Genomic DNA, 115,343 nt, shown 5'->3' on the forward strand with positions numbered 1-115,343 from the left:
ATCATGAACATCGATTCCTGCAGCAAGGGCATCAGCAATCGCTACGATCGAAAGTTCTCCCATTCCGTACGAAATCAGATCCGCACCCGAATCGAGAAGAACGGAGCGGCGTACCTGGTCGGACCAGTAATCGTAATGTGCCAGACGGCGGAGCGATGCCTCGATGCCGCCGAGGATCATCGGTGTATGTTTATACGTTCTCCGGATCAGATTGCCGTACACGGTAACCGCGCGGTCCGGCCGTTTTCCCATCACGCCGCCCGGTGTAAAAGCATCGACTTTTCGGTGCTTTTTCGCCACAGTATAATGATTGACCATGGAATCCATATTTCCGGAGGAGACAAGAAAGCCAAGACGCGGTTCACCGAAAATCGAAATGCTGTTCTCGTCCTTCCAGTCCGGCTGGGAGATGATGCCGACGGAATAGCCGTTCGCCTCAAGCACGCGGCTGATGATCGCCGGGCCGAACGAGGAATGGTCCACGTAGGCATCTCCGATGACATAGACAAAGTCAAACTGTTCGATTCCCCGTTCCTTCATCTCTTCTCTTGTAATTGGTAAAAAAGGCATGCTTTACTTTCCTTTCTGTGTTTCGGCGTCCGCTATGCCAAGCGCCGCTTTTTCTTCCTGCGTCAGGAGACGGGCACTGCCCTTTGGCAGACCCGGATCAAGTTCCAGGCTCCCCATCGACAGCCGTTTCAAATAGATGACCGTTTTTCCGACCTTCTCAAACATGCGCTTGATCTGGTGGAAGCGGCCCTCACAGATGGTAATGCGGATCCGGCTTTCAAAGATGCCCGGCTCTTTTTCTGTCGTTTCCAGAATCGTAAGTTCCGCCGGGAGCGTCGGCTTGTCGTCTCCGATATCGAGTCCTTTGGCAAATGCCTGCCGGTCTTCTTCTGTCACTTTTCCGTCGATCACAGCCTCATACACTTTTGAGACATGCGATTTCGGGGAGAGCAGCCGGTGGGAAAGGGCTCCGTCGTTCGTGATCAGCAGCAGTCCTTCGGTATCCTTGTCGAGCCGTCCGACCGGAAAGAGGTCTTTTCTTGCCGCATCACTTAACAAGTCGAGCACGGTCCGGTCGCGGCGGTCTTCCGTTGCAGAGACGACACCAGCCGGTTTGTGGAGCATCCAGTATTCCATTTTCACATAGGAAATGCTGTTTCCGTCCACAGTCACCTGCGCTTCATCCGGGTCGACTTTCAGTTCCGGGGCTTTTGCTGTAATTCCGTCTACGGCCACCCGTCCCTTCCGGATCAGGGCCTTTACTTCCTGGCGTGTTCCCACACCCATGTCCGCCAGATATTTATCGAGTCGTAATTTACTCATACCATCCGCCATCCTGCATAATATTTATTCTTTAACGTTCCGTTGTTTATTTTTCCCCAGCCGAGCGGAAATTCATCCAGGCACACAAGCACCCAGCCCTTTTTCCCCTGACACTCTTCCTCGGAAAACGAGAGTGTCTCACCCTTTAAGTAGCGCATGACACGGTCATCTCCCTTGGGAATGGTCAAACACGAAACGTATTCTTCTTTTTTCAGATACGCCGCCAGCGCCTGGGACGGCTCGAAGCGGTTTTTCTTTACGGTGCCAAGCGAAAGTCCGGTCCGCAGATAGCGCAGACCCTTTGCCGCACAGACACCTTCCGGCAGAAAATAGAGCTGGTCTTTCACAAGGGCAAACGAACCATTCTTCCAGTCCATGCGCACGCCAGCAAGAAACTCTTCCGCCTCTTTCGGCAGCTTCTTTGTCGTTTCCAAAAGGCGGGACGGCTGCCGTTTCCGGCTCTCTCCCTGCTTTTTCAGGAGCGCCACGAAATGGCCTTCTCCCTCCATCCGCTGCGGGAAAATATGAACGCACCGGGAAAGATCACGGCCATTCACGGATACTCCCGGCGCAAACCCTTCGTAACCCGGGGTAATTTCCTGCACTTCCATATCCGGATGCGCATCCAGCAGCCCTGCGATGACCTCTTCGTTCTCCTTTACAGAAAACGTACAGGTAGAGTACAGCAGCTCTCCGCCCTCTGCAAGCATCTGATACGCCTGCTCGATCAGTTTTTTCTGGATCGGCACATAATGCTCCGGCCCATTTTCACTGTAGTAGCGCAGCATTGAGCTCTCTTTTCGGAACATGCCCTCCCCAGAGCACGGCGCGTCAAGAAGGATCTTGTCAAAAAAGGCCGGATACAAGGTTACTAATTTTTCCGGATCCTCGCTCGTCACGAGAAGACGTCCCACTCCCTGGATTTCCAGGTTGCGCAGCAGCGCCTTCGCCCGCGAATTGCTGATATCGTTTGCCAGCAGCATGCCGCCCTCACCGATCCGGCTTCCCAGCTCCGTTGCCTTTCCGCCCGGTGCCGCACAGAGATCGAGCACACGGTCATCCGGCTCAATTGGAAGGCGGGATGCCGGTGTCATCGCACTCGGCTCCTGCAGATAATACAGGCCCGCATAGTAATCGGCATCCTTTGCCGGATTGCAGCTCTCTTCATCGTAATAAAATCCATTGGGGATCCACGGAACCTTCTTAAGCGGAATATCGGTCCGCCTAAGAAACTCTTCTGTCGAAATTTTTCCGTTGTTTACCCGCAGTCCTCTATGTACCGCCTCGTCAAATGTCTTGCGGTATGCCTCATATTCTTCCTCACCGAGCAGCTGTTTCATCTCCTGCTCAAAGGCTTCCGGCAGTGTGATCATATCCGTTTATCCCCTTTTGTTCTAAAGTTCGTCTGTAATTGCCTGTGCGCGGTATCCCTCTGCAATCAGATCCAGTTCTTTGTGGAACCGTTTTAACTCCTGCAGATCGTTCTGCGCATAGATGTGATAAAACTCATCCTGAATTTTTTCTACTTCGCGTTTGTTCGTTACCTTGTAAAGATTCTCGATATTATTCAGGATATCCGTGATCAGATTCCGCTGCATCTGGGAGGAATTCTGTGCATCCATAATCTCACTCCGCACAGAGGACATCTCATTATCCAGCACAATGATCGCCTTTGCAGCTGCGCTTAAGCGCTCCCGGATGTGATCCGGAATGTTTGCCTTATATTTGTACTGCAGCGAGTGCTCAATCGTCGCCCAGAAATCCATCGCCATCGTGCGGATCTGGATTTCCACCTGGATGCGCTTCGGCCCGTTCATCGTCTCCACAGTATAGTAAACAATGAGGTGATAGCTCCGGTAGCCGCTGTCCTTCATGTGGCGGATATAGTCTTTCTCGCTCTTAATCTCAATATCCGACCGCTTCTGAATCAGGTCGGCAACCTTTTCGATATCCTCAACGAACTGGCAGATGATGCGGATGCCCGCGATATCCTCCACCTGCTCCTCCATCTCTTCGGGCGCAATACCCTTTCTCTGCATTTTTTCCAGAATGCTGGAAACACTCTTCACACGGCCGCTCACGCTCTCAATCGGTGAATACAGACCTTTTCCATGGTGCTCCTTGATCAGATGCCGGAATTTCACCTGTAATTCCTTAACAGCCAGCTCGTATGGTTCCAGAATCTCATGCCATAACAGTATATCCATGTCCCCTAATCTCCTTTTTTGCTCCTGCTTTCAGCCATTTTTCTTATCGGATGGTAAACGCTTTGGAAATTCAATCCCCACCCTGTTACTTTATGCCTGTCTTTTCTGTTTTATGACTGTTTTTCAGAAACTTTTTTGAAATAGACACGGGCAGTTTTTTATGCCTGCCGTTTCGAAAGCTGCTCCAGAACGCGGCACAGGTACTGATACGTTCTCTCCACGGAGGAAATTGAAAGCCGCTCCTCGGTCGTGTGGATTGCTTTCATGTTTGGGCCGAAAGATACACAGTCAAGACCGGAAAGCTTTTCATAGAACAGACCGCATTCCAGTCCGGCATGAATTGCTTCCACTGCCGGTTTCTGTCCATACATGGCTTCATATTCTGCCACCATCAGATCACGGAGGGCAGAATCCTCTTTGTACTCCCATGCCGGGTATGCGCCCTCTACATGGAACTCACCGCCCAGGAAACCGATCAGATACTCCAGCTTGTCGGAAAGTGCTTCTTTGGCACTTCCCACGGAGCTCCGCACGCTCGCACACGCATGCAGATGATCCGGCTCCAGTTTCAGAATGCCGAGATTCAGGGATGTCTCCACCAATCCCGGGATCTGGCCGCTCATCTTCTGCACACCGTTCGGAAGGTTCATCAGGAAAAAGACGGTTTTCTGCAGGCTGACCGGATGAAGCGCCGGTGCAGCGCCCTCGCCTGTTTTCTCTACCGTAACAGTAATACCGTCATCTGTTCCGCTGTACTCTCTGCGGAGGTTTTCGGTGAAGCGTGCTGCTTCCTCTTTTAAGATCTCTTTCTCTCCGCCGTCGATGGCAAGAAGCATGCGGGTTGTCCGCGGAATGGCGTTGTCTTTTAAGCCGCCCTCCAGCTCGATCAGGGCATAATCCATCTTTCCTGCCAGTTCGTACAGGAAACGGCCCGCCAGAATGTTGGAGTTGGCACGGTTTTTGTGGATTTCCGTACCGGAATGGCCGCCGGCAAGACCGGAAATCGTCACTTCCATCTGCTCACCCATCACTTCGTTTCTGCGCACCGGCAGATCCATCATGGCCGTCATACCGCCTGCGCACGATACGGTGAGAATGCCTTCCTCTTCAGAATCCATATTTAACAATGTTCTTCCCTTTAATTCATTCCCGTTTAATGCTGCTGCGCCGAGCAGTCCGATCTCTTCATCCGTCGTAATCAGCGCCTCGATGGCCGGAAGCTGCAGATCATCCGATTCCAGCACAGCCAGCATATAGGCAACGGCAATTCCGTCGTCTCCGCCAAGCGTCGTGTCCCTGGCATAAATCTCATCGCCGTCGATGTGAAGCTCAAGGCCGTCCTTCGTAAAATCGTGGCTGCTGCCCGGCTTCTTCTCGCAGACCATATCACAGTGGCCCTGCAGAATCACAGTCGGAGCCAATTCACAGCCCTTCGATGCCGACCGGCGGATGATCACGTTGTTGGATGCATCCTGGTACCAGGATAACGCGTGGTCCTTTGCAAACTGCACCAGATAATCGCTGACTTCCTTGGTGTTTCCAGAGCCGTGCGGAATGCGGCAGAGCTCTTCAAAATAATAAAATACCCGTTCCGGTTTTAATCCTGCTAATACGCTCATTTTTTTCTTCTCCCATCTTCTTTTTTTCAAAGCTTCGTCATACTCTATTTTAGAAAGCGGGAGGAGGTTCGAACGTCATGAAAAAATCACTTTTATTTCTCTCTTCCCTGCTTCTTTTTTTCTGTCTTCTTATCTTTCCCGCGCGGACTTTTTTCTATGCCTGCGAGGGTGTCAATCTCTGGTTTCATACCATTCTTCCGTCACTTCTGCCGTTTCTGATTCTGACATCTCTTCTTCTGGAAACAGGAGCCGCGCGGCGGATCCCTGCCCGTGCAGAAGTTTTTTTTCAAACGATTTTCGGTCTTTCCCCGGCTGGGTTTTATGCACTTTTTCTCGGTCTTTTCTGCGGTTTTCCCATGGGAGCGCGCATCACTGCCCAGCTCTATGAGGCAGAAGAAATTGACCGGAACGAAGCGTGCTATCTTTTAACCTTCTGCAGCAGTCCGAGTCCTGCTTTTCTGTCTTCCTATGTTATCTTAACTGCGTTTTCCGGACAGATCCATCCCGGGTTCGTCTTCGGCGTGCTCTACGGTTCCAATTTTCTGACTGGTTTTCTGTTCCGGCTTGTTTTCCGCCGCTTCCTCCCGCGCCGGCACACCGCCCATCGGACACATTCCGTGGAAAAAAAAGAGATGTCAAAACAGACTTCCAAAGGAAACCTGCTGGACACCTCTATCATGAACGGATTTGAAATCATTACACAGCTTGGCGGATACATCATCCTGTTTTCCATTCTGTCCGGACTTCTGATGGATCTGCATCCGTTTGGTTCCGCCTCGCCCCTGCTCTGCGGCGTGCTGGAAATCACGACGGGAATCGCACAGCTTGCCGCGTCCTCTCTTCCTTACGCCGGAAAAGTCTCTGCTGTCCTTACCTGCGCCGCCTTCGGCGGTCTCTCTGTCGCTGCCCAGACAAACTGTATGATCCATAACAGCGGTCTGCCCCTCTGGCCTTACCTTGCCGGGAAGCTCTGCTGTGCTGCTTTCGCAGGAACGCTTGGTTTATTCCTCTTCGCTTTCCTCTTCTGATGCCGGATCATATTCCGGTACGACAACTTCTTCCTCTGGCTGCTCTTCTTCCGGAGCACCCTGCGGGGAGAGCTCATTTCTGTTCTGAACAACGGTATTATAGCAGCTTGTCAGGGATTCTACAAAGCTGTTGTATTTCTCTCCTGCATCGTTTAATGCAGTCGTCATAATATTGCTTAAGCTGGCAAGCATATCATCGGTATATCCGATGGCACCAAGACGGATGCTGTTGGCATCGTTGGTTGCAGCATCCAGGATTTCCTGTGCCTGCTGGTTTGCATTGTTGACGGTCTCATTTGCCTGTGCGTATGCTGTCTGCATCACTTCACTCTGCTCTACCATCTCTCTTGCCTTTGCCTGTGCCTCTGCAATGATGGCATCTGCCTTGTTCTGTGCATCTGCCAGAATCGCATCTTTGTTGCTGATGATCTTCTGGTACCGTTTGATCTCGTCCGGTGTTTTCAGACGGAGCTCACGGAGAAGCTCTTCTAATTCTTCTTTATTTACAACGATTTTGGTGGTAGACAGCGGCTGATATTTACAGCTCTCCACATACTCCTCAATTTCTTCGATGATCTGTTCAATTCTGCTGCTCATTTCAATTCTCCTTATCTTTTATCCTGCGGCATTCCTTCTGAATTTCGGGCGGCATACTTTGCGCGGATTTCTTTTTCCACAAAATCCGGAACAAATTTGTGAATGTCGCCGCCAAAAGCAGCTACTTCTTTTACTACCGTGGAGCTGAGGTACGCATACTCCAGCGAGGTAATCAGAAACGTGGTATCTACTTCCGGTTCCAGAACGCGGTTCGTCTGTGCCATCTGCAGTTCATATTCAAAGTCTGTGATCGCGCGGAGTCCGCGGACGATCGTATGCGCCTGGCATTCCTTCGCAAAATCAACAGCGAGTCCGCTAAAAGAACGGACTTCGACATTTGGAATGTCCTGGGTCGCTTTCTTTAGTATATTAACACGTTCTTCCACAGAAAACAACGGAGATTTTGAGGAATTATGTAAAACTCCCACGATTACGCGGTCAAAAAGCTTGGATGCACGCAGAATGACATCCAGATGACCATACGTTACAGGGTCAAAAGTTCCCGGGTATACGGCTGTCTTCATGATTCTTTTACTCCTTCGTGTTTGCTTTTCGGGGTAAGGAATACATGGACATTTGTCTTATAGATTTTTTTCTTCAGAATTTCGTATCCGGCATCCTCCGCCCAGTCGAAATCAGTATTCAGCGATGCTTCTACAATAATTAAGGTATCCTCACCGATAAAAGAGGCGTCGCGGAACGCATACAGCACGTCCTTTTCCAGTCCCTTATCGTATGGCGGGTCCATAAAAATGCAGTCAAAAGGCTCCTGTCCCTGAAGCGACTGCAGAGCTGCATGCGCTTCCATGGGCAGGAGCACTGCCTGCTGTTCCAGCTTCGTAAATTTTAAATTCTGCCGGATACAGTCTGCTGCAGCTTTGTTCTGCTCTACGAACCACGCGCGCTCGGCGCCGCGGCTCAACGCCTCGATTCCGATCGCCCCGCTTCCGGCGAACAGATCGAGAAAGCGCGCATCCGGCAGATACGGCTGAAGCATATTAAATAAGGTTTCTTTGATCCGGTCCGTCGTCGGCCGGGTCTGTCTGCCGGGAACCGTCTTTAATGGAAGACTCCGGCATTTTCCTGCTATTACTCTCATGTTGGTCTTATTTTCGTCCTTACTGTTTTTGTTTGATGGATCAGTCGGCTTTCAACTGCTCTCTCCAGTCCAGATCTCCTCTTGCAAGTCCCAAAATCAGAGACTCCGCAGTTCCGATATTTGTTGCAATCGGGATATTGTACTGGTCGCAGGTACGGATAATTTTGTAGACATCCGGCTCTTTCGGATTGATCATCGTCGGATTGTAAAAGAAAATTACCATATCCATATCGCCGCGTTCAATCATCTCGGTAAACTGTTTGTCTCCGCCTACGCTTCCAGGCAGAAACTTGTGTACATGAAGGTTCGTCACCTCTTCAATCCGCCGTCCGGTGGTTCCGGTGGCGTACACCTCATGTTTCATGAGGATTCCCTTGTATGCAATACAGAAATCCTCGATCAGACTCTTCTTGCTGTTGTGTGCTATGATTCCAATATTCATTACTGCAAACCGCCCCTTCTCCTGTTTTTACTACCATGTACAGCAATTATAACAAATTTATTTTTAATACGCAATTCTTTTTGTGAATTTTTTACACAGTTTTTATATTTTTTCTGCTGTTCCATTTTTCCTTCTTCTTTTACTTTCTCCGCTTTTCCGGAAAAAATACAGAATCTGGAAGTTTATTTTTATTTTCTTTCCACATACTATGACCGTAGCAGAACAGATGAAAAACACATCCGGATCTGCTTCACAGCAGCTTTTAACAAGCACAAAGATAAAGGAGGGAATGAACATGGCGAATCGTTCATCGAATACCGCAGCAGTACCAGAAGCAAAAGGCGCTCTGGACAAATTCAAATTTGAGGTGGCAAGCGAACTCGGCGTACCGCTCAGTGATGGCTACAACGGTAACCTGACTTCCAAACAGAATGGTTCTGTCGGAGGTTATATGGTCAAAAAGATGATTGAGCAGCAGGAACGCCAGATGTCCGGCGGTTCTTCTGGCCAGTACTAATCATCCCGGTATAACATCCTGATGCCGGAACAGGCATCAAAAAGCGTGAGCTCTTTTCTTTTCGGAAAAGCTCACGCTTTTTTCTTGCTCCCGCAGAGCTGGTACATAATACTTACAGATCAATGCTTCCGGTTACATCATCATTGATTACGTAGTAAGCAGTAAATTCCTCCGGTTTCACATAAACCTTCAGGCTCTTTAATTCCTCTGCTTTCTTGCCATATCCTTCGGTCCAGATCTGCTGGATTCTCTCGTACAGATCTTTCTCCTTGATTTCTCTTCCGCCGAACTGCAGAATCATCTCCTGCTCCGCTTCTTTCTTTGCTGCTTTTGCAGGTGCTTTTTTCTCTGCCGGCTTTTTCGCTGCTGCTGGTTTTTTCGGTGCAGCCGCTTTCTTTGTCGTTGTTTTCTTTGCTGTTGTGCGGGTTGTTTTTGCAGCTTTTGCTGCCGGTTTTTCTTCTGCTTTTGCAGGTGCTTCCACTGCTGCTGCAGTTTCCTTTACAACTTCTTTTTCAACTTCTTTTACAGCTTCTTTCTCTGCTGCGGTTGTTTTTTCTGCTGCTTTGGTCTCTACTTTTACTGTCTCGTTCTCTGCTGTCTTAGCCTGGGCAGCTGGTTTTTTCTTTACCATATCTGTTTCCTCCCATTTGGAACGGCCCTGTATGTTTTGGAAAAGCCGTCCTGCGAACTATCATTCAGGCGAACGCTTGACACCCACGGTCCGCACATTTTTTGATTCCTTGTTTATGATACATGAATTTTTTTGTCATTTCAAGTAATATCTGATTTCGCACGAATTTTCCACGAAATTGTACCGTCATTTTCCACACTATCCAATCAGGCTGTTATTTTTATCCAATTTTGCATTTTAAAACCGATTTTTTTTGTAATTTTTCACAATCCAATGTCGTGGTTTTCCAGATCAAGATACGATTTCATTACCTTTTTCAGCAGTTCATGCTCCGGTTTTTCAAAATAAGGATCGTCGGCAAGCAGTTCTGAGGCCGCCTCACTCGCTTTCTGCAGGATATCGGCATCCCGGAAAATATCTGCCATCTGGAATTCCATATCCCCGCTCTGGCGCGTTCCCAGCAGATCGCCGCTGCCGCGCAGTTTCAAATCTTCCGAAGCAATATAAAACCCGTCGTTCGAATGATTCAGGATTTCCAGACGTTTGGCAGTCTCCTGATCTTTGTTTCCGCGGATGAAAATACAGTAGGACTGATGCTCTCCTCTTCCGACACGTCCGCGGAGCTGATGGAGCTGTGCAAGGCCGAACCGTTCGGCATTTTCCACCATCATCACCGTCGCATTCGGCACGTTGACACCGACCTCCACGACTGTCGTCGAGACGAGTACCTGGATTTCTCCGCTGGCGAACCGCTCCATGATCTCGTTTTTCTGCGCCGCCTTCATCTGCCCGTGCAGCATCTCTACTGTGATGCCCGGCAGCTCTTTTTTCAGGAGCTGTGTATAGTCGGTGACGTTTTCCGCTTCCAGACCCTCACTCTCCTCCACCATCGGGCAGATCACATACGCCTGACGGCCCAGTTCGACCTGACGCGTGATAAAGCGGTAAGCTTTTGGACGGTAAGACGTATCCACCACACAGTTTTTGATCGGCAGACGCTTCGCCGGAAGTTCATCAATCACAGAAATCGAAAGATCTCCGTACAGAATGATAGCCAGGGTTCTTGGAATCGGCGTTGCACTCATGACGAGAACATTCGGCGGTTCCCCTTTTTCGGCAAGTGCCGTTCTCTGCCGGACACCGAAGCGGTGCTGTTCGTCTGTGATGACAAGCGCCAGATTTTTGTACTGTACCTTTTCCTGGATCAGCGCATGTGTGCCGATCACCATTTTACAGCTTCCGTCTTCCAGACTGGCATAGATCTCCCGGCGTTCTTTTGCTTTCGTGGATCCAGTCAGAAGGTGGGGATTGTATTCCGTCAGATTGTTTTCTTTCAGCAGTGTGCAGAGCGATTCATAGTGCTGCCGCGCCAGAACCTCCGTCGGAACCATCAGCGCCGACTGGCAGCCGTTCTCGGCTGTCATAATCATTGCAAGAAATGCCAGAATCGTCTTTCCGCTTCCGACATCTCCCTGTACCAGCCGCGCCATGCGGGTATGGCCTTTTAAGTCCCGCTCCAGTTCGCCCCACACGCGCATCTGTGCATTCGTGAGACGGTACGGCATATTTTCGATGACTTCCTCCGTCTTCCAGACGGCGCGGATCGGGAACGCATTGGTAATTCCCTCCGTCTGCTCTTTTAACTGCCGCAGGGACAGGATGAAGAGAAAAAACTCTTCGAACACAATTCTGCGCCGCGCCGTTGCCAGATGCTCCTGGTCTTTTGGAAAATGAACCTCATGGAGGGCATAATTGATTTCACAGAGTTCATACCGGGCACGGATTTTCTCCGGCAGATAGTCCTGCGCAGGTGCGCATCGTTCCAGCACCTGTGCGACGGCCTTGCTCACCATCTTGTTCGTGAGACCGGCTGTCAGCCCATAAACCGGCTGAAGACTTGCCAGAAGCTCATGGTATGCGGCAGGAGTGAAGATTTCCGGCTGCTCCATCACGAGACGGCCTGATTTTTCCTGTATCTTTCCGCGGAAGATAAAAACACTGCCTTTCTTCAGCGTGCTCCGCAGAAACGGCATATTAAACCAGGTAAGCTGCAGCCGCACCGGCTCCTCGTAGAGTTCCAGGACAACGACGCTCTTTCTCTGGTTTCCTTTTACCGACGGACTGTGGACAATTCTTCCGTATACCGCATTCTTTTCCTCTTGTCTGCATTCGCGAAGGGGAACCGGCTCTGCATAGCAGTCATAATCTCTTGGATAATAATGCAGAAGCTGCTGCAAATTGTAGATTCCTACTTTTGCAAACAGCTTCTCCGTTTTTTCACCGATCCCCTTCAGTGTTGTCAGGGATTCCGTATTCATATTTTTCTTTCCTTACTCTTATTCAACCGAAACGACACAGTAGTAAATCGGCTGTCCACCATAGTTTACTTCCACATCGCAGTCCGGATATGCCTGCTCGATCTTTTCGCCAAGGCTTTCGGCATCTTCCTCACTCATATCTTCACCGTAGTAGATGCTGATCAGCTCGCTGTCCTCATCGACCATGGCGCGGATGGTTTCTTCTGCAACGGCAAGAATATCCTGTCCGACAGCGAGAAGTCCGTGATCGCCAAGTCCCATGATGTCGCCCTGATGGATCTCTTTCTCATCGATGTGGGTATCACGTACCGCGTACGTTACCTGACCGGTTTTTACCATCTGGATGCCCTCTGTCATGGCCTCCTCGTTCTCTTCTGCAGATTTCTCCGGCACATAGCTGATCATGGCTGTGATGCCCTGCGGAACGGTTTTGGTCGGAACAACGATGATATTTTTGTCCTCAGTCATGGCTTTTGCCTGATTTGCTGCGAGGATGATGTTTTTGTTGTTCGGCAGAATAAAGATATTCTTTGCATTGACCTTCTCAATTGCAGTCAGCATATCCTCGGTGCTCGGGTTCATGGTCTGACCGCCCTCGATCAGGTAATCAACACCGAGTCCCTGGAAGATCTCTTTGATTCCCTCTCCGATGGATACGGCGATGAATCCGTTCTCCTTCGGCGGCTGTTTTGCTGCTTCTTTTCTCTTCTTATCTTCCTCTGCCTGCTGTGCTGCGATCTTTTCTGCGTTCTTGATCAGGCGCTCCTGATGCTCCTCACGCATGTTGTCGATCTTCATTCTGGTCAGCTGTCCGTACGTCAGCGCCTTGGAAATTGCTTTTCCAGGATCGTTGGTATGTACGTGTACCTTAACCAGCTCGTCGTCTGCAACGAGAACGATCGAATCTCCGATTCCGTTCAGGAAATCTTTGAATGCATAAACCTCTTCATCCGGAAGCGGGTTTTCCAGCATAATGATAAACTCGGTGCAGTAGCCGAATTTGATTTCTTTTTCTGTCTCTTTGGACGGTCTGACAAATTCTGTCTTTGCTTCCGGCATCTCGAAATTCAGATCGATCTCTTTTCCGAGGAACGCGTCATATGCGCCCTGCAGTACGGTTAAGAGACCCTGTCCGCCGGAATCCACAACGCCTGCCTCTTTTAATACCGGCAGCATCTCTGGTGTCTGGGAGAGCACGTACTCTGCATGCGCGAGAACGTCCTCGATGAATGCGTTCAGATCTTCGCTTTCCGGTGCAAGCTCTGCTGCTTTCTCTGCTGCTCCCTTTGCCACGGTCAGGATGGTACCTTCTTTTGGCTTCATAACGGCTTTGTATGCAGTCTCGACTGCTTTTTCCATTGCCTCTGCAAGAATCTCTGCATTCAGCTCTTCATAGTCGCGGATCTTCTTGGTAAAGCCACGAAGGAGCTGGGAAAGAATAACGCCGGAGTTACCTCTGGCACCGCGCAGAGAACCGGAAGAGATTGCCTTGGAAAGGTTGTACATGTTCACTTCTGTGAGCGAGTTTACTTCCTTGACTGCGGACATGATCGTCAGCGTCATATTGGTACCTGTGTCGCCGTCCGGTACCGGGAACACGTTCAGCTCATTGATCCACTCTTTCTTTACTTCCAGATTTTTTGCACCAGCCAGAAACATTTTTGCCAGTAAGCCGGCATCAATTGTATTTGTAGCCACTTTCTTCATTTCCTCCTATTACCATCAGTCGATGACGCGAACGCCTTCAACCAGGATGTTGATTTTTTCAATTTCCATTCCGGTGAACTCTTCCACCTTGTATTTCACATTATTGATCAGGTTATCTGTTACGGCAGAAATACTGACTCCGTAAGAAACAATCACGTGGAAATCCAGGGAAATTTTATTTTCCGAAATCGATACATTGATTCCGTGTGTCAGACTCTCTTTTTTCAGAAGTTTGACCAGTCCATCTTTCATGTTTACCGCTGCCATTCCGACAATGCCGAAGCACTCCACAGCAACGCTGCCCGCATACAGGGCGATTACATCCGGATTGATTACGATTTCTCCCAAGCCTGTATTCATACGACCTTTCATGCCTTGTATCCTCCAATTCCATCATACTTGTTCATAACATAGCGAGTCCGATATAACTGACTCTACTCTACGATACATTATAACCGCTTTTCCGCAAAAAAGAAAGTTCAAAATGAAAAACCTTCAAAATTCATATAATTTTTTCATTTTTTACTTGCAAAACCGGTATAGATCTGTTAGAATGACTTATGTTGTGAGTCTAAAATGCGTTTTGACTCAAGTACGTATGTCAAGGAGGTGCAATCATGGCAAAGTGTGCAATTTGTGAGAAGGGTGCTCATTTCGGAAACAACGTAAGTCATTCACATAGAAGAAGCAATAAAATGTGGAAATCTAACGTAAAATCTGTCAAAGTTAAAGTTGGCGGTGTACCGCAGAAAATGTACGTATGTACTTCCTGCTTAAGATCCGGAAAAGTAGAGCGTGCATAAGTTGAATGGTTAAAAGGCCTTTCCAGTCCGGGAAGGCTTTTTTGCTGTTCAAAAATAAAATTAAGATTTTAAAAAAAGTTCTGGGGAGAGCAAACAGGACATAAGTTTTCGCTTATGCCCTGTTGTGCTCTATTTTTTATATTTTAAAAGGGAGAAAAAAATAGCGTGGTCTCTTAAGCTGAACCTGCCGACGATCCATATGCTCAGCAAAAGAAAAAGAGCATCCTACCGAAACTTTCGTTCTGGTAAGACGCCCTCGTCTTGATCTATGATATTAGTATAGTTGGCTGATTCATTTAAGATGGACTTATTATAGCGCAGCTTTCTTCATTTTGCAAGTATTTCCCTGTACAAATCAGCCAGTTCATTTCAGAACTTTTTGTGCATTTTTCACTATTCCCCTGTATTGCAGAACAGATGATATCCCACGCACAGCAACAGAGCGGCCGCAAGAACCGTAAGAAATGAGCTGCGGATCATCAGGCTGATGAGAAGCCCGACCCCCATCCAGAACAGCAGAAAACCTAAAATTCTGCACAAACGAGCTTACTCCTTATCCGCCTCTTGGTTTATTATATGCTCTACTTCCTCTGCGGTATACCCGTCCTCTTCCTTTTTGCCGGTAAAGCGGCTGATCAGATCCGGAGCCATGTCAATGATTTTGGTGACAGCATCCTGGTTTTTGATGTTGACCAGACGCGTTCCGTTTTTGCTGATGACAAGAACGGCGCTCGGGGAAATTTTTCCGCCCATACCGCCTCCTGCATTGTTCTTTGCATTTTCTGCGAATGCACCCGCTCCCACGCCGAAGGAAACGTCTACCAGCGGCAGAAGAATCGTATCATCAATGTGGATCGCCTCGCCTACGACCGTCTTTGTTGTGATAAAGCTGTCCATTCCGCGGAACAGTGCTTCTACGGTATTCTGAAATGTGTTGTCCTTTTCTGCCATCTTTTAGGCCTCCTTGTGTTTGAAATGTCGTATGGTTTTTCGAAGATTCTGATCCCGGAATAATCGAAGTGCGATGCCGGCTGCTGTCACAGCCTGAAAGCTTCCTTTCATCCGGACATCGCCCCGGAGAATTTCCTGTTCGAAATCCGGCTGGATGGAAAGGTCTTTCGGCAGTTTTCCATAAATCATACCCAGAATGCCAAGTGCCTCTCCGGTCAGTGCCGGATCGTCAAATCCGAACCGGACTGTGCCGGTTACTTTTTTCGGTGCTGCTTTCTTCAGGAAATAAAGCACTTCTTTCTTTGCATGGAGCAGTGCCTCACGGAACATCTTCGAACGGAAGAATTTTTTCACACTCTCCCACTTTCTTTTTAACCGTCTGCCTGCCTGGATTTTCTGCTCCAGTTTTTCAAGCAGACGGAACGGAAATTCCAACAGCCGGAAAGCTGTCTGCAGCAGACGGCTGGCAAGATTCAGCAGTTTTTCCGGAAGATGTTCGATCCTTCCGAAAAACCGTTCCAGAATGCTTTTTTTCGGCGCATCCGGTTCCTGCTCTTGCTCTGGCTGCTCCTTCTGTGCTGTCACCTTCTGCTGTTTTTCTGACTGGTCCGGTGCTTTCTGCTCTGCTGTTTTTTCTGCTTCCGGCGCATTTTCTGTCTCATTTTCCTCCGTCCGGGACACGGACGCTTCTCCCCGGCGGATCTTTTTCAGCCGCCGTTTCCATGTTTCCAGCGATGCCCCGAAAAGCAGAATCTGCGCCTCCGGCTTCTGTTCCTCATACGAGGCCGTCAGCGCGACAGCTCCGAAAAGCCACGATACTCTTCCGCTCGCTTTTACGCAGGCAAATCCCTCTTCTTCTTTCTGAACCTGTGCCCGGTAGCAAAGAGGAAGAAACAGGACGGTGCAGACGATAAGAAGCACGAGAAACAGTAAAACAAGGAGTAAAATCCCCAGTGCCTTCAAAATCATGAATAGTATATGTATCATTCACACCCCTCAATCCGGTTCATCAGCCATTCCCGGATTTTTACTTCTCCGGTTTCCCGATAAGTTTCCAATGCGATCGCCTCCACAAGCTCAAAAGCTTCCTCGCGCGACACGGCAAGTCCGACAATCATCGGACAGTTTCTCCGCACGGCCGGCTGCAAAAGCAGATCCGCCGGAATTACATCCAGATTGTTCTGCGGATTGGAAGGCAGTGTGAGGAGCCAGACTCCCAGAACTGCCTTTTTGTTCTCAATCCGGCGCATCCATTTTTTCTGTTTCTTTTTTGCAGTATCCCCGACGTACAGATTTTTATACCAGTTTACCATATTTTCCCTGAGCCTGTGGCTGAACCTTCCATAAATTTGCTCTCTTCAGTTCCAGATACTCCTGATAGGCCTTTTCCAGAATCTGCCGTTCATTGGAAAATTTCAGCAGATGATATGCTTCGTGATACTTGTAATAGCCCGAATCCACAAAGTATTCTTCTCTCTGCGGACGGCTGTAGTAGCCGGATGAGGCCATCAGATACCAGTGCACCTCTTTTTCCACGGTGTCCTCCGGAATGCTGAAGCTGTACTGGCTTTTTCCCACATACTTGATGATGGTTCCGTGCACACCGGACTCCTCATACACCTCGCGGACAGCAGTCTGTTCATGGGTTTCTCCCGGCTCCACGGTTCCCTTCGGCAGAACCCATCCTTCATATTTGTTGCGGTAGCTTTTGTAAAGCGTCAATATTTTTCCACGGTAGATTACGATACCTCCGCAGCTTACTGCTTCGATCATACGTTTTAAGCTCCTTCTGGCTTTTTCCATTCTCTGACAGCTCTTTTCTTCCCGCTTGCCGCCAGATCTTCTGTTAAAAAGTATACCTCTTTTCCCGCCCCCGCGCAACCTTAAAACCGCATCCTTTTTCTAACATTTTTCTAAAAATTCAGAAAACGCGCCCGAACCCATCCTTTCCGGTTCGAACGCGTTTTTTTCATCGTTTACTGCTGTGCATAATATGCTTCAATTACCTGTCTTGCAATCGGTACAGCGACTTCACTCGAATATCCGCCGTTTTCTGCCACAACAGCAATGACAATATCAGGATCATCCGCATTGGAGAATCCGACAAACCAGGAATGCGGTGTCTCTCCGTCGCTTCCGTGTTCTGCGGTTCCTGTTTTACCGGCGATATTGTACGGCAGATCCGAAAGTGAAACTGCAGTTCCGCTCTGGACAACGCCTTTCATCAGCTCTGTCAGCGTATTGGCTTCGCTCTCGGACATTACCGTGCCAAGAGACTCTTTGTAAAAGGTTTTGACTGCCTGTCCGTCCGCAGACACAATGTTGTCCACATAACGCGGTTTGATCATTTCTCCGTCATTTGCAACCGCGGAGGCGATCAGTGCCATCTCCATCGGTGTTACCAGCGTATCGCCCTGGCCAATGGAGGTCTGCATCACAAGCGCATCCGCCGTTGTCGAATCAAGGTCGAAAGAGCTTTTGCTGGTCGGAAGCTCCAGATCCAGGCGGCTGTTCAGATACAGGGAATCCGCCAGCGAGCGGAAGGCATCTTTATCCAGCCCAAGGCCAATCTGTGCAAAGGCCGAGTTGCACGAATGCGCAAACGCACCTGCAAAATCTTCCGGTCCATGCACTTCACCGCCGGAGCAGTGAATCGTATAGTTTCCTGCTGTCAGCTCACCGTCACAGTCGAACGAAAAACCGTCCAGTGTTCCGTTCTGACGGAGATACGCAAGCGAAGTAACAATCTTGAACGTAGATCCCGGCGGATATCTTCCCTGCAGACCGCGGTTCAGAAACACGCCGCTCTCATCGTCTGCGTTCAGTGCCTCCCAGTCCTCATTAATCGTATTGGGATCAAAAACCGGATTGCTCACATTGGCAAGTACACGGCCCGTTTTTGCCTCCAGCACAACAACTGCACCGCGGTATCCGTCCAGTGCATCGGCCGCGGCCTGCTGGAGTGTTGTATTCAGCGTTGTATAGAGACTGTCTCCCGGGTTCTTCGCATCGCTGAATTCATTCTTTACCTGCTTTAACTTACTTGTATGGGACTCCATCAGCATATAGTTGTAGGAAGATTCGAGGCCGCTGTTTCCTTTTCCCGTGTAGCCAACCACCTGCGCAAACAGGCTGCCGAACGGATACGTTCTTACCTCATCCCCGTTTTCATCTGTCGTCGTCTTTGCCAGTTCCTGGCCGTCCGCAGAATAGATTGTTCCGCGGACCACGCGCTCTGCATAGTTATTCTGTCTCGTATTGTAAGAACTATTCAGAAATTCTTCTTTCCGCACGACATTAAAGTAAACAAGATACGCGATCAACCCAAGAAACATAGCCACGAACAGGAACGAAACGATCAGATACGGCCCTGCGCCGTTGTTTGTCGCCTTACCAGTGGAGGCTGTTCTCGGTCTGCTCTTCGATCCGCCGTTCGAATTCATCCGGCTGCTCGCGGTACTTCTGGCGGGTTCCCTGTCCGTCGTTCCGGCTGCCGCTCTTCTTTCGTCTTTCGGTCTCTTCGTCCGGGCGTCGTTTTTTCTTGGCGCCTGGGTCGTTTTTCTGCTGGTTTCGTTTCTTCTTGTTTCGTCTTTTCTCAAGCTCCTCACCTTCGTCTTCCCTTAAGATGTACAATCCCTGAATGATCGACAGCATCAGCACCGTGGAGAACATGGAGCTTCCTCCATAGCTGACCAGCGGCAGCGTGATACCTGTCATAGGAATAAATTTAATGGTTCCTCCGATGGTGAGGAACACCTGTGTCGCATATTCCGTTCCAAGACCCATGGCAATCAGTTTGTAGAACCGTTTGCTCATCTTCATGGAAATATTGATAATCAGAAGGAATGTGGACATGCACAGCAGAATCAGGCAGATTCCGAAGATAATGCCCATCTCCTCACAGATCGCACAGAAAATAAAGTCTTTCGTTGCAACCGGGATAATGTCAGGCCGTCCCTCGAAAAGACCGGTTCCGAACCATCCGCCGGAGCACATGCCGAAGAGGCCCTGTGCTAACTGGCTGCTGATATCCCAGTTTCCGATCGGATCCTGCCAGAGAGCCACACGATTCCGCACATGGGAAAACAGGAAGTACGCCACAACGCAGGCAGCGCTCATTCCCGCAAGTCCAAGAAGCGGATATCTGGCTTTTCTCGTCGCCACATAGATTACAACCACGTACGCCATAAAGAAGACGAACGCAGTTCCAAGGTCGGTGGATGCAACAAGGATCAGCACATGAACTGCCGCAATGACCGTTGCTTTCACAACGTTTCCAAAGGAATTATCCTCGCGCAGCATGCCTGCCATAAAGAACACGAGTGTGATCTTGGCAATCTCGGAGAGCTGGAACGTAATGCCGTGGATTTCGATCGACAGCTTCGCACCGCCGGAAGTAAAGCCAAGCACCATAACGACGGAAAGCATGGCAATTCCGAGCACAGCGTAAATCCAGGTCAGATTTTTCAGGAACTTGCCCTTTCGGACAATGACCGGAATGATGAAGCAGAGCAGTGTGGATGCCGCCAGAATTTTGTACTGGGACATCGCCTTTGACACGCTCAGTCTCGTCAGAATAATCATGCTGATCGAGAGCAGCATACACATGTTGTTTACCAGGATCATCGATGCTTTCCGGTAAATCAGGCGGTACAGGATCTGTACGCCCAGGATATACGCCATCGTGAGCAGAAACATCTGAATCGTTGATACTTCGCCCTCCTGCAGGAACATCACGAAGAAACAGATGAAATTCATCAGAATGATCATGATGATCTGCCGCATCAGAATGTAATGGCGCTCATCCTCATCCCGCTCTTTGAGTGCAGCAAACGACTGCACGGTAAAACAGATCATGAGGAAGGTAATCACATATTTTGATAACTGAACAATGGTATTTTCCATAAATTCCCCTTATTTTTTCTCACCGTTTACTCTACTTTCCGGTGGAAATGGCCTTTGGTATATTCCTGTCCGGCCGGAACTGCGATTCCTTTACAGTACGTTCCAGCAAACGCAGCGGCGATTTCTTTTGTCTCCTCCAGTGTCTCGATGGTAAAATTCAGCCGCACCGCAGCCGGATGCATGGACCGGATCTCATCGGCTTCTTTTACCAGGCCGAGCGGAAGGCTGTTGTAGATCACACTGTAGCACGAGGTGCAGTAACTCTTCACCGGGAAGTATTTTCCCATCCGGTCTTTTAAGCGTACCAGAGAATAACTGTGATTGCAGCCGTTCAGGTTCTTCTGGACACACTGGGCGGAAACCATCATCGGAAGGTAGCCGTAGACCACCATTTCGCTGTTCGTATTGTCACGTTTTCCGATTTCCCGCTCGTTCAGCTCATACGGAACGGTATCACGCTGCACGCCCTGCTCCTGCCAGAATGCCTGCGCACGGCTGTTGTACGTGTAAACGCTGTAATCGAGCCGGATATCCTTTTCCATTCCCATCTCTTTCAAAAACGAAAAGCTTTCGAGATTGCGGATCAGGAAACCGCCAAGACCGATCTCCTTCAGACAGCGGAACGTGTCGCGGTATTCCTTCAGATCGCCTTCACGCACAACGTGCGGCAGCATCAGATAAACCTGTTTTCCCAGTTCTTTCGCCTGCAGGATGCCTTTTTCCGCCTGCTCTTCGAAGATTTCCCGTTTGAAGCATCCCATGCCGACGTAGATCGTCGTGATCTCCGGAATCTCGAGCAGCGCATTCCACTGGGCTCTCGTCTCGGCAGATGCGGTCAGCTCCATTTTCTTTTCTGCTCTGCTCTCCTGGTCCGGTTTTCCAGATGCTTTTGCTTCCTGTTCCGGCTTTTCCGCTGCTTTTCTGCGGTATGGCTCTGTCATCTCTTTCACCAGCTGGTCCGAAACGCCTCTCCGCAGCTCGTTTAACGTCTGCATCGGCACGAAACAGTTGTCATCCATACAGACATCGAGTTCTTTGAAATAGAATGGTGTCTCGCCTGTCTTTTCCAGCTGTGTTTTTACGCGTTCCTCGGTCAGCGGCTGCTTCTTTGCCGGTTCTACCATGCCCGCCTCTGCTGTTACGCTGTATTTTCCGCTTTCTGCACTTAAGAACGCCGGCTGGCCCGGATACAGGGTCAGAAAGCCGGAAATCGGCTCTTTTGCCTCTGTCTCGATATAATCTCTCTGGATCTCATAAAAGAGCTGCTCATTTCTGCGCTGTTTCTTTTTATTTTCCTGCTCTTTTTCGTTCTTCAGCGCCATCATATCGCGTCCGTTTCTTATGGTATAATAGCTTTTGTTGAAACCGTCACGGTTATACAGCTCATACAGCTTTTTCATGTCCTCCGGCAGAACGCGGAAACGGGACGGCTTTTTCTCGTACAGATCGAGGTATTTGCGGTAAATGCTGACAACGCCCGCTGTATACTCCGGCTTTTTCATTCTGCCTTCGATTTTGAGGGACATAATCCCGGATTTTACAATCTCCGGCAGCAGTTCTACCGTACACATATCCTTCGGGCTTAACGGATAGCGGTCGCCCGGCTCCCCCATGCGGTGGTTGTCTTTATCGTACGCTTCGTACGGCAGACGGCACGGCTGCGCGCATCTTCCGCGGTTTCCGCTTCTTCCGCCGATCAGGCTGGAAAAAAGGCACTGTCCCGAATAGCAGTAGCAGAGCGCCCCATGGACGAAGCATTCAATTTCAAGGTTGGTCGTCCGGTGGATTTTCTGGATCTCCGCAAACGAAAGCTCACGGGCCGGTACCACACGCGTTGCGCCAAGGCTCTCCAGGAAACGCGCTCCCGCAGATCCTGTCACTGTCATCTGTGTGCTCGCATGAATGTCGAGATCCGGGAACCAGGAGCGGACCGCCTTTAAAACGCCCATATCCTGGACAATCACGGCATCCAGTCCCTGCTCATAGTACGGACGCAGATACGGATACAGTTTCTCTTCCAGTTCCTCCTCTTTTAAGAGGGTGTTGACCGTCAGATACAGTTTCCGTTTCCGCAGATGGACGTAATCGATGGCTGAGAGAATCTCCTGCTCATCCAGATTTTTTGCATACGCTCTTGCGCCGAATGCGGCTCCGCCGAGATAGACGGCATCCGCACCGGCGGAAACCGCTGCTTTTAACGCTTCCATCGAACCGGCTGGTGCTAATAATTCTGTCTTCATCTTTATCTCCTAAAAACGGGCGATTACCTGTTCCGCAATCCCCCGTTTTTCCTTCTTTTACGCTTTTAATAAATCTTCCAGATCCTTATTTGCCTTATCAAGCTGCCGCTGCAGTTCTTCCATCTCGCCGCGTACATGTTCCAGCTCGATTCGTTTCTCTTCCAGCTCTTTTTTCAGATCGCCGGCCTGGATTTCCGCTGCGATCAGATCGTGCTTCATATCGTAGGTTTCCCGGTCTTTGGCTTCCATATCCTCTTCGAGGGTATCTACCTGGCTTTTTGCTTTGAAATAGTCGTCTGCAATGTTCAGTGCAAGCAGTGTGTGCTTCGTATCCACCGACAGGCGGTTGTATCCGGCTGACTGGGAAAGTTCGCTGATCTTCTGATTCAGATAAGCAGCTACTTTCTGCAGATATTCCGGGCTCTCATAGCCTCCCAGTGTGATAATTTTTCCATCTATTAAAACCTGTGTTGTATTTTTTACAGCCATTCTTTTGCTTTTCCTCCACTGAATTTAACCGGACCAAACTCCCGGCTAATATAACCTATCATATACCGAAAAAGGAAGAAAAACAACCTTTTTCTGCAAAAAGCGACAGAAAATGAAAGATTCAGGGCTTTTACTCTTCGATCTTACGCGGTGCCTCCAGCCCCAGGTGGTGCCAGGCAAATTCCGTTGCCACTCTTCCACGCGGAGTGCGGTTGATAAATCCGGATTTGATCAGGAACGGCTCGTAGACATCCTCGATGGTGCCGGCATCTTCTCCAATCGATGCTGCCAGGGTATCGAGTCCCACCGGACCGCCCTGGAACTTTTCCATAATGGTGGTAAGAAGCAGACGGTCAGTCTGATCCAGTCCGTAACGGTCTACTTCCAGCAGATCGAGGGCAAATGATGCGACCTCTTTTGTGATTCTTCCATCGTATTTCACCTGGGCAAAGTCGCGGACACGCTTTAAAATCCGGTTTGCCAGACGCGGTGTTCCCCTGGAACGGCGCGCCATCTCAAGCGCTCCCTGTGGATCCACCTCCACATTCAGTACTTTTGAGGAGTGCAGGATAATGTTGGCCAATTCTTCCTCCGTGTAAAACTCCAGATGGTGGATGACACCGAACCGGTCGCGGAGCGGAGCAGTCAAAAGGCCTGCCCGCGTTGTTGCTCCGACCAGCGTAAACTTCGGCAGATCCAGGCGGATCGAGCGCGCCGAAGAGCCTTTTCCGATCATGATATCAATCGCAAAATCCTCCATCGCCGGGTAAAGAACCTCCTCGACCTGGCGGTTCAGGCGGTGGATCTCATCAACAAACAGGACGTCGCCCTCCTGCAGATTGTTGAGGATCGCTGCCATCTCACCCGGTTTTTCGATCGCCGGGCCGCTCGTTACCTTCATATGGGTTCCCATCTCATTTGCAATGATGCCCGCCAGCGTTGTTTTTCCAAGTCCCGGAGGACCGTAAAACAGCACATGATCGAGAACATCACCTCGCTGTTTTGCTGCTTCAATATATACTTTCAGGTTCTTTTTCGTCTTTTCCTGTCCGATGTAATCGTCCAGGTGCTGGGGACGGAGCGAACCTTCGATTTTCACGTCCTCCTCGAGAACGTCAGTTGTGATAATTCTTCTTTCCATCGTTTTAAGGTTTCCTTCTTCCACAATTTAGGACCATCTGCTAAAACATATGCTTCAATGCCGCTTTCAGCACAGCCTCGCTGTCCATGCCTTCGGTGATTTCGACTTTCTTTACTGCCTGCAGTGCTTCCGTTCCGGAGTAGCCAAGCGCATTCAGCGCCTGTACCGCATCCTGGAAAGTATCCGGTTCGCCTGCCTGCCGTACCGCCGCAGCCGCCTGATTTCCTGCCAGCTTCTGCTCGAACGCTTCCTGCAGGTCGAATTTGTCTTTTAATTCCAGAATCAGCTTCTGCGCGGTCTTCTTTCCGATGCCCGGTGTTTTGGCAATCGCCTGGACATCCTCCGAGAGGACGGCAAAGCGCAGATTGTCTGCCGTAAGCGTGGACAGCACCGCAAGCGCCGCTTTTGGTCCGATGCCGCTTACGCCGATCAGCATACGGTATATTTCAAGATCTTCGCGGGACAGAAAGCCGAACAGGGAAATTCCGTCTTCCCGCACACTCATATGGGTATATATCTTTAACTCTTCTCCCTCCCGGATGCCTGCGTCGAACATACTCGCTGGAATATTCAGCTCATAGCCGATTTCATGGCTTTCGAGAATCATTTTTCCTTCCGAAAGAGAATCTACGGTTCCTTTGATAAATGCAATCATGTTTTTCCTCCAAAGCGCCGTTTTCTTTTTTTGAAAGCGAACGCACATTCTATTATAGCAGAACTTTTCTCATCACGCAACGATTAGTCGCTGTCTTTCTTGCATGTCAGATTTTTTCGTCTTATAATATCTTTAGATCCAAAAAAAGTTTTTCAAAGGAGACAAAAAACCTTATGCAGATCATAGATTCTACCCCCGCTGCTCTCTCTGCCGCTCTTCAGATGTATCTGAGAAACGGCGATGTCTTTTTCGATATTGAGACGACCGGCCTTTCCTGGCGTACCTCGCATCTCTATCTGATTGGTGCGCTGTTCTTTGACCCGGCCGCGGATACTTTCACACTGCGCCAGTGGTTTCTTGATCGACCGACCGAAGAAAAAGAGATGCTTGTCTCTTTTTTCACGTTTCTTTCCGACGTGAAGCGGCTGGTGCATTTTAATGGAACGACATTTGATCTTCCTTACCTCACACACAAAGCACTGTTTTATCAGATGGAAGATCCGCTTTCGTCAATCGCATCCCTGGATCTTTACCAGGTACTCCGCCCGTTTCAGTCAATCCTGGGACTTTCTTCAATGAAACAGAAAAATGTGGAACAGTATCTCTCATTCCCACGGAAGGATCAGCTTGACGGAAAGCAGTTGATTTCTGTTTACCACGACTATCTCCAGACACTGGATGAAAAGAAGCTGGAACTCCTGTTTCTTCACAATTATGAGGATGTCCTCGGCATGGGTTCTGTTCTGGAACTGCTCGCGCTTCCTGGCCTGTTTCACGGCGATTTTTCTGTCCAGTCGTGTCGTTTTACCGGACAGACACTGGAAGTTTCACTGCAGCCCGAGCGGGAAGTTCCGGTTTTCCTCTCCCGTGTCTGCGCGGATGGTTCTCTTACAGCCTTTGGTTCACGGGTTTCTCTCTCCCTGCAGACGCATACGGCGGAGCTGAAATATTTCTTCCCGGACTATAAGAATTACTATTATCTTCCGCTGGAGGATCAGGCTGTTCACAAGAGCGTTGGCGCGTTTGTCGATCCGGAACACCGTCAGAAAGCAAAGGCTGCCAACTGCTATCAGCGGCGGACCGGTACATTTCTTCCGCAGCAGAAAGAGTTTTTCACCCCGGCCTTCCGCGAGGATTTCAAAAGCCGCCCTTACTATTTTGAGTGGTCCGATGCCTTTCTTTCGCAGGAAGATCTCCTGAAAGAGTATCTCTGCTCCGAGCTTCAGCTCTTTTTCAAAGGCGATAGCAAAACCAGAAAATAAAACAGCCGTACACGTTTTTGCATGCACGGCCGTTTTTCCGGGACTGTCCTTTCCAGGCAGTCCTTTATTTTTTCTCTTCTTTCTCTTCTGCCTTTTTTTCTTCCTTTTTCAGAAAAGCATGATGCGTTCCCTGCAGATGCGGATAGGCGCGCAGATAACGTTTCGTTGTCAGGCGCATCAGCCAGTTGGTCGGAAGCTGCGGTTTTGTCATCTGGTCAAAGCGCTCCAGCAGCTCTTTAAGATCCGGCATCTTATCGCTGCGCACATCAAATCCAAGCGCCGCAAACCGTTCTTTCTGCTCTGCTCCAAATTCGGTCAGACGTTCTTTCTGTTCCGCTCCAAACTCGGCCAGGCGCTCTTTCTGTTCTGCTCCGAACCCGGTCAGGCGTTCCTTCTGCTCTGCTCCGAACTCCATCAGGCGGTTCTTCGACTCGGAAAGCGGATTTCTTCTTCCCTCGGTTTCTTTCCGCTCCTTCTCCAGCTTCTGCATCTGCTCCATTGCCTCAGACAGTGTCTGGCGCTTCTCGGCCAGATATTCTTTCATCTTATCTCTGGAGTACTCTGCACGATACTGCTGTATTTTCGCACTCATCTCCTCGGCAAGCTGGTTAAATCGGGATTTCTGCAGATATTCCAGAAATTCTCCCCACGTTTTCTCCAGACTGCGCATCTTCTGTCCCAGTTGGAATGCTGCGGCTGCGGAAAACCCAAAATCTACCAGATAGCAGACGGTAACAACGGAAACAATGATTTCTCCTGTAGTATCCGAAACAAGATTCACTACTTTCACGGCAATCGGCTGCAGAATATAGAACAGCCCCAGTGTAAAGAATCCCCAGGCAATCGAACTGCTGAGGCAGATCTTTCCCTGAAAATTAAACTTCTGATTGCTGTAGTCCCACCAGTGCGCATGAAAAATGGTCTCCATCAGCACGCCGGTTACATATTCCAGAACCGTCGCTACAATGACACCTCCGAAATACAGTGCCCAGACGTTCGCTTCAAACGGGCGCAGGATCAGGTATACCATAACAGCGCCGGTGCCGTACAGCGTCAGCAGCGGACCATTGACAAAACCGCGGTTGACCAGTTTTTTCTGCCGGATCGATACATAGGAACTCTCCCAGATCCATCCGCAGAAGCTGTACAGCCAGAACCATGCCAGAACGTGGTACAGATCCACACCCAGAATCTTCATCTCCCACATAAACTTTCATCCCCTTTTTCTTTTCCGGTGCCAAAAACAGGATGATAAGAAAATACCGCAGGCAACAGGTTTCCTGTCTGTTCAGGAAACCCGGTTGTCTGCGGCATTCTAATCATCCAACTGCAGCACCTGCAAGTTAAATTATTCTTACTCTTCTACTGGCTCTTCGTTTTCCAGAGCTTTCATACTCAGAGAGATTTTTTTGTCCTCCTCGTTGAAATCAACTACTTTTGCAGTGATTTCCTGTCCGATTTTCAGTGCATCAGACGGTTTCTCAACGTGCTCTCTGGAGATCTGGGAAACATGAAGCAGAGCATCTACGCCCGGCTCAAGCTCAACGAATGCACCAAAGTCAGTCATACGGGCAACACGGCCTTCTACTACGTTGCCTACAGCGTATTTGTCAGCAGCGTTCAGCCACGGATTCTCTTCCGGGAATTTTAAGGAAAGAGCGATCTTGTCGCCGTTGATGTCTTTGATCAGAACTTTTACAGTCTCACCAACTTTGAATACTTTTTTCGGGTTCTCTACGCGGCCCCAGGACATCTCAGAGATGTGAAGCAGTCCGTCAGCTCCGCCCAGATCGATGAATGCGCCGAAATCGGTAACATTCTTAACAGTCCCCTCTACAACATCGCCAACTGCGATGCGTGCGAACAGTTCTTCCTGCAGTTTCTTCTTCTCAGCAACGATGAGCTGTTTGCGGTCACCGATGATGCGTCTTCTTCTCGGGTTGAACTCGGTAATAACGAATTCAATTTCCTGATCTGCATATTTAGACAGATCTTTTTCATATACATCAGATACAAGGCTGGCCGGAATGAATACTCTGGTCTCCTCAACAACTACGGATAATCCTCCGTTCAGTACCTGTGTTACTTTCGCTTTCAGAACTTCATGATTCTCGAATGCTTCCTCGAGTCTCTTGTTGCCTTTTTCAGCAGCAAGTCTCTTGTAAGTAAGAAGGACCTGTCCCTCTCCATCATTTACTTTCAGAACTTTGACTTCCATTTTGTCACCTGGCTGTGCAACGGTGTGAAGATCGATGGAAGAATCGTTGGAATATTCGTTTTTGGTAAGAATACCATCGGCTTTGTATCCGATATTCAGGATAATCTGATCGTCTTTGACATCGATTACAGTACCCTCAACGACTTCTCCGTTTCTGATTGTTTTAAATGATTCATCCAGCATTTGTTCAAAACTCATTTCTGACATTTTTTGAACCTCCTCAATTATTTTATTCGGGGTGGATGCCCCAGCTGTAATACCTACGCGACCAAATGATTGAAAAGGCTTAGATTCCAAATCAACGAGTGTCTCTATAAAGTAAGTATTTTTACATTCTTCTTTACATATCTCATACAGCTTTTGCGTGTTTGAACTATGTCTGCCTCCCACGACAAACATGGCATCAACCTTCCTGGCAATTGCTCTCGCTTCCGTCTGTCTTTCCTCGGTAGCGTTGCAGATAGTCTTTAAAACAGTACTATCATAACTCTTTTTCAAAAAAATTTCAACTAAATCTTTAAATTTGTTGTAATTAAATGTCGTCTGTGCCACAATAGATATTGGTTTTCCATTTTCGGGCACAAAACTTTCCGCCTCTTCGGCGGTATGGATCACGGTAACCGGGCCGCTCGTCCATCCCATGATGCCCTGCACCTCCGGATGATCCGCGCTTCCGATGATGACGACGTGGCGGCCTTTTCTGCCCTCCTCGTCCACAATCCGGTGGATCTTCTTGACAAACGGGCACGTCGCATCTACGATCTTCATGCCGCGCGCTTCAATCTTTTCACAGACATCCCGCGACACGCCATGCGACCGGATCACAACGGTTCCGCCGGAAAGCTTCTCTAGTTCATCCTCCGAATGGATCACCTGCACGCCGCGGTTTTCGAGATCCTCCACAACCTGTTCGTTGTGGATAATCGGCCCGAAGGTGTAGACCGGCTTTTCACCGCTCTCAATTTCACGGTATACCGTATCGACCGCCCGTTTGACGCCGAAGCAGAAGCCTGCACTTTTTGCAACAGTTACTTCCATCTGTTTTTCTTCTCCTCTTTTCTCTGCTGCGTTTACATGCGCTCGCGGGCAAGGCTTAAGATCTTTTCCACAACCTCATCGATCGTCATTTCAGAGCTGTCAACGAGTACGGCGTCTTCTGCCTGTACCAGCGGGGAATGCTCTCTGTGCATGTCCTGATAATCACGCTCATTGATATCTTCCTCGATTTTCGCAAGATCGGCTGTCTGTCCCTTTTCGGTCAGCTCTTTCCAGCGGCGCAGTGCGCGGACATGGGCACTTGCTGTCAGATAGACTTTCAGCGGTGCGTTCGGCAGAACGGCAGTTCCGATATCGCGGCCGTCCATCACAAGATCCGTATTCTCCGCCATCTCCTGCTGCAGCTCCACGAGTTTTTTCCGTACTTCCAGATAGGCGCTTGTCGCGGATGCCATCTTTCCAGCCTCCTCGGTGCGCAGTTTTCCGGTGACATTGACGCCGTTCAAATAAACCTGCTGCTCTCCGTTTTCGTAGGAAATGGAAATTTTCACATCTTTGCAGGCTGCCTCAATTTTTTCCTGCTCTTCCGGTGCAATGCCAAGATCTGAAAAATAGATGCCCATGGCACGGTACATTGCTCCTGTATCAACGTAGACAAACGAAAGCTCCTTTGCCACACGTTTTGCGATTGTACTTTTGCCAGCGCCTGCCGGTCCGTCAATTGCAAGATTAAAACTCATCTTCTCTCTTCCTCCTGAAAATTCTAAAATCTGTGATCCATATTTTATTCCTGTTCTGCCTTTGCCCGGATCTCTTCGGCTGCAGCGTGGGCACTTGCCCAGGCAATCTGCAGATTGAAGCCGCCGGTCAGTGCATCGAGATCGAGCACTTCTCCTACGAAGTACAGACCTTCTTTTTTCTTTGCCTCCATCGTGCCCGGACGGATCTCTTTCACGGAAACACCACCCTGTGTAATAATTGCTTCACGGAAGCCCCGTGTTCCGGTTACGGTAAACGGGAAATGCGTGATCAGCTCTTCAAAGTGCTGACGCTCCGCTTTCGATACGGCATTGACCTGTTTGTACGGGTCGATCCCGCCAAGAGAGAGCATCACCGGAAGCAGTTTCGCCGGGAACAGACTGTTGATCACGTTGCGGAACTGTTTGTTCCGGTTTTCCTCAAATTCACGCAGGATCCGCGCATCCAGCTGTTCTTCCGTGAGTGCCGGCTTCAGGTTCAGATATCCTTTCAGCGGCTGCTGTTCCAGTGCTTTTCCGATGTAGGAGCTCGCAGAAAGCCCCAGCGGGCCGGAAATGCCGAAATGTGTAAACAGCATCTCGCCGAATCCATCGAACAGCGTCTTTTTGCCGTTTTTAATCGTCATCGTCACATTTTTCAGGGAGAGTCCCTGCAGCTCACGGATGTACGCTTCCTCTGTTTCCAGCGGCACCAGCGCCGGGCGGAGCGGCGTAACGGCAAGTCCTGCCTCTTCTGCAAAACGGTAGCCGTCTCCATCCGACCCCGTCGTCTGGTACGACATACCGCCGGTTGCGACAACGACATCATCGTAAAAAAGCTCTTTCCCGTTTTCCAGGCGGATTCCTTTCACGCGGTCTCCTTCGAAAAGAAGCTCTTTTACTTTTGTATTCTTATGCACCTGCACATTTTTCCGTTTCAGTTCCGTCTCCAGCGCGCGGATAATATCCGAGGAGTGATCTGACTCCGGGAAGACACGGTTTCCGCGCTCCACTTTTAAGCGGACACCTGCCGCTTCGAAAAACTCCTGTACCTGGGCGCTGTCAAAGCTGTAGGCGGAGCTGTACAGAAATTTCGGGTTTGTCACCACATTCGTGAAGAACTCTTCTGTCGGGCAGTCGTTTGTCACATTGCAGCGGCCCTTTCCTGTGATAAACAGCTTCTTTCCCAGCTTTTCATTTTTTTCATAGAGATGAATCTCTGTCTTTTCGCCGGCGGCAAGCACGGCGGTCATCATTCCGGCGGCGCCTCCGCCGATTACTGCTGCTTTTCTCATGCTTTCTCCTTTACCGGCAGGGCTGCCTTTTTTCCGCCCATGGGACGTGCATCATCCAGCCCGTTGATTTCATCGTTGCTGTAAACCTGGTACTCATCCCACAGTTTTTCCATGCTCTCAAGTGTCTTTTTCACATCCGCCTGGCGTTTCATGCAGAGCGCCACGACAAGCGCATTGATTACACTCAAAGGGGCCACCAGAGAATCGACGATCGATGCCATATCGCTCTTGGCAATCAGCGTACAGGCTGCATAAACATTCATCGGTGAATGCACACTGTCTGTGATCGTAATCACCTTCGCTTTGCGGCTGTTCGCAAATTCCAGTGCCTTCATCGTACGCATCGAATACCGCGGGAAGCTGATGCCGATCACCACATCATCCTCCGTGATGCGAATCATCTGCTCGAAAATCTCGCTGGAACTGTTTGTCTGTACCTGGCGCACATCCGGGAAAATCATATGGAGATAGAACGCCAGAAAGCTCGCAAGCGGCGCGCAGCTCCGAATGCCGACAATGTAAATTGTCCGCGCGGAAAGAATCGTATCCGCAGCGCGCTCAAAGGCGCTCCGGTCCACTTCCTCCAGCGTCATCTTGATTTTTTCAATATCCGACTGCAGGACAGTCTCCAGAATTTCTCCCTGCGGCACGCGGCCATACGTAAACTGCATCCGCTGCACCGAATTCAGACGGTTCATCACCATCTCCTCCAGTGCGCGCTGGAACTCCGGATATCCCGCGTAACCAAGCTGCATCGCAAAGCGAACCGTTGTCGATTCGCTGACGCCGACCTGCTGTCCCAGGCGCGCTGCCGTCATCGATACGGCCTGGTCATAATGCGCCGTAATAAAATCTGCCAGCCTCTTCTGTCCTTTGCTCAGCTTTCCGTAATTTTGATTCAGACGAATGAGGAGATTCTCGTTCGCTGCCTTCTGCTCTTCTGAAGAAGACTGTTCTTTTTCTTTTTTCATGTTATTTTCTTCCTGATTTGTTTTTCCGATCTGCAAATGCCGTTCGGCATCCACATTTCTTCTTTTGGGGGCATCCTGATTCTTTTTCGGACACACCTCGATCTTTTGAATTATAACACGAATAAATTACTGGCGCAATGGCTGAAAAGCTGAAAAGAAAAGCCGGTGTTCTGCATTCCCTTTTTACAGGGAACACGGAATACCGGCTGGTCCTTTTTACTCAGCTCTTATTTAGACCGGATATGCGCCGTCTTTTTTGTCAGCGGCTGCCGGATCTACTTTTGTCTGCTGTGCTTCACGATATTTGAAAAAGTCTACAGCTACCTGCGGGAACAGAGCGTAAGTTAATACGTCTTCATCCTGCTGTTTCCACTGCTCGATCTCTTTCTCCAGTTTTGGAAGCTCCGGCTCAAGCAGGTCTGCGTAACGGCAGGTGATCGGCTCGGTATCGCCGATGCATTTCTTCTGTACTTCCGGATTGAACGGTTTTACAGTAGCACCGTATTTTCCGGCAAGAACGTCTTTTGTCTCTTTTGTTACCATCTTGTAACGCTCGCCCATCAGGACATTGAATACCGCCTGGGTACCAACGATCTGGGAAGACGGAGTAACCAGCGGGCACTCGCCGAGGTCTTTTCTTACGCGCGGTACTTCTTCGAGTACGTCGTAGTATTTGTCCTCTGCGTGCTGCTCTTTTAACTGGCTTGTCAGGTTGGAGAGCATACCGCCCGGTACCTGATACAGAAGCGTCTTGATGTTTACGCCAAGGTTCTTCGGATTTAAGAGGCCAGTATCGAGAGCTTCGTCTCTCATCGGACGGAAGTAATCTGCGATCTCAGCCAGTTTGTTCTGATCCAGACCGGTATCGTACGGAGTACCTTTGAAGGTCTCAACCATAACCTCAGTTGCCGGCTGTGAAGTACCCATAGCGAATGGAGACATTGCGGTATCGATGATATCAACACCAGCCTCTACTGCTTTCAGGTAAGTCATAGATGCAACACCGGAAGTATAGTGGGTGTGCAACTGGATCGGAAGGTCAGTTGCTTCTTTCAGAGCAGTTACCAGCTCAGTTGCCTTGTACGGAACGAGCAGACCGGCCATACCTTTGATACAGATGGAATCTGCACCCATCTCCTCGATTCTCTTTGCCATGGTGGTCCAGTACTCCAGGGTGTAAGCATCTCCTAAGGTATAGGAAAGTGCTACCTGTGCGTGGCCCTTTTCTTTGTTTGCTGCGCTGACAGCGGTCTGCAGGTTGCGCAGATCGTTCATACAGTCAAAAATACGGATGATATCGATTCCGTTTGCAATGGATTTCTGTACAAAATACTCTACTACGTCGTCTGCGTATGGACGATATCCCAGGATATTCTGTCCACGGAACAGCATCTGCAGTTTGGTGTTTTTAAATCCGTCACGGAGTTTTCTCAGTCTCATCCATGGATCTTCATGCAGGAAACGTAAGGAAGCATCAAAGGTTGCGCCACCCCAGCACTCTACTGCGTGATATCCGATTTTATCCATTTTATCAATGATCGGAAGCATCTGTTCTGTTGTCATTCTGGTCGCGATCAGGGACTGATGTGCGTCACGCAGAACAGTTTCCATAATCTTGACAGGTTTCTTTTCTACTGCCATTTCTATCCTCCTAAATGAAGTGTTTTTCACTTGTGTTTGTCTCAAGAAGTTATACACCAAAGATCGCCATGAAGGTACCGGCCGCTACTGCTGTACCGATAACACCGGCTACGTTCGGTCCCATCGCATGCATCAGCAGGAAGTTGGTCGGATCTGCCTCAGCACCGACCTTCTGGGATACACGGGCTGCCATCGGAACCGCAGATACACCTGCCGAACCAATCAGCGGGTTGATTCTTCCGTGTGTTGCTTTGCAAAGGATCTTTCCTAAGATTACGCCGCCTGCGGTACCGAATACGAATGCGATCAGACCCAGGGCAACGATCTTTAAGGTGCTGACATTTAAGAATGCCTCAGCACTTGTGGATGCACCAACGGAAGTACCAAGAAGGATAACAACGATGTACATCATAGCGTTGGAAGCTGTCTCCTGCAGCTGTTTTACAACGCCGCACTCACGGAACAGGTTACCAAGCATCAACATACCTACCAGCGGAGCGGTAGATGGAAGGATCATGCAGACAACGATGGTGATAACAATCGGGAACAGGATCTTCTCGAGTTTGGATACGGAACGAAGCTGCTCCATTTTGATTTTACGCTCTTTTTCTGTAGTCAGAAGCTTCATGACCGGCGGCTGGATGATCGGCACCAGTGACATATAGGAATATGCTGCTACGGCGATCGGTCCCATCAGGTGCTGCTGTCCGAGCTTGTTCAGAAGGAAGATAGAAGTCGGGCCGTCGGCACCACCGATGATGGAGATAGCAGCTGCCTCTCTTCCGTTGAATCCCATGAAAATAGCGAAAAAGTACGCCAGATAGATACCAAGCTGTGCTGCAGCTCCCATGATGAAGCTGATCGGGTTTGCAATCAGCGGACCGAAGTCTGTCATCGCACCTACACCCATGAAGATCAGGGATGGAAGGATACTCCACTCGTCCAGAGTAAAGAAATAGTAGAACAGACCGCCCGCATGTTCAAGACCCTGTACGTCGGTATAAGGCTCAGCCATGATGTCCGGGTAAATGTTTACAAGCAGCATACCGAATGCGATCGGTACAAGAAGCAGCGGCTCAAATTCATGCTTAATCGCAAGATACAGGAAGAAGCATGCCACTGCGATCATAACGTAATTGCCCCAGTCCAGATTAAAAAACGCCGTCTGGTGAAGCAGGTTGTTTAAAGTTTCAGTAATCATTTTTTCACCTCCGGTTTTTTCTTACAACGGGCATTAGTTCATGGTTGCAAGAACGTCACCGGATTCTACTGCATCGCCTACTGCTACGTTTACGCTGGCTACTGTGCCGTCCTGCGGTGCTACAACCGGGATTTCCATCTTCATGGCTTCCAGTACAAGAACAGTATCTCCTGCTTTTACAGCTGCGCCTACGTTTGCTTCGATTTTGCAGATTTTACCAGGTACAGAAGCAGTAACCTCTACGCTGCCTGCTGCGCCTGCCGGTGCTGCTGCTTTCGGTGCTGCTGCCGGTGCTGCCTTCGGAGCCGGTGCTGCTTTTGCTGCGCTGACTACAGGAGCTGCGCCTGCTGTGGTTCCTTCTTCTACAGTTACGTTATATACATTTCCGTTTACGGTAATGGTGTAGTTTTTCATTGAAAATTTCCTCCTTAAGCTCTTTTGCCTTTTCTGCGGATCGGACGTGCAACATAGGCATCTCCGGATGCAGAAGCCATATCCTCTTCATACATGGCAATTGCAGCTGTGATAACAGCCTGCAGTTCCATATCGTCTGCTTCCGGTGCTGTCTCTTCAACAACCGGTGCTGCAACAGCTTTCGGTGCTTCCTGTACAGGAGCTGCCGGTGCTTTTTTCTTCTTTTTGCTTCCGAAAATGAAATCAAATGAAGAAATAACGAAAATCAGGAAAATCAGCATAACGAATACGGTGCCGATTCCGGTGATGGTGTTCATGCCGGCCTGGCCGATCAGAACGCCTTTCGACTCCTCAACGGTGATGGTAAGGTCGGTCGGAACCGGTGTTCCGGTGCTGATGTTCCAGAATACACGGACAATACCAGGGTTCTTCTCGAACTCACCCGGGATTGTGCAGGTTACAAAGTCTCCGTCTACTTCAAGCGTTCCATCTTCAAGGCTTACCACCTCTCCGAGATCTGCTTTTGCTTCTTCCCATGCCTCAGCTGCTCTTGCATAGAACTGCTGGTCGGAAACTTCCATGTTTGCGAGATCGTCATCGCTGTAGGTCATCAGGCTCTGTCCTACCCACTGAACGCTGGAGGAGAGCAGGGAATCTACAGTAGATGCCTCAACCGGTGAATAAGCCGGTGTAGATGCCGCATCTGCAAAAACAGGCGCAACGGTCACAACCATGGTGCAGGCTGCGGTAAGGACGAGACTTACTAATTTTTTCCAGTTCTTTCTCATCGTATGCCACCTTCCTTAGACTGTTCCGTGTTTTCTGTCCGGTCTGTCTTCTCTCTTGGTATACAGCATCTCGAATGCGCCGATGACATATTTTCTGGTGTCTTCCGGCTCGATGATGGTGTCCACATAGCCTCTTCTGGCTGCGGAAGTTACATTGTTCTGAAGTGTTGCATACTCTGCTGCTTTTTCGTTGATGGTAGCAGCATCAGATCCTTCGTACATGATCTTTGCTGCAGATTTTGCATCCATCATTCCGATTTCTGCGTTCGGCCATGCAAATACCATATCTGCTCCGATGGATTTGCTGTTCATGACAACGTATGCGCTTCCGTATGCTTTGCCGACAACAACATTTACTTTCGGAACGGTTGCGTTTGCGAAAGCCGCGGTCAGGGCTGCTGCGTTCTTAGCCATGGTTCTCTCAGAGCATTTGGTTGCCTTGAATCCGGTTACGTTTGTGATGGTAAGTACCGGGATGCAGAAAGCATCGCAGAAGTTTACGAAATCTGCTGCTTTTTTAGCTCCTCTTGCACTTAAGGTTCCATCCATTTTCTCTTTTACCGTTCCGTCCTCGCCGTAGATTTCAGAGCGGTTTGCAACTGCTCCTACGGTTGCTCCGTTTAACTGGATGAATGCGGTTACAACATCTTTTCCGTAAGCGGCTTTGGTCTCAAAATAGATGCCGTTGTCGCTGAGCTGGGAAAGAAGGATTCCGGTATCGCCTGCGCAGTTTGCAAGGTCTGCACATGCACGGTTCAGATCATCCTCGCACTCGGTGTATGCTTCGTCCTCGTTGTTTGCCGGAAGCATGGATACCAGGTTTCTGATCTGTCCGAGGATTTCTTCCTCGGTTCCAGCAAAGTCAACAAGACCTGCTTCTTCGCCCTGGAAATCTGCGGATGCGGTATCACATTTGGATACGTGGTTTCCGTCCAGTGCGTTCGGGGAGTTTACGAAAAGTTTTCCGTTTTTGGACTCCATGAATGTGAAGTCTGTCATAGCCGGGATAAGAGCCATACCGCCGCCGCAGGTACCAAATACTGCAGTGATCTGCGGAATCACTCCGGATGCCATTGCCTGCGCCATATAGATTTCGCCGAAACCGTTCAGAGCATCCGTTGCCTCCTGCAGACGCATACCGGCACAGTCTACCAGTCCGATAACCGGAGCACCTGTTTTCTGTGCAAACTCATACAGTCTCGCGATTTTTTTTGCATGCATTTCGCCGATGGTACCGCCCATCACAGACGCATCCTGGCTGTATACGTATACCAGGCTGCCGTTGATCACACCGTAACCAGTAATTACACCATCGGATGGTGTCTCCATGCCGGCCATGTTGAAATCTGTGCTTCTGGCAGTGATCTGTCCGCCGATTTCCACAAAGCTGTTTTCATCCAGCAAAGAGGCGATTCTTGTGCTCGCTAAACTTTGTGCTGTGTTACTCATTCTTCAAACCTCCATCTTTCTATTTTCATTATAAAATTTTAAACAAATTTTATACAAGTCTATCATATCTGTTTTTTCGTTTTTTTTCAATACTTTTTCTCACCTTTTTGACAGAAAACAGACAGAAAAATTTCAGATTTTTCCTATTATAAATGGAAGGTCAAACTTAATTTTTCCCGACCCGTTCTTTTCCAAAAAATTCTGTCTTTTTCCGCACCGCATAAAAAAAGCCGCCCATCGGCAGCTTTTCTTACACGGTTTTATTCTGCTTAATACAGTTCAATGTGAACCGGAATTCCATTCTCGTACTGCATGGCCGGTTCGCCGAGGATCAGCGGGCGGAGATACGCCATCATCTCCTCTGTCACATCGTGTCCATCCTCTGTGATCCAGGAAAGCGGTACTTTCTTTTCTTTGTTTGCCACTTCCGATACCGGAACGGATGTGTACTCCACGCGGTAAGGATCGGCAGAGATTCTCCGGATCGATGCCATCTGGCCTCCCTGCTTTTCGAGTGCGCACTGGCAGGCTTTCATGCCGAGCATACGGGACTCTTCAAGATCGGTCGCACTCGCAAGATGGGCCGCGCACCGCTGCATCAGATTCAGCTCAATGGATCTTACCTTACAGCCGATGCGGTCACGCACCAGCTCCTCAAGTACCTTGGCGGAACCTGCGATGTAGCTGTGGCCGAACTGATCCTGTGCATCACTCTGCACCTGCTCGGACACGTAGCGGCCCTCGCTGTCGTGAATGCCCTCGCTGATTGCAACCAGAACGCTGTCCTTCTGTTCCAGTTTTTCCTGCACATCTTTTAAAAACTGCTCGGTGTCAAAAGCCGGCTCGCAGAGATAAATCAAATTCGGTCCCTCTCCGCCGTTGACGCGGGACAGAGCAGACGCTGCAGTCAGCCATCCGGCATTTCTTCCCATAACCTCCACGATCGTAACTGCCTTTTTCTCATAGACGTGGCAGTCTCTTTCCAGCTCGGCAAAGGTTGCTGCCAGATATTTTGCCGCGGAGCCAAAGCCCGGGCAGTGATCCGTTCCGACGAGGTCGTTGTCGATCGTCTTTGGTGCGCCGACAACAAACACATCCTCCACGCCGTTCTCTTTGCAGTATTTTGACAGCTTGTCTACGGTATCCATCGAATCATTTCCGCCGATATAGATAAAATAACGGATTTCATGTCTGCGAAAAATCCGGAGAATCTCTTCAAAATCCTCTGTATTCTCTTTCGGGTCCCCCAGTTTGTAACGGCAGGAACCAAGCGCTGCCGCCGGTGTCTGCATCAGAAGTGAGATTTTTTCTGCTGAATCCAGTTGTTTCCCAAGGTCAAGAAATTTTTCTGCGAGCACGCCTTCAATTCCATTTACTGCACCATAAATATGATCTACTTTTCCGGACAGCACCGCACAGGAAACAACTCCTGCCACCGTTGCATTGATCGCCGCGGTCGGACCGCCGGACTGCGCTACTAACAGATTTCGCATATGATTTTCCTCCATCTATTTACACTGTTTTCTATTTTTCACGAAACTACTTTCGTGCTATTCTATAGCGTACCATATTTTTTGCTTTCCGTACACCCTGTTTCGCGTTTCCGGAAAAAGCCTGTAGACTTTCACAATGGATCTGTAAGTTTCCTGTTTTTTTCTTGCAGGATTGCTCTTGAAAAGCTATAATAGAAGCAATGTCCACGAAAAGGACGCAGAAAAATATGCGATTCATCATCAAAAAAGCAGGAGGTTTTTCCATGCAGACCAAGCAAGACGGCCGCCTCGGCACCGAAAAAATCGGGAAACTGATGCTCGAGCTGGCCCTTCCCTCTGTCCTCGCACAGATTGTAAATGTACTTTATAACATTGTAGACCGCATCTATATCGGCCGGATTCCCGATGTCGGTTCTTTAGCGCTTACCGGTGTCGGCGTTACATTTCCGATTATCACCATCATCTCCGCATTCGCCGGATTTGCAAGCGGAGGCGGCGCCCCTCTTGCTGCAATCGCACTCGGACAGAAAAACCGGGAACGCGCAGAAAGGATCCTCGGAAGTTCTACTTCCCTGCTGCTCTTTTTCTCTGTTTTTCTGATGGCATTTTTCTTTGTTTTTCAGACACCGCTTCTGTACCTCTTCGGCGCAAGTGACAACACGATCGGATATGCTTCCACGTATATTTCGATTTATCTTGTCGGAACTGTATTTGTTGAACTATCTGTCGGACTGAATACCTTTATCAGCTGTCAGGGACACGCACGCACGGCGATGTGTTCCGTCCTCATCGGCGCGGTTGTCAACATCGGCCTTGACCCGGTTTTCATCTTCGTTCTTCACATGGGTGTTTCCGGTGCCGCACTCGCTACCGTTCTCTCCCAGGCATTGAGTGCCGCATGGGTTCTGCGGTTCCTTACCTCGAAAAAATCAGGCATCCGCCTTTCCCCGCGCACGATGAAGCCGGATTTTGCTATTTTAGGCTCTGTCATGGCGCTCGGCATCTCGCCGTTTATCATGTCCGCAACGGAAAGTGCCATCACCATCGTCATGAACCACGGACTGCAGACGTACGGCGGCGACCTTTATGTCGGCTCGATGACCATTCTCCAGTCGGTGCTGCAGCTGATTTTCGTACCAGTCAACGGCTTCACAAACGGTGTGCAGCCGATCATCAGCTACAATTTTGGTGCCGGCCAGTTTGACCGCGTCCGCCAGACGATCCGGCGCATGATCGCCATCACGTTTACCGCTGCTTTCGTCTACGTTGTGTTCGCGATGCTCCGCCCGGCTCTTTTTGCCGGCCTTTTCACCACAGATCCGGAGCTGATTGCTATTGTGGTAAAAGTGCTTCCGGTCTACATTGCCGGCATGGCAATTTTCGGTCTGCAGAGCGGTGTACAGAGTTCCTTCCTCGGTCTTGGCCAGGCGAAGATTTCTCTTTTTATCGCACTGCTCCGGAAAGTCATTCTTCTGATCCCGCTTGCACTCATTCTGCCGCATTTCTTCGGCGTTATGGGCGTTTACTATGCGGAACCGATCGCAGATGTATGCTCTGTTGTCACTGCCGTTACGCTGTTCCTCTGCAATATCCGGAAAATTCTTTCGAAGGAAACTCTTGCAAAGGTGACTCATACCGAAGCGTGACAGAAAAGGCGCTCTGCGACCTGTTCCATGCACCATCTATAATCAATTTTTTCAATCGTTTCGGCGGCGTAGACGGGATATTCCGCGAGAAGTATTCCATCCATCGAGTACGTCACCGAACCGACCTTTTCTCCTTTCTTTACCGGGGCTTCGATGAACTCCGGTAAAAAAATATCTTTTTTCGGTATTTCTGTCTCTTTTAAGAGAACAGGAAGCGACCGCGCCGGGTCAAGCGCCGGGCTTACAAGGCTAAGACTGGCGCTGCTCTTCGTCTGCAGCAGGCCGTCATAAACACCGTCTGTTACTTCTATCCGTCCCGGCTTCCAGCTGTGGTCCAGCACATCCCGGTACGTATACGATTCCAGCCCGTAATTTAAAAGTTTTGCGGCATCCGCCCATTTGTAATTTTTGTGATTGGGCCAGCCGCATGCAAGCAGTGTTACAATCAGGCACTTCCCGTCCCGTTCCAGTGCTCCCGTGTAGCAATATCCCGCTTTTGCCGTAAAACCGGTTTTTCCGGAAATGGCTCCCTCCATCTGATCCAGCAGGGCATTGTGGTTGTAGCAGTTGAACATATTTTTCTTTTCGAGATCCCAGAACGTGTAGGATCTCGTCTGCGTCACGGCAAGAAATTCGGTGGCTTTCGGTGAAGTTTTAATACAGTAGCGCATGATCCGCGCCAGATCAGCCGCGGTCGTATGGTGGTCCCCGCCTGCATCGGAAGCATCAAGACCGTTTGGGGTCACAAAATGTGTATCCGTACAGCCGATTGCAGCGGCTTTTTCGTTCATAAGCGCGGCAAAACCCTCTATGCTTCCGCCGATGGTCTCTGCGATCATCACCGCCGCATCGTTGTGTGATTCCAGCATCAGGGAATATAATAGATCGCCAAGCAGAAACTGCTCGCCCTCGTACACACCGAGATGGACTTTCGGTGCCGCTGCCGCCTGGGCAGATGCTGTCGCAACGGTCTCTTCCTCTCCGTTTTCCAGCGCCAGAATGCACGTCATAATTTTGGTCGTGCTCGCCATCGCCATCGGATCCGTCCCGCGTTTTCCAAAGAGCACACGACCGGTATCTCCGTCCATCAGACATGCTGCTGTTGCAAACAGCTGATTCGGCTCACTCTCCTGCTCGGCAGCAGCCGCAGGCAAACTTCCAAAAAGCAGAAGCAGGATTCCCAGAAAAAATCCCGCCCTGTTTCTTCTTTTTCTGGTCAAACTCCAGTCCCCCTTTGTTGTTTTTCTTTCAAATAAATCTTTAAAACAGAAAAGCCGGTCACGCTTTTGGGGCCGGTTTTTGTCTGCTTCATCTTCATTATATGAGGTTCCCTGTAAAATCATGGTAAAAATTCACAAAGTTATTGACACCACGATTGATATCCTGTATAATTCCCCGTGGTTGTATAGAATTACTAAACTTTTTGTTTATTTTTACTGAGATTTTCTGAGAATCCTTGTTTCAAAAAGAGATCCCGGTAAGACTTTGGATACAGAAAGGATTTTTTATGGAAATCGGAAAGAAAATCAGGGAACTGCGCATGCGCAAGGGTCTGACACAGGAAGAACTGGCGGATCGTAGCGAGCTGTCAAAGGGATTTATCTCCCAGCTCGAAAACGATGTGACTTCTCCTTCCATTGCCACACTCGTTGATGTACTGACGTGCCTCGGAACGGATTTAAAAACGTTTTTCGGGGAGGAACAGGACAATCAGGTTGTCTTCTGTGAGGAAGATTACTTCGTAAAAACCGACGAAGCGCAGGGCAATGAAATCGCATGGATCATTCCGAACGCGCAGAAAAACAGGATGGAGCCAATCCGGCTGACGCTGCAGAGCGGCGCCTGCACAGAGATTGATTCGCCGCACGAAGGTGAAGAATTCGGCTACGTACTTTCCGGCCGTGTCCTCGTTCATCTCGGGGACGAGTGCCATAAGGCGAAAAAAGGCGAGAGCTTTTACTACCCCGCCTCCTGTAACCACTATCTGGAAAACCCGGGCAAAACGCCCGCTGTCATTCTCTGGATCAGTTCACCGCCTTATTTTTAGATTTCCGCACCGCGTGATTTTCACGAAAAACGGTGCTCCAAAATAAACAACCCGAAAGGAGCATTTTACACATGAGTACCAAATTACTTGATCTGGTCAACATCACAAAATCGTACGACGGAGTTACCATTCTGGATGATCTGAATCTTTATATCCGTGAAAACGAATTTCTTACTCTCCTTGGCCCGAGCGGCTGCGGAAAAACAACGACTTTACGTATTCTCGGCGGTTTTGAGACGCCGGATGCCGGAAAGGTTTTATTTAACGGACAGGATATCACCCAGCTTCCGCCGAACAAACGCCAGTTAAATACGGTGTTCCAGAAATATGCTCTTTTCACGCATATGACGATTGCGGAAAACATCGCTTTTGGGCTGAAAATCAAGGGAAAATCCAAAGCATATATCGACGACAAAATCAAATACGCCTTAAAACTCGTCAACCTCGAGGGATACGAGAACCGCTCCCCGGCGCTTCTCTCCGGCGGCCAGCAGCAGCGAATCGCTATTGCGCGCGCAATTGTCAACGAGCCGAAGGTTCTGCTTCTTGATGAACCGCTCGGTGCGCTCGACTTAAAGCTCCGACAGGATATGCAGTACGAGCTGATCCGCCTGAAAAACGAGCTTGGCATCACTTTCGTCTACGTTACCCACGATCAGGAAGAAGCCCTTACGATGTCCGACACGATCGTTGTCATGAACCAGGGATATATCCAGCAGATCGGTACACCGGAGGATATTTACAATGAGCCGCAGAACGCATTCGTTGCAGACTTCATCGGCGACAGCAACATTCTCGACGGTATTATGATTGAGGACCGTCTTGTTGAGATTCTCGGCGCGAAATTCGAGTGCGTCGATGTCGGATTCGGCAAAAACAAGCCGATCGATGTTGTGATCCGCCCGGAGGATATCGACCTCGTAAAACCGGAGGAAGGCACGATCCGCGGACGTGTGACACACCTGATCTTCAAAGGCGTCCACTACGAGATGGAAGTCGCCGTCAACGGCTTCGAACTTCTCGTTCACTCCACCGATCTGTTCCCGGTCGGACAGGAAGTCGGCATTCACGTCGATCCGTTCGATATCCAGATTATGAACAAACCGGAATCCGAAGATGAGGAGGCGGCAGCCATTGAAGAGTAATAAATTAAAGAAATGGCTGGCAGCACCGTATGCCGTCTGGGCTGCCGGTTTCATCATCATCCCGTTGATCCTGATTCTCTACTATGCGTTCACCGGGGAAGAAGGCGGCTTTACCCTTTCGAATTTCGCCTACGTTGCGACGAAGGAAAACATCAAGGCACTCGGCCTGGCGCTGTGGCTGTCGCTTCTTAGCACCGCACTCTGTCTTTTGCTTGCCTATCCGCTTGCCATGATTCTGGCAAACCGGAATGTCAATCAGACCAGCTTTATTGTGCTGATCTTCATTCTCCCGATGTGGATGAATTTTCTGCTCCGTACGCTTGCATGGCAGACACTGCTTGAGAAAAACGGCGTCATCAACAGCATCCTCGCGTTTTTCCATCTGCCCGGCATTTCCATCATCAATACACCGGGAGCGATCATTCTCGGTATGGTGTACAATTTCCTGCCGTTTATGGTTCTGCCGATCTACAATGTTCTGATTAAAATCGACCGTGATGTCATCAACGCAGCAAGGGACCTCGGAGCAAACAGTGTGCAGACGTTTCTGAAAGTAACGCTGCCGCTCACCACGCCGGGTATCGTAAGCGGTATTACCATGGTATTCATCCCGGCGCTTACAACCTTTGTTATTTCCGACCTGCTCGGCGGAAGCAAGATCCTTCTGATCGGAAACGTCATCGAGCAGGAGTTCAAACAGACCAACAACTGGAATGCCGGAAGTGCACTCTCCACAGTCCTGATGATCTTCATCATCCTGTCGATGGTTCTGATGAACAAATACGATAAAGACGGGGAGGGAACGGCATTTTGAGAAAGAAACTGGAAAAAATTTACATGGCGCTCATTTTTATTCTTCTGTATGCGCCGATTGTCACCCTTGTGGTGCTCTCCTTTAATGCTTCAAAAACGCGTGCCAAATGGGGCGGCTTTACCCTGCACTGGTACCGCTCACTGTTTGCCAATACAGAGATCATGAATGCGCTGTATACGACACTGATCATCGCGCTTCTTGCCTCTGCGATTGCGACTGTGCTTGGAACGCTTGCGTGCATCGGCATCAACAGCATGTCGAAAAAGAGCCGGACGGTTTTCATGGGCATCACCAATATTCCGATGCTGAACGGTGAGATCGTCATGGGTATCTCGCTGATGCTGCTCTTTATCATCTGCCGCATTCAGCTTGGATTCGGTACCATTCTGATGGCACATATTACGTTCAATGTTCCTTACGTTATCCTGAGCGTTATGCCGAAATTAAAGCAGACGAACAAATCGACGTACGAGGCAGCTCTCGATCTTGGTGCCTCTCCGCTGTATGCATTCTGGAAAGTTATCTTCCCGGACATCATGCCGGGCGTTGTTTCGGGCTTTCTGCTCTCCTTTACGATGTCCCTCGATGATTTCGTTATCACCTACTTCACCAAGGGACCGGGCGTTGATACGCTCTCCACAAAGATTTATGCCGAAGTCCGCAAGGGAATCAAGCCGGAGATGTACTCGCTCTCCACGATTCTTTTTGTCACCGTACTGCTTCTGCTGCTCCTTGTGAATGTGAATCCTTCTCCGAAGGAAGAAAAAGAGGAGGCAAAAGAGCGCGAGGCTATGGCGAAGAAGGGCATCCGTTTCCGCATCACGAAACGTGTGGTCTTCCGCCGGATTCTTCCGATCGCCATGGTGCTTGTCATCGGCGGCGGCGGTATTTACTACGGAAGCCAGAATGCTTCAGCCGGCGGCTCCCAGCAGCTGATTGTGTACAACTGGGGCGAATATATGGATTCTGATGTCATCGATATCTTTGAGAAAGAAACCGGTATCCACGTTGTTTACGAGGAGTACGAGACGAACGAAATCATGTATCCGAAGATCAAATCCGGTGCGATTTCCTACGATCTTGTCTGCCCGTCCGACTATATGATTCAGAAGATGATCCAGAACGATCTGTTGCAGCCGATCAACTTTGACCATATTCCGAACGCTTCCAACATTGGAGATATGTACTACGAGACTTCCGAGCAGTTCGACCCGGGCAATCTCTACTCGATCCCGTACTGCTGGGGAACAGTTGGTATTCTGTACAACAAAAAAATGGTATCCGAGCCGATCGACTCCTGGTCTGTTCTGTGGGATACCAATTACCGCGACAGCATTCTGATGCAGGACAGCGTGCGCGATGCGTTTGCTGTTGCTTTAAAGGATCTGGGATACTCCTTAAACTCCACCAATATCAAGGAGCTGACGGAGGCGAAGGATCTGCTTGTGACACAGAAACCGCTCGTGCAGGCGTACGTTGTGGATCAGGTGCGTGACAAGATGATCGGAAATGAGGCGGCTATCGGTGTTATTTACTCCGGTGAAGCTATCTACACGAAGCGTGAAAACCCGGATCTGGAATACGTTGTTCCAAAAGAAGGCTCCAACGTCTGGATCGATTCCTGGTGCATTCCAAAAGATGCGCAGCATGTCGAGAACGCAGAGAAATTCCTGAATTTCCTCTGCCGGCCGGACATCGCACTGAAAAACTTTGAGTATATTACCTACTCTACGCCGAATGATGCGGCGCGTGAACTGATTGAGGATGACGATATCCGAAACAGTGAAGTCGCCTTCCCGGATGAGGAAACGCTTGCACGGTGCGAAACCTTTACGTATCTTGGCGATGATGCCGATGAGGTTTACAACCAGCTGTGGCGTGAAGTAAAATCAAATTAAAGATCTGCTTTCGGGCAAAAAAAGATCCCGGTCAGGAATTCTTAAGAAAGATTCCTGCCGGGATTTTTCTGTTCTTACTGCTGCTCTCAAAAGTCTGTTTTAATCAAAATTGTGGTCAAAGCGCGGGGAAAGCGTTCCGTTTCCATGGAGCACTTCATCCAGCTTTACAAGCTCCTGCGGCGCCTCTGCAAGCGCTCTTTCGTACAGATGGACAAGATTCCGTGTGCCCGCTTCGCATTCCTTCTGCGGCCTTCCAGGCATCACACGGCCGCCCATCGAATCGTAGCAGCCGACCAGTTTCATCGCTCCAAGAAGAAGGCTTCTTACCGCACTGCTGCGGCAGATCGTGATTCTCGTCCAGAGCTTCATGCCCTTCAGGCATTCGACAATTTCTGTTTCCCCGATTTCCGGAAAACAGCGGTGGATGACCCTGTTGCCGTCGGTGTGCGGGCAGATCGGCGATGCCGGACGGTATACGAGCGGATCGAGGCCGTCCTCCAGCATGAAGTACTGGTCAAGGCTCGTCTCAATCTTTGCATGGGAAATTCCAGTGTGATCCACAAATTTCCCGATATACGGATGACACGTCGAATCGAGAAGGTAATGGCAGGCAAAGCCTAACAGATACGCTTCCATCGCCTCTGACGGGCTCTGCTGATACTTTTTCACCTCATCCTCGAACAGAACGGATGCCGTCTGCTCATGCAGAAACGTTCCGTAATCAGACACACGGTTTTTCGAGAACGGATGGTAATAAAAGAAGATATCCGGCCCGTGCAGTCCGATCAGATACAGTTTTTTGTTTTTTCGAATGATCTTTTTCAAATTTGCCGGAAGCTGTTCATAGACTTCTCTTCCGAACCTGTCGTGTGCGTACGTAGTAGGCATATCGGTATCTCCCTTCTTTTTTCTCCTGCCGGATCAGACATCCAGCTTGATCTGCATTTCCTCTTCCACTTCTGCGCGGAAGTCCTCCATCTTGACCGGACTGATCTCCGGCAGATTGTCGGTGGAATCGACGCCGAAGTTCCGCAGGAATTCTTCGGTCGTGCCGAACACAATCGGGCGGCCCGGCGCGTCGAGGCGGCCAAGCTCCTGCACCAGATTGTACTCCACCAGTTTGTTGACCGCGTGATCGCTCTTGACGCCGCGGATCTTGTCGATCTCCTGCTTCGTGACCGGCTGCTTGTAGGCAATGATCGAGAGGGTCTCCATCATGACGTCGGTCAGAACTGCCTTCTTCGGCTGCATGGCGATGTTGACAAGATAATCATAATATTCCTGTTTCGTGCACATCTGATACGCATTTTCAAGCTCCACGATGTGGATGCCGCGGTCTTTCGTATTATATTTTTCCACCATATGGTTCAGAATCCTGCGGGTCGTCTCCGTGTCATGGCCGATCGCTTTTGCAATCCTTCCCAGCTCCACGGAATCTCCCATCGCAAAAAGGACTGCCTCGATGGCTGCTTCCGCCTCCTCGACCGAAGAGGGGCGTCTTGCCTCACCCGGGGCAGTTTCTTTATTCCTGTTCTGTTCTTCCATCTGTCTTGTCCTCACTGTCTGTCTCGTCTGTATACGGCACAACTACGGTGTCTTCATCCTCCAGGGATTCAATCAGGATATCCCCGAAAAGCTCCTCCTGGCTGATCCGGATTTTGCCGGTTTTCATCAGCTCCAGGATTGCAAGGAAGGTGACAATCACATGCACCTTGCCCGGCTGGGATTCCAAAAGGTCGCGGAAGCTGAAGCGGCGTTTTTTAACAGCAAACTGCTCGACATACGTCATCTTGTCCGGCAGGCTGACCTCTTCTTTTTCGATCTTTCCGAACTTGCTTCGGATCGGGTCGATCTTGTCCTCCTGGCGCTTTAAAATCATTTTATAGATCGTATGGAGTTTCGCGAGAGAAATCTGTGAGAGGAGCTCGGAGGTGTCGACCGGCGTCCTGTACTCCAGCACTTCTCTTGGAAGCGTCGGTTCCTTGTACACGGAACGGCTCGCCTCGTTCATGCGGTCACGCAGCTCGTACGACATGTACTTGTACATTTTGTACTCTAAAAGCTGCTGCACCAGCTCGGCTCTCGGGTCCTCTTCCTCGCCTTCCTCATTCACTTCTTTCGGAAGCAGCATGCGGCATTTGATATCCAGAAGCGTCGCCGCCATGACCATGAACTCGCTCATGATGTCGAGGTCTTCCCGTTCCATCTGATGAATGTATTCCAGATACTGGTCCGTAATCTCTACAATGGGGATATCGTAAATATCTATTTTGTTTTTATCGATCAGGTGAAGAAGAAGGTCCAGCGGTCCTTCAAACACCGGAAGCTTTACTGGTATCGCCATGTGCTCTGTTCTCCCTTACGGTTTCTCGATATCTGTAATAATCAATTCTCTTCTGTTCCAGACGCGGACCGGAATGGTGTGTTCGCCCGTTCCTGCACTGATGATCTGGCAGGTGCTGCCCGTCAGGAACAGCCCGCGGCAGTTTTTCGAAAAAAGACGGAAATCCGGCGTCACAAGCCCCCGGTGCGCGCCAAGGCCCACCACGCCGCCGTGATAATGGCCGGAAAGCGTCAGATCGGCTCCATATGATGCATAGGAGCTGCGGTAGGCAGGGTGATGCGCCAGCAGAATGCCGTAGCGCGCCGGATCCGATTGTCCAAGGTGGTCCGTCAGTTCCGAAACCGGCAGCGTTCCGCGGTAAAAGCGGTTGTAATAGGTGCGGTCCATGGCATAGCCGTAGATCCGGACCGGACAGCCGCTGATGGTAAGATCCGCCGTCTCATTTTCCAGATAGCAGATTCCTGCCTTTTTCAGGCGCTCCCGGAGCTTTTCATACAGATCGCCGTACTGTTCCGGGTACAGCTTCAGACGGTATTCGTGGTTTCCGCAGCCATAGATTACCTGGTATTCCTCCGCAAGACGTTCCGCGAAACTCAGACCCGGGTCGAGGTTCTCCCCCGGCTTTGCCACAATCTGGTCCCCGCCGATGATGACAAGATCCGGAGCCGCCTCATCAATGGCTGCCTTTAACACCGTGTTGTCCGGGCCGAACTCCATATTGTGAAGATCACTGATAAACGCCAGACGAAAACCGTTTCCTTCCGGAAATTTTCCGTTTGACGAAAGTTTGTAATAGGTCGTTGTAAATTTTCTCATACCGTTCATTATACTTGATTTTTCAGTGTATGACAACCCGTTTTCCCTGCTGTTTATAAGCCCAGTGCCTGTTTTGCCAGCTGATCGGCTTTTTCGTTGTAGGTGACGCCGGTGTGGCCCTTTACTTTGCAGAAGCGGATCGCAACTTTGGCCGATGCCAGATCGTAAAAATTCCGGTAATCGATGGTTCCCTGTTTTTTCGCCTGCCATTCTCTCGTACACCAGCTTGCGATTCCCTGGTAATCGTGATAGATGGCCAGCTCCGGAATATCATGTGTCAGGCAGTAAGCCATGGCCAGCTCTGCGCCCTTGATCTCGCCTGCCACATTCCGCATGGAGACGAGATCCGGGTCGCTGTATTCTTCTGCAAGATTCAGCTCTTTTCCGTCCAGAAAGAGGACCACACCGCAGGAGAACTTTCCGAGCGCATGCTGATAGCTTCCATCCACGTATGCGACGGCGCTCCTGCCGACACCGGCGTATTCCGGGTCTTCGCATGGTTTTTCCGCCAGAATCAGGTGTTCCCAGTCCCAAGAAGAAGGATCGGGTGCTGCCGTGCTCTGTACTGCCTTTCGTTCCGGGGCAGCGGAATACGTTCCTTTTGTTTCCCGCAGCAATGGTTCCGGCATTTTACCGCCGCCCAGAAAGGCCTCTGCCTCCTCCAGACGCTCAAATCCCTTGTAAATTGCTCCCGGATAACCGTGTACCTGCGCTTTGCACGCATCCCATGTCCGGTAGATACCCGGAACCTTTCCCTGTTTTACCGCATAGTAATTTTTCTTTGCCATGTTTTTCTCCTTTTCGCGCATGATACTCCGGCTTTATGCCGTCCCAAGAAAATATTGTTTCATCATACATCCGAACAGATCCCACATGCCGGCTCTTGCCACGTCTGATCCATATAAAATCGCAACGGAACCAAGTTCCTCACCGTCTGCTTTGTAAACAACTCTTCCGGCACACTCGCCTTTCTGGATAGGGGCCTGCACCTCTTCCGGCAGTTCCATCGTTTTTTCCACTTCACCAATCACCGTCCCGCCCGTCGTAAGATAGCGGAATTCTTCCGCATATTCCAGTTCTGCCGTATCCTGCTTTCCGTAAACAACCGAAAGTTCCGGCAGGGGATCGCGTTCCCGGTCTATGTAGATGCTGCAGGACGAAAACCCATACTGGAACAGTGACGCTGCATCTGCAAACCGCACCTTGTAGTCCGGTGCTCCCATCACGACTGCCAGCATCGTCAGATCATTTTTCTTCGCCACTGCCGAGACGCAGTACTTCGCCTTCGAGGTGCTTCCTGTTTTCAGTCCCACACAGCCCTCATAGCCGCGGATCAGCTTATTTGTATTGGTGAGGGTGAATGGTTTGCTTCCCTTCTGTGTGACATGTGTAATCTCTTCCATCCAGATAGAGGAATAGTTCAGGATCTGCGGAAAGCGCTCGATCAGCTCCCGCGACATTTTTGCCACATCCGCCGCCGTCGTGTAATGGCCGTCGGAATCCGTGAGGCCGCAACAGTCCTCAAACTTCGTGTCGTTCATGCCGAGTTCTTTTGCTTTCTGGTTCATCCGGCTGACGAACTCGCTTTCTGTCCCCGCAATATGCTCTGCCATCGCTACAGATGCATCGTTTCCCGAAGCAACGACAATACACTTGATCATCGTCTCAACGGTCTGCTTTTCGCCCTCTTCCAGAAAGACCTGGGACCCGCCCATACTTCTGGCGTGCGCACTCGTCGTCACCTCGTCGGTCAGCTGGATCGTCCCTTTTTCGAGCTCTTCAAAAATCAGCAGCAGCGTCATGATTTTTGTGATGCTCGCCGGGCTTCGCTGTTCCGACGCATTTTTCTCGTACAGAACAGTTCCGGTCTGTGCCTCCATCAAAAGAACAGACGGCGAAGCCAGCCCAAGGTCCGTTGTCATCTCCGGTGCTGTCTCCTCCGTCTCTTCTGTTTTCTGTTCCGTTGTTTCGTTCTGCTGCTTGTCGGAAGATTCTCCATTCTGCTCTGCCGCAGTCACTTTCAAGGGCGCTGCAAGAAGCGCCAGGATCATCAGCAGGCTCCAGACGATATTTCGTGTTCTTCTCTTCATATTCCCCCGAAACATCTGCTCTTTCTTCCCTACAGGCTATGCAGACGACCGCAGAACTATGCTGTCTGTTCCGTTTACAGCAACGGTGCCAGAAACTTCAGCGCACCGCGGAGTGCACGGACTGCAAAATTTTTCTTTCGGCAGTAGTCCATATTGATCTGCTCACACTGTTCAAACGTGATCAGCGCATCCTCTTTTACCTGGGCAACCGCACTGCTGCCGTACATCCAGACACCGCACTCAAAATGCAGGTACATGCTCCGGTAATCCATGTTGATCGTTCCGACCGTCGCAACTTCATCATCACAGACAAAGCTCTTGGAATGGATAAAGCCCGGCGTATACTGGTAAATCTGAACGCCGGATTCCAGCAGGATCTCGTAATTGGCCTGCGTCAGAATATAGACAATCTTCTTATCCGGGATGCCCGGCGTTACAATCCGCACATCGACTCCGCGCTTTGCCGCCATGCAGAGAGCGGTCAGCGTCTCGTTGTCCGGAATCAGATACGGGGTAAAAATATAAAGATATTTTTTCGCCTGTGAAATAATGTTCAGATAAACATGCTCGCCTACTGTCTCTCCATCCAGCGGGGAATCGCCGTACGGCTGCACAAAACCGTCTTTTTTAAACGCTTCCTCGTGATAGATCTCCGGCCGGTATGATTCGAAATTGCATTCCATACCGGTGATTGTGCTCCACATCTGCAGAAACATCACCGTAAAACTCCATACCGCCTCACCATGCAGACAGATTCCGGAATCCTTCCAGTGGCCGAACCGCTCCTTGCGGTTAATGTATTCGTCCGCAAGATTAATGCCGCCCGTGAAAGCCGTATGACCGTCGATCACGGCAATTTTCCGGTGGTCACGGTTATTTAAAATGACATTCAGCACCGGTCGGAACTGATTGAACGCCGCACACTTGATGCCCATCTGCTGCAGCGATTTATAATACTGATACGGCAGTGTCGTCACGCAGCCGAAATCATCGTAAATCAGCCGCACATCCACACCGGCGGCCGCTTTTTCCTTCAGAATCTCCAGCACCGTATCCCACAAATACCCCTCGCTGATGATGAAATATTCCATAAAAATGTAGTGTTCTGCCTTTTTGAGTTCCTCAATAAAGTGCTCAAACCATACATCTCCCAGCGGGTAATACTCTGTTTCTGTGTTTTCATAAACAGGATAATGCGCATAATTGGTCAGATAGGAAGACTGCCCCGCTGCCAGGATATTTTCTTCCTCGAGCTTTTTACGCGTCTCTTCTTCCTCTCCAAGAACGCCTCCCTGCGAAAGCAGAACTGTATCGTAATGTGTACGGAATTTTCTTGCCACACTGGAATGGCCGAGAATGCCGTACAGGCAGATTCCGGTTACCGGAAGCGCCAGGATACAGACTGCCCACATCAGTTTGTAGCCAGGATTCATTTTCGGATTATTGATAATCGAAAGCACTGCAATCAGGGAAAGGATCGTGACCGCATAGTTGATGTAGACAGATTTTTCATTGAGCTGCATCATAATTCCGGCCAGCCAGCAAAATTCCAGAAGAAGTGCAACACCGATAATGACCATACGGCTGGTAAGCAGCTTCAGAATCTTTTTCACGATACGAAACAGCTTGTTTGCTATTTTGTACAAAATTCTCATTTGTCACCGCCTTGCTGTTTTGTCAAAACCTGCGACTTTAAGTTACAAGTATAAAAATCCCCGGCAAAACAGATCGCCGGGGATTTTTTGCACATTAATTATACTTACGTTTTCTGGCAGCTTCAGATTTCTTTTTACGACGAACACTTGGTTTCTCGTAATGCTCTCTTTTACGAATCTCCTGCTGAATGCCAGCTTTTGCACAGCTACGCTTAAATCTGCGTAAAGCGCTGTCCAACGTTTCGTTTTCTTTAACGATTACATTTGACATAGTCTCACACCTAACCTCCCTCCAGTTGTAGATTGTGCATAATACAACTGTATGGGTATTTTTTGCACTGTTCTTATTATACCAGAAAAATCTCGTACGTCAACAAGTTTTTTCATTTTTTTGCAAAATTTTTCCCTGCCACCTGCCTGGCTCCTTTTTCTGTCCTGCAGGCGGCAGGATTTTATGCTGTTTTTCCTGCTTATGCTTATTGTTATGCGATCTGGCCTTCCAGTACCTCGGCAGCTTTTGCAACTGCTTCGTCGATCTTCTCCGGATTCTTTCCGCCGGCCTGTGCCATGTTCGGACGTCCACCGCCGCCGCCGCCGACAACGGCTGCCACTTCTTTGATCAGTTTTCCGGCATGTGCACCTTTCTTCATCGCATCATCGGTTGCCATGGCAAGAAGGCTTACTTTGCCGTCCTTTGCAGATGCCAGAACAACAACGCCGCTTCCCAGTTTTTCTTTCAGCTGGTCGCCAAGGTCACGCAGTCCGTTCATATCGACATCCGGTACGGATGCAGCGAGAAGTTTTACACCTTTGACTTCGGTTACTTTATCCATAACATCGCCGAGCGCTTCTTTTGCCAGTTTGCTCTTTAAGGACTCATTCTCTGCCTGGAGTGCTTTTGCCTCTGTCTGCAGATGAGCGATCTTCTCGAGGAGATCTGCCGGTGTTGTCTTTAAGAGAGCTGCTGCCTCATACAGTTTCTCTTCCTGTGCTTTATAGTATGCGGTAACAGACGGTCCGGTCAGAGCTTCGATTCTGCGGACACCTGCTGCAACGCCTGCCTCAGAAACAAGCTTGAACAGTCCGATTTCAGCGGTATTCTTTACATGGGTACCACCGCAGAGCTCTTTGGAGAAGTCTCCCATGGAAACAACACGTACTTTGTCGCCGTATTTCTCACCGAACAGAGCCATCGCGCCGGATTTCTTTGCTTCCTCAGTATCCATGATGTCGGTTACAACCGGGATCTGCTCCTGAATCTTTTCATTTACCAGATTCTCAACTTTTTCCAGTTCTTCCGGTGTCATAGCCTGGAAGTGGGCAAAGTCGAAACGGAGTCTGGTCGGGGTTACGAGAGAACCTTTCTGCTCTACGTGTGCACCGAGAACAGTCTTTAATGCCTTCTGCAGAAGGTGTGTTGCGCTGTGGTTCTTCTCGGTATTTTTTCTTGCCTCTTCGTTGACCTGAAGCGTAACTTCCTCGCCGTTTGAAATCATACCGGATTTCATGACACCGACGTGGCCGTATTTTCCGCCGCGGAGTTTGATGGTATCTTCCACTTCGAATACACCATTTGCTCCTTTGATGATACCGCAGTCGCCTTCCTGACCGCCCATGGTAGCGTAGAACGGAGTTTTCTCTACGAAAATGGTTCCCTTCTGGCCTTCCATCAGAGATTCTGCAATCTCAGTCTCTGTCGTCAGAACGGTTACTTTAGAGGTATCCTCCAGATGATCGTATCCGGTAAACTCAGTTGTTACGGACGGGTCGATCTCATCGTAAACGGTTGCATCAGCACCCATGTAGTTTGTTACTTCACGGCTCGATCTTGCACGCTCTCTCTGCTCTTCCATTGCTGCATGGAAACCGTCCTCGTCGATGCCGTAGCCCTTCTCCTCGAGGATCTCTTTGGTCAGATCCAGCGGGAATCCGTAGGTATCGTACAGTTTGAATGCATCCTGTCCGTCCAGAATTTTTTTGCCTTCGCTCTGCATTTTTTCTTCGAGCTCGGAGAGGATATGAAGTCCCTGGTCGATGGTTTTGTTGAACTGGGTCTCCTCGTTGTTCAGAACGTTGAGGATGAAGTCTTTTTTCTCTTCAAGTTCCGGATATCCGTCTTTGGAGCCTTCGATTACGCTTGCGGAAGGGCGGGCAAGGAACAGTCCGTCAATGCCAAGCAGACGGCCATGACGTGCTGCACGGCGGATCAGACGGCGCAGTACGTAGCCTCTTCCTTCGTTGGTCGGCATGATTCCGTCGGAAATCATGAATGTTGCGGAACGGATATGGTCGGTGATGAGGCGGATGGAAACATCGGTTTCATGATCTTTCTCATACTCTTTTCCGGAGATCTCGCATACTTTGTTGCGGAGTGCCTGAATGGTGTCGACATCGAAGATGGAATCTACATCCTGTACGACAACGGCCAGACGCTCAAGTCCCATACCGGTATCGATGTTCTTCTGGATCAGGTCGGTGTAGTGGCCCTCGCCGTCGTTGTTGAACTGGCTGAATACGTTGTTCCATACTTCCATGTAGCGGTCGCACTCGCAGCCAACGGTACATCCCGGTTTGCCGCAGCCGTATTTTTCTCCGCGGTCATAATAAATCTCAGAACACGGACCGCACGGACCTGCGCCATGCTCCCAGAAGTTGTCCTCTTTTCCAAAACGGAAAATACGTTCTGCCGGGATGCCGATCTCTTTGTTCCAGATATCAAATGCTTCATCATCGTCCTGATAGATGGATGGGTACAGACGATTCGGATCGAGCCCTACTACCTGTGTTAAAAACTCCCAGGACCATGCGATTGCTTCGTGTTTGAAATAATCACCGAAGGAAAAGTTTCCGAGCATCTCAAAGAAGGTGCCGTGACGGGCTGTTTTTCCTACATTTTCAATATCGCCGGTACGGATACATTTCTGGCATGTTGTTACTCTTCTTCTCGGCGGAATCTCTGCGCCTGTGAAGTAAGGTTTCAGCGGAGCCATACCGGAGTTGATCAGTAAAAGACTTTTATCGTTGTGTGGAATCAACGAAAAACTCTTCATAGCAAGATGTCCTTTGCTCTCGAAGAACTCAAGAAACATCTTTCGTAATTCGTTTACGCCATATTTTTCCATGACTGTTTGTCCTCCAAATAATTCAGTGTGTCCCGGAATTTCTTCCGGGAATCCATTCTTTTATAATAGCACACTTAATTATTTAACGCAAATTTTTTTGAAATTCTTCTTTCCTTTTTTCAGAACGATACCGTCCTCGCCGAAGGCTGCTTTTTCTACGGCATATTTCGGATCTGTAATTTTCTCACCATCTACGGATACACCGCCCTGCTCTACGGCACGGCGTCCTTCGTTTCTGGTCTTTGCAAGCTCTGCTTTGACAAGAAGGGTTACGATATCGATTTTATCGTCCGTGAAATCCTCTGCAGAAATTTCACTGGTCGGCATATGCTCGGAGCTTCCGATAGAGAATACGGCACGTGCGCCTTCCTGCGCTTTCTTTGCTTCTTCCTCGCCGTGTACCATGGAAGTCAGCTCGTAAGCCAGAATCTCTTTTGCCTCGTTCAGCTTGCTTCCTTCCCAGGAATCCATCTCGTCGATCTGCTCCAGCGGCAGGAAGGTCAGCATACGGATACATTTTAAGACGTCGGCATCGTCCACGTTTCTCCAGTACTGGTAGAAATCGAACGGGCTGGTCTTGTTCGGGTCAAGCCATACAGCGTTTCCTGCGGTTTTGCCCATCTTCTTGCCCTGGGAATCGGTCAGAAGAGTGATGGTCATCGCATACGCATCTTTTCCAAGTTTACGACGGATCAGTTCGGTTCCTCCCAGCATGTTGGACCACTGGTCATCGCCGCCGAACTGCATATTGCATCCGTATTTCTGGAACATGTGATAGAAGTCGTAGCTCTGCATAATCATGTAGTTGAACTCCAGGAAGGAAAGACCTTTTTCCATACGCTGTTTGTAGCACTCTGCACGGAGCATGTTGTTGACGCTGAAGCATGCACCTACCTCACGGAGCAGTTCTACATAGTTCAGGTTCAGCAGCCAGTCTGCGTTGTTGAGCATCATAGCTTTTCCCTCGCCGAACTCGATGAAACGCTCCATCTGACGTTTGAAGCACTCTGCGTTGTGGTCGATCTCCTCGCGGGTCAGCATTTTTCTCATATCGGTTCTTCCGGACGGATCACCGATCATGGTGGTGCCGCCGCCGATCAGGGCGATCGGTTTGTTTCCTGCCATCTGCATCCGTTTCATCAGGGTCAGTGCCATGAAGTGACCTGCGGTCAGACTGTCTGCGGTGCAGTCGAATCCGATATAGAACGTTGCTTTTCCATTGTTTACCAGGTCTCTGATTTCATCTTCGTCGGTTACCTGTGCCAGAAGGCCTCTGGCGATCAGTTCGTCATAAATCTGCATTTTGTTTTTCTCCTTTTTTCGGTTGACTTTCGGGTATGTGTTACCGTCTGGGACCAAAGTTTTTTTATACAAAAAGACTCCCGTCCTTTCCGATTCAAAGGACGAGAGCCCGTATCTCCCGTGTTACCACCTTACTTCACAGATGTCTCGCGGCATCTGCCTTTGTCGGTATCCAAAATTTTGAATACCCTGACGCTGTAACGTTCGTCTCTTACGTCGCAGCCTACTAAAAACATGCTTCCCTTTCGTTCCGCTTTTCGTTTTATTCGGTGCGCGGCTCCGGGATGTATTCGAATCGTACAGAACCTGCATGCGCCTCTCATCTGCCGGCTGCTTTCTGTCCGCGTTTTTGTACGTCTACTTGTTCCCTTCCAAGCCTTTTTCCATGTTCCATAGTATAAACGGTGATTCGAAATCTGTCAAGACTTCTGCCTTCCGTTTTTTCATCCATTTTTAATATCCGCGGTCCTGATCCATCATATACAGGAGCGCGTTGCAGATGCACGCCGCGATATTGCTGCCGCCTTTTCGTCCGCGTGCCACGATATACGGGATATTGGTCTGCATAATCAGTTCTTTGGACTGTACCACATTGACAAAGCCGACCGGAACTCCGATGATCAGCGCCGGTTTTATTTTTCCTTCCCCGATCAGTTCATAGAGACGGACCAGTGCCGTCGGCGCATTTCCAACTGCAATAATCAGCTTTTTATCCAGCTCCGCCGCTTTTTCCATGCAGGCTGCCGCGCGGGTGCTTCCGGTTTCTTTTGCTCTTGCCGCAACATCTTCGTCTGACATAAAGCAGAGCGCTTCACCGCCGTGGCGCGCAAGCACCTTTTTGTTGATGCCGGATCTTGCCATCTGCGTATCCGTCACAATGCAGGCTCCCTCCCGGATCGCCTCGATGCCTTTTGCCACCGCATGCTCCGAAAAGCAGAGATTATCCGCATAATCAAAATCCGCACTTGTGTGGATACACCGCTTTACAACCAGTTCCTGATCCTCCGGAAACGTTCTTCCGTTTAATTCTTCCGTGATAATTTCAAAGCTTCTCTTTTCAATCTCGTGCGGGCTTACCTGCTCCAGTTCTATCTTCATCTTTATGCCCCTTCTTCCAGAATTTGATAAATCTTCTTCATGTCGAGATGCTCGCGCAGCGCATCTGCGAGAATATCGTACTGTGTCTCTTTGAATGTCTGGTAATCGACACCGTGAATCTGCTCCATGGCAATTCCCTTATTCTTTGCAAGTGCTTCCACGATCCGCTCGGCAACTTCTTCTTTGTCGAAAATGCCGTGCACATACGTACCGTACACATTTCCTCTCTGTGCACCGTCCAGCTTATCCGAATCAGCACGGTTCTGATCATCGATAAACGTGAATGCTTCTGTTCCTTCTTTCCGCACCGTTTCTCCCATATGGATTTCATAGCCCTCGATCCGGGTTCCCTCGATCCCGGCAAGAACGCCTTTTGTTTTTCCAAAAGCGCCCTCCGCGCGGGTTCTCGTCTTCTCACCGGCAAATACGGTATCCATCGGCAGGAGTCCCATTCCTTTGATCGTTCCGCCGGCTTCGACATGCAGCGGATCGCTCAGCGTATCTCCGAGCATCTGGAAGCCGCCGCAGACACCGAAAATTACTTTTCCGGCCGCAGCCGCCTTCAGTACGGCCGCTTCCAGACCATTCTGACGCATCCAGAGCAGATCCTCCATCGTGTTTTTCGTTCCCGGAAGCAGAATCATATCCGGATTTTTCAGTTCGGAGACAGAGCTTACGTAGCGGAGTGATACGCCTTCGATCCGCTCGAACGGGTTGAAATCGGTGAAGTTTGAAATACGCGGGAGACGGATGACCGCAAGGTCAATGAGACCGATCTCCTCTTTTCTGGTGAATCGCTCGGTCAGACTGTCCTCGTCTTCCACTTCGATGTGGAGATACGGCGCCACGCCGACCACCGGGATGTGTGTTTTTTCTTCCAGCATCACAACGCCCGGGTCCAGGATGGTTTTGTCCCCGCGGAATTTGTTGATAATCAGACCCTTGATGCGGTCGCGCTCATCCGGCTCTAAAAGCTCTACGGTACCGTAAAGCTGAGCAAAAACGCCGCCGCGGTCAATATCTCCGACGAGGAGCACCGGTGCATCCACAAGCTTTGCCATTCCCATATTGACGATATCATCGGCTTTCAGGTTGATCTCCGCCGGACTTCCGGCTCCCTCGATCACAATGATGTCATACTGTTCTTCCAGTGCATGGTACGCTTTCATGATGTCCGGGATCAGCTCTTTTTTGTGGGAAAAATATTCCCGCGCACTCATGTTTCCCAACACCTCACCGTTAACGATGACCTGTGAACCAGTATCATTCGTCGGCTTCAGCAGAATCGGATTCATCAGAACGGACGGTTCAATACCGGCCGCCTCCGCCTGCATAACCTGTGCACGACCCATTTCCAAGCCTTCTCTTGTAATAAACGAGTTCAGCGCCATATTCTGTGATTTGAACGGAGCCACACGGTATCCGTCCTGATGGAAAATCCGGCATAAGCCCGCCGCAAGCAGACTCTTTCCCGCATTTGACATCGTTCCCTGTATCATAATTACTTTTGCCATCGTTTCCCCTCCTAAAACCACTGCAGAATCTGTGAAACGGCTTCTGTCAGAATCTGGTTTTCTTCGTGTGTACGCACTGCCGCCCGGTAATATCCGTCGGTAAGGCCCGGGTAGTTGGAACAGTCGCGGATCAGAATGCCGCCTTTTTCCAGCCGTGCGGCAAGGCCTTTCGGTCCCTCAAAGAACAGATAATTTGCGCAGGAATCCCATACGGTAAGACCTGCTTTTTCCAGTTCTGCTTTCATCCAGGCGCGTTCTTTTCCGATCAGTTCCCGTGCTTCTTTGACATAAGCATCCTCGTTCAGTGCGGCAAGGCCTGCCATCTGCGCCGGAATCGAAACATTCCACGACTGCATGCTGCGGCTGATCCGATCCAGCAGATCCTCGTCGCTGCAGAGCAGATAGCCAAGACGCAGGCCCGGCATTGCGTAAATCTTTGTGAACGCACGCAGAATCAGCAGATTCGGATATTCGTCCAGTTTTCCCTGCATCGTCACTTTTTCCGGCTCCGGCAGAAATTCTATGAAACACTCATCCAGCACCAGATAGATGTTACGCTCCCGGCAGTTATCCAGGATCTTTAAAAGAAGCTCCTGCGGAATCGTAAGGCCGGTCGGATTATTTGGATTACATAAAAAGACAAGCTCCAGATCGTCGGTCAGATCCTCGCAGAAATCGTCCTGTAAAAGAAAGCCTTTTTCCTTTTGCAGCGGATACATACGGATAAAACACCCTGCCGCTGAAAGTGCTGCTTCATACTCTGCAAATCCCGGCGCTGCAATCAGCGCTTTTTTCGGGCGGAGAGCCTGTGTCAGGGCAAAAATAAGCTCCGCGGCGCCGTTTGCAAACAGGATATTTTCTTCTGGAAGCTGCTCCTTTTCCGACAGTGCCCGGGTCAGGTCCCGGCACAGTGCGTCAGGATACTGTTCCACCGATTCCGCGCTCTTTCTCACCGCCTCTTTCACACTTTCCGGGGCTCCAAGAGGATTGACATTCACAGAAAAATCGACTCTGCATTTTTTCGTGTAAATGTCTCCTCCATGTGGATTTTGTCTCATACCATATGCCTTCCTTTCTCTTTTCCGTTGTGTTTCTATCTTCTCTTTTTACAGAAATAAAAAGAGCGCGCGGATTCCCGCAAAGAACACCAGTCCGAGGAACGAGGTCAGATACATCAGATGATTTGCTCTTTTGATATCTTCCGCCTCGACCGGGCGGATGTCATCGCCGATCGTTGGTTTCTTTACGACTTTGCCGAAATACACGGCATCTCCGGCAAGCTGTACTTCCAGCGCCCCTGCCATAACTGCTTCTGTCTGCGCAGAATTTGGGCTGGCGTGGCAGTAACGGTCGCGTTTGTAAATTTTTTCTGCATTTTTCCAGTTCATGCGCTCGCATGCAGACGCAAGAATCATCAGCCATGCGCTGATTCTCGCCGGTATGTAATTGACGACATCGTCCAGCTTTGCCGCACACCGTCCAAAATACAGATATTTGTCATTTTTGTATCCCACCATGGAATCCATGGTATTGATGGACTTATACAGAAAGCCCAATGCCGGTCCGCCGATGGCAAGAAAGAGGAGCGGTGCAATGACACCGTCCGACGTATTCTCCGCGATCGTTTCCACGGCAGCTTTCGTCACTCCTGTTTCCGAAAGATTTTCCGTATCACGTCCTACGATCATGGAAACCGCATAGCGCGCCCCCGGAAGATCGTTTTCTTTTAATTTCTGATAGACCTTCATGCTCTCATCCTTCAGGCATTTCGTTGCCGGAATCTGCCAGCACCAGAGAACCTCCAGAAGGAAGCCGATGACCGGATGAATTTTAAATGCCGCAAAAAGCAGCAGTGCCGGAACACCGTATCCCGCCAGACAGACGAGGAGCACGAGAAAAACTCCTCCGGCAAGCTCTCCCTTTGGCGTTTTCGGAAATACCTTCCGCAGCCATTTTTCCAGCAGGGAAATGAGATTTCCGATCACACGGATCGGATGGTACAAAAAGGAGGGATCTCCAAGCAGCAGGTCCAATCCATAGCCCACAATCAGGGCTGCTAATGCTGTTTTCATCTTGTTTTCTCCTGTTCTTTCCGGTAAGAGACACACTGCTCCAGAAATTCCAGTGCGAGGTGCGGACTTGCCATATAGTAAAGATGCGGGAATCCCGCCATCATCCGTTTTGTCGCATGAATGCATTCCCAGTTCCGCTTCCGCAGCGGTTTTGCCGCATGCCATGCACTTCCGCAGTCTGTGCTGTCAAAGTAATGGAACTCATGGCCGCGCACCGGATTTCCGCCGTTCCGAAAGGTATCCTTCGTGTTTGGCGTGAGGGTGATATAGCCGAATCTTCCCAGCTTTTTTGTCCGGTAAACATTTCCCGGAACAGCCTGTACCATAGGATACACATTTCCATCCATATTCTCCATGGATTCTGACAGGTACATATAACCGCCGCATTCTGCAAGAACCGGCATTCCCTGACGGATGCTATCGCGGATCTTCGTTCTCATGGTCTGGTTTTCCGAAAGCTGTTCTGCGTGCAGCTCCGGGTAGCCGCCGCAGAACAGAAATCCGTCTGTATTCTTTGGCGGCTCTGCATCGGAAAGCGGCGAAAAATATTCGATTTTGGCTCCAAGTGACGCGAGAAGCTCCAGATTATCCCGATAAAAGAAACAGAATGCTTCATCCTTTGCAACGGCAAGAATCGGCTTCGCAGCACGCACCTTGGCGGCTGCTTCGCTTTCTGTCACCTTACGCAGGACTTCCGGCATTTTTCCCGAGAGCTCTTCTGCCCCTTCTGCAATCGCAAGAATTTTTTCAAAATCCAGTGTCTTCTGCAGTGTTTCCGCAAGCAGATTGACCTGCTCCTGCAGATTTTCCACTTCATCCGGCATCACAAGGCCGAGGTGGCGGCTTTCTAAGTGGCATTCCTTCAGTTCCGGCACAAAACCGACACAGGAAATGCCAAGTTCTTTTTCCGCCATCGGCGCGATCTCCCGGTACAGCATCTCTGACATCCGGTTAAAGATTACACCGGCGATCCGGCTGTCCTCTTTGTACTGCAGGTATCCCTTGATAAAGGCAAGCGCTGAAACACTCATGCCTTTGGCATCGACAACCAGAAGAACAGGTGTTTTTGTCATACCAGCGAGATCGTAAGCGCTACCTTTGGTGGAAATTCCGCCAAGGCCGTCGTAATATCCCATAACACCTTCCAATACGGAAATGTCATGACCCGCTGCATGTTTGCAGAACAGATACTGTGTTGTTTCTTCCTCTGTGAAAAACGGATCCAGATTACACGACGGGGCGCCGATTACCTGTTCGTGAAACATCGGATCGATATAATCCGGGCCGCACTTAAACGCAGCCGGCTGCTTTCCCATCTGCTGCAGTGCACGGAGCAGTCCGCAGGTGATCATCGTTTTCCCGCTTCCGCTCTTTCCTGCTGCCAGCATGATTCTTGGTGCTTTCATTCTTTAGCACCTCCCTGGGCTGTAAAGATATAAACCGGATTCTGGGCAATCATCAGATGGCTTCTTCCGGCCTTTTTCGCATTGGAAGCCTGCAGGCAGACGATTTCCGGCTCTTCAAACGCAAGTTCTTTGAAATACGATGCTGCCTCCGCTAATGTTTCCACGGTTACTGTATTTAATACCACGCGGATGTTCGGATTCTTCCGCAGGAGCAGTTCCAGAATCTCTTTTAAGTTTCCGGCAGACCCGCCGATAAATGCATGCGTCGGAACCGGGAGTTCTTCGAGTGCTTCCGGTGCAGTTCCCTCAATAATTTCCAGATGATCCACTGCAAATTTCTTTTTATTTTCCTGCAGAAGTGCAACGGCTGCCGGATTTTTTTCTATCGCATATACCTTTCCCTGTGCTGCACGAAGCGCCATCTCAATCGAAACAGAACCTGTGCCCGCTCCAATATCATAGACAACAGAATTCGAAGAAAGCTGCAGATGAGAAAGAGACGCATTGCGCACTTCCCGCTTGGTCATCGGTACTTTGTCACGCAGAAATACTTCATCTGCCATGCCGGCTGTAAACTCCGGTTCCGGATTCGGGTTTTCAAACAGAAGAACCGCAAGCGGAGCAAACTCCATTTTAGCAAGTTCGAATGGGGTTCCTGTCACAATCTGTTCTTCCGGATACGACAGATCCGTTCCCACATGCAGCACAATCTGCTCCCAGCCGTACGAACTTAACGTCTGGCAGATTTCCCTGACACTGCCCTTTCCGCCGGCGATCGCCAGAGTTTTCCGGTTTCGGCGGACCGTCTCCAGAAAGTTGCAGTGCTGTCCGTGCAGGCTCACAAATGCTGCATCCTCCCAGGACACTCCGATTTTGGCACAGAAATAAACCAGCGAAGAAATTCCCGGCTCTACACGGACAGAAAAATCCGCATCTTCCGCAAGGACGGCCTGAAGTTTCTTTGCTCCGCTGTAAAAGCCGACATCACCCGACTGCAGAAGAACAATCTTTTCATATTCCGGGTGCGCCTTCAGATACTCGTAAATCTTTTCCGGGCTGTATTCTGCAAGCATTGGCTTCTGATATTTTTCTACTGCTTTTGTCATGCGTCCCGCACCGATCAGCACATCCGCCTGCTCACACGCGTCTACGAGCGCCAGCGTCATCTGTGCTTCTGCACCAGGTCCGATTCCGGCGATCACGACGTCCCGTTTCACGGACAGATCAAATTTTTCAACGAGATACCGCTTGACCTCGTCCTCCGAGAGTCCTTCTTCCTCTTTCGGACGGCCGATCAGAACGACACGGACACCGGCCTTTTTTGCTGCCTCAATTTTTTCTTCAAAGCCGCCGTTTCTTCCGGATTCCTTCGTTACCATCCATTCGGCATGGAACGACTGCAGCATCGCAACGTTCATGTCCATAGAAAACGGTCCCTGCATGCCTATGGTGTGTGCGGCATCAAATCCAAGCTCCGCGCAGGATGCAATTACGCCTGGCAGCGGCAGCACCCGGGCATACACACGGTTTTTATAATCCGGAAGCTCTGCAAATTTTGCGAGTTCCTTGCTTCCTGTCGTCACCAGAATATTTCCTTCTGTTCCCGCCAGATACGATACCGCTTCTTCTGTCGTATCGACCATGACGCAGGATGGATCTGCCGCAAGCGACGGCCGCAGCAGCCGAAGGTACGTTTTTCCTGCTTTTTCACATGCGGACCGGATATTTTCCGACACAAGATCGGCATACGGATGAGTTGCATCGATAACCATTTCCGGCTGTTCTTCGCCAAAAAGCTGTTCCATCTCTTCTTCTGTCATTCTTCCGCTTCGAACCGTCAGGGCACCGCCCTCCTCGATCCGGCACTTGCCGTATTCTGTCGCCGTACAGGCAAGGGATGCAATCTCATACTTCTTCAGAAAACTGCAGATCTCCCGGCCTTCCGTCGTTCCGGCAAAGACGATTACTTTATTCATAGCGATATCCCCTCGGCGTTACCATGTGATCCCGTATTTCCTTTGTCTGACTGTTTCCGATAAATACCGTCGTAAACATATCCACTTTTGTATTGCGAAGTTCTGCAAGCGTCATGGTCCGGCTCGTCTCCCCATCTCTTCCGATCTGGCTTACGATTCCGCAGACGGTTTCCGGCGCTTTGTAACGAAGCATCAGATCACACGCTTTTTCCAGATAATCCGCTCTCTTATGGCTTCCCGGGTTATAAAGACAGATGACAAAATCCGCTTCCGATGCCAGCAGAAGACGTTTTTCAATTTTCTCCCACGGTGTCAGAAGATCGCTCAGGCTGATCAGGGCGAAATCGTGGATCAACGGTGCACCAAGAACGGCAGCGCCTCCCGTTGCGGCGGTCACGCCTGGAATTACCTTAATTTCAATATCAGGCCATTCTTCCGAAAGCTCATACATCAGACCTGCCATACCGTAAACGCCGGCATCTCCGCTGCAGATCATAGCAACCTGTTTTCCCTCTGCCGCAGTTTCAAATGCCAGACGGCAGCGCTCCACCTCTTTCCGCATCGGCGTCGTCAGAAATTCTTTTCCTGCAAAATGTTCTTTTACCAGATCCACATAGACGGTATAGCCGATGATCACATCGCAGTTCCGCAGCGCATCCGCCGCCTCGATCGTCATTTTTTCATATGCTCCGGGGCCGATGCCCACGACAAAAATTGTACTCAAAATACTGCCCTCCAGTCCGCCGCAGCCAGTGCAACTGTTACACCGTCCGCTGCCTCTTTTTTCTTTATCAGTCTGCCGCCGGCGAGAACTGCGCTGCGCTCACAGACATTGTCAATTCCTGTAATCTTCTTCACAAACGGAGACGACGTAAATTCCCCCTCCGCCGTTTCCAGTTCTTCTGCAGAAAAGGTCCGGTACTGCCAGCCATACTTTTCCACCAGCTGCAGAATTCCCGGCTCCTGCGCTTTCAGATCAATACTTGCCGCCTGTCGAACTGCTTTTTGAGAAATCCCGGCCGCCGCAAGTGCCGCAAGAACCTTTTCTTCAATCCGGCCGGCCGGTGTATTCTTCTTACAGCCGATGCCGACGGTGATCACCTTCGGGATCAGGTGAAGTGTTCTCTCATATGGCGAATCCTCTTCCGATGTGGTAATGCAGATTCCCATCGACGGTTTTGCCGCCTCTTCCGGGATCAGTTCCTCCGGTTTTGTTCCCTCCACCGGAAAACGGCTGCAGAATCCAACCGTTTTTCCGTCCACCAGAAGCGCCGCTGCCTCTTTTGCCAGCTCCATCTCACAAATTTCACAATGATTTTTTACAGCAAAGACATCGACCGCAAACTTGTGATTGACATCCGTTGCCGTTGTAATGACCGGAACCGCACCCGTTACAGCTGCAACTTCTTCCGTCAGCTCGTTTGCCCCGCCGATATGGCCGGAAAGTAATGAAATCACGAACTTTCCCTGTTCATCCATACACAGAACCGCCGGATCTGTCTTTTTACTTTTCACGTACGGTGCAATACTGCGCACCGCAATCCCGCACGCCCCGATAAACAAAATCGCATCCATTTCCTGAAACATGCGCTCTGTCCATGCAGGAAGCGACGGTGCAATCGCAGGAATTCCCGCTTCTTTCCCGTACTTTTCCAGTGCATATCCTTCACAGCTGTGTTTTTTCAGTGCCGCACAGAGTTTTTGATTCCAGACGCATCCGTTTCTTGTAAAACTTGCTATGGCTATTTTCATCTTATTTTTCTGCCTCTCGGAATTCGGTGGTAAACGCCGGATTGTACAGATCACTTCTGCGGTAATTTCCCTGGGAAACGGCATTTCCAATGATCATCAGCGCTGTCTTGGTGATCTGGTTCTTTTTCGCGGTCTCGGCAAGTGTTCCAACGGTGCAGACAAACGTCTTTTCCTCCGGCCAGGTTGCTTTGTATACGATCGCTGCCGGAGTATCTGCCGTATAGCCGCCTGCAATCAGCTCACGGGAAAGTTCCTCTAAGAGTCCCGTGCTTAAGAATACAACCATCGTTGCCTGATGTGCCGCAAAGGACGCAATGCTCTCCCGCTCCGGAACCGGTGTTCTTCCTGCCATTCTGGTGATGACAACACTCTGGGAGATATCCGGCAGCGTATATTCCATTTCAAGGGCAGCAGCCGCTCCGCAGAAAGAGCTGACACCCGGACAGTCATCGTGAGCGATTCCAAGGGCATCGAGCGCATCAATCTGTTCGCGGATTGCACCGTACAGGCACGGATCTCCCGTGTGGAGTCTTGCCACAGTCTGGCCTTTGCTTTCGGCCTCTTTCATAACATCAATCACCTGCTCCAGCGTCATGGTTGCACTGTTATATACCACACAGCCCTCTTTTTTCAGATCCAGCAGTGCCGGATTGACAAGAGAACCTGCATAAATGATAATGTCCGCCTCGCCAAGCAGCTTCTGTCCTCTTACCGTAATCAGATCCGGGGCTCCAGGGCCCGCTCCAATAAAATGTACCATCTATTTTTTCCTCTTTTCTTTTACAATAATCAGTGAATAGTAACTTGCCTGGTCCGGAATTTCTTCCGCGCTGAAATACTTCTGTTCCGTATCCATGCCGCAGTTTTCTACCATCACCGCCCGGCAGTTCTTTTCCTTCAGGAACTGTTTCACAGCCGGCATCTTTTTACCCGCTTTCATCAGAACCTTTGTTCCTGAAAGTTCCAGTGCATCTTCAATCTGGTAAGACGCCGGAATCACATGCAGTTCTTCGGAATTTTCCACCAGTCCCTCGGAAAGAGATGCTGCTGCCGCGCAGAACGATGTAACACCGCTTACAATTCTCGCATCGTAACCGTCTTCCAGTACCCGTCTGTGTACATAAAGGTAGGTAGAATACACGGTTGGATCTCCGAGTGTCAGAAATACTACGTTTTTTCCTGCATCCAGCAGCTCCTCTATTTTTTCTGCACCGCGCCGGTGATTTTCCTCCAGTTCTTTGGCATTCTTTGTCATCGGCATTGGAATAGCAACGAGCTCTTTTTCTGCCAGTTCCGGCACTGCCTGAACGGCAATCTGGTAGGCAATGCTCTCTTTTGGTTTCTCTCCTGGTACTGCAATCGTATCATTTTCACGGATCAGACGGACAGCCTTTAACGTCATAAGCTCCGGGTCTCCCGGTCCGATTCCTGTTCCAAATAAAATTCCTGTCATTTTGTTTTTACTCTTTTCTGTTTTCTTTTTCTTCCTGCTCCCGCAGGCGCTCCAGAAGTTCTCCCGCTCCCGGGGTTTCCCCGAGCAGGCCCTCATTGCTTGAAAAAACAATCGCCTCCGTCTGCACTCTGCCCTCAATATGGTAATTCATGTAAAAAGCAATTTTTTCTGTCACTTTTTCCATGGTCTCTTTCAGGCATCCTGCTTCCTTTAAAATCTGCACCGCTTCTTCCGTCGTTCCGGTCTCCAGCAGTTTTTTTGCCAGTGCAAGATCCGCCCCTGCACGCACCGCCTGCGCCGCAAGAAGCTCCGCACGGCAGTCTGCCTCGTGGGAATGGGTATTCATAATTCCGCCGGACACCTTGACAAATTTTCCAAGATGTGCCACAAAAAGGATGGCGTCAAAGCCGAGCTCAGCTGCAAATTCCAGTGTTTTTCCAACGTAATTACTGCACTTAACGGAATGGTCTGCACGGACCCACGGATACGTTTTTAAGAAGTCCTGTCCGTAATTTCCCGGTGTCACCAGAAGGACGCGGTCACCCTGTGCTTTCCGCATTTCCATCTCGACGCGGATCGTGGAAATCAGCGCCTCCTCGCTCATCGGCACTACAATCCCGCTCGTTCCAAGGATTGAAATGCCGCCGGTGATGCCAAGTCTCGGATTGAACGTATGCTTTGCCAGCTCTTCCCCTTCCGGTACGGAGATGACAACCTGCAGTGCACGGAAATCATCGAGTTTTTTCTGAATCTCCTCCACATTCTCGCGGATCATCTGGCGCGGTACATGGTTGATCGCCGCGTTTCCGACCGGCTGATCCAGCCCCGGCTTTGTCACACGCCCGACGCCGAATCCTCCATCGATTACAATTCCCTCTTCTGTTCCAAACGTCACTTCCGCGTAAATCAATGCTTTATCTGTCACATCCGGATCATCCCCGCCGTCTTTTCGGACGGCACAGCTTACTTTTTCGGCACTTCTCCGGATATCCAGCAATTCCAGATTCAGAACAATGCCCTTTGGCGTATGGATTTTCACTTCCTGTATTTCTTTCCCGGAAAGCAGCATAAACGCCGCTCCCCGTGCTGCCGCTGCAGCGCATGAACCCGTCGTATATCCCATGCGGAGTTTCTTGCTGCCGCGCATAATATATGCATCTTCCAAGCCTGTCCTGCTCATGTTTTTCTCCTTAACAGATCCGGCGGTTTTTCTGCCGGATCACGCGATCTGTTTTATCATAACACACAATGAAAAAATGCTGAACCATTTTCGCATATTTTTTCAAAAAAGATCTATTTTTCCCGGCTGTTTTTCTATCTCAGAAACTTATTCTTTTCCCAGCTTCCTGTTGTTTCAAACTCCGCAGCTCTTCTTTCTGCCTGTTTTACAATTTTTTCATCAATTCCCATATTTCCAAGCAGCGCAATCGCATTCTTTCCTCTTGCCGGCCCCTGTTCCAGGCGATACGGGAAGGAAATACTCTGCGCGGTAATCTGCTCTTCAAAATGATAATTGGTGTAGAGATCTTCCAGCAGATACGTCAGTTCAGTATCATGTGTTGCTGCAAGACAGAGCACATTTGCACGGCGCAGGGCAGCAAGCACACTCTCTGACGCTGCAATCCGCTCCATCGTGTTTGTTCCCCGCAGCACCTCATCAATGACGCACAGAAGCGGTGTTTTTTCACGGCTTGCCTCCAGAATCCGTTTTAAAGATTTTACTTCCACAACAAAGTAACTCTCTCCCTGTGCCAGATTATCGCGGAGTGCCATGGATGTCATGATCCGGCACACAACACCGCGGTACCGCTTCGAAAGACTCGTGTTCAGTGCCTGTGCCAGAATCGCATTCACTGCCATGTTTTTCATAAATGTAGATTTTCCCGACGCATTTGAGCCGGTCAGCAGAATTCCGCCCTCCGCATACAGACTGTTTGCCACCGGATGTGTCAGAAGCGGATGATAAAGCTCCTCCACATCGATCCGGCAGCCCGCCTTTTTCTCATCCAGGAATTCCGGCCGGCAGTAATACGAAAGGCTCTCCCGGTACGATGCTGCAGACAGTGCAAAGTCCAAGAGTCCAAGATCCTCTGCCATCTGCAGAATCGCTTTTTCATACGATTTCACCCCGGAAACAACCGAAGAATACTCGATCAGATCCAGCAGAAAGAACGTGTGAAAGTATGCAAAAATCATGCTTGCTGCACCGCCCTGCGATTCTTTCGTATTCACAAGTGTTCTGCATTTTCTTGTAATCGGACGGAGTTGTTTTTCCTGTTCTTCCAGACGCTTCTGATACATTTCCAGTCCGGAAATTTTTTCTTTTCCAAGTTCCCTGGCTGTCCGTTGCAGCCGCAGGATACAGCCAAACGCTTTTAATGCGCTCTCCAGCTTTTTGCTCTCCCTTCCATGCATCAGTCCGTTGCCGACCATAGAAGCAAACAGAACAGCCACACCCAGCGGAGGCAGTACAAACAGCAGTCCAATTCCAAGCACAGCAATACCGGCCATCAGAAGATATTTCCCCTTCTCTCCCGGCTCCGCCTCCATCAGTACGGCTATTTCTTCTGTCGGCGGATTCATCTTTTCTTTTCCCATCAAAAGAAGTGCTTTCTGCACTGCTTCTCTGGCTTTTTGGTTCTCTGCAAAAAGCTTCATCAGCCGTTCCCGCTCTTCCCTGATTTCCGTTGTTGTGACCGGCATCCGAAGCGCTGTGTACAGATATTCTTCCCCGCACACCGACACTGTGTGGTCAACTGTGTCAAAAACCGCATCGAGATCCAGGTCATTCCAGGTAATCGCGTCCACGCAGAAGTTTTCCCCTGCTTTTCGTCTCAGACACGCTTCCAGTTTTTCTTTCTTTTCCCGTGCCGTCCGTTTCTCCTGCTTTTTTCCCCATTTCTTCCGCAGTTGTACCAGCTTCTTTTCCTGTTCATTTCTGTTATTCTGTACCATCCAAACTCCCAGCAGTATCAGAACCACAAAAATTCCTGCTGCCGTGTACAGTTCTTTCATGTCTTATCGCCATCCTTTTTCCTGCTCTGTATCATAAGTCTTTTGATTCTGTCTTATTCTAGCACAGAACCCTCTTCCCTTCCAGATTTTGTTGCAAAAATCATCTCCACCGCCGCATGTACAGCCAGTCTCTGTGAACTGCTGCCGTCACCAATGCAGGTGGAAAGGGTAAGTATCTTTTGAACTTCCTTTTCCTCACCGCTGCCAAAGATAATGCTGTTTTCTTTTCTTTCCTGTACCCATGCATTCCAGTCCGCATCGCTCCATGCTCCCAGCCGGTAAACATCACTTTTGGCATCCGTCTCCTCCACACTCCAAATACGGCACCGCCATGCTTCACCCGGCAAATACAGGTACAAATACGGAAATTCCTGTTCCCACGACGCTTCACGATACTTTTTCAATTCTCCGAACATCGTTCCATCCCGCATATTATGCCCATATAAAATCGTGTGACGTTCAGAAAAATCCTCCGGGGTATCACGCGGTGCAAAAATACTGCCGTAAATCCGCTCCCTGCAAAACGCATCGTGTGTCAGATAATATGCGTCATCCTGCCCGCGCGCAACCGGAACATCCACCTCGCAGCCCGGAACCCAGAGCCACGCGCAGATTTCTCTATTTTTTGATCGAAGTCCTGTAAAATCAACCGTCCGAAACAGATTTTGATCTGTACTGCCCGGTTCCTGCTCCTGCACTTCTTCGCTTTTTTCGTTTTCCTCTTTGTTCTCTTCTTTTTCTTCTCTGACATACATCTGCACCGCTTCTTCCTGTTCTTTTCGAATCTGCCGGCTTACCCGAATCTGCGGCAGATACCAGAAAAAAAGCGCCGCCAATGTCAGAACTGCAATCCCTCTTCTTTTTCTGCTGATTTTTTCTCTCTCCATTTTGTTTTCATTCCACCACCCGAACCGATGGTGGAATGTTTTTCCGTTTTGTTATTCAACCGGAATCCGGTTTTTTACAATACTGTTGTGTCCATAATCATCCCAGCGGTATTTCTGATTTTCAAATACAACCTCACTTTCTTTGGGATGTCCGCAAAGATTTACCGATACCGAAAAGACGCGCGCAGGATCTTTTCCATATGCCGGCTCTTCTAGTTTTTTCACGGTAACATTCTTCGTACCTGTCACCTGCATAAGCGAATACCGCAGCACCTTCTTCTCCTGTACCCGGTAATCGTTTCCTGCCGGAATTCCCCGGATCTGTACCGACTGTTCCGTGTAGCCGTCCTGATCTGTCGTTTTCTCCACCTGTGTTTTTGTAAACGTAAGATAGCATTGGTATGTATGTTCTTTTCCATACAGATCCTTTCCCTTCACGGAAAACAGAAACGTTGGATTTCCATGCGCCCATGTAATCTCATCCGCCTTGATCTTCTTTGTAATCGTCAAGGTTTCACATGCAAGATCCTTCATCGTCACGGTCTGCACTTCCTGTTTTGCCTCCAGCACAAACGAAACCGGTTCTGCCGCAAGGTATCCATCCGGCGCGGCCTCCTCCACAAGGACATAAGAACCCGGCTTTATTTTTTCCAGTTCATGCGGGCCGCTTCCCCCTGAAATCCAGCTGTCCACACGGTTTCCATCCATATCTTTTAATACCAGCTTTGCGCCGGAAATTCGTTTTCCGCTCTCTGCATCTATTTTTTCAATTGTCAGATGTGTTCCATCATTTTCGACCGTCACCGACAGTTCCGATTTACCGTCAATTTTTCCGTTTTCTACCACAAATTCCCGGCATGTGCTGTCCAGCAGATAGCCCTCCGGAGATGCTGTCTCCTGATAGTACCAGACACCGTCCAAAAGTCCCGTCAGCTCAATTTTTCCATTGGCATCCGTCTTTTTTGTCTCATCAAAACTTCCATCTTTCGTCCAGATATGAAAGGCTGCTCCCTGAAGCACTTTTCCGTCTCCCTGACTTACTTTCTGCAGAACAAAACGGTTCTTCCAGTTTGTAAACGTCAGTGTGATCTGTGCGTTTTGTTCCCCGATCGTTATTTTCTTTTCCGTCGGATCCAGCACATATCCATTTGGAGCCGCCGTTTCCCGCACAAGATACGTTCCGTACTCCAGCCCGTCTTTGAACGCCTCTCCATTTTCATCCGTTTTCAGCACAGCTGCTACCGCCTGATCCGGAAACAGCACTGTTCCGTTTACCGTTGTAATTGCTCCGCTCGCAATTACCTGGTATGTTGCACCAGAAAGTGCTTTCCCTGAGTTTTCTTCCGTCTTTTTTATCTTCAGTGAGCCTGTTTTTCTTGTGTTTTCTGCTTCCAGATGGATCGTCTGCATGCCTTCCTTGTCAATGGAAAATTCCTGCTCCCAGCTTCCTGCATAACCAGCTGGATTCTTTGTCTCCACAACACGGAATTTTCCATTTTCACTGTCTGTATCCCGAATTCCCTCCAGCAGATAAGAACCCGTTTTTTTCACCCAGTTCATCTTTTTGAATTCACTCCAGGTGTTGTTTTTCCAGCGGTACACGGTAAATTCTGCACCCGAAAGAGCTTCTTTTGTCTCTGCATCCATTTTTTTCACTACAAGATCTCCTACTTTCGACAGATGACAGGGAACGTTCGCTGTGTAACCAAATTCCGAAGTATTCCACGGCACAACAGTTATTCCCGTTTCCCGGGATGCTCCATGCCAGTTGTTGTACGTACTGGAAGTATCGTTTACAAAATTATCCGGCCATTTTTTCGGTGCTTTCACTCCGCCGCCGGGACCAGTTACCGCGTCGTTAGTGCCTCCATCATAGAAAATCATCGTCTGGGAATTTCCTTCAAAGGTAAATGTAACCCAGCCTTCCGAATTTTCCGGAGTTGTTCCACCGTCCGGCTCAGAGCCGCGTCTTGCCGACCAGATCGCTTCTGTTCTGGCATCGTAGACGATTCTGGCATCTGCCTCCCTCGTCAGATAGATATGTTCTGTCTCATCAGCCAGATAAAAGCCCTGCTTAAAGTCCAGATCCGAAAGTGTAAAATATCCTTTCACATTCAGCGGATTTCCTTTACTGTCGTAATAAGCAAACCGTACCTTAATCCAGAGCAGGCCTTTAATATCAATGACCGGCTTATTGTGGTCAATCGCCACGACTACCGCATCCACGTCCTCATACCCTGATGGTACAATCGTGTTCTGCCAGTCTTCCAGCCAGATCCGCATCGTTACATTTTCCCCGTGGCGCTCTCCAACATTCGTATATTCCGCATACATTTTTCCTTTTTTCGACTCCAGCGGCGTGAAGGAACGGATATTACTCCATCCCTTCACATCGGCCGCCGGCCACCATGTGGAACAGCATTTCGAATGGCTCTCTCCGTTTTTGCAGAACAGATTGTCCCAGGTACTTCCATCTGTACTTCCAAAACGGATTTTTGTCTCACTTCCGATCAGCGGGGTAAAATCATATCGGCCGTCAATAACAGAGTCCGATGATACAACTTCTCCGATTCCGGCTTTCGAAAGAGAAGGAAGACTCGTAAGACTCGAAGCCAGAACATCTTCCCGAAAACAAAATCCCAACAACAGCAGAATTCCTGCGAGAAACCAGAAGCTTTTCTTTGCTCTTTTCATTCTTTCCTCCTTTCAGACCGGCCCGCGGTAAGAAACAGGAATGCTCCTGTCACGACAATTCCAATGGGGACCGCTGCTGACGGATCGCGCAGACCTGTTTTTGGCGCGCTGTGCCAGATAGAGGGGCCTTCTTCCTGCGGCAGATCTTCTCCTTCGACAGAAAAAATCCATTTTACCCCGCTTTTCCGAAGTGCCCATTCATTTCCAAGTTCTGACGGCACACGGATTGAAAAACAGATTTCTTTCCGTTCATCTGGACTGCATATTCCAAGACTTTTTGCTGCCCATAGTCCCTCACTCTCTAAATCACCTTCATAAATCACGCTGTCTCCCTCTCGTATTTCCAATTTCACCTTGGAAAGCAGTTCTTTTTCTGTTTCACTGAGTTCTTCCGGAAGTTCCGTCCGCAGAAAAAATTCTGCACAGCTTGCTGTCGTGTTCACCAGTGTAAACGTATCTTCCCCTTCATCTCCCGGCATCAGCACTGGAAAGTTCCGAAAGAAATTGTCGGGTGCCAGGATCAGATTCCGCGCTGCTCCTTCGTACGAAACGGTGAGGAAGCTCTGCTGCGAAACCTCCGAAACGGTATTATCCGCCTCGTGGACACACTGTTCAATTTCCAGTTCTTCTCCCCACGGAGCTTCTGCCGTAAAATCCGGCGTCACATTCGCTGCCTGTACGGCCTCCGCCTGGATTTCAACGGATAGCACCTGTCCCTCCGCCTCACTGGTCCACGCAGATGGAATGGTGATTGTACGGAAAAAATCGACAGATTCCTGCTTTCCCAGCACTTTGGGATAATAATAATACTCTCCTGCTTTCAGCCAGACGTCCTCGATTCCCCCAAGGTCCTCTTCCCCCAAACGGTAATCCTGCGTTTCTTCCTCATCAAACACAGGCTTTACCCGGACATAGCATGGTTCAGCATAATTGGTGATCCGCGGAATTTTTGAAATCACCTGGGAAGGCAGTACAATGCCGTTTTCCGGTCCCTCATACTTCTTTTCTCCATCCCCATCTTCCTCATATTCCCAGATTCCAATATTTACATCTCCGACAGCTATTTTGTTAATGGTCTCAACACTGCTCCGGTAATATGCATACGTTCCGCTGATTCCCATCAGAAGACTTGCCGCCGCACATCCGATCCTGACGCGTTTTCCTTTCATGTCTGACCACCTCTCTCATAAGCATCCCATGCCTCCCGATAGTCGTGAAATACCATATTCCCCTTCTGGATCTGCACCGATTCCTCATAGACCGAAACCTCAAGTTCTTTCTGTTCCATTTCTTTTGCAACGCGAATTCCGGTAAACAATTCCGTCGTGCTTTCGCCTTCTGAAACCGGTTTTTTGTAATAATAGTAGTCATCTTCTCCTTTTACCCAGTTTTCCGTATCAAGTCCCTCAATCGCTTCAATTGGTTCACTGAATATAAGTGCCGCACGAATATAGCAGGCAACGGAGCCTTCATTTCTGATTTTTACTCTCTTTACCACACTTTTCCCTGGCGGTACGGGCGTCGGTGTCGGAAATTCTTCATCGATCGTACTTGTATTATGTCCGAACACCATACGATTCCAGACACTCTCGTGATCTGTAAAATACGCCGAAGTTCCCGGCAGCAGCCAAATGGCTGCCGCCATCGTACACCCGGCCGCACCCGCAAGGAAAAACAGCCGTTTCGTCTTTTTCTTCATCTTTTGTCCCCCAGAAAACTGCTTAAATTCCAGGTGCTTCTATCTGTTCCGGCTCCGACTGCGGTGCCGTTATCTGCCCCTTCTGCCCATTATTCTGATTTACATACTTCTCCCAGGCCTTTGCTGCCCGCTCGGCAACCGTACTTCCCTCACCGGTATTCAGCGCCTGGATTGCATAATAATTGATCGGAATATCGACCTCTTTTTCATCCAGCTGTCCTTCCACGATATTAGCTGCTGTCACGCTCGTAAATAAAGGATCCGTCGTTTTTCCAGCTGCGAGCACTTCATTGTAGAGATATGTATATACCATCGAATTGTTCTGTTTTTTCTTGTACATCAGCACCCATTTTTTCGAAAGCTGATTCATCGAAAACAGTTCCGTATCGACGGCTGCCCCGCCGTTTAAACGGTTTCCGGATGTATCTGCAACGATCACTTTTGCGATTGGTATGGAAACATCCATATAGACGTAAGAATCATTTTTACCTTTATTTTCGATACGCGGGTCCTTCGGAATCACCTGGGTCGGCACAATATGATTGGTCTTTCCGTCCGGATCCGGTGCGTACGATGGTTCATGTCCTTCGATATCTACTTTTCCCACAACAAACTGGTTCGTCACAGAATCCTTATCCGTCAGATACGCCAGTGTTCCGCCCGCTGCCAGGGCTCCTGTCAGAAGCAGTGATGCTGCCCAGAATATGATTTTCCGCTGTTTTTTCATAGATCAATTCCTCCTGTTTTCCTAAATAATTTTGCTAATTCTTTTTATAACTTGTTTTCCTGCATGATTTTTCTGCCGTGCCAAAGCTGCCGGATTGTAAAAAGCATCACCGCTCCCACGGCCAGAAAAAAGAGTGTTCCTCTCTGCCGGAGCCAGACGATACCAAAGCCAAGCCAGGGAAGAGCTGCGATCACATTCCCGATCACCTGTTTTTCCAAAACGATGCCTGCATCTTCCTCCGCGTTGGCATCCCCCTTGGTACAGTATCCTTCCTCGCTCTTTTCCACGATCCGGTGTGTCACCACCATATTTCCTCTCCGGTAGGTAATCACATCCCCCGGATTCCATTCCTTCTTCCGTCCATCCACAACCACAACAGATCCCGTCGGGATCTCCGGTTCCATGGACCCGGACAGTACGACATAGGCGCAGAAATACTGCATCAGATACCATCCCGCCGCCAGAAAAAGGAAGAAAAGAAAGCCCTGCAGCCCCCGTTTTCCTTTTGCTTTCATTTGCTCCCTTCCGTCGATGCGGACATCCAGACTGTCATTTTTGCACACAAAAAACAGAGGATAACATTTACCCTCTGTCTCAGAATATCCCTGTTTCATTTTCTCTAAAGTTCTTGTAAAAGTGATTTAAACTTACCACAGTCCGGGCGAAAACGCAAGCATTGTCTGCCCGTTTAATTCTAAATTTTTTCTAAAGCCTGAAACGCAGAAAATTTTCAGAACTTTTCCCGGATCTTTTTTTCTCCAAACGCAAGCCGCTTTTCCAGCTCCTGCCCATTTTCTGCCCCAAGGATGTTTCGCATTACACTCTCTTCTTCCCGGATTCCTTTTCCGTGAAGTACGCCGTATGCGCCGGCATCACTTCCCGCCGCAAGCACAACGTCCTTTTCAAATGCAAGCTGCAGACCTTTTTTCTGCGTCTCAAAAATCCACGCCAGCGTTTCAGCCGGATATCTGCCGTTCTCCAGAAGATTCGAAACCGTCACAATTGTCGGCACCCAGATTGTTGTATGCTCTGCCATACAGCAGATGCTCTCTTCATTCTGAAAGTTCCCGTGCTCAACCGAGTCCACGCCTGCCTCTGCCGCATCCATCACAGCCTGTGCGCCGTTCACATGCGCCATCACAGAAAGCCCCGCATCATGCGCCGCAGCCGTCATTGCAAAAACCTCTTCCCTGGAAAGCGGCTCACTGGTCACATGCCCCTTTGTCGCGAAATCCAGGATTCCCGTCGTCATGATCTTGATAAAATCTCCGCCCGCACGGCGTACTTCACGTACAAGCACGCAATACTCTTTCCAGTCTGAAAATGCGCGTCCGACAATTTTTCCATAACGGCCCGCCCTGTGAATCGCAAAAACCGGTGTGCGGTATGTGATCCCGTACTCCGGCGCAAGGCTCCGTGCAAGAACACCCGCCCCGTACGGATCTCCGCCGTCACGCACATAGGAAATCCCTGCCTTCTGATACGCCGCCAGATGTTCCCGGATCAGATCCTCCCGCGGGCCGTTTTCATGCGCTGCCGCCGCCTTTTTGTAATCCACACCGTCCATAAAAATATGGGCATGGCATTCTGCTGTCACCATTTTTGTTTACCGCCTTATCTCCGATTCCACCACAGCTTCTCTGCGGCCCATTTTCCAGTTCTGCTCCGAGAGATACAGATGATATCCACAGCCGTTTTCTACTCGCCAGTCATAGTAACTCCTCTGCGGCACGCCGTACTGCTCAAGGATACTCATGATCGTGCCTCCGTGCACCACCATCGCCACGTTGCGGTAATGGCGGCGGATACACGTATCCACCATCTTGTCAAAGCCGGCGATGCAGCGGTCCTTGAACTGCTGCGGGCTCTCACCGCCCGGAAAGGCAAGCGTCGCCATGGAATCAATCCACTCCTGGTATTTCGGATTGTCTTTTAATTCCTGATAATTTTTGTTCTCAAACTCACCAAAATTGCACTCTGCAAATTCCGGGATTTTGACCTGTTTGGCGTACGGATACAGAATGTCTGCCGTTTCCAGACACCGTTTCAGCGGGCTGACGAACAGAAGCTCAACGGTATCCATCGTCCGCTGTTCCAGCTCTTTTTTCCCTTCCTCACACAGTGGTTCATCCGTCACGCCGATATACCGTCCTAACGTATTGCCATAGGTTTTTCCATGGCGGATCATTGCAATTTTAATCATGTTTTTCCTCACCTTTCAGCAGGATTCCGATTCCGCACACCACACGGGTTACCGAATCAGCCTTTGCTGCCAGCTCCGTACAGATGCGCCCCGTCTTTTCCCGCCATTTCCGGTCGAAGGGTTCGATCGGAACCACTCCGTAACCGAGTTCATTCGTAACAATGCAGATTTCCGGATTTTTCTGCAGCACTTCTTCCAGTTCCGCTTCCGGTGCAGTCCCGGTCTCCTCTTCCAGAAGGAGCCATCTGCGGACCAGCTCCTGAAAATCATATACGCCGGAACATGCCGACAGCTCCTCTTTCGAAGCTGCTGCCCCATCGGCCCATCCTGTTTCTTTTCCGGTCATCTTCTTTGCAAAGTCAAGCTTTCCCTGAAAAGCCCCTCCAATTACTAATTTCATTTCCAGTTCTCCATTCCAAGAGAAAGTACCACAAGAGACAGGAGCTGTGCCAGCTCACAGAGCGAAAGGAAATAGCCTGCGAGATCTCCTGTAATTCCTCCAAAATACTTACTGCTTTTCCATTTATAATAACAGAATACCAGTGCCGACACAACCAGTACATCCAGTGCCGCCCAGACGCAGAACGAAGCTGAGAGCGCCGTCACGGCAAAAATCGTCACAACAAGCACCGCCGCCGTTCTTTTTTTCTCTGCGCTCATGCCAAACGCTGCCGCTGTTCCTTTCGGATTGGCATTCGGAAAAAACGCGATCGAAAGACCGCTGAACGATCTCGAAACTGCGAAGCCAAATGCATACGCCGGAAAAATCTTCCAGACAAGTTCTCCGGCTGCGCCCGCGTACAGTACAAAATACAGACATCCCATAATAATCGCAAATGCTCCGGCGTGCGGGTCTTTTAAGATTTCCAGTCGGCGCCGTTTTTCTCTCCAGGAACTTAACGCATCCATCGTATCCAGATAGCCGTCGAGGTGAATGCCTCCCGTCACCAGAACCGGAACTGCCGTCAGCACTGCAGCCCGCAGCATGCTTCCCGCGCCAATCTGCTGCAGCATCCAGAAAAGCACCACCGAAACTGCACCGACAGCCAGTCCGACCCACGGAAAGAAACACAACGCATATTTCATGTTCTCTTTTTCCCAGTCTGCCGGCGGCATCGGGATTTTCGAGTACATGGCAAACGCCACTTTAAAGTTATTCCATATCGTTTTCATCTTATTCTTTTTTTATTCTGACGGGAATCCCATACACAACCTCGGTCACACAGTCCGCCATCTCTGCCAGACGTACATTAATGTTTCCCAGGATCCGCTGGTATTCCATCGTCTCCTCCTCATATCGGTATCCGTCCGAAAAAATTTCATTCGTCACCAGAACCAGATTCCGCGCCTGATGGGCCAGACGGGAAACGCCCGCAAGAATTTCCTCCTCCGCCCGCGCTTTTCCCGCCCCGGATGGATCAAATATTTCATTCGCCGTAAGATTCGACATACATTCGAGCAGCACATCGCATCCCGGCTCCAGCTCCACTTTTTTTAAATGCGTATAGCACTCAATCGTCGAAAACTGCTTTGCCGCGCGCATCTTCCGGTGGCGTGCAATACGCGCCTGCCCTTCCGCACCGAACGGCTGCATCGTTGCGATATAAACCCTCCGTGTTCCGGCAAAATCCAGAATACACTGCTCCGCATACGCCGATTTTCCGCTGCCGCTGCCGCCTGTAACCAGATGTATCATCGTTTCACCTGCCTTTTTAAGTCAGCGGCACATACGTTTCAATCTGTGCCTCGTCAAATGTCGCCATGCCGCGGTATACGGCATTTGCCTGATCCAGAATCGGGAAAAGCATGATGGCGCCCGTTCCCTCACCAAGACACATATCGCAGTGCAGGAAGGCTTCTTTTCCAAGCTCTGCAAGCAGCAGATGAGCCGCCGGCTCCTTCGATACGTGCGAAGCAATCATATAGTCCTTCGCAAGCGGTGCAATCCGTGCGGCAAGAAGCGCTGCCACACAGGAAATAAAGCCGTCCATCACAACCGGAACGCCATGTGCAGCCCCGGCAAGAAAGACACCCGCCATGCCGGCGATATCAAAGCCGCCGACCTTTGCCAGCACATCGATGGGATCGGACGGATCCGGCTGATTGATGGCAATTGCTTTTTCAATCGCTGTAATTTTCCGCGCAAGACCTTCACTCGAAAGCCCGGCGCCCCGCCCGGTGAGTTCCGGAACCGGCTGATTCAGGAAAACGGCTGCCATTGCACTGCTCGTCGTCGTATTTCCAATGCCCATCTCACCGGTTGCCAGCAGCTGATAGCCAGCCGCAATTTTTTCTTCCGCCACGGCGATTCCTGTTTCAAGCGCACGAACAGCCTCTTCCCTTGTCATCGCCGGACCTTTTGCCATATTTTTTGTTCCATACGCAACTTTATACCGCGGAACCTTCGTATCGCGCGCCATTCCGATATCAATCGGAAACAGATCCGCATGCGCACCGCGGCAGAGAATGGCTGCTGTCGCCTTCTCCTGCAGAAAATTTTCCGCAACTGTCGCTGTCACTTCCTGACCGCTCTGCGTCACGTTTTCTTCCACAACGCCATTGTCCGCACAGAACGTCAGAAGTGCTCTTTTTTCAATCGAAATCTCCTCTTTTCCGGTGATTCCGGCAATCTGGATGAGCACGTCCTCCAGCTTTCCGAGGCTGTGGAGCGGCTTTGCAATGCCGTCCCAGTGAGCCTTGGCACGATCCATCGCCTCTTTCGAAAGCGGATGGATCTGTTCGATTGTTTCCTGTAATGTCATCTTTTGTTCGCCCCTTCTTTCGATATGACGTCCGATCAGCTCTGTTTTTTCACCCAGTTCACAAAGAAAATATGGGAATCTTCCCGCGCTGTTCCGCTGGAAGTTGTCCATTTATAGGTGTATGTATATGTCACACATTTTTCTTTATCCATATTCAGATTTTCAAATGCTTTCGGAGTCATGAAATATAGATAATCAAAATCATCTCTCGTATCGCCAAAGCCCGGGATCACACGTTTTGTGCCGTTCTTCAGATATGCATCCATGATCGACTGGGATTCATCCACTGCACCGTAGGCTCCATTATTTTTCAGCTGATTAATGATCGAACTGCTCTGCTCCGCAATTCCCGTCAGATAGTTTGTCAGACTTCCGTTCCGCGCCGGTTCAAACTGCTGCTGTTTATAAATCGCTGTGCGGAGCGAAATATTCTGTGCCGCCATCCGGTTCCGGATGACCATCGCAACTGCCGTCATACCGGTTTTTCTCTGGACCCCCGCCTCCGCACTGCAGATAGCCGCAAAGAAATCACGGTCGCTCACAGACGGATCCGTGTAATACTGATGCTCCATCGTATAATATTTTCCGCTTACGCTGTCCTTTGCACGCACATACTGGCTCGAGCCGAGAATGCACACTCCGTTTTCGTCAAAGCTGTAGTACCAGTTGCTGCTGTTCTTTTTCAGCAGAGCGTAATACGATTTTACCATCTTTCCGTCGCTTCCAAAGTAATACCAGCCCGTCTGCGGATCACCGCTTACCATCTGTTTCTGTGCATTGAGCCACTGGTTCTTTGCCATGCCTCCCCAGTCTTTAAAGTAATAGGAAGCGCCGTTGATAGTCCGCTCTCCCGTCACCATCACGCCGTTGGCATCGGCATAGTAACTGTTGTTTAAATGCGTAAAGAAGGTATTGCGGTACATCGCACCGCTTTCCCGGAAGTAATACCACTTATTATCTTTTGAAAGCCAGCCGGTTACCATTTTTCCATCTGCACCGGCATAATACGTTTCATTTCCGACCTGAAAGAAGGTGTTGCGGTACATGCCTCCCCAGCCCCGGAAATAGTAATAGGTACCATTGATTTTCTGCCAGCCCGTTACCATCTTTCCATCCGCATTCACACGATACGTATTCTTGTCATATTCAAAAAAGCGGTCAAAATACTGCTCACCGGTTTCATCAAAATAATAATAGGTACTTCCCTGCTGAAGCCAGCCTGCGGTCAGTTTTCCATCTGCACCCGCATGGCAGACACTCGTCCCATTTTTGATGAACGCATTCTGATACATGCCGCCCCAGTCTTTGAAATAATACCAGGCACCGTCGATCTGTTTTTTCCCGACGGCCATCTTTCCATTTTCATCCGCATAGTAAAGTGCGCTTCCTGTCGGACCGTGGAAAAAGGTGCTGCGGTACATACCGCCCCAGCTCCGGAAATAGTACCAGGTTCCATCCTGCAGCAGCCAGCCGGTCGTCATCTTTCCATCCGCATCAACATGGTAAATGTTATTTTTATGCGTCAGAAAAGTATTTCGCGCCATGCCGCCCCAGCTTCGGAAGTAATACCAGATTCCATCGATCTGTTTGAAGCCGACTGCCATTTTTCCATCGGCATCGACGTAATACGTATTTTTGTCATACTCAAAAAAGCAGTTCCGGTACATCGCACCCTGCTCATCGAAATAGTAATAGACACCCTCGACCTGTTTCCAGCCGATTGCCATTTTTCCATCCTGATCCGAATAATACCGTACATTTTTCACGGTATAAAACGTATCACGGTAAACACCGCCCCAGCTTCGGAAATAGTACCAGTCTCCATCCATCTGTTTCCAGCCGACTGCCATTTTTCCGTCTTCATTCAAATAGTAACGGTTCTTGTCGTACTCTCTCCATGCCCCTTTGACAATGGTTCCATCCGGATCCTTAAAATACCAGATGCCATTCTCATTCACCCATGGATTATAGTTTCCGGCCTGCACGGATACTGCCGTCTCCGCGGACTCTCTGCTCTGCGTTTCCGCATCCGGAAGATCCGAGGCGGCATTTTCCGTTGTCGGATCCGGTGTTTCTGTCTCCTTTTCTGCCGCCTCCGGCATATTTTCCGATGCCGCCTCTGCATCGTCTGCTGCTTCCATCTCCGATGTTTCTTCTGTTTCTTCCTGTGTAACAGCAGAAGCCTCATTTACCAGACTCTGCTCTGTGCCTGCTCCAAATACGTTCGCTGCACTGACAGCGGTTGTCACGCAGGCTGCCGCCAGTACTCCCCTGATTACTTTATTTTTCATGATTTTCTCCCTATGAAAACAGGCAAAGCATGGGATGCTCTGCCTGTCTTAAAATTCTGCTCCTGCTTTATCTTATTTCAAAAACGCCCGAACGGTCTCCGGCATCTGATCTACATCACACTCTGTCGTATGAAGCACCGGTGCAGTACGGATTTCTTCGATCGCACGCGGAATCTCGGTATTGGCAAGTGCAGACAGCTTGTCTACCTGCTCCAGTACCGGAAGGGTGTCATACTCCGGTGCAATCGCTGCAAGAACGCTGCTTGTAAATTTATACGGGCTTGCGGTAGATGCGATGACGGTCTTGGTTTCGTCATGGGTCTCCTCGCGGTATTTTCCGTATACAGCCGCTGCAACCGCGGTATGGGTATCAATCACATATCCGGTATCGCTGTACAGTTTTGCAATCGCGTCTGCTGTCTCCTGTTCGGATGCATAATTGCCGTAGAAGTCTGCCAGCTCTTTTTTCATCGCATCGGTAATCTCATATTTTCCGTCTTTTGCAAGATCCTGCATCAGCTCGCGGTCTGCTGCTTCGCTGTTTCCGGCAATGCGGTAGATCAGACGCTCCAGGTTGCTCGAGATCAGGATATCCATGGACGGTGATGTTGTCAGAATAAAGTCTCTGTTTCTGTCGTAAACGCCGGTGCGGAAGAAGTCAAACAGGACTTTGTTCTCGTTGGAAGCGCAGATCAGTTTTGCGATCGGCAGTCCCATCTGTTTTGCATAGAATGCAGCGAGAATATTTCCGAAATTTCCGGTCGGAACGGTTACATTGATCTTTTCTCCGTCTGCAATCTCTCCGTTTTTCACCAGGTTTGCATAGGCATATACGTAGTAGACAACCTGCGGAACGAGTCTTCCGATGTTGATCGAGTTTGCAGAGCTGAACTGGAAGCCTTTATCTGCCAGCTCTTTTCCAAGCTCTTTGTCGTTAAACATTTTCTTCACGCCGGTCTGTGCGTCGTCGAAGTTTCCGTGGATGGCAACAACGTGGGTATTTTTGCCCTTCTGTGTTACCATCTGTTTTTCCTGAATCGGGCTTACGCCGTTCTTCGGGTAAAATACAATAATTCTGGTGCCCGGCACATCGGCAAAGCCTGCCATCGCTGCTTTTCCGGTATCTCCCGATGTAGCAGTTAAGATGACGATCTCATTTTTCACGCCGTTTTTCTTTGCGGCGGTCGTCATCAGATGCGGCAGAATGGAAAGTGCCATGTCCTTGAACGCGATCGTTGCGCCGTGGAACAGCTCCAGATAGTAAACACCGTCTGCTTTTGTCAGCGGTGCAATTTCCTCTGTGTCAAATTTTGCATCGTATGCGTTTGCAATACAGTTTTTCAGTTCATCTTCTGTAAAGTCGGTAAGAAAACGGCTCATTACTTCGTATGCCACTTCCTGATAGCTCATAGCCGCAAGTTTTTCCATGGGAACATCCAGTGCTGGAATGGAGGTCGGTACAAACAATCCGCCGTCGTTGGACAGACCCTTTAAGATTGCCTGGGATGCAGTTACGGTTTCTCCATTGCCTCTGGTACTTTTGTATAATACTTCCATGCTCTTTCTCTCCTTCACTTTGACTCCCGGCAGAGCCTCTCTGACTCCCGGCCGGATACGTTTCAGATTAGTTTTACCTGTACGCTTCCTCTTATTATAATGGATGAAGTATGAAAAAACAACAAAAATATACAAAAAATGGCTGTGCATAAAAATGCACAGCCATTTTTCACCATTCTGCCAAAATATTTTTTGACAAAATGTATGATTTAATTTTCGTCGGACTCCTCCGTTTTTGCTTCGCCGTCTTCTAACGCCGGAGCTTCCCTTTCTGTCTCCTCGAGCGCGAGTGCTTCTTCCTCTTTTTCCGCATTCTCTGCGATCTTATCTTCCGCCCAGGCCACAAACGCTGCCGCATCTCCGATCTCAAAGCGTTTCTTATCGAGAAAGGTGCTTCTGCCTCCGATGGTGATGCGGATAAAATTATCAAACTCCGTCACCTTTGTCAGCTTTTCGAGCGGAATATCGGTGCTTCTACCCTCTTTTTCATATGTCATTGTGAACACATGCTCAGTAAAACGAAGGGTACGTTCTCCAAGGAGTCCTCTCTTTTTGCATTTTTTCATCTGTGAACGTGCCATCAGATTTGGCAGAAACGTACACAGAAGTGCCATCAGAATGGAGATTCCAAGATTGAAGAAGTCTCCCGGCATGATAAATCCCCGCGCTGCTGCACCGTAGATCATAAAAGCGATCGCGGCCACAACAGCAATCCCTGTGATGATCCGCAGTACCAGACGTACTTTTTTTATCTCGGTGCCGTAAATCTCCACAAACATTCCTTTGGTGTATTCAATTTTGTTTTTAAACAGCATATGCTCTCTCTTTTCTTATCGGTTGTTGATTGCAGTTACCAGCGCGTCGATGGAAGCGCGGATAATATCCGGGTCTACGCCTGCGCCCCAGGAAAGGGTTCCGTCCGGCTTTTTGATGCCGACGTAGGCAATTGCCTGTGCACTTGAGCTCTGCTCCAGCGCGTGCTCCGTATAGCTGACCAGATCATACTGCAGATTGTACTGCTGTTTCAGCGCGTTGCTGACAGCATTCAGACGGCCGTTTCCTTCTGCATATGCAGTTGCATACTCACCGCCCTCGTAATTGGAGGTAACCTGTGCTTCAATTCTGCCCTCATCGAGCTGTTTAAAGTGAACGCCGTTGATGTTGTACGGTGTCGTTACGTTCTCGAAGGTATCCTTAAACAGTTCAAAGATCTCATCCGGACACAGCTCTTTGTGCAGATGATCGGAAACAGATTTTGCGGTATAGCTCATGGCCTCGCGCATCTTCGCCGGCAGATTCAGGCCGTATTTCGTCTCCAGAATATAGCCGACACCGCCCTTTCCAGACTGGCTGTTGATGCGGATGACGTCTGCATCGTAGTTTCTTCCGATATCAGTCGGATCGATCGGCAGATACGGGACGGTCCAGGTATCCGGTGCTTTCTCCTCGATCCAGTGCATGCCTTTTGCGATCGCATCCTGATGGGAACCGGAGAAGGCTGCAAATACGAGAGATCCGCAGTACGGGCTTCTCGGGTTGATGCTCATACCGGTGAAGGATTCAAATGCATGGCAGAGTTTCGGCATATCGGAGAAGTCAAGCTCCGGATCGACGCCCTGCATGTACATGTTCATGCCGACCGTGATAATATCCACGTTTCCGGTTCTCTCGCCGTTTCCGAACAGCGTTCCCTCGATACGGTCTGCTCCGGCAAGGATACCCATCTCTGCATCGGAAACGCCGCAGCCGCGGTCATTGTGCGGATGAAGGGAAAGAACGACATTATCGCGGTATTTCAGGTTTTTGCTCATGTATTCCACCTGGCTTGCATAAACGTGCGGCATGGAAAGCTCCACGGTGCTCGGCAGATTGATGATGGCTTTGCGGTCTGCAGTCGGCTGCCATACGTCGAGAACGGCGTTGCACACCTCAAGCGCATATTCCGGCTCGGTTCCGGTAAAGCTCTCCGGGCTGTACTCGAAGCGGTATTTCTCGCCGGCCTCTTCTGTCAGCTCTTTTAAGAGCTTTGCTCCCTCAACGGCGATTTTCAGGATGTCTTCTTTCGATTTTTTGAAGACCTGCTGACGCTGTGCATAGGAAGTGGAATTGTAAACGTGAACGATGGCATTCTTGCAGCCCTTTAATGCCTCGAAGGTCTTGCGGATGATATGCTCTCTCGCCTGGGTCAGAACCTGAACGGTTACGTCATCCGGGATCAGATCCTGCTCGATCAGGGTGCGAAGGAATTCGTACTCGGTCTCAGATGCTGCCGGGAAGCCGACCTCGATCTCTTTGAAGCCAACCTCAACGAGGAGTTTGAAGAATTCTACCTTCTGCTCCAGGCTCATCGGAATTACAAGTGCCTGGTTTCCGTCACGAAGGTCAACGCTGCACCATACCGGTGCTTTGTCAATGCTGTCTTTTTCTGCCCAGTCCATGCACGGAACCAGCGGCATATAATACTGTTTCTGATACTTCTTTACATTCATCATGATTTTTTCCTCCCAGAAAGTGAAATATAATTTATTCTGCCGACATAAATTCGGGATGAAAGCATAAAAAAATCTCTCATCTTCTGTGTCGGCTTCTGACACAAGAGACGAAAGACTTGCTATCTTACGCGGTACCACTCCTGTTTTACAGAGATTTTCTCTGTACACTCTGCGGATACGGATGAAACATCTGCATATCCTGCCCCTCTAACGGTGGGTTTCCGTCTGCACCTACTCTTTTTATTCTAAATTTGGGAGCAGCAGCTCTGAGGTCAGTTCCACGGAATTCGTCTGCTGTTTCGCATCACCCAACAGCTTTCTGGATTCGGAAGCTCCATGTAGTATTCCTCTTCTTTGCCTTTTTCCTAACTTGGCTCTTATGTTACCATTTTTCTCCATCTCTGTCAAGCGCAAAACGCAGGATTCCGTAAAAATACACCCGCCGGAAAGGAGGCTCCGGCGGGTGCTCTAACGCATGATTTCGTTGTTTTATTTGTTGTACTCTTCCAGGTATTTCTGGTAATCCTCTACCTGTTTTCCGTGGATTTCCTTGAGTTCATCCAGTGTAGTCGGGACTGCAAGTCCTAAGTTATCCAGTCAGTCTTTCCGGATCCACAGAGTCTCACATGCCGGCTCTGCAACGTCGCCCGGGATACGGTAAATTCCGTTGTCTCCGGATGCGTAGAACATAACGCCAGGATCTATGCTGTTGTAGTAGTCAACCATGTTGGTGTATTTCTTCATATACGGAGAAATATCCACCAGAAGGCCTGCGTCTGCCCATTTCGTATAGTCAGCTTCCATGTTCCACCACCAGATGATGTCCGGCCGTTGTGTCTCATCGCCCATCAGAAGGGAAATTTGGGATGTTGCATCCGACCAGCCCGGCAGTGTGATGATATCAATATCCAGGTTGCAGCGGTCCTCCATCCATTTCTGCATTTCGCTGTCCGGCTGGGTATAACCCTGCAGGCACACGATGGAAAGTTTCATTTTCTCATCCTGATTCAGCACGTCGATCGGTTCATCAGACTCTTCTCTTACGACTTTTCCGCTGTCTGCGGATTTGCTGCTTCCGCAGCCCGACATCATTCCCACTCCCATTACTCCTACAAGGAGCAGTGCCATCATTCTTCTCTTCATTTCTCTCCCTCCTCTTTTTTATCGTTAAAATCAGCCCTTAACGCCGCCGATCATAACTCCTTTTACAAAGTACTTCTGCACGAAAGGATATACGCACAGAATCGGTACGGTTGCAACGACAACGGATGCTGCTTTGATCGTAGCTGCCGTTACGTTGGTCGTTGCTGTTACGGTAACACCGGCAGACTGCATTGCCTGGTTGGTGTTGGTCAGCATGTAGCGGAGAACCGCCTGCAGAGACCATCTGCTCTTGGTGTTGATATACAGAACGCTGGAGAAGTAATCATTCCAGTAACCGACTGCGGTGAACAGCGCGATGGTCGCGATGCTGGCCTTGGAAAGCGGATATGCGGTCGTTGCGGTAAACAGAGTTCCAAATACAGTTCCAAATGGCATTTATGCACGAATTTGAATCATTGCAAAAAGAGAGCCGGGAACGCCCCGGCAGACGGTTTTTCTTCTCGTCCGCCGGGGCGTCCCTGGCTCTCTTTCTTTTTTCACTTTTTCCTGTTTTTTCTATTTCTTTCTATCCCTGGCGCTTGCACGAGGAACGGCGCACCACAACCTCACCCGAAACGAGAATCCGCTCTTTCGGCGCTTCCGGGTGCTCCTCCCGCCATAAAAATTCATGCACCATACGGCGGCCAAGCCACTTCGTATCGACATGAACGGTTGAGAAGAACGGATACAGCATCCGGTCCTCATCATCATCAAATCCGGTCAGTGCCACATCCTCCGGCACGCGCACGCCGATTTTCCGGAAGGATTCTGTCAGTCTTTTGGCGATCATATCGTTGCCGCAGACAATCGCTTCCGGCAGTGTATCGTAGCTCGCCACAATCTTGTCAAAATTTTCCGGGTAATAAAAATGATCGCTCTCCATATTGGGGCGCACAAGATCCTCCTCGAGCGGAATGCCCGCCTGTTCCATCGCCGCAAGGAAACCAGCATACCGGTCATGCATCGACTCATACGTGCTGCTGTGCTCACTTAGGAAACCGATCCGCGTCATGCCCTGCCCGATCAGATGGGACGTCAGAAGACTCACCGGCTGCACACCGTCCACACGCACGATATCGCCCATCGGCCGCTGTTCGATACCGCAGTAATGGTCGAGCTGAAAAATGCGATACCCCAGATTTACCAGTTTCTGCATATATTCCGGCGGCAGCATCTTAATGCAGAAGATTGCATCGATATTTTCATCCAGTCCGAGCGGCAGAATACCGTTCTCTTCCTCACGCTCCGTCACGACCGCAACGCGCGTCTGACAGTTGTTGAGGCTCGCCTCCTCAGAGATGCCGCTCACGACGCGGTCCCAATAAACAGCGGCATCCCGCGTACGCAGAACCATAATATTGTAATGCTTCTCCTGTGGTGCCCGAACCTCTTCCACGTATACATTTTCGCCCAGATACCCATTCCTTTTCGCCATCCGAAGAACTCTCTCCCGTGTCACCGGAGCCACCTTCGGATCATCCTTTAATGCCATGGCAACCGTATTCCGGGACAGTCCCAGCTCCTTTGCCATACTCTGTATCGTTACTTTCCCCATAACTTCCTCCCTGTTTTTTCTGCGCAATTCATTTTTCTCTCGCACACGTCTTTGTCCGTAAGAAAAAAAGTGCCGTAAAACGACACTCTTACCGATCGGGGCAACAGGATTTGAACCTGCGACCTCACGGCCCCCAGCCGTACGCGCTACCAAGCTACGCCATACCCCGTAATCACATTTTCATTATACCAGCGAACTTCTGAAAAATCAATGCTATTTTTCCCTTGTCCATTTCATTACATTTGTTTCTTTATTTCGTGTCATACCTTCCTCTATTTTACCGTATTGTCACTTTTTCTTTCTGAATATGTAATTTTTCGACGTTTTCTACGTATCATAAGTGAAAGGGGAAAAATCGTATGCCATACAAACTTTCACCTCTGGCATGCCCGTCTGCAAAGACTATGTAAAAACTGAACAAAAGGAGACATCGTAATGGAAACTGAAATTTACTTTCTACTACACTCTTTAGGAATTGGTGCAAAATACCGCGGATTTCGCTATCTCGCCTATGGTATCGCTTTATGCATGGAAGACGAAGATTATCTCCTTCGGGTCAGCAAAACGCTGTACCCAAAGATCGCACAAACGTTTCAGGTATCGTCCTCCTGCGTCGAACGAGACATCCGCACCGCTATTTCCGTCTGCTGGACCCGCGGAAACCGTGATCTGCTCTTTTCGCTTTCTGTGCATCCGCTTCTGACAAAACCGACCAATTCCGAATTTTTTGATATTTTAAGTTCTTATATCAAGTACTACCGCGCTTTTCCTGCCTGTCGTCAGGAGGCATAAAAAAAAACGAATATGCAAAAGAAAAACACTTCCTCGCCGTATCATATTGGGGGATATGCATGGCGCGGAAGTGTTTTTTTCAGGATAGAGCAAAAAGGAGACTGCCCACAAAGGCAGCCTCCCGATATGGATCATTTGACAACAAACCGATTAGTTGTTGATCAGTTTGTCCTCGTTGCTCCAGCTGTACAGTTTTCTGATTTCTTCTCCGACTTTCTCTGACGGATGCTCTGCAGCTTTTCTTCTCATAGCGCGGAAGTGAGCCTGTCCGCCTGCCGGAGACATATCCAGAAGGAAGTCTTTTGCGAAAGTACCATCCTGGATATCGGAAAGGATTTTCTTCATAGTCTTCTTTGTCTCTTCTGTGATCAGCTTCGGTCCGGTGATATAATCGCCATACTCTGCTGTGTTGGAGATAGAGTATCTCATTCCTGCAAATCCGGACTGATAGATCAGATCTACGATCAGTTTCATCTCATGGATGCACTCGAAGTATGCGTTTCTTGGGTCGTATCCAGCCTCACACAGAGTCTCGAATCCAGCCTGCATCAGGGCGCAAACACCGCCGCAGAGAACTGCCTGCTCACCGAACAGGTCTGTTTCTGTCTCAGTTCTGAAGGTTGTCTCCAGAAGACCAGCTCTTGCTCCGCCGATTCCAAGGCCGTAAGCCAGTGCTTTGTCCAGTGCTTTTCCGGTGTAATCCTGCTCAACAGCAACCAGGCAAGGAGTTCCTTTGCCAGCCTGATACTCGCTTCTTACTGTGTGGCCAGGTGCTTTCGGAGCGATCATAGCTACATCTACGTTCTTCGGAGGTACGATCTGTCCGAAGTGGATAGCGAAACCATGAGCGAACATCAGCATGTTGCCCTCTTCCAGGTTTGGCTCGATATCTTTTTTGTACATTGCAGCCTGTTTCTCATCGTTGATCAGGATCATGATGATATCAGCCTGTTTTGCAGCCTCAGCAGCGGTATATACTTTGAATCCCTGTGCTTCTGCTTTTGCCCAGGATTTGCTGCCTTCATAAAGTCCAATAATAACATCACAGCCGGAATCTTTCAGGTTCAGTGCATGAGCATGTCCCTGGCTTCCGTAACCGATAATTGCGATTTTTTTGCCTTCCAGTAAAGAGAGATTACAATCTTCCTGATAAAAAAGTCTTGCTGCCATTTTATTTTCCTCCATATATATAGAATGTCTTGACCGGCGGCAGGTCGGTCAATTTATACAGCGAAAAGCATTTCTGCCTTTTGCTGTTTGTCAGGGAAATGAACTTTTCTATACAAAAATTTCATTCCTCTAGCAAACGTATGTAATGTGATCTGCGTTAATCGAGGTAACGCACATCGTGGACTCCTCTCGAGAGTCCTGTCACTCCTGTTCTGGCGAGTTCCAGGATTTCGTATCCCTGTACCAGATTCAGGAACCCTTCGAGCTTTGACTGGTTTCCGGTCAACTCTACGATCAGGCTTTCCTGTCCCACATCCACGATTCTTCCACGGAAGACATCGGAGATGGCGATGACATTGCGGCGTTCATTTTCATTCACACGGATCTTGACCAGCATCAGCTCTCGTCTGACACTCTCGTCCGGCTTCAGCTCTTTGATATCCCGCACATCGACAAGTTTTGCCAGCTGTTTTTTGATCTGCTCCAGAATCATTTCATCACTGCAGTACAGAACAACGGTCATTCTTGTGTATCGCGGGTCTGCTGTCACACCGGCGGTGATCGTCTCGATATTGTATCCGCGTCGGCTGAAAAGACCAGCTACTCTGCTTAAAAGTCCCGGCGTATTATCCACCAGCAGGGATAATGTTCTTTTCTGTTCCATAAACACCAACTTTCCTCCATCCGCAGGCGCCGCGGATTTTCAGCAATTTCTTACAACTTCCAACGCCTTATCCAATATATTAGCAACTTATCCTCGCTTTGTCAACAAAAATTTTACCAAATTATTCTTTTGAGCAAAAATCTTTTGCCTCCTGCGGTTCCCATTTGCACACCTTCCGGTCATACGTAAGGATGCCGTTCGACTCCTCCTCGACATCGGTAAGCTGTGTGTAGACTGCTGCGGCAAGTCCCTGTTCTGTGAGTTCTCTTATCTTTTCTGCCAGTGCATCCATCGCTTTCCGGTACTGTGCCTGGTTCTGATATGTGCGGTAGCCGAACGATTTTTCGGAGTAGAGATGCTCCTGTACCGGATACGTATAGCCGCCGTATTCAGAAAAAGCAAACGCGCGCTCCTCCGGTTTTACTTTTAATGGACGGAAGTAATTGTGAAGGCTCTTGATGTCCCCCGCTCCCTGATCGTACCAGCCGCTCGCGTGGTCGATCTGCCGCGTCGGATCGAGGGCTCGCACCATTTCTGTCATCTCCCTGGCATCAAACTGTCCCCATCCCTCGTTGAACAAAACCCAGAGAGACACGCACGGCGCATTGTAAAGCTGACGGATCGTCTCGCGGCACTCCCGCTTCCACCACTCTCTTCCCGTTTTCGAAGTCCGCGAAAAGAGCGGATAACAGTTGTCCCTGAATTCCGTTGTCACAAACGGCAGTACCGTCGGAAGATACAAAAGGAACGTCTGGATCGACCGGCCGCCGCCGTTGATCATATCCTGCCACACCAGCATACCGATATGGTCGCAGTGGGAATACCATCTTGCGCACTCAACTTTCAGGTGTTTCCGGATCATATTGAAACCGAGGCGTTTTGCCGTCTTAATGTCATAAACCATCGCCTCATCGGACGGCGGCGTGTAGAGGCTTTCCGGCCAGTAACCCTGGTCGAGGACACCGTTCTGGAAATATGGCTTTCCGTTTAAGAAAAGACGCGTGATTCCTTTCTCATCTTTTCCAATGCCGAATTTGCGCATGCCGAAATAACTCTCGACGCGGTCTTCTCCCGCTTCAATGGAAACCCCATAGAGATGCGGATGTTCCGGGCTCCAGCCTGCAAAATTACCGAGAATCAGCTCCGCCTCGTTTTCTCTCGTCTCCCGGACGCAGATCACCTTCGCATCCGGCGCTTCGCTCTCCCGAACCGTAATTTTTTTCGTCAGTCCCGCATCCGGTCCGTTGAGGAAAACCCGTACTTTTACGCTCGCCGTATCATATTCCGGCGTGATCACGATGCGTTCCAGATACGTCTCCGGCACCCATTCCATCCAGACGCTCTGCCAGATGCCACTCTGCGCGGTGTAAAACATGCCGCCCGGGGTAAGGCTCTGCTTTCCGCGGCCCTTCCAGTCCGTGTCCGTCTCATCGCGCACCTTGACGGCAAGCTCGTTCTCTCCCGTTTTGAGATACGGCGTAAGATCCACTGAAAAAGAAAGATACCCGCCGAGATGGCCTCCGGCACGCTTTCCGTTGCAGTAAATTACCGCATCCTGATCCACGGCGCCGAACTGCAGCAGCAGCCGTTTTCCGGCAGGAATTTTGGGAAGCTGAATCGTGCGGAAGTACCACAGATATTCTTTGGGAAGCAGCTGCCGCTTCACGCCGGACGCATTGCACTCCGGGGAAAACGGAACGAGAATTTTTCCGTCCCGCTGTTTTGGCATTTTCTGCGTTTCCGTGAACGCATACTCCCACCATCCGTTCAGATTTGTCCAGTTTTCCCGGCGCATCTGCGGACGCGGATATTCCGGAAACGGGAGCTCTTCTTCCGGATTTTTCCCAAATTCCGTAGAAAGGCGGAATTTTTTTCCTTCCTTTTTTCCAATCTGTAATGCTTTGACCGCATTTTTGAAGTCCATTCTTTTCCCTCTTTTTTCTGATTTTTATGATTGATAAAAGCGTGCCCGTACAAAATCCCGGACACGCTTTTGGTGTACTGAAAATCAAAGCGGATATTCGCAATCCGGCTAGATAAACGCCAGCGTTTTCATCAGATACAGCCAGAACGTCAGCGTAAAGGCACTGCCGCACGTTGTGATCATAACGGTATTTGCCGTCAGACTTCCCTCATGACCCATATTTTTCGCCATGATAAAACTGCTCACCGTCGTTGCGGAACCCAGCATCACAAGGATTGCCACCAATTTCTCCTGACGGAAGCCAAGCACCACGGCGATCGGCAGAAAGACGGCTGCAAGACCGACCAGCTTAATCGCAGCTGCTGCAATCGACGGCCGGATATTCTTTGCCGCGCTCTTTGCCTCAAACGACGCACCCATCGCAATCAGGCCGAGCGGCGTTGCAAGTACTGCAATATTCTGCACCGTTTTCTGCAGAATCACCGGCTTTGGAATGCGAAGCACCGACCAGAGCAGTCCTGCAGCGATCCCGAGGATAATCGGGTTTGTCACGATATTTTTCGCCGTTTTTTTCACAAAATCTGCCGTGATCTCCTCCCGTTCCGGGCGGAATACTGCAAGAACGACAACTGCCATGATATTATACAGCGGCACACTGCTGATGATCATCAGCGGCGCCATGCCGGAATTTCCGTAGATATTCTGGATAAAGGCAATACCAAGGATCGCCGCACTGCTCCGGTACGCCGCCTGGATAAATTCGCCTCTTGCACTTCTCTCTTTTAAGAGATGGGAAAGTCCCCATACCGCAAGAATTGAGAGCAGTGTTGCAAAGAAGCAGAACAGAACGAATTTGATATCCCACACAGCGGAGAAATCAGAATCCGACAGATCCTGGAACAGCAGCACCGGGAGTGCGATTTTAAACACAAATTTGTTCATTTTGCTTGTGAACGATTCGTCCAGAATACCAACCTTTCGAAAGAAAAGTCCCAAAATCATTGTCAGGAAGATCGGCATCGTCGCGTTCAGGCTGAAGATCAGATTACTCATACCAGTGTTTTTCCTGCCAGTACATTTTTATAATCTTCGTAGTTCTCTTCGAGAAGCTTCGGCGTATTCAGACCGTAGGGACATTTCTTCATGCAGGCGCCGCAGTGGAGACAGCCTTCGATTTTCTTCATCATCGCCTGACCGCGCTCGGTGAGCTGGTTGGCGGACGGGGAACGGCGCAGAAGCAGGCTCATGCGCGCGCAGGTGTTAATCTCAATGCCTGCCGGACACGGCATACAGTAACCGCAGCCGCGGCAGAAGTTGCCGGAGAGCTCTTTCTGGTCTTTCTCGATGATCGCCTTGATTTCATCCGTCATGGCAGGCGGACAGGCAATGTAGCTTAAGAACTCGTCCAGCTCTTTTTCTCTCTGGACGCCCCAGATCGGAAGCACGTTGTCGTACTGGTCTTCAAAGGCATATGCAGCCGCGGAGTTTGTGATCAGGCCGCCCGAGAGCGCTTTCATTGCGATAAAACCGATATTTTTCTCTTTGCAGCCCTGTACCAGTGCTTTCTCACGGTCCGTTGCCAGATAGCAGAACGGGAACTGCAGCGTCTCGTAAAGACCGGACTCGATGATCTCCTCTGCCACACTCATGCGGTGGTTCGTGATACCGATGTGGCGGATTTTTCCCTGTGCTTTTGCTTCCAGCATCGCCTCATACAGGCCGGTTCCGTCTCCCGGCTTTGGACAGAAGGATGGATTGTGGAACTGATAGATATCGATATAATCGGTCTTTAACAGGGAAAGGCTTGTCTCCAGATCCTTCCAGAAGCCCTCTACATCCTTTGCCATCGTCTTCGTAGAGATAAAGACCTTCTCACGCATTCCCTCAAACGCTGCGCCTAATTTTCCCTCGCTGTCGCTGTAGGCACGCGCGGTATCAAAAAAGCGGATGCCTCCGTCATACGCTTTGCGCAGCAGATAAACAGCGTCTTCTTTCGTGACACGCTGTACCGGCAGCGCGCCGAAGCCGTTCTTGTTTACACAGATTCCTGTGCTTCCCAGTGTTACCATGGACATACTTATGTTCCTCCTTTTTCGCTTTCGTTATTTCAACTCACAGTCGGTATTTCACGGAGTCTGACATGTCGAAAATAGTTCGACTGCGACTTGTCTAATGGTGTTAAAATCCGTTATTTCTATAGTATCACACTTTCTGTCAGACGGCAAACGCGATTTAAAGAGGCAGGCACAAAGGGAAATACTTTCCTTTTATGTCTGCCTCTGAATATCATTTTTTATTTTACTTCTTTATAAAAGTTTACACAGTCCGACGGATCATAATAGATCTTATTATCCGCAAGCAGCGTGGAAACACCGTTCTGTACTTCGATGATGCTGACCGCACAGTTGTACGGCACGCCGCCGTGCCAGAAGTCGTTCTTGTCTTCATAGACATTGCGCAGCAGCGCGCGCATGCAGCAGCCGTGGGTGGCGATCAGGATCGTCTTGTCCTGGAGCTCCGGTTTTGCAGTCAGCTCATGATAGAACGCTTCTGCCCGGTCGCAGACCTCCTGGATCGTCTCTCCGTCTCCCGCCGGGCGGAAGTGGAACGGATCTTTGTAAAAGTCTTCGAAGTGTTCGGACGGAATTTCAAAATTGTTTGCCCGGCATCCAAGCCCTTCCCAGGAGCCAAAGGAAAGCTCCATCAGGCGGTCGTCGGTCGTAAGCGGCACATTTCTGCCCGCAAGGACGAGCTCTGCCGTGTGCTTTGCGCGGCGCAGCGGACTGGAAATTCCAAGGTCAAACGGGATATTTTTCAGTCCTTCCGCCGTCACTTTCGCCAGACGGACACCGTTCTCATTCAGCTCGGTGTCCGACTGGCCCTGCAGTCTGCCTTCTACGTTCCACGCGGTTTCGCCGTGGCGTATGATATAAAGTTTCATAAAAATCAGCCTCTCAGTTCGATGTTGAACTCATTCTGCAGTTTCTTGCAGATCTTCTCGACAAATTTCTGTACTTTTTCGAAGTCAAATGCTTCTTCCTTCGGTGCAAAGGTGACGGTGAACGCCATGCTCTTCTTGCCTTCCGGAATCTGGCCGCCCTCGTAAACATCAAACAGACGGATCTCTTTTACGTATTTGTTTGCCTCGCGGATGCAGTTCTCTACATCGCCGCAGCTGATGTTTTTGTCCATCACAAATGCCAGGTCACGTTTCTCCTCCTGGAATTTGGAGATCGGCTGGAAGGTGCGTTTTTTGCCGTACCATCTGGAGAGCTCTTTTAAGTCAAGCTCCATGATGTAAGCGGAAGTACGCATGCTCAGCTCGTTCTGGATATCGTATGCTGCTTTTCCGAAGTATCCGATTTCTGTGCCCTCGCAGAGTACTTTCACTGCCTGATACGGATGCAGGAAGGATTTCTGAACCGGCTCGTAGGTGAACGCGATGTCCATGCTCTCGGCGATGGTGTTGGCGATGCCTTTCATCGTGAAGAAGCTCTCGTTGTTTCCGAAGGTTCCGACACAGAGAACTTTTCTTTCATCCGGGTAGGATGTCAGCGGCAGAGACTCTGGAATATAGATGCTTGCTACCTCGAACAGTCTTCCCTCAAGAGTACCCTGTTTCTCATTTCTGGAAATGGCATTCAGCATGGAAGCTGCCAGTGTGGTACGCATCAGGGACAGATCCTGGTTGATCGGGTTGATGATCTCGATGGCATTTCTCTCTTTTGCGTCTGCAGGCAGTTTCAAAAGATCCAGATCTGCCGGAGAGAAGAAGGAGTAATGCATGCACTCGTAGATACCCATGGTGCATAAGGTATTCTTCAGTGCCAGCTCGCCTTTCTGCTCTTCATTGTAGCCGCCCATCGTTACCTGTGCAGCGGAAAGGAAGGTATCTGTTACGTGGTCGTAGCCGTACATACGGATGACTTCCTCTGCCACATCCGGATAACGCTCGACATCGTTCTCGCCCTCTGGCAGCATATCCTCACGGTAAGCCGGAACCTGGATAGTCAGCTCATCGCCGTTGATTTCCGGTGCAAAGTTCAGGTTCTTCATAATACGAAGAATTTCTGCTTCCGGAACTTCGATACCGAGTACACCGTTTACTTTGCTGACACTGACAGTCATCGGAGTCGGATCGATGGAGTTTCCAGTGTTGACATCAAAATGGGTACGGGAAACTTTACCGCAGCCAAGCTCTTCCATCAGATGCAGGGCACGTTTCATACCAAGTACGGTTGAATACTCGTCCACGCCTTTCTCATATCTTGCACTGGCATCCGTTGCTTTTCCAAGCGCACGGGCTGTCTTTCTGACGTTGTCGCGTGCGAATTTTGCGGACTCAAACATAACAGCCTCTGTCGTGTCGCGGATCTCGGAGTTTAAGCCTCCCATGACACCGGCAAGTGCAACCGGTTTTACACCGTCGCAGATCACGAGGTTGTTCTCATTCATTGTGTATTCCTGCTCATCGAGAGTCACAATCTTTTCGTTCTCTTTTGCTCTTCTGACACAAATTTCATTGCCTTCCAGATAAGAACAGTCAAAGGCATGCATCGGCTGGCCGATCTCTTTTAAGACGTAGTTTGTGATATCAACCACGTTGGAGATCGCGGACATGCCGACGAGTGCCAGACGGCGTTTCATCCATGCCGGGGACTCTCCGATTTTTACGTCATATACGTAATGAGCGCTGTAACGCGGGCAGAGTTCCGGAGCTTCCACACGGACAGAGAAGCCTTCTTTTTCCACATCCGTCTCGGTGTAATCGGTTGCCGGCATTTTTAAAGGTTTTTCCAGCATCGCCGATACTTCTCTTGCGATACCGAGGATACTCTGGCAGTCCGGTCTGTTTGCAGTCAGTGAGATATCAAAGATCCAGTCGTCAAGACCGGTCAGCTCTTTGACATCTGCGCCAAGCTCGGCATCTTCCGGCAGAACAAGCAGTCCGTTGTAGCCTGCGCCCGGGTACAGATCCTCGGTAAGGCCGAGCTCCACGCCGGAGCAGAGCATTCCGCAGGACTCATATCCTCTTAATTTTCCTTTTTTGATGGTCATAACACCCTCGATGGTCTTATGATCTTTTGCTGTTGCATAAACAGAAGCGCCAGGAAGGGCAACCGGAAATTTTCCGCCGGTGTGCACGTTGTCTGCGCCGCAGCAGATCTGCATGGTGCCGTGCTCTCCTGCATTTACCTGGCACACATGAAGATGGGTCTCCGGGATCGGCTCGCAGCTCTCCACCAGGCCGACAACAACATTGCTGATGTCTTTTCCCACCTGATAACGCTCTTCTACTTCAAAACCGCCGTCGAACAATTTTTTCTCCAGTTCTTCCGGGGTAACATCGATATCTACATATTCTTTCAGCCAACTTAACGGTACTAACATATTAAACCTCCAAATTCAAACTGTTTCGTCTTTATTTCTCGTTAATCTGATTTAAAACCCGCAGATCGGAACCGAATAACAGTTTGATGTTGTTGATTCCGTATTTCAGCATGGCGATACGCTCCAGGCCGATACCAAAAGCGAAGCCGCTGTACTCTTCTGAATCAATGCCGCAGTTCTCCAGCACGCGTTTGTTTACGATACCTGCTCCAAGAACCTCGATCCAGCCGGTTCCCTTGCAGAGGCTGCATCCTTTTCCGCCGCAGGCGAAGCAGCTGCAGTCTACCTCAACGGACGGCTCCGTGAACGGGAAGTAAGACGGACGGAGACGGGTTGTGGTTCCCTCGCCGTAGATCTTCTGTACGAGTACGTCGAGCATTCCTTTCAGGTCGCAGAGGGTGATGTTTTTGTCGACAACGAGTCCCTCCATCTGATGGAACATCGGAGAATGGGTTGCGTCGTCATCGGAACGGAAAACACGTCCCGGGGAAAGAATTTTGATCGGCGGCTTTTTATTTTCCATGACATGGATCTGGCCTGCAGATGTCTGGGTACGGAGCAGGAATTCCGGGGAGAGATAGAAGGTATCCTGCATATCTCTTGCCGGGTGATCCTGTGGTGTATTCAGTGCAGTAAAGTTGTAGTAATCGGTCTCGATCTCTCTTCCCTCATATACCTCAAAGCCCATGCCTGCAAAGATATCGATGAGCTGTTTGCGGATCAGGGTAACCGGGTGAAGGTTTCCGATCGCTGTCTCTTCTGCCGGAAGGGTCAGGTCGATTTTCTCGGACTCATATTTCTTCTGCAGCTCGCGCTCTTTCATCTCCTCTTCCACTTTCTGGAAGCGGCCAAGCGCCCACTCTTTTAACTCATTGACGGATTTACCGTAGTTTGCGCGCTCTTCCGGGGCAATGTTTTTCATTTCTTTCATCAGCCCGCTGATCTTACTTTTCTTTCCTTCCAGATACTCGCTCTTAAATTCATACAGTTCTTTGGAGCTTTTCAGCTCTTCCAGTCCATTTTCAATCTTCTGTTTTAATTCAGACAGATGGCCGGTTAATACACTTTTTTCCTGCATTTGACTCTCCTACTTTCTTTTTCTTGCTTGTTTGATGGTAAATGTGAAAAACAATCAGATACCCCGCTGCAAACAACGGGGTGTCTGATTTTCGCGGCAGTCGCCAGATATCCATGCAAGCATGGCTGTTTGGCTCGTTGCTCATGAAAAAAAGATCCCGCCCCTAAAAGGGACGAGATCTGAAATTTCGCGGTACCACCCTGATTTCTGCAGATACTTCCTGCAGACACTCATAAACGGTGCTGTAACGTACACCACACGTCTGTCCCTACTGGCAAAAGCATTTTGCGTTCCGGACATCTGCTCCGATGCGAAATTTGAACTATTTCTGAACCTGAAGGAGCTTGCAGCCGATGACTCCCTCTCTCTGGCGGAAAAAATAATTCTCTGAACATCTTCACAGCATTTTTCTTTTGAAATGGTCGTTAAAAACCTTATAAACAATGTTTATTGTACCGTCTTGACACAAAGATGTCAAGCAGATTATTTTTCTGCTTCTCTGTTTCCCTCTTTATTTTCCATAAAATGCTCAATCGCCGCATTCTGCAGTTTCCGCAGTCTATCCTCGAAATACGCATTGATTTCCGCGCCGATCAGGAGGATCCACATACAGAAATACATCCAGATCATGATAAACACAATCATCGTCAGGCTTCCGTACATGTTGGAAGTTGCAAGTGCAATGTCGAGATACATGGAAAATGCGAGAGAAAACACTGACCAGGCAAGTGACGAAATCAGCGCGCCCGGGCACTGGCTTTTCCAGCTCGCCTTTCTGTTCGGAATGCATTTATACAGCACAAGGAACAGAATCGCAAGTACGCCGGTCGTGATGAGAGTACGCATCCCCATAATCGACGAGGTGACACGTGCTACCATCGGCAGATGCTCTGTCAGCTTGTTCTGGATCCGGGTTCCGAATACCAGAAGGACAAGGCTGGTGAGAAACGCAACGACAAAAATCAGCGTATACGCCATGCCCCGCAGCCGGTTCACAACATAATTTCTGGTCTCTTTTACGTGATAAATACTGTTCAGCCCGTTCGTCAGGGCTGCAATCCCCTTACCCGCCGACCACAGCGTTGTGATGATGGTAATCGGCATAAAAGCGGAGGACTGATAAAAGACCTCATTTACAATACCGCCCACGTAGCTCTGAAACTCCGTGGGCAGCATATTGATCAGAACGCTGTAAACATCGTCGCGCGTAAGCGGCGTGTACTTGACCAGCGTGACAAGCAGAAGTACAAACGGAATAAAGGAAAGAAGAATGAAATAAGCACTCTGCGATGCATATGCGCCGACATGGTCCTCATTCAGGCGCTTCATAAAACCGCGGATTGTTTTGATCATTTGGGCAAAACCGCCTTTTCTTTGTTTTCGTGATCGCATCCTGTTTCAGGATAGCTTACAAAGCATACCATACTTTTCTTCCCTTAGCAAGGTACAAAACTTTTTTCCGGCTCAGTCCCATTTGCGGTAATACCATGCATAACCGCGGGCCGGAACCGGAACACCGCGCAGAACACGTTTTTCGCCGGTAAACAGATCTTTCCAGGTGAACTCTCCCATATCGATCCATGCGGTACGGTCCTCGTTGCTGAAGTTGAAGATTCCCGTCACCATCTCATTGCCGGATTTTCTGCAGACACAGAGAAGTGCGGTATCGTACGTTTCCTCGGTCCAGACATCCGCCTCTCCCTCGAATGGACGGTATTTGAATTTCAGTTCCTCCATTTTTTTCATCGAAGCAAAAATCTGGTTCTGAACTGTTCCTTTTTTGTCCTTCTCCGGCTCCAGATCCCAGCAGAAGTGGCCGCGGTGCAGGTAACGGCTGTCGGCTGCGCGGTCGTAATCCTCACTCTCTTTGTAAGAGTAATCATTGACCTGGCCGATCTCGTCGCCGCTGTAGATGACCGGAATACCGGACTGGATAAAGAGGTATGCATTCAGCATCTCGATTCTCTGGATTGCCTGTGCTGTCTTTGTCTCATTCTGTTCAAATCCTGCTGCCTCAAGGCCGCAGAGAGAAGCCGTCGTTCCGCAGAGACGCGCATCCTGCAGAACAGGATCGTCGTTGTAGAGCTCTCCTCTCGCATCGCTTCCCTCCACATAGCCGCGGAAGTAGTCGTTCAGATATTTCTTGTGCGGTGCCTCGGCGATGCCGAACTGTTTTAACCACTCGTAATCAAGGCCCCAGCCGATGTCATCGTGGCATCTCAGATAATTCAGGAATACATAGTCCTTCGGCAGTCTCGTCACAACATCCATCTGATGTTTCAGCAGACGGGTATCTGCCGTTGCAATGGTGTGCCAGGTGGATGCCATGGTCGTTACGTTGTACAGCATATGGCACTCCGGTTTTTCCAGAGTTCCGAAATACGGAACAACTTTTTCCGGTTCCATGACAACCTCGCCGAGCAGCAGAACGCCCGGGCAGACGATCTCGGTGATCATACGCATCATGCGGACAATCGTATGTACCTGCGGCAGATTACGGCAGGTGGTGCCGAGCTGTTTCCAGATATACGGAACAGCATCAATGCGAACGATATCAATTCCCTGGTTGACGAGATACAGCATATTGTTGACCATCTCGTTGAAGACAACCGGGTTTGCATAGTTCAGATCCCACTGATACGGGTAGAACGTTGTCATGACAAATTTGTGGCAGTCCTCTCTCCAGGTAAAGTTGCCCGGTGCAGTTGTCGGGAACACCTGCGGACAGGTTTTCTCGTACTCGGACGGAATGTCGTAGTTATCGAAGAAGAAGTAACGGTCCTGATACTCTTTTTCTCCGGCAAGCGCACGCTTTGCCCACTCATGATCCTCGGAAGTGTGGTTCATAACGAAATCCATGCACAGGCTCATGCCCTGGTCGTGGCATTTTTCGGAGAGTGCCGCCAGATCCTCCATCGTTCCAAGGGACGGCTGTACGGTGCGGTAGTCAGCAACGGCATAGCCGCCGTCACTCTTCCCTTTCGGGGTAGCAAGGAACGGCATCAGGTGCAGGTAGTTCACGTTGCATTCCTTTAAGTAATCCAGTTTTTTCTCAAGACCGCTGATGTTGTCTGCGAAGGCATCAATGTACAGCATCATGCCGAGCATTTTCTGGCTCTTGTACCAGTCTTTCTGTTTTTCTCTCTTACGGTCGAGTGCTTTCCATTTTTTATTCCGCTCTTTGTACCACTGCTCCATGCTCGCACAGAGCTCTTCAAATCTTCCCTGTCCGTTTGGATACAGCTCACAGTAGAGCCATTTCAGCTCATCGTAGTGTTTCTCGAGTCTTCTCTGATATTCCACTGTCATGTTGTTCGTTCTCCTTTATCGTATTCTTTATTTCGTCACAGTGCTCCGCTGATCGCAGATCTGTGTTACATTTCTTTCTCTTGCAGTATACCGTTGCCGCAATTATATGTCAACCGTTTACATACTGTATTTTTTAACAAATTTTTTTCTTTTTCTTTGTCCTTTTTTACTATTTTCTGTTTATCGGTTACCTGTCCGGTCTGAAGCATTCTTTGTACCGGATGCCTTCTTGGTTCCAGTCTGAAAAAGGCTCCACAGTTTCTGTTCCTGCGGAGCCTCTCGTTTCTTTTTGCTTGATTTGTTCCCGTCTGTTTCACGCGGAATCCCGCACAACAAGACGCACCGGCATCGTCGTTACATTCGGCACCAGTTCGCCTTTCCGTCTGTGGTCAATATATTCCATTGACAGTTCCGACATTTCCTCGATTGGCTGGTGGATTGTTGTGATCGCCGGCGTTGTAAGCCCGGCAATCACCGTATCGTCAAAACCGACAACTTTGACCTCTTCCGGCACCCGTTTTCCCATCGCATGAAGACGCTGGAGTACCTGTGCGGCAATCAGGTCACTGCTTGCAAAAATGCCGTCCGTCTCCGGGTGCTCCAGAAGGCCCTTTTCAATATAGGATTCATAGTGCATGGAGCCGTAGCTTAAGCGGTCACTCAAAAGAACTCCCCCTTCAATCCCCCGCTCCCGGCAGACGCGCAGGAATCCATCCGCACGCCGGTCCGCCGGCATATCTCTTCCGACGATTCCGCCGAAATGAAGCAGATGGCGGCAGCCGCAGTCCGCAAGATGCGATGCTGCAAGCGCTCCTCCCTGCTCGTTGTCACACTGGATCGTAATGGCCTCCGTGTTTTCCTCCCGCTCGAAATTGACGATCGGAATTTTCAGATCATGAAATTTTTCAATCTGCACATCGCGGCTTGCCATCACGACGCCGGTCACACGGTTGGAGATGAACATATCGAGATATTCGGTTTCTTTCTCCGGCTGATCTTTCGAGTTGCAGAGCAGAATCTTGTAGCCCCGCTTTGCCGCCGCGCTCTCGAGCGCACTGATCATTTTACTGAAAAACGGGTGCGAGATGTGCGGAACGATAACCCCGATCGTATTGGAATGTGCTTTTGCCAGGGAACGCGCCAGCTCATTCGGCTGGTAATTCATTTCCTGCATCGCCTGCGTTACTTTTTTTCTTGTCTCTTCACTGATGTATCCGCGGTTGTTGATCACGCGGGAAACCGTCGTCGCCGTAACGCCGGCGCGTGCCGCTATGTCCTTGATTGTCGCCATGTTTCTCTCCTCGTCATTTTCTAACTGTTTTTCACTTTCGCCCATTATAGCACAAAAAATCTGTTTTCGGTGATTTTTTTAAAAAAGGGAACGGCAGTCGCCGATTTCGATGTTCTGGTAAAAATAACGGAGAATCTCCTCATACGATTTTCCCTGCTCTGCCAGATGTTTCGCACCGTTCTGTGACATGCCGACGCCGTGGCCGTAGCCGCCGCCGTAAAATGTAAAGGAGACAGCCGTTTCCCCTTCTTTTTCCGGAACCACGATAAAGCAGGCACTCGGAAGCAGCTCCATCTCACAGCTTACAGTTCCGTCATTTTTCTGAATCGGCCAGCCTTTCGCCGAGAGGAACTTTCGGATCTGATACTCTCCCTCGATTTCCATGGATCCTTTTTCCCCCTCGATACGGACGGTTTCTGCCGCACCTCCCGCTGACCGCCGCCGCACCTCAATCCCCGTGATCTCTCCGATTTTCTGATCCGCTGCCCGTTCCGACAGCACATCCGCCGGAATCGTCACCTGCCAGCGGTACCAGCCGTCCTCCACTTCCAGACTTGTGCTGTCCCTTTTGGTGATAAACGATGCAAACGCCTCCTCCGTCTCCGGTTCCTGCTTCTCCCCGCCTACCGTCACGCTCTTCAGATATTCTGCCGTCTCCGCCGTATTCCACACTTCATCCGTACTCGTCTTCCCGCAGGAGGTTGAGAAAAAATACGCCTGAATTGGTTCCCCGCCGCAGGTGATGATTTTTCCTTCTGTCTCCGCCACCGCAGCGTCTGTCTCTGGCTGCGCTTCCATATTGTGGTAGACCTGGCTTTCCACGCTGTCGTCTACATCCGCGTGGTAGTTCTCCCACGTTTTTTCACGAATCCTGGCACACGCATACGTTCTCGCACAGACCGCCTGTGCTTTTAATGCCTCCTTTTCATAGGAGGACGGCATCTCACTCGGCACGACATACCGAAGATACATTTCCAGATCAAGTTCATTTACAACAAGAAGTCCCTCTTCGCTTTTATAGATGACAAAACTTCCCGGATAAACCGTCTCGTCCTCCGGCTTTCCCGTCAGGGAAACTGCCGTTCCCGCACTTTCGTCTTCCGGCGTTACATGCAGAACTTCCCCACATTCCTTTTCCGTCACGCAGACCGTCTCCTGCGGGGAAGCTATGTATGTGCCGTCATTCAGAGAAAGGCGGACGTTTCCGCGCAGAGACACCGTCTCCTGCGCATATCCCCGCTCTCCACAGTCGGTCAGAAGAACACGGATCCGCACCGGTCCGGCTGCCGTTGTTTCTTTTTTTTCTTCCTTCTGGCTGTTCAGAAAAACAGCGTTTTCCTGCTTCATATTCTGTATCGTCTCCTCTTCCTGCTTTTTGTTTTCCATCGTCTCCGCCCTGCTTTCTGTTGTCCCTTCCGGTGCGTCCAGACGGCGCTTGACGGCAAATAAAAGCAATAGCAGAAGAATCCCAAAGCCTAACAGTATCAGTTCCGCTGCATCATTTTTTCTCTTCATATCTCATTCTATGCACACCGCTTTTTGTCCGATTCCTTTTCTTTTTGTGATTTTTCCTTGACAAATACCGCCCTATGGTATATAGTACGGTTGTGTATAAATTTCATATCAACATCCAGAGTGCATCAAAAGAAGATCCGTCTTTTGGTGAGAGAGGGAATTCAGGTGAGATTCCTGGGCGATCCGGTCACTGTAATCAGGGAGTGAAGCATAACAAATCCATTGTATGTCCGCAACATATGAGAAGGAATGTGGAACGATGATCTGTAAGTCAGGAAACCTGCTCTGTATGCATAGGGTTGATGCTTCCGATGAAAGCTTCCATTCAAAGACTATTATGGGATATGGAATGTCTGAAAATTTTCGATTAGATTTTTAGAAACCTTCGAGCGAGATTTATGCATTGCATTAAACGGCCGGGTAAACCGTTTCAGATTCTGGTTTCGCCTGTTCTTAGTCAGGCACTATCCTCCGCTTAAAGGTGTCTGCCTATTCCGCTTGCAGGTTGATTCAGATGGCGAAGCGGTTACCCACCTCTGAAAAGAATATGATATGACTGGTAAGATTCTGTTGGATTCGAAAACAGGGTCTTTTCTTTTTCTGTTTTTCAGAGTTTGTTTTCTGCATACTTTCCCATAAAAAGGCTCCCCGCCTGCGCTCCTGTTTTCACAGGATACTGCAGGAAGGGAGCTTTTTTATGCTATAAAATAGGATCTTAGAAAATGAATTTGTATACGGTTGTGGTGTCGTAGGTATCGCCTGCCTCGAGGATCGGTTTCTCCTCACCCTCCTGATTGATGGCATTCGGCACATACTGGGATTCCAGGCAGAAGCCGTTGCGTTTGCCGTAGGATACTCCATTCTTTCCGGTAACCGGAGCGATGAAGTTTCCGGCATAGAACTGAACACATGGCAGATCCGTGAAGGCTTCCATGGTAATGCCGCTCTCTTTGCAGGATGCGACAGCCATCAGCTCGATGCTTCCCTCTACTGCCTTATCCAGAATAAAGTTGTGGTCGTAGCCGCCGGTCAGTTTAAGCTGCTCGAAATCTGCTTCGATCTCTGCTCCGATTGCTTTCTCGCTGGTAAAATCCATCGGAGTTCCCTTTACGGATGCATGCTCTCCGGTTGGGATAGATGCAGAATCGATCACCGGGCTGAACTGCTCCGCTTTTAAGATAAGTGTCTGGTTCTCGATGGAGCCGGCATCGTGGCCTGCCAGGTTGAAGTAGCTGTGGTTTGTCATGTTGACAACGGTATCCTGATCGCAGCTTCCCTCATAGTGGATTTCTACGGCGTTCTCATCGGTCAGGGTATACGTAACGGACACTTCAAAATTTCCCGGGAACCCCTGGTCTCCGTCCGGGCTCATCAGAACGAAGGTAACGGCGCTGTCATCCGCCTCTTCTACGTTCCAGATGCGGTACTCATATCCGTCCGGGCCGCTGTGCAGGTTGTTGCCGTTCTCATTTTTTGCCATCTGATATGTTTTTCCGTGCAGTTCAAATGCTGCTCCCGCGATACGGTTTCCGTTTCTTCCGATGGTAGCTCCGAAATGGCTTCCGTCTGTCTCATAGCCGGTTACGGAGTCAAATCCAAGGACAACGTCTCTCTTCTTTCCATCCTTGTCCGGTACGAGAACCGATACCAGATGTGCGCCGTAATCGGTTACGCTGATTTCCATTCCGTTTTTATTGGAGAGTGTGTAGAGTGCTGCTTCTTTTCCGTCTTTTGTTGTTCCAAAACCCTGTTTTTTCATGTTCCTTCTCCTTTTGTTTGTATGTAACGTATAAAAGAGAATCACTTTCATGATTCTCTTTTTTCTCTTTTGTAACCCCGGAATGCCGTTTCCCATACTTTGACTCCTAGCAACGCAAGCTAGGTGGGTAGCCGCAGTCATCATTTCTGCCTTCCACTGACGTCTGTTTCCAGGGTGGCCTGACATCCACATGACAATAATAAGCCTCCCGTTTAAAGTAAATGTAGGTTCAAAATAATGAGATCATCGAACATTCCAGGAAGTTACATTTTTCTTCTTTTCTTTTCACAATTCGGATTATACGCTATTTTGGTTCGCTTTTCAAGTATTATTGCACAATTACTCAAAAATATTCGAACAGCTTTTGTATTAAATGATAATGCACACCATTCCGCCCCGGCTGTCGTTGACAATTTTCTGCATGGAATCCTGGAGTTTTGCCTGGCCGTCCTCAGTGATCTGGGCGATTTTGCTGCGGATGCCGTCGTCGACGAGCTGCTCAACGGATTTGCCGAAAATATTGGTATTCCAGATTCCCTCCGGGCTCTTTGCGCTCTCTTTGATATAGGCGATCAGATCCTCCGCCTGCTGCTCACTTCCGACGATCGGCGCAATCTCCGTCTCGATGTTGGCCTTGATCATATGAATCGACGGGCTCACCGATTTAATTTTCACGCCGTATTTGTTTCCCTGATGGATCACGGCCGGCTCCTCCAGCTGAATCTCCTCCCTCCCCGGAATCACGACGCCGTAGCCGCAGCCGCGCACCGCATGAATCGCATCCTCCACCTTGCGGTACTCTTCCCGCTGTGCCGACAGCTCTCGGATCGTCTGCACCAGATCATACTCGCCTTTGATCTCCACACCGGCAAGTGCACTCAGCATTTCATAATAATACTGCTCTTTCACCTCAATCCGCACCTTCACCGTGCCGCTCGCAAGATCCATCGACTGCAGCAGTGTCTGGCTGACATACTGGCTGGCAATCGTTGTTTTTCCGCCCACTGCGTCCTTCAGGCGCGTCTTTTCCCTGCACATCTCACGGATCTTCTGCAGCAGCTCCGCCTTCAGCGGATGATCATCGGCAAGAAGCTCCACCCATTTGGGAATATAAAATTCCATCTGCTGAAGCGGGAACTCATACAGCACCTTTTCGAGCATATGCAGAATATCTTCTTTGCGGAGCTGGTCGCAGTTCACCGCCATCGCTGCCACGCCGAATTTTGTTTCAAGCTCCTTTACCTGCCGCTGTGTCTCCTCCCGGTACGGTTTTTTCGCATTCACAAGAATCAGGAAGGGCTTTCCCTGCTTTTTGAGCTCCGCAACGGTCCGTTCCTCCGCCTGCAGAAAATTCTCCCGCGGCAGCTCGCCGAACGATCCGTCGCACGTCACCATAAGACCGATCGTGGAATGTTCTGCGATCACCTTCTTCGTACCGATCTCCGCCGCCTTCCGGAACGGAATCGCCTGCTCGGACCACGGTGTTTTTACCATCCGCTCCTTCTCATTTTCCAGATTTCCCGCCGCATCCGGCACCAGAAAGCCAACGCAGTCGATCAGTCGCAGCCGGATCGGATCGCCCTCCCCAAGCTGCAACTCCACGGCGTCTTTCGGCACAAATTTCGGCTCCACCGTTGTGATCGTCTTTCCCTCCCCGCTTAAAGGCAGGGCATCCCGTACCTCCGCCTGTTCCTTTTCCGAAAGATGCGGCAGTGCCAGCACCTCCAGGAAACGGCGAATCAGGGTGGACTTTCCCGTCCGTACAGGCCCCACCACTCCGATCAGGAACTGGCCCTTCGTTCGTTTCTGAATATCGCGGTATACTGAATATGCATCCATGCGCTGTTGTCCCCCTTTTGATCTTTGTTGCTATGTACTGTTATATTCTATGAGCCGGCCCCCTCTCCTATCACCAAAACTGCACTGCCGCGCACGCAAAAAAGGCACCGCCGCCCTTTTTTCGGACGCACAGTGCCTTTTTTCTGTCACATTCTTATCTTCAGCCTATGATTAGCTGTTTTTTCTCATGGCAGCCTCTACCACATGGCCGACCAGAACAGATGTGGTAACGGATCCTACGCCGCCTGGAACCGGTGTGATTGCCTCAACGATCGGCTCAGCTTTTGCGTATGCAACGTCTCCGCAGAGTTTTCCTTCTTCGTTTACGTTGATTCCGACATCAATAACGGTCTGGCCTGCACGCAGGTAAGTATCATCCACAACACCTGCACGGCCTGCTGCTACGATCACGATATCTGCCTCTTTGACTACAGACGGCATGTCTTTCGTTCTGGTATGGCAGATGGTTACGGTTGCGTTTTTCTTTAACAGCATCATGGCTGCCGGTTTTCCTACAACGAGGCTGCGGCCTACGACAACGGCTTTTTTACCGGTGCAGTCGATGCCGTAGTGGTCGAGGATCTCCATGCAGGCCTGCGGAGTACATGGCGGGAAGCCCTGTTTTGTTCCGGCGAATACGCCTACCATGGAACCGTCTGTGATACCGTCTACATCTTTCTCCGGGGAAAGCGCTTTGATGACAGCCGCCTCATCGAGATGTTTCGGGAGCGGGCGGAAAATCAGAACGCCGTGGATGGAATCATCTTTATTTACTTTGTCGATGGTAGCCATCAGCTCTTCCTGGGTAACATCTGCCGGGAGAAGGAATTTCTCGTATGCAACGCCTAAGGTCTCACAGCGTTTTGTTGCTCCTCTTTCGTAGGAAAGGTCATCCTCTCTCTCTCCGACACGGATGATTCCAAGGGTTGGTTTTACTCCTTTTGCTTCCAGCTCTGCTACGTTTGCTTTGATTTTCTCATTTAATGCTGCTGTTACTTCTTTTCCTAATAACTGTTTTGCCATTTTCTTATCCTCCGCTTTTTCTGCGGCATCTTCTGCCGCGTTTCAGGCTTTCAGTCTTCCCAGTACGCTCTGGAAAATTTCGTCTGCTTTTACGGTATAAACCGCAAGCATTTCATCGCATTTTTTGTTCAGCTCTTCTGCGTATTCACGGTTTTTCATGGATTTGGTGTTGATGTATATGTTCAGGGAAGCGCCCTCTAAGGCAGCCTTGCAGAACGCTGCGCCAACACCCGCATCGCTGATTGCGAGTGCGGAACCTTTTGCTGCAAATTCCACGATCAGATCGATCGCTTCACAGCATTTTTCCATGATTTCCATCGGCACGGAGCAGGCGTCCTTCAGCACGATTTCCATGACTCTTGCTTTCTCTGCCTTCTCCTCTTCCGTCTCACGCGGCATGCCGTATGCTTTGGAGAGCGGCTCGAACACTTCCGCATCGCGCTCGATCAGGTGAAGCAGCTCGCCCTGGAGAGTCGTTGCCTTCGCCATCAGCTCTTTCATTTCTTCTTCGACATCCGCGTATTTCTTTTTGCCGACAGTCAGTGCGCCGACCATGTTGCCAAGCGCTGTGCCGACAGCGCCGACCAGTGCAGATGCTCCGCCGCCGCCTGGAACCGGCGCTTTGGAACCGAGTACTTCTACAAATTCATTGCAAGGTACTGTTGAAAATCCCATGTTATTTTCCTCCGCTTGTTTTTTATTTGTAACGCTTATTTTGCAGCAAGTGCCTTCAGCATATCAATGGTAACGTCTCCGACCACCGCCATATCTTCTCCCTGCGTAAATGCAGCCGGGAAATTGTCCGAAAAGAGAATCTGTGCGGACGGCGGAAATTCATCATCTCCCGCCCATAAAATCAGGCGGACAAAAAGACCCTTCATAAACTCCAGCTCATATCCGACATCTCCGGATGAAATCGCCTGTGCACCGACGCGCTCCATGATCTCACGGAATTTGTCGAGCTTTCCGCCAAAGCCAAAGGCCAGACGGAACAGGCATCTTCCCTGGAACTGTTTAAAATAAACTTCTCCCCACGGAATCTCCCGGTATGTCAGAAATTTTCCGGTGGATGGGGCAGCTCCGCCCTCGGTCAGATAGCGCAGCACCAGAATTTTTGCATTCGGCTTCTCCTCGAGCGGATACCAGCCAATCACCGGACCGTCTGTGCCGTCATCTCCAAGATGCTGCACGCGGTACTCCGGCCAGGAAATCCGGTAGGAAACACCCATCAGGGATACCGTAAACTCGTGTTTTTCGGCGTCATACG

General features: G+C 49.7%; 104 protein-coding genes, 1 tRNA gene, 1 other RNA gene, 1 pseudogene, 1 riboswitch and 2 other annotated features (1 of these 110 running past the window's edge). Of the genes and pseudogenes, 10 read left to right on the forward strand and 97 right to left on the reverse strand.

The window, feature by feature from the left end; translation table 11 throughout:
• The 5 genes and pseudogenes from ACY2VT_RS00805 to ACY2VT_RS00825 all read right to left on the reverse strand — a co-directional run.
• Positions 1–570 (reverse strand): annotated as a pseudogene (locus ACY2VT_RS00805) (YgiQ family radical SAM protein); the annotation flags it as partial.
• A 3-nt stretch (positions 571–573) separates the two neighbouring features.
• Positions 574–1,332 (reverse strand): pseudouridine synthase, encoded by a 759-nt coding sequence (locus ACY2VT_RS00810; protein WP_461873048.1) that lies wholly within the window; start codon positions 1,330–1,332, stop codon positions 574–576.
• Complete coding sequence (locus ACY2VT_RS00815) at positions 1,329–2,702, reverse strand: RsmB/NOP family class I SAM-dependent RNA methyltransferase (RefSeq protein ID WP_461878639.1); 1,374 nt, start codon at positions 2,700–2,702, stop codon at positions 1,329–1,331. Before ACY2VT_RS00815 ends, ACY2VT_RS00810 begins: the two co-directional genes overlap by 4 nt.
• A gap of 24 nt (positions 2,703–2,726) precedes the next feature.
• Positions 2,727–3,539 (reverse strand): GTP pyrophosphokinase, encoded by an 813-nt coding sequence (locus tag ACY2VT_RS00820; protein WP_022461884.1) that lies wholly within the window; start codon positions 3,537–3,539, stop codon positions 2,727–2,729.
• A 158-nt stretch (positions 3,540–3,697) separates the two neighbouring features.
• Positions 3,698–5,158 (reverse strand): aminoacyl-histidine dipeptidase, encoded by a 1,461-nt coding sequence (locus tag ACY2VT_RS00825; RefSeq protein WP_461878554.1) that lies wholly within the window; start codon positions 5,156–5,158, stop codon positions 3,698–3,700.
• A gap of 77 nt (positions 5,159–5,235) precedes the next feature.
• On the opposite strand from ACY2VT_RS00825, the gene ACY2VT_RS00830 reads away from it, so the two are divergent.
• Positions 5,236–6,186, forward strand: a complete 951-nt coding sequence (locus tag ACY2VT_RS00830; protein WP_461878555.1) for a nucleoside recognition domain-containing protein — start codon at positions 5,236–5,238, stop codon at positions 6,184–6,186.
• On the opposite strand, the gene ACY2VT_RS00835 is transcribed toward ACY2VT_RS00830, so the two are convergent.
• Genes ACY2VT_RS00835 through ACY2VT_RS00855 form a run of 5 tightly spaced genes read right to left on the reverse strand, consistent with a single transcriptional unit; the run spans position 6,160 to position 8,449 of the window.
• Positions 6,160–6,783 (reverse strand): ATPase, encoded by a 624-nt coding sequence (locus ACY2VT_RS00835; protein ID WP_461873051.1) that lies wholly within the window; start codon positions 6,781–6,783, stop codon positions 6,160–6,162. The two genes, ACY2VT_RS00830 and ACY2VT_RS00835, sit on opposite strands and share 27 nt — an antisense overlap.
• A gap of 11 nt (positions 6,784–6,794) precedes the next feature.
• The gene (coaD, locus tag ACY2VT_RS00840; protein WP_055265195.1) at positions 6,795–7,307 is read right to left on the reverse strand and encodes a pantetheine-phosphate adenylyltransferase; all 513 of its coding nucleotides are present in this window, start codon (positions 7,305–7,307) and stop codon (positions 6,795–6,797) included.
• Complete coding sequence (rsmD, locus tag ACY2VT_RS00845; RefSeq protein WP_022461889.1) at positions 7,304–7,882, reverse strand: 16S rRNA (guanine(966)-N(2))-methyltransferase RsmD; 579 nt, start codon at positions 7,880–7,882, stop codon at positions 7,304–7,306. The genes coaD and rsmD overlap by 4 nt, the downstream gene beginning before the upstream one ends.
• Before the next feature lie 40 nt (positions 7,883–7,922).
• Positions 7,923–8,324, reverse strand: coding sequence for a methylglyoxal synthase (locus tag ACY2VT_RS00850; RefSeq protein WP_022461890.1), 402 nt, complete (start codon positions 8,322–8,324; stop codon positions 7,923–7,925).
• The gene (locus ACY2VT_RS00855; protein WP_461878556.1) at positions 8,324–8,449 is read right to left on the reverse strand and encodes a hypothetical protein; all 126 of its coding nucleotides are present in this window, start codon (positions 8,447–8,449) and stop codon (positions 8,324–8,326) included. Before ACY2VT_RS00855 ends, ACY2VT_RS00850 begins: the two co-directional genes overlap by 1 nt.
• Positions 8,450–8,619: 170 nt before the next feature.
• Between ACY2VT_RS00855 and ACY2VT_RS00860 the strand changes: the two genes are divergently transcribed.
• Positions 8,620–8,841: an alpha/beta-type small acid-soluble spore protein gene (locus ACY2VT_RS00860; protein ID WP_022461891.1), complete on the forward strand. Its 222-nt coding sequence runs from the start codon at positions 8,620–8,622 to the stop codon at positions 8,839–8,841.
• Between the two features lie 112 nt (positions 8,842–8,953).
• Here ACY2VT_RS00860 and ACY2VT_RS00865 read toward each other — a convergent pair whose 3' ends face one another.
• The 4 genes from ACY2VT_RS00865 to ACY2VT_RS00880 form a co-directional block, all read right to left on the reverse strand.
• Positions 8,954–9,472, reverse strand: coding sequence for a DUF6465 family protein (locus tag ACY2VT_RS00865; protein ID WP_461873054.1), 519 nt, complete (start codon positions 9,470–9,472; stop codon positions 8,954–8,956).
• A 263-nt stretch (positions 9,473–9,735) separates the two neighbouring features.
• Positions 9,736–11,790, reverse strand: coding sequence for an ATP-dependent DNA helicase RecG (gene recG / locus ACY2VT_RS00870; protein WP_461878557.1), 2,055 nt, complete (start codon positions 11,788–11,790; stop codon positions 9,736–9,738).
• Positions 11,791–11,808: 18 nt separating this feature from the next.
• A complete protein-coding gene (locus ACY2VT_RS00875) occupies positions 11,809–13,488 on the reverse strand; it encodes a DAK2 domain-containing protein (protein ID WP_461878558.1) in 1,680 nt (559 codons plus the stop codon).
• A gap of 24 nt (positions 13,489–13,512) precedes the next feature.
• Positions 13,513–13,869: an Asp23/Gls24 family envelope stress response protein gene (locus tag ACY2VT_RS00880; RefSeq protein WP_022461895.1), complete on the reverse strand. Its 357-nt coding sequence runs from the start codon at positions 13,867–13,869 to the stop codon at positions 13,513–13,515.
• Between the two features lie 245 nt (positions 13,870–14,114).
• Between ACY2VT_RS00880 and rpmB the strand changes: the two genes are divergently transcribed.
• A complete protein-coding gene (gene rpmB, locus ACY2VT_RS00885; RefSeq protein WP_461878559.1) occupies positions 14,115–14,300 on the forward strand; it encodes a 50S ribosomal protein L28 in 186 nt (61 codons plus the stop codon).
• A gap of 393 nt (positions 14,301–14,693) precedes the next feature.
• Here the strand turns inward: rpmB and ACY2VT_RS00890 are convergent, their stop codons facing one another.
• From ACY2VT_RS00890 to ruvA, 11 genes are all read right to left on the reverse strand, one after another.
• The gene (locus ACY2VT_RS00890) at positions 14,694–14,840 is read right to left on the reverse strand and encodes a hypothetical protein (protein ID WP_167622772.1); all 147 of its coding nucleotides are present in this window, start codon (positions 14,838–14,840) and stop codon (positions 14,694–14,696) included.
• Positions 14,841–14,846: 6 nt separating this feature from the next.
• On the reverse strand, positions 14,847–15,251 hold the full coding sequence (locus ACY2VT_RS00895; protein WP_461878413.1) for a GerW family sporulation protein: 405 nt from the start codon (positions 15,249–15,251) through the stop codon (positions 14,847–14,849).
• Positions 15,252–15,254: 3 nt separating this feature from the next.
• Positions 15,255–16,238 (reverse strand): DUF2953 domain-containing protein, encoded by a 984-nt coding sequence (locus tag ACY2VT_RS00900; RefSeq protein ID WP_461878560.1) that lies wholly within the window; start codon positions 16,236–16,238, stop codon positions 15,255–15,257.
• A complete protein-coding gene (locus ACY2VT_RS00905) occupies positions 16,235–16,564 on the reverse strand; it encodes a hypothetical protein (RefSeq protein WP_461878561.1) in 330 nt (109 codons plus the stop codon). Before ACY2VT_RS00905 ends, ACY2VT_RS00900 begins: the two co-directional genes overlap by 4 nt.
• Positions 16,548–17,024: an NUDIX hydrolase gene (locus ACY2VT_RS00910; protein ID WP_022461900.1), complete on the reverse strand. Its 477-nt coding sequence runs from the start codon at positions 17,022–17,024 to the stop codon at positions 16,548–16,550. Before ACY2VT_RS00910 ends, ACY2VT_RS00905 begins: the two co-directional genes overlap by 17 nt.
• Positions 17,025–17,227: 203 nt before the next feature.
• Positions 17,228–18,694: a peptidoglycan D,D-transpeptidase FtsI family protein gene (locus ACY2VT_RS00915; RefSeq protein ID WP_461878562.1), complete on the reverse strand. Its 1,467-nt coding sequence runs from the start codon at positions 18,692–18,694 to the stop codon at positions 17,228–17,230.
• On the reverse strand, positions 18,642–20,156 hold the full coding sequence (locus tag ACY2VT_RS00920; RefSeq protein WP_022461902.1) for an FtsW/RodA/SpoVE family cell cycle protein: 1,515 nt from the start codon (positions 20,154–20,156) through the stop codon (positions 18,642–18,644). Before ACY2VT_RS00920 ends, ACY2VT_RS00915 begins: the two co-directional genes overlap by 53 nt.
• Positions 20,157–20,182: 26 nt before the next feature.
• Positions 20,183–22,396: a U32 family peptidase gene (locus ACY2VT_RS00925; protein WP_461878563.1), complete on the reverse strand. Its 2,214-nt coding sequence runs from the start codon at positions 22,394–22,396 to the stop codon at positions 20,183–20,185.
• Positions 22,397–22,453: 57 nt separating this feature from the next.
• On the reverse strand, positions 22,454–22,885 hold the full coding sequence (locus ACY2VT_RS00930; protein WP_055226374.1) for a cell division protein ZapA: 432 nt from the start codon (positions 22,883–22,885) through the stop codon (positions 22,454–22,456).
• Positions 22,886–23,015: 130 nt separating this feature from the next.
• Entirely contained in the window at positions 23,016–24,026 is a 1,011-nt protein-coding gene (gene ruvB, locus ACY2VT_RS00935) for a Holliday junction branch migration DNA helicase RuvB (protein WP_461877652.1), read from the reverse strand.
• Between the two features lie 40 nt (positions 24,027–24,066).
• On the reverse strand, positions 24,067–24,681 hold the full coding sequence (ruvA, locus tag ACY2VT_RS00940) for a Holliday junction branch migration protein RuvA (RefSeq protein WP_461878564.1): 615 nt from the start codon (positions 24,679–24,681) through the stop codon (positions 24,067–24,069).
• Positions 24,682–24,854: 173 nt separating this feature from the next.
• Here ruvA and ACY2VT_RS00945 point away from each other — a divergent pair, with 173 nt between their 5' ends.
• Positions 24,855–25,943: a ribonuclease H-like domain-containing protein gene (locus ACY2VT_RS00945; protein WP_461878565.1), complete on the forward strand. Its 1,089-nt coding sequence runs from the start codon at positions 24,855–24,857 to the stop codon at positions 25,941–25,943.
• A 64-nt stretch (positions 25,944–26,007) separates the two neighbouring features.
• Here the strand turns inward: ACY2VT_RS00945 and ACY2VT_RS00950 are convergent, their stop codons facing one another.
• The 11 genes from ACY2VT_RS00950 to ACY2VT_RS01000 form a co-directional block, all read right to left on the reverse strand.
• On the reverse strand, positions 26,008–27,150 hold the full coding sequence (locus ACY2VT_RS00950) for a putative ABC transporter permease (RefSeq protein ID WP_461878566.1): 1,143 nt from the start codon (positions 27,148–27,150) through the stop codon (positions 26,008–26,010).
• Between the two features lie 147 nt (positions 27,151–27,297).
• Positions 27,298–29,199: a bifunctional 4-hydroxy-3-methylbut-2-enyl diphosphate reductase/30S ribosomal protein S1 gene (locus ACY2VT_RS00955; protein ID WP_461878567.1), complete on the reverse strand. Its 1,902-nt coding sequence runs from the start codon at positions 29,197–29,199 to the stop codon at positions 27,298–27,300.
• 32 nt (positions 29,200–29,231) lie between these two features.
• Positions 29,232–29,897 carry a (d)CMP kinase gene (cmk, locus tag ACY2VT_RS00960; RefSeq protein WP_461877647.1) on the reverse strand — a complete coding sequence of 222 codons (666 nt, stop codon included), beginning with the start codon at positions 29,895–29,897 and terminating at the stop codon, positions 29,232–29,234.
• 44 nt (positions 29,898–29,941) lie between these two features.
• Entirely contained in the window at positions 29,942–31,189 is a 1,248-nt protein-coding gene (locus ACY2VT_RS00965) for a BaiN/RdsA family NAD(P)/FAD-dependent oxidoreductase (protein WP_461878568.1), read from the reverse strand.
• The gene (locus ACY2VT_RS00970; RefSeq protein ID WP_022462335.1) at positions 31,186–32,160 is read right to left on the reverse strand and encodes a MurR/RpiR family transcriptional regulator; all 975 of its coding nucleotides are present in this window, start codon (positions 32,158–32,160) and stop codon (positions 31,186–31,188) included. Before ACY2VT_RS00970 ends, ACY2VT_RS00965 begins: the two co-directional genes overlap by 4 nt.
• 231 nt (positions 32,161–32,391) lie before the next feature.
• Complete coding sequence (locus tag ACY2VT_RS00975) at positions 32,392–33,801, reverse strand: oxaloacetate decarboxylase subunit alpha (protein WP_461878569.1); 1,410 nt, start codon at positions 33,799–33,801, stop codon at positions 32,392–32,394.
• Positions 33,802–33,850: 49 nt separating this feature from the next.
• A complete protein-coding gene (locus tag ACY2VT_RS00980; RefSeq protein WP_461878570.1) occupies positions 33,851–35,002 on the reverse strand; it encodes a sodium ion-translocating decarboxylase subunit beta in 1,152 nt (383 codons plus the stop codon).
• Positions 35,003–35,035: 33 nt separating this feature from the next.
• Positions 35,036–35,416 carry a biotin/lipoyl-containing protein gene (locus ACY2VT_RS00985; protein WP_461873068.1) on the reverse strand — a complete coding sequence of 127 codons (381 nt, stop codon included), beginning with the start codon at positions 35,414–35,416 and terminating at the stop codon, positions 35,036–35,038.
• A gap of 14 nt (positions 35,417–35,430) precedes the next feature.
• Positions 35,431–36,204: an OadG family protein gene (locus tag ACY2VT_RS00990; RefSeq protein WP_461873069.1), complete on the reverse strand. Its 774-nt coding sequence runs from the start codon at positions 36,202–36,204 to the stop codon at positions 35,431–35,433.
• Between the two features lie 15 nt (positions 36,205–36,219).
• Positions 36,220–37,653 carry an acyl-CoA carboxylase subunit beta gene (locus tag ACY2VT_RS00995; RefSeq protein WP_461878571.1) on the reverse strand — a complete coding sequence of 478 codons (1,434 nt, stop codon included), beginning with the start codon at positions 37,651–37,653 and terminating at the stop codon, positions 36,220–36,222.
• Between the two features lie 269 nt (positions 37,654–37,922).
• Positions 37,923–39,146 (reverse strand): 6-phosphofructokinase, encoded by a 1,224-nt coding sequence (locus ACY2VT_RS01000; RefSeq protein WP_461877642.1) that lies wholly within the window; start codon positions 39,144–39,146, stop codon positions 37,923–37,925.
• A gap of 263 nt (positions 39,147–39,409) precedes the next feature.
• On the opposite strand from ACY2VT_RS01000, the gene ACY2VT_RS01005 reads away from it, so the two are divergent.
• Positions 39,410–40,792 (forward strand): MATE family efflux transporter, encoded by a 1,383-nt coding sequence (locus ACY2VT_RS01005; RefSeq protein WP_461878572.1) that lies wholly within the window; start codon positions 39,410–39,412, stop codon positions 40,790–40,792.
• Here ACY2VT_RS01005 and ACY2VT_RS01010 read toward each other — a convergent pair.
• Positions 40,777–42,012, reverse strand: coding sequence for a D-alanyl-D-alanine carboxypeptidase family protein (locus tag ACY2VT_RS01010; protein WP_461878573.1), 1,236 nt, complete (start codon positions 42,010–42,012; stop codon positions 40,777–40,779). The two genes, ACY2VT_RS01005 and ACY2VT_RS01010, sit on opposite strands and share 16 nt — an antisense overlap.
• A 287-nt stretch (positions 42,013–42,299) precedes the next feature.
• Here ACY2VT_RS01010 and ACY2VT_RS01015 point away from each other — a divergent pair, with 287 nt between their 5' ends.
• The 4 genes from ACY2VT_RS01015 (at position 42,300) to ACY2VT_RS01030 (ending at position 46,696) form a co-directional block, all read left to right on the forward strand.
• The gene (locus ACY2VT_RS01015; protein ID WP_461873074.1) at positions 42,300–42,839 is read left to right on the forward strand and encodes a helix-turn-helix domain-containing protein; all 540 of its coding nucleotides are present in this window, start codon (positions 42,300–42,302) and stop codon (positions 42,837–42,839) included.
• 71 nt (positions 42,840–42,910) lie between these two features.
• On the forward strand, positions 42,911–43,984 hold the full coding sequence (locus tag ACY2VT_RS01020; protein ID WP_461878574.1) for an ABC transporter ATP-binding protein: 1,074 nt from the start codon (positions 42,911–42,913) through the stop codon (positions 43,982–43,984).
• Complete coding sequence (locus ACY2VT_RS01025; protein WP_055218051.1) at positions 43,956–44,798, forward strand: ABC transporter permease; 843 nt, start codon at positions 43,956–43,958, stop codon at positions 44,796–44,798. The genes ACY2VT_RS01020 and ACY2VT_RS01025 overlap by 29 nt, the downstream gene beginning before the upstream one ends.
• A 23-nt stretch (positions 44,799–44,821) precedes the next feature.
• The gene (locus ACY2VT_RS01030; RefSeq protein WP_461873203.1) at positions 44,822–46,696 is read left to right on the forward strand and encodes an extracellular solute-binding protein; all 1,875 of its coding nucleotides are present in this window, start codon (positions 44,822–44,824) and stop codon (positions 46,694–46,696) included.
• A gap of 99 nt (positions 46,697–46,795) precedes the next feature.
• Here the strand turns inward: ACY2VT_RS01030 and ACY2VT_RS01035 are convergent, their stop codons facing one another.
• The 42 genes from ACY2VT_RS01035 to ACY2VT_RS01240 form a co-directional block, all read right to left on the reverse strand.
• Positions 46,796–47,584, reverse strand: coding sequence for a zinc dependent phospholipase C family protein (locus ACY2VT_RS01035; protein ID WP_461878575.1), 789 nt, complete (start codon positions 47,582–47,584; stop codon positions 46,796–46,798).
• 33 nt (positions 47,585–47,617) lie between these two features.
• Complete coding sequence (scpB, locus tag ACY2VT_RS01040; protein WP_461873078.1) at positions 47,618–48,241, reverse strand: SMC-Scp complex subunit ScpB; 624 nt, start codon at positions 48,239–48,241, stop codon at positions 47,618–47,620.
• Positions 48,219–49,040, reverse strand: coding sequence for a segregation and condensation protein A (locus ACY2VT_RS01045; protein ID WP_022462320.1), 822 nt, complete (start codon positions 49,038–49,040; stop codon positions 48,219–48,221). Before ACY2VT_RS01045 ends, scpB begins: the two co-directional genes overlap by 23 nt.
• Before the next feature lie 15 nt (positions 49,041–49,055).
• The gene (locus tag ACY2VT_RS01050; protein WP_461878576.1) at positions 49,056–49,856 is read right to left on the reverse strand and encodes a metallophosphoesterase; all 801 of its coding nucleotides are present in this window, start codon (positions 49,854–49,856) and stop codon (positions 49,056–49,058) included.
• Between the two features lie 53 nt (positions 49,857–49,909).
• On the reverse strand, positions 49,910–50,644 hold the full coding sequence (locus ACY2VT_RS01055) for a ribonuclease H1 domain-containing protein (RefSeq protein WP_055218059.1): 735 nt from the start codon (positions 50,642–50,644) through the stop codon (positions 49,910–49,912).
• 33 nt (positions 50,645–50,677) lie between these two features.
• Positions 50,678–51,946 carry a D-alanyl-D-alanine carboxypeptidase family protein gene (locus ACY2VT_RS01060; RefSeq protein WP_461878577.1) on the reverse strand — a complete coding sequence of 423 codons (1,269 nt, stop codon included), beginning with the start codon at positions 51,944–51,946 and terminating at the stop codon, positions 50,678–50,680.
• A gap of 74 nt (positions 51,947–52,020) precedes the next feature.
• Complete coding sequence (gene cls / locus ACY2VT_RS01065; RefSeq protein ID WP_461878578.1) at positions 52,021–53,601, reverse strand: cardiolipin synthase; 1,581 nt, start codon at positions 53,599–53,601, stop codon at positions 52,021–52,023.
• A gap of 94 nt (positions 53,602–53,695) precedes the next feature.
• Entirely contained in the window at positions 53,696–53,872 is a 177-nt protein-coding gene (gene rpsU / locus ACY2VT_RS01070) for a 30S ribosomal protein S21 (protein ID WP_004222305.1), read from the reverse strand.
• Between the two features lie 211 nt (positions 53,873–54,083).
• Positions 54,084–56,723 carry an alanine--tRNA ligase gene (gene alaS, locus ACY2VT_RS01075; protein ID WP_461878579.1) on the reverse strand — a complete coding sequence of 880 codons (2,640 nt, stop codon included), beginning with the start codon at positions 56,721–56,723 and terminating at the stop codon, positions 54,084–54,086.
• 78 nt (positions 56,724–56,801) lie between these two features.
• Positions 56,802–58,025, reverse strand: a complete 1,224-nt coding sequence (tyrS, locus tag ACY2VT_RS01080; protein WP_461878580.1) for a tyrosine--tRNA ligase — start codon at positions 58,023–58,025, stop codon at positions 56,802–56,804.
• A gap of 453 nt (positions 58,026–58,478) precedes the next feature.
• Positions 58,479–59,123, reverse strand: coding sequence for a precorrin-8X methylmutase (locus ACY2VT_RS01085; RefSeq protein ID WP_055218068.1), 645 nt, complete (start codon positions 59,121–59,123; stop codon positions 58,479–58,481).
• A 2-nt stretch (positions 59,124–59,125) separates the two neighbouring features.
• The gene (locus ACY2VT_RS01090; RefSeq protein WP_461878581.1) at positions 59,126–60,637 is read right to left on the reverse strand and encodes a cobyric acid synthase; all 1,512 of its coding nucleotides are present in this window, start codon (positions 60,635–60,637) and stop codon (positions 59,126–59,128) included.
• A gap of 11 nt (positions 60,638–60,648) precedes the next feature.
• The gene (cobD, locus tag ACY2VT_RS01095) at positions 60,649–61,695 is read right to left on the reverse strand and encodes a threonine-phosphate decarboxylase CobD (RefSeq protein ID WP_461878582.1); all 1,047 of its coding nucleotides are present in this window, start codon (positions 61,693–61,695) and stop codon (positions 60,649–60,651) included.
• A gap of 48 nt (positions 61,696–61,743) precedes the next feature.
• A complete protein-coding gene (gene cbiB, locus ACY2VT_RS01100) occupies positions 61,744–62,709 on the reverse strand; it encodes an adenosylcobinamide-phosphate synthase CbiB (protein ID WP_461878583.1) in 966 nt (321 codons plus the stop codon).
• Entirely contained in the window at positions 62,706–64,115 is a 1,410-nt protein-coding gene (locus ACY2VT_RS01105; protein WP_461878584.1) for a cobyrinate a,c-diamide synthase, read from the reverse strand. The genes cbiB and ACY2VT_RS01105 overlap by 4 nt, the downstream gene beginning before the upstream one ends.
• The gene (gene cobK, locus ACY2VT_RS01110) at positions 64,112–66,091 is read right to left on the reverse strand and encodes a precorrin-6A reductase (protein ID WP_461878585.1); all 1,980 of its coding nucleotides are present in this window, start codon (positions 66,089–66,091) and stop codon (positions 64,112–64,114) included. The genes ACY2VT_RS01105 and cobK overlap by 4 nt, the downstream gene beginning before the upstream one ends.
• On the reverse strand, positions 66,084–66,815 hold the full coding sequence (cobJ, locus tag ACY2VT_RS01115; RefSeq protein ID WP_022462307.1) for a precorrin-3B C(17)-methyltransferase: 732 nt from the start codon (positions 66,813–66,815) through the stop codon (positions 66,084–66,086). Before cobJ ends, cobK begins: the two co-directional genes overlap by 8 nt.
• Positions 66,812–67,843 carry a cobalt-precorrin 5A hydrolase gene (locus ACY2VT_RS01120; RefSeq protein WP_461878586.1) on the reverse strand — a complete coding sequence of 344 codons (1,032 nt, stop codon included), beginning with the start codon at positions 67,841–67,843 and terminating at the stop codon, positions 66,812–66,814. The genes cobJ and ACY2VT_RS01120 overlap by 4 nt, the downstream gene beginning before the upstream one ends.
• Before the next feature lies 1 nt (position 67,844).
• Complete coding sequence (gene cobM, locus ACY2VT_RS01125; protein WP_022462305.1) at positions 67,845–68,603, reverse strand: precorrin-4 C(11)-methyltransferase; 759 nt, start codon at positions 68,601–68,603, stop codon at positions 67,845–67,847.
• The gene (cobI, locus tag ACY2VT_RS01130; RefSeq protein WP_461873089.1) at positions 68,604–69,296 is read right to left on the reverse strand and encodes a precorrin-2 C(20)-methyltransferase; all 693 of its coding nucleotides are present in this window, start codon (positions 69,294–69,296) and stop codon (positions 68,604–68,606) included. It abuts the gene before it with no gap.
• 7 nt (positions 69,297–69,303) lie between these two features.
• A complete protein-coding gene (gene cbiD / locus ACY2VT_RS01135) occupies positions 69,304–70,476 on the reverse strand; it encodes a cobalt-precorrin-5B (C(1))-methyltransferase CbiD (protein WP_461873090.1) in 1,173 nt (390 codons plus the stop codon).
• Between the two features lie 134 nt (positions 70,477–70,610).
• Positions 70,611–72,311 (reverse strand): MutS-related protein, encoded by a 1,701-nt coding sequence (locus ACY2VT_RS01140; RefSeq protein ID WP_461878587.1) that lies wholly within the window; start codon positions 72,309–72,311, stop codon positions 70,611–70,613.
• A 53-nt stretch (positions 72,312–72,364) separates the two neighbouring features.
• Positions 72,365–73,198: a class B sortase gene (locus tag ACY2VT_RS01145; protein WP_461878588.1), complete on the reverse strand. Its 834-nt coding sequence runs from the start codon at positions 73,196–73,198 to the stop codon at positions 72,365–72,367.
• 51 nt (positions 73,199–73,249) lie between these two features.
• The gene (locus tag ACY2VT_RS01150) at positions 73,250–75,892 is read right to left on the reverse strand and encodes an MSCRAMM family protein (protein WP_461878589.1); all 2,643 of its coding nucleotides are present in this window, start codon (positions 75,890–75,892) and stop codon (positions 73,250–73,252) included.
• Positions 75,889–77,061: a hypothetical protein gene (locus tag ACY2VT_RS01155; protein ID WP_461878590.1), complete on the reverse strand. Its 1,173-nt coding sequence runs from the start codon at positions 77,059–77,061 to the stop codon at positions 75,889–75,891. The genes ACY2VT_RS01150 and ACY2VT_RS01155 overlap by 4 nt, the downstream gene beginning before the upstream one ends.
• Entirely contained in the window at positions 77,058–77,591 is a 534-nt protein-coding gene (locus ACY2VT_RS01160; protein ID WP_461873095.1) for a hypothetical protein, read from the reverse strand. The genes ACY2VT_RS01155 and ACY2VT_RS01160 overlap by 4 nt, the downstream gene beginning before the upstream one ends.
• A gap of 22 nt (positions 77,592–77,613) precedes the next feature.
• On the reverse strand, positions 77,614–78,318 hold the full coding sequence (locus tag ACY2VT_RS01165) for a SipW-dependent-type signal peptide-containing protein (protein ID WP_461878591.1): 705 nt from the start codon (positions 78,316–78,318) through the stop codon (positions 77,614–77,616).
• A gap of 44 nt (positions 78,319–78,362) precedes the next feature.
• A complete protein-coding gene (locus tag ACY2VT_RS01170; protein WP_461878592.1) occupies positions 78,363–78,833 on the reverse strand; it encodes a signal peptidase I in 471 nt (156 codons plus the stop codon).
• A gap of 215 nt (positions 78,834–79,048) precedes the next feature.
• Entirely contained in the window at positions 79,049–79,918 is an 870-nt protein-coding gene (locus tag ACY2VT_RS01175) for an amidohydrolase family protein (RefSeq protein WP_461878593.1), read from the reverse strand.
• 6 nt (positions 79,919–79,924) lie between these two features.
• On the reverse strand, positions 79,925–80,521 hold the full coding sequence (locus tag ACY2VT_RS01180; RefSeq protein ID WP_117800972.1) for a histidine phosphatase family protein: 597 nt from the start codon (positions 80,519–80,521) through the stop codon (positions 79,925–79,927).
• Positions 80,514–80,921, reverse strand: coding sequence for a bifunctional adenosylcobinamide kinase/adenosylcobinamide-phosphate guanylyltransferase (locus tag ACY2VT_RS01185; protein ID WP_461878594.1), 408 nt, complete (start codon positions 80,919–80,921; stop codon positions 80,514–80,516). Before ACY2VT_RS01185 ends, ACY2VT_RS01180 begins: the two co-directional genes overlap by 8 nt.
• Positions 80,918–81,694 carry an adenosylcobinamide-GDP ribazoletransferase gene (locus tag ACY2VT_RS01190; RefSeq protein ID WP_461878595.1) on the reverse strand — a complete coding sequence of 259 codons (777 nt, stop codon included), beginning with the start codon at positions 81,692–81,694 and terminating at the stop codon, positions 80,918–80,920. Before ACY2VT_RS01190 ends, ACY2VT_RS01185 begins: the two co-directional genes overlap by 4 nt.
• A 1-nt stretch (position 81,695) precedes the next feature.
• Entirely contained in the window at positions 81,696–82,217 is a 522-nt protein-coding gene (locus ACY2VT_RS01195; protein ID WP_461878596.1) for a bifunctional adenosylcobinamide kinase/adenosylcobinamide-phosphate guanylyltransferase, read from the reverse strand.
• A gap of 16 nt (positions 82,218–82,233) precedes the next feature.
• Positions 82,234–83,283 carry a nicotinate-nucleotide--dimethylbenzimidazole phosphoribosyltransferase gene (gene cobT / locus ACY2VT_RS01200; RefSeq protein WP_461873103.1) on the reverse strand — a complete coding sequence of 350 codons (1,050 nt, stop codon included), beginning with the start codon at positions 83,281–83,283 and terminating at the stop codon, positions 82,234–82,236.
• 35 nt (positions 83,284–83,318) lie between these two features.
• Positions 83,319–85,574: a hypothetical protein gene (locus tag ACY2VT_RS01205; protein ID WP_461878597.1), complete on the reverse strand. Its 2,256-nt coding sequence runs from the start codon at positions 85,572–85,574 to the stop codon at positions 83,319–83,321.
• A 72-nt stretch (positions 85,575–85,646) separates the two neighbouring features.
• Positions 85,647–87,131, reverse strand: a complete 1,485-nt coding sequence (gene thrC / locus ACY2VT_RS01210) for a threonine synthase (RefSeq protein WP_461878598.1) — start codon at positions 87,129–87,131, stop codon at positions 85,647–85,649.
• Positions 87,132–87,340: 209 nt separating this feature from the next.
• Positions 87,341–87,946, reverse strand: coding sequence for a hypothetical protein (locus ACY2VT_RS01215; RefSeq protein WP_461878599.1), 606 nt, complete (start codon positions 87,944–87,946; stop codon positions 87,341–87,343).
• A 15-nt stretch (positions 87,947–87,961) separates the two neighbouring features.
• Positions 87,962–89,623 (reverse strand): 2-isopropylmalate synthase, encoded by a 1,662-nt coding sequence (locus ACY2VT_RS01220; RefSeq protein WP_461878600.1) that lies wholly within the window; start codon positions 89,621–89,623, stop codon positions 87,962–87,964.
• Positions 89,624–89,723: 100 nt separating this feature from the next.
• Positions 89,724–89,987, reverse strand: a binding site (T-box leader).
• Between the two features lie 233 nt (positions 89,988–90,220).
• Positions 90,221–90,766: a hypothetical protein gene (locus ACY2VT_RS01225; RefSeq protein ID WP_461878601.1), complete on the reverse strand. Its 546-nt coding sequence runs from the start codon at positions 90,764–90,766 to the stop codon at positions 90,221–90,223.
• 30 nt (positions 90,767–90,796) lie between these two features.
• Positions 90,797–91,162 (reverse strand): hypothetical protein, encoded by a 366-nt coding sequence (locus ACY2VT_RS01230; protein WP_461873111.1) that lies wholly within the window; start codon positions 91,160–91,162, stop codon positions 90,797–90,799.
• 130 nt (positions 91,163–91,292) lie between these two features.
• On the reverse strand, positions 91,293–92,321 hold the full coding sequence (locus ACY2VT_RS01235) for a LacI family DNA-binding transcriptional regulator (protein ID WP_461878602.1): 1,029 nt from the start codon (positions 92,319–92,321) through the stop codon (positions 91,293–91,295).
• 95 nt (positions 92,322–92,416) lie between these two features.
• Positions 92,417–92,490, reverse strand: a tRNA-Pro gene (locus tag ACY2VT_RS01240).
• A gap of 266 nt (positions 92,491–92,756) precedes the next feature.
• Here ACY2VT_RS01240 and ACY2VT_RS01245 point away from each other — a divergent pair.
• A complete protein-coding gene (locus tag ACY2VT_RS01245; RefSeq protein ID WP_461878603.1) occupies positions 92,757–93,113 on the forward strand; it encodes a sporulation initiation factor Spo0A C-terminal domain-containing protein in 357 nt (118 codons plus the stop codon).
• 150 nt (positions 93,114–93,263) lie between these two features.
• Here the strand turns inward: ACY2VT_RS01245 and ilvC are convergent, their stop codons facing one another.
• The 18 genes from ilvC to ACY2VT_RS01335 form a co-directional block, all read right to left on the reverse strand.
• Positions 93,264–94,283, reverse strand: coding sequence for a ketol-acid reductoisomerase (gene ilvC / locus ACY2VT_RS01250; RefSeq protein WP_443647359.1), 1,020 nt, complete (start codon positions 94,281–94,283; stop codon positions 93,264–93,266).
• A gap of 157 nt (positions 94,284–94,440) precedes the next feature.
• The gene (ilvN, locus tag ACY2VT_RS01255; protein WP_055226439.1) at positions 94,441–94,947 is read right to left on the reverse strand and encodes an acetolactate synthase small subunit; all 507 of its coding nucleotides are present in this window, start codon (positions 94,945–94,947) and stop codon (positions 94,441–94,443) included.
• A 121-nt stretch (positions 94,948–95,068) separates the two neighbouring features.
• Positions 95,069–96,871 carry a glycoside hydrolase family 2 protein gene (locus ACY2VT_RS01260; RefSeq protein WP_461878604.1) on the reverse strand — a complete coding sequence of 601 codons (1,803 nt, stop codon included), beginning with the start codon at positions 96,869–96,871 and terminating at the stop codon, positions 95,069–95,071.
• Between the two features lie 108 nt (positions 96,872–96,979).
• Complete coding sequence (locus ACY2VT_RS01265) at positions 96,980–97,924, reverse strand: AEC family transporter (protein WP_461878605.1); 945 nt, start codon at positions 97,922–97,924, stop codon at positions 96,980–96,982.
• Positions 97,921–98,946, reverse strand: a complete 1,026-nt coding sequence (locus tag ACY2VT_RS01270; RefSeq protein ID WP_461878607.1) for an aldo/keto reductase — start codon at positions 98,944–98,946, stop codon at positions 97,921–97,923. Before ACY2VT_RS01270 ends, ACY2VT_RS01265 begins: the two co-directional genes overlap by 4 nt.
• A gap of 218 nt (positions 98,947–99,164) precedes the next feature.
• The gene (locus ACY2VT_RS01275; protein ID WP_461878608.1) at positions 99,165–99,812 is read right to left on the reverse strand and encodes a histidine phosphatase family protein; all 648 of its coding nucleotides are present in this window, start codon (positions 99,810–99,812) and stop codon (positions 99,165–99,167) included.
• A gap of 5 nt (positions 99,813–99,817) precedes the next feature.
• Positions 99,818–102,262 carry a phenylalanine--tRNA ligase subunit beta gene (gene pheT / locus ACY2VT_RS01280; RefSeq protein WP_461878609.1) on the reverse strand — a complete coding sequence of 815 codons (2,445 nt, stop codon included), beginning with the start codon at positions 102,260–102,262 and terminating at the stop codon, positions 99,818–99,820.
• Positions 102,263–102,293: 31 nt separating this feature from the next.
• Positions 102,294–103,340: a phenylalanine--tRNA ligase subunit alpha gene (pheS, locus tag ACY2VT_RS01285; RefSeq protein WP_022461828.1), complete on the reverse strand. Its 1,047-nt coding sequence runs from the start codon at positions 103,338–103,340 to the stop codon at positions 102,294–102,296.
• A 165-nt stretch (positions 103,341–103,505) separates the two neighbouring features.
• Positions 103,506–103,750 (reverse strand) — a binding site (T-box leader).
• 73 nt (positions 103,751–103,823) lie between these two features.
• A complete protein-coding gene (locus ACY2VT_RS01290; RefSeq protein ID WP_461878610.1) occupies positions 103,824–104,693 on the reverse strand; it encodes a YihY/virulence factor BrkB family protein in 870 nt (289 codons plus the stop codon).
• A gap of 111 nt (positions 104,694–104,804) precedes the next feature.
• On the reverse strand, positions 104,805–106,649 hold the full coding sequence (locus ACY2VT_RS01295) for an alpha-amylase family protein (protein WP_461878611.1): 1,845 nt from the start codon (positions 106,647–106,649) through the stop codon (positions 104,805–104,807).
• Positions 106,650–106,962: 313 nt separating this feature from the next.
• Positions 106,963–107,985, reverse strand: a complete 1,023-nt coding sequence (locus tag ACY2VT_RS01300) for a LacI family DNA-binding transcriptional regulator (protein ID WP_461878612.1) — start codon at positions 107,983–107,985, stop codon at positions 106,963–106,965.
• A gap of 33 nt (positions 107,986–108,018) precedes the next feature.
• Entirely contained in the window at positions 108,019–109,455 is a 1,437-nt protein-coding gene (locus ACY2VT_RS01305; RefSeq protein WP_461878613.1) for a SpoIID/LytB domain-containing protein, read from the reverse strand.
• A gap of 101 nt (positions 109,456–109,556) precedes the next feature.
• Positions 109,557–109,757, forward strand: a riboswitch (cobalamin riboswitch).
• A 413-nt stretch (positions 109,758–110,170) separates the two neighbouring features.
• A complete protein-coding gene (locus ACY2VT_RS01310; RefSeq protein WP_461876904.1) occupies positions 110,171–111,214 on the reverse strand; it encodes an aldose epimerase family protein in 1,044 nt (347 codons plus the stop codon).
• Positions 111,215–111,284: 70 nt separating this feature from the next.
• A non-coding RNA gene (gene ssrS, locus ACY2VT_RS01315) (6S RNA) lies at positions 111,285–111,479 on the reverse strand.
• Between the two features lie 104 nt (positions 111,480–111,583).
• On the reverse strand, positions 111,584–113,053 hold the full coding sequence (gene spoIVA, locus ACY2VT_RS01320; protein ID WP_461878614.1) for a stage IV sporulation protein A: 1,470 nt from the start codon (positions 113,051–113,053) through the stop codon (positions 111,584–111,586).
• A 171-nt stretch (positions 113,054–113,224) separates the two neighbouring features.
• Positions 113,225–114,076: a bifunctional 5,10-methylenetetrahydrofolate dehydrogenase/5,10-methenyltetrahydrofolate cyclohydrolase gene (locus ACY2VT_RS01325; protein ID WP_022461835.1), complete on the reverse strand. Its 852-nt coding sequence runs from the start codon at positions 114,074–114,076 to the stop codon at positions 113,225–113,227.
• 42 nt (positions 114,077–114,118) lie between these two features.
• Entirely contained in the window at positions 114,119–114,751 is a 633-nt protein-coding gene (locus ACY2VT_RS01330; RefSeq protein ID WP_461878615.1) for a cyclodeaminase/cyclohydrolase family protein, read from the reverse strand.
• A 35-nt stretch (positions 114,752–114,786) separates the two neighbouring features.
• Positions 114,787–115,343, reverse strand: partial view of a DUF3786 domain-containing protein gene (locus tag ACY2VT_RS01335; protein WP_459919316.1) — the 3' portion only. It continues 115 nt past the right edge of the window; the window shows 557 of its 672 coding nt (coding positions 116–672); its start codon lies beyond the right edge, outside the window; it ends in the stop codon at positions 114,787–114,789.

Origin of the sequence: Fusicatenibacter sp., assembly GCF_050872605.1 — a bacterium.
In the GTDB taxonomy this organism is placed as follows: Bacteria; Bacillota; Clostridia; order Lachnospirales; family Lachnospiraceae; genus Fusicatenibacter.

What these genes read in the sequence shown, in the direction of transcription:
- ACY2VT_RS01220 (WP_461878600.1), bottom strand. Translation starts at nt 89,623, where the DNA reads ATGATGAATGTAAAGAAGTATCAGAAACAGTATTATATGCCGCTGGTT.
- ACY2VT_RS00995 (WP_461878571.1), bottom strand. Translation starts at nt 37,653, where the DNA reads ATGAGTAACACAGCACAAAGTTTAGCGAGCACAAGAATCGCCTCTTTG.
- ACY2VT_RS00905 (WP_461878561.1), bottom strand. Translation starts at nt 16,564, where the DNA reads ATGGTAAACTGGTATAAAAATCTGTACGTCGGGGATACTGCAAAAAAG.
- ACY2VT_RS00850 (WP_022461890.1), bottom strand. Translation starts at nt 8,324, where the DNA reads ATGAATATTGGAATCATAGCACACAACAGCAAGAAGAGTCTGATCGAG.
- ACY2VT_RS01060 (WP_461878577.1), bottom strand. Translation starts at nt 51,946, where the DNA reads ATGAAGAGAAGAACACGAAATATCGTCTGGAGCCTGCTGATGATCCTG.
- ACY2VT_RS00860 (WP_022461891.1), top strand. Translation starts at nt 8,620, where the DNA reads ATGGCGAATCGTTCATCGAATACCGCAGCAGTACCAGAAGCAAAAGGC.
- coaD (WP_055265195.1), bottom strand. Translation starts at nt 7,307, where the DNA reads ATGAAGACAGCCGTATACCCGGGAACTTTTGACCCTGTAACGTATGGT.
- ACY2VT_RS01015 (WP_461873074.1), top strand. Translation starts at nt 42,300, where the DNA reads ATGGAAATCGGAAAGAAAATCAGGGAACTGCGCATGCGCAAGGGTCTG.
- ACY2VT_RS00930 (WP_055226374.1), bottom strand. Translation starts at nt 22,885, where the DNA reads ATGGCTGTAAAAAATACAACACAGGTTTTAATAGATGGAAAAATTATC.
- cbiD (WP_461873090.1), bottom strand. Translation starts at nt 70,476, where the DNA reads ATGAGCAGGACAGGCTTGGAAGATGCATATATTATGCGCGGCAGCAAG.
- rpmB (WP_461878559.1), top strand. Translation starts at nt 14,115, where the DNA reads ATGGCAAAGTGTGCAATTTGTGAGAAGGGTGCTCATTTCGGAAACAAC.
- ACY2VT_RS01305 (WP_461878613.1), bottom strand. Translation starts at nt 109,455, where the DNA reads ATGAAGAGAAAAAATGATGCAGCGGAACTGATACTGTTAGGCTTTGGG.
- cobK (WP_461878585.1), bottom strand. Translation starts at nt 66,091, where the DNA reads ATGAATAAAGTAATCGTCTTTGCCGGAACGACGGAAGGCCGGGAGATC.
- ACY2VT_RS01025 (WP_055218051.1), top strand. Translation starts at nt 43,956, where the DNA reads ATGAGGAGGCGGCAGCCATTGAAGAGTAATAAATTAAAGAAATGGCTG.
- ACY2VT_RS01145 (WP_461878588.1), bottom strand. Translation starts at nt 73,198, where the DNA reads ATGGAGAGAGAAAAAATCAGCAGAAAAAGAAGAGGGATTGCAGTTCTG.
- ACY2VT_RS00820 (WP_022461884.1), bottom strand. Translation starts at nt 3,539, where the DNA reads ATGGATATACTGTTATGGCATGAGATTCTGGAACCATACGAGCTGGCT.
- cobM (WP_022462305.1), bottom strand. Translation starts at nt 68,603, where the DNA reads ATGGTACATTTTATTGGAGCGGGCCCTGGAGCCCCGGATCTGATTACG.
- ACY2VT_RS01185 (WP_461878594.1), bottom strand. Translation starts at nt 80,921, where the DNA reads ATGAAATTAGTAATTGGAGGGGCTTTTCAGGGAAAGCTTGACTTTGCA.
- cobT (WP_461873103.1), bottom strand. Translation starts at nt 83,283, where the DNA reads ATGACATTACAGGAAACAATCGAACAGATCCATCCGCTTTCGAAAGAG.
- ACY2VT_RS01000 (WP_461877642.1), bottom strand. Translation starts at nt 39,146, where the DNA reads ATGCGAAATCTGTTAGTAGCGCAGTCCGGCGGTCCGACCGCGGCGATC.
- ACY2VT_RS01170 (WP_461878592.1), bottom strand. Translation starts at nt 78,833, where the DNA reads ATGAAAGCAAAAGGAAAACGGGGGCTGCAGGGCTTTCTTTTCTTCCTT.
- ACY2VT_RS01045 (WP_022462320.1), bottom strand. Translation starts at nt 49,040, where the DNA reads ATGGCGATACCAGTAAAGCTTCCGGTGTTTGAAGGACCGCTGGACCTT.
- ACY2VT_RS01165 (WP_461878591.1), bottom strand. Translation starts at nt 78,318, where the DNA reads ATGAAAAAACAGCGGAAAATCATATTCTGGGCAGCATCACTGCTTCTG.
- cmk (WP_461877647.1), bottom strand. Translation starts at nt 29,897, where the DNA reads ATGAGTTTTAATCTTGCAATTGACGGACCGGCAGGCGCTGGCAAAAGT.
- rsmD (WP_022461889.1), bottom strand. Translation starts at nt 7,882, where the DNA reads ATGAGAGTAATAGCAGGAAAATGCCGGAGTCTTCCATTAAAGACGGTT.
- ACY2VT_RS01155 (WP_461878590.1), bottom strand. Translation starts at nt 77,061, where the DNA reads ATGAAAGGAAAACGCGTCAGGATCGGATGTGCGGCGGCAAGTCTTCTG.
- cobD (WP_461878582.1), bottom strand. Translation starts at nt 61,695, where the DNA reads ATGAGACAAAATCCACATGGAGGAGACATTTACACGAAAAAATGCAGA.
- ACY2VT_RS01265 (WP_461878605.1), bottom strand. Translation starts at nt 97,924, where the DNA reads ATGAGTAATCTGATCTTCAGCCTGAACGCGACGATGCCGATCTTCCTG.
- ACY2VT_RS01050 (WP_461878576.1), bottom strand. Translation starts at nt 49,856, where the DNA reads ATGAGAAAATTTACAACGACCTATTACAAACTTTCGTCAAACGGAAAA.
- ACY2VT_RS00835 (WP_461873051.1), bottom strand. Translation starts at nt 6,783, where the DNA reads ATGAGCAGCAGAATTGAACAGATCATCGAAGAAATTGAGGAGTATGTG.
- ACY2VT_RS01330 (WP_461878615.1), bottom strand. Translation starts at nt 114,751, where the DNA reads ATGGGATTTTCAACAGTACCTTGCAATGAATTTGTAGAAGTACTCGGT.
- ACY2VT_RS01225 (WP_461878601.1), bottom strand. Translation starts at nt 90,766, where the DNA reads ATGAAGAGAAGAATGATGGCACTGCTCCTTGTAGGAGTAATGGGAGTG.
- ACY2VT_RS01230 (WP_461873111.1), bottom strand. Translation starts at nt 91,162, where the DNA reads ATGCCATTTGGAACTGTATTTGGAACTCTGTTTACCGCAACGACCGCA.
- ACY2VT_RS01295 (WP_461878611.1), bottom strand. Translation starts at nt 106,649, where the DNA reads ATGACAGTGGAATATCAGAGAAGACTCGAGAAACACTACGATGAGCTG.
- ACY2VT_RS00900 (WP_461878560.1), bottom strand. Translation starts at nt 16,238, where the DNA reads ATGATACATATACTATTCATGATTTTGAAGGCACTGGGGATTTTACTC.
- thrC (WP_461878598.1), bottom strand. Translation starts at nt 87,131, where the DNA reads ATGGAAGTATTATACAAAAGTACCAGAGGCAATGGAGAAACCGTAACT.
- ACY2VT_RS00945 (WP_461878565.1), top strand. Translation starts at nt 24,855, where the DNA reads ATGCAGATCATAGATTCTACCCCCGCTGCTCTCTCTGCCGCTCTTCAG.
- ACY2VT_RS01085 (WP_055218068.1), bottom strand. Translation starts at nt 59,123, where the DNA reads ATGAAGATAGAACTGGAGCAGGTAAGCCCGCACGAGATTGAAAAGAGA.
- ACY2VT_RS01030 (WP_461873203.1), top strand. Translation starts at nt 44,822, where the DNA reads ATGGCGCTCATTTTTATTCTTCTGTATGCGCCGATTGTCACCCTTGTG.
- ACY2VT_RS00855 (WP_461878556.1), bottom strand. Translation starts at nt 8,449, where the DNA reads ATGGAACAGCAGAAAAAATATAAAAACTGTGTAAAAAATTCACAAAAA.
- ACY2VT_RS01270 (WP_461878607.1), bottom strand. Translation starts at nt 98,946, where the DNA reads ATGTCCATGGTAACACTGGGAAGCACAGGAATCTGTGTAAACAAGAAC.
- ACY2VT_RS00865 (WP_461873054.1), bottom strand. Translation starts at nt 9,472, where the DNA reads ATGGTAAAGAAAAAACCAGCTGCCCAGGCTAAGACAGCAGAGAACGAG.
- ACY2VT_RS00920 (WP_022461902.1), bottom strand. Translation starts at nt 20,156, where the DNA reads ATGGAAAATACCATTGTTCAGTTATCAAAATATGTGATTACCTTCCTC.
- ACY2VT_RS00965 (WP_461878568.1), bottom strand. Translation starts at nt 31,189, where the DNA reads ATGAGAAAAGCAGCAGTAATCGGCGGAGGCGCCGCCGGAATGATGACC.
- ACY2VT_RS00880 (WP_022461895.1), bottom strand. Translation starts at nt 13,869, where the DNA reads ATGAAAGGTCGTATGAATACAGGCTTGGGAGAAATCGTAATCAATCCG.
- ACY2VT_RS01090 (WP_461878581.1), bottom strand. Translation starts at nt 60,637, where the DNA reads ATGGCAAAAGTAATTATGATACAGGGAACGATGTCAAATGCGGGAAAG.
- ACY2VT_RS01175 (WP_461878593.1), bottom strand. Translation starts at nt 79,918, where the DNA reads ATGGTGACAGCAGAATGCCATGCCCATATTTTTATGGACGGTGTGGAT.
- ACY2VT_RS01180 (WP_117800972.1), bottom strand. Translation starts at nt 80,521, where the DNA reads ATGATTAAAATTGCAATGATCCGCCATGGAAAAACCTATGGCAATACG.
- ACY2VT_RS01035 (WP_461878575.1), bottom strand. Translation starts at nt 47,584, where the DNA reads ATGCCTACTACGTACGCACACGACAGGTTCGGAAGAGAAGTCTATGAA.
- ACY2VT_RS01195 (WP_461878596.1), bottom strand. Translation starts at nt 82,217, where the DNA reads ATGATACATCTGGTTACAGGCGGCAGCGGCAGCGGAAAATCGGCGTAT.
- ACY2VT_RS01140 (WP_461878587.1), bottom strand. Translation starts at nt 72,311, where the DNA reads ATGAAAGAACTGTACACGGCAGCAGGAATTTTTGTGGTTCTGATACTG.
- ACY2VT_RS01190 (WP_461878595.1), bottom strand. Translation starts at nt 81,694, where the DNA reads ATGAAAACGATATGGAATAACTTTAAAGTGGCGTTTGCCATGTACTCG.
- ACY2VT_RS01300 (WP_461878612.1), bottom strand. Translation starts at nt 107,985, where the DNA reads ATGGGCGAAAGTGAAAAACAGTTAGAAAATGACGAGGAGAGAAACATG.
- ilvC (WP_443647359.1), bottom strand. Translation starts at nt 94,283, where the DNA reads ATGGCAGCAAGACTTTTTTATCAGGAAGATTGTAATCTCTCTTTACTG.
- pheS (WP_022461828.1), bottom strand. Translation starts at nt 103,340, where the DNA reads ATGCAGGAAAAAAGTGTATTAACCGGCCATCTGTCTGAATTAAAACAG.
- ACY2VT_RS01290 (WP_461878610.1), bottom strand. Translation starts at nt 104,693, where the DNA reads ATGATCAAAACAATCCGCGGTTTTATGAAGCGCCTGAATGAGGACCAT.
- ACY2VT_RS00925 (WP_461878563.1), bottom strand. Translation starts at nt 22,396, where the DNA reads ATGAAGACAGAATTATTAGCACCAGCCGGTTCGATGGAAGCGTTAAAA.
- ACY2VT_RS00825 (WP_461878554.1), bottom strand. Translation starts at nt 5,158, where the DNA reads ATGAGCGTATTAGCAGGATTAAAACCGGAACGGGTATTTTATTATTTT.
- ACY2VT_RS01275 (WP_461878608.1), bottom strand. Translation starts at nt 99,812, where the DNA reads ATGAAACTTTATATCATACGCCACGGCGAAACCGCGTGGAACGTAGAA.
- ACY2VT_RS01215 (WP_461878599.1), bottom strand. Translation starts at nt 87,946, where the DNA reads ATGCTGTTTAAAAACAAAATTGAATACACCAAAGGAATGTTTGTGGAG.
- ACY2VT_RS00895 (WP_461878413.1), bottom strand. Translation starts at nt 15,251, where the DNA reads ATGGCAGAAAAGGACAACACATTTCAGAATACCGTAGAAGCACTGTTC.
- ACY2VT_RS00985 (WP_461873068.1), bottom strand. Translation starts at nt 35,416, where the DNA reads ATGAAAAACTACACCATTACCGTAAACGGAAATGTATATAACGTAACT.
- ACY2VT_RS01245 (WP_461878603.1), top strand. Translation starts at nt 92,757, where the DNA reads ATGGAAACTGAAATTTACTTTCTACTACACTCTTTAGGAATTGGTGCA.
- ACY2VT_RS01005 (WP_461878572.1), top strand. Translation starts at nt 39,410, where the DNA reads ATGCAGACCAAGCAAGACGGCCGCCTCGGCACCGAAAAAATCGGGAAA.
- ACY2VT_RS00950 (WP_461878566.1), bottom strand. Translation starts at nt 27,150, where the DNA reads ATGTGGGAGATGAAGATTCTGGGTGTGGATCTGTACCACGTTCTGGCA.
- ACY2VT_RS00980 (WP_461878570.1), bottom strand. Translation starts at nt 35,002, where the DNA reads ATGATTACTGAAACTTTAAACAACCTGCTTCACCAGACGGCGTTTTTT.
- rpsU (WP_004222305.1), bottom strand. Translation starts at nt 53,872, where the DNA reads ATGTCAAATGTAATCGTTAAAGAAAACGAAACGTTGGACAGCGCTTTA.
- ACY2VT_RS01055 (WP_055218059.1), bottom strand. Translation starts at nt 50,644, where the DNA reads ATGGCAAAGAAAAATTACTATGCGGTAAAACAGGGAAAGGTTCCGGGT.
- ACY2VT_RS00990 (WP_461873069.1), bottom strand. Translation starts at nt 36,204, where the DNA reads ATGAGAAAGAACTGGAAAAAATTAGTAAGTCTCGTCCTTACCGCAGCC.
- ACY2VT_RS01160 (WP_461873095.1), bottom strand. Translation starts at nt 77,591, where the DNA reads ATGAAGAAAAAGACGAAACGGCTGTTTTTCCTTGCGGGTGCGGCCGGG.
- ACY2VT_RS01120 (WP_461878586.1), bottom strand. Translation starts at nt 67,843, where the DNA reads ATGAAAATAGCCATAGCAAGTTTTACAAGAAACGGATGCGTCTGGAAT.
- ACY2VT_RS01205 (WP_461878597.1), bottom strand. Translation starts at nt 85,574, where the DNA reads ATGAAAAATAAAGTAATCAGGGGAGTACTGGCGGCAGCCTGCGTGACA.
- ilvN (WP_055226439.1), bottom strand. Translation starts at nt 94,947, where the DNA reads ATGGAACAGAAAAGAACATTATCCCTGCTGGTGGATAATACGCCGGGA.
- recG (WP_461878557.1), bottom strand. Translation starts at nt 11,790, where the DNA reads ATGAATACGGAATCCCTGACAACACTGAAGGGGATCGGTGAAAAAACG.
- ACY2VT_RS01325 (WP_022461835.1), bottom strand. Translation starts at nt 114,076, where the DNA reads ATGGCAAAACAGTTATTAGGAAAAGAAGTAACAGCAGCATTAAATGAG.
- ACY2VT_RS00915 (WP_461878562.1), bottom strand. Translation starts at nt 18,694, where the DNA reads ATGAATTCGAACGGCGGATCGAAGAGCAGACCGAGAACAGCCTCCACT.
- tyrS (WP_461878580.1), bottom strand. Translation starts at nt 58,025, where the DNA reads ATGCAGATTTATGACGAACTGATCGCCAGAGGCCTTCTGGCACAGGTA.
- ruvB (WP_461877652.1), bottom strand. Translation starts at nt 24,026, where the DNA reads ATGGAAAGAAGAATTATCACAACTGACGTTCTCGAGGAGGACGTGAAA.
- ACY2VT_RS01260 (WP_461878604.1), bottom strand. Translation starts at nt 96,871, where the DNA reads ATGGACTTCAAAAATGCGGTCAAAGCATTACAGATTGGAAAAAAGGAA.
- pheT (WP_461878609.1), bottom strand. Translation starts at nt 102,262, where the DNA reads ATGTTAGTACCGTTAAGTTGGCTGAAAGAATATGTAGATATCGATGTT.
- ACY2VT_RS00975 (WP_461878569.1), bottom strand. Translation starts at nt 33,801, where the DNA reads ATGGCAGTAGAAAAGAAACCTGTCAAGATTATGGAAACTGTTCTGCGT.
- spoIVA (WP_461878614.1), bottom strand. Translation starts at nt 113,053, where the DNA reads ATGGATGCATATTCAGTATACCGCGATATTCAGAAACGAACGAAGGGC.
- cobI (WP_461873089.1), bottom strand. Translation starts at nt 69,296, where the DNA reads ATGACAGGAATTTTATTTGGAACAGGAATCGGACCGGGAGACCCGGAG.
- ACY2VT_RS01150 (WP_461878589.1), bottom strand. Translation starts at nt 75,892, where the DNA reads ATGAAAAGAGCAAAGAAAAGCTTCTGGTTTCTCGCAGGAATTCTGCTG.
- cbiB (WP_461878583.1), bottom strand. Translation starts at nt 62,709, where the DNA reads ATGAAAACAGCATTAGCAGCCCTGATTGTGGGCTATGGATTGGACCTG.
- ACY2VT_RS00970 (WP_022462335.1), bottom strand. Translation starts at nt 32,160, where the DNA reads ATGAAAAAAGAAAAAGAACAGTCTTCTTCAGAAGAGCAGAAGGCAGCG.
- ACY2VT_RS01105 (WP_461878584.1), bottom strand. Translation starts at nt 64,115, where the DNA reads ATGAAAGCACCAAGAATCATGCTGGCAGCAGGAAAGAGCGGAAGCGGG.
- ACY2VT_RS01020 (WP_461878574.1), top strand. Translation starts at nt 42,911, where the DNA reads ATGAGTACCAAATTACTTGATCTGGTCAACATCACAAAATCGTACGAC.
- ACY2VT_RS01310 (WP_461876904.1), bottom strand. Translation starts at nt 111,214, where the DNA reads ATGAAAAAACAGGGTTTTGGAACAACAAAAGACGGAAAAGAAGCAGCA.
- alaS (WP_461878579.1), bottom strand. Translation starts at nt 56,723, where the DNA reads ATGGAAAAATATGGCGTAAACGAATTACGAAAGATGTTTCTTGAGTTC.
- ACY2VT_RS00810 (WP_461873048.1), bottom strand. Translation starts at nt 1,332, where the DNA reads ATGAGTAAATTACGACTCGATAAATATCTGGCGGACATGGGTGTGGGA.
- ACY2VT_RS00955 (WP_461878567.1), bottom strand. Translation starts at nt 29,199, where the DNA reads ATGGAAGTAACTGTTGCAAAAAGTGCAGGCTTCTGCTTCGGCGTCAAA.
- ruvA (WP_461878564.1), bottom strand. Translation starts at nt 24,681, where the DNA reads ATGATTGCATTTATCAAAGGAACCGTAGATTCTCTTTCGGAAGGAAAA.
- cls (WP_461878578.1), bottom strand. Translation starts at nt 53,601, where the DNA reads ATGAGAATTTTGTACAAAATAGCAAACAAGCTGTTTCGTATCGTGAAA.
- ACY2VT_RS00910 (WP_022461900.1), bottom strand. Translation starts at nt 17,024, where the DNA reads ATGATCGAAGCAGTAAGCTGCGGAGGTATCGTAATCTACCGTGGAAAA.
- scpB (WP_461873078.1), bottom strand. Translation starts at nt 48,241, where the DNA reads ATGGAAGAACAGAACAGGAATAAAGAAACTGCCCCGGGTGAGGCAAGA.
- ACY2VT_RS01235 (WP_461878602.1), bottom strand. Translation starts at nt 92,321, where the DNA reads ATGGGGAAAGTAACGATACAGAGTATGGCAAAGGAGCTGGGACTGTCC.
- ACY2VT_RS00830 (WP_461878555.1), top strand. Translation starts at nt 5,236, where the DNA reads ATGAAAAAATCACTTTTATTTCTCTCTTCCCTGCTTCTTTTTTTCTGT.